The 115,343-nt window shown below is 46.5% G+C and carries 130 protein-coding genes and 1 pseudogene (1 of these 131 running past the window's edge); 8 read left to right on the top strand and 123 right to left on the bottom strand.

The features are described from left to right. From CF651_RS19520 to CF651_RS19310, 43 genes are all read right to left on the bottom strand, one after another. Positions 1 to 213, bottom strand: the 5' portion of a protein-coding gene (locus CF651_RS19520; protein ID WP_094016549.1) for a flagellar assembly protein A. Its footprint begins 1,194 nt before the window's first position; only the first 213 of its 1,407 coding nucleotides appear in the window; the start codon lies at positions 211 to 213; its stop codon lies off the left edge, out of view. Positions 214 to 234: 21 nt separating this feature from the next. Further along, entirely contained in the window at positions 235 to 1,020 is a 786-nt protein-coding gene (locus CF651_RS19515; RefSeq protein WP_094016548.1) for a FliA/WhiG family RNA polymerase sigma factor, read from the bottom strand. A gap of 18 nt (positions 1,021 to 1,038) precedes the next feature. Then, complete coding sequence (locus CF651_RS19510; protein WP_094016547.1) at positions 1,039 to 1,464, bottom strand: hypothetical protein; 426 nt, start codon at positions 1,462 to 1,464, stop codon at positions 1,039 to 1,041. A gap of 3 nt (positions 1,465 to 1,467) precedes the next feature. After that, positions 1,468 to 1,962: a chemotaxis protein CheD gene (locus tag CF651_RS19505; RefSeq protein ID WP_094016546.1), complete on the bottom strand. Its 495-nt coding sequence runs from the start codon at positions 1,960 to 1,962 to the stop codon at positions 1,468 to 1,470. Beyond that, positions 1,959 to 2,579 carry a chemotaxis protein CheC gene (locus tag CF651_RS19500; RefSeq protein WP_094016545.1) on the bottom strand — a complete coding sequence of 207 codons (621 nt, stop codon included), beginning with the start codon at positions 2,577 to 2,579 and terminating at the stop codon, positions 1,959 to 1,961. Before CF651_RS19500 ends, CF651_RS19505 begins: the two co-directional genes overlap by 4 nt. 4 nt (positions 2,580 to 2,583) lie before the next feature. Beyond that, on the bottom strand, positions 2,584 to 3,045 hold the full coding sequence (locus CF651_RS19495; RefSeq protein WP_094016544.1) for a chemotaxis protein CheW: 462 nt from the start codon (positions 3,043 to 3,045) through the stop codon (positions 2,584 to 2,586). Positions 3,046 to 3,074: 29 nt separating this feature from the next. Further along, the gene (locus CF651_RS19490; protein ID WP_094016543.1) at positions 3,075 to 5,129 is read right to left on the bottom strand and encodes a chemotaxis protein CheA; all 2,055 of its coding nucleotides are present in this window, start codon (positions 5,127 to 5,129) and stop codon (positions 3,075 to 3,077) included. A gap of 56 nt (positions 5,130 to 5,185) precedes the next feature. Next, positions 5,186 to 6,310: a protein-glutamate methylesterase/protein-glutamine glutaminase gene (locus CF651_RS19485; RefSeq protein WP_094016542.1), complete on the bottom strand. Its 1,125-nt coding sequence runs from the start codon at positions 6,308 to 6,310 to the stop codon at positions 5,186 to 5,188. A 46-nt stretch (positions 6,311 to 6,356) separates the two neighbouring features. Continuing rightward, positions 6,357 to 7,265, bottom strand: a complete 909-nt coding sequence (locus CF651_RS19480) for a MinD/ParA family protein (RefSeq protein ID WP_094016541.1) — start codon at positions 7,263 to 7,265, stop codon at positions 6,357 to 6,359. Positions 7,266 to 7,269: 4 nt separating this feature from the next. Further along, positions 7,270 to 8,574: a flagellar biosynthesis GTPase FlhF gene (gene flhF, locus CF651_RS19475; protein WP_094016540.1), complete on the bottom strand. Its 1,305-nt coding sequence runs from the start codon at positions 8,572 to 8,574 to the stop codon at positions 7,270 to 7,272. Next, a complete protein-coding gene (gene flhA / locus CF651_RS19470; protein WP_094016539.1) occupies positions 8,571 to 10,604 on the bottom strand; it encodes a flagellar biosynthesis protein FlhA in 2,034 nt (677 codons plus the stop codon). Before flhA ends, flhF begins: the two co-directional genes overlap by 4 nt. Positions 10,605 to 10,626: 22 nt before the next feature. Then, positions 10,627 to 11,685, bottom strand: a complete 1,059-nt coding sequence (gene flhB / locus CF651_RS19465) for a flagellar biosynthesis protein FlhB (RefSeq protein WP_179232895.1) — start codon at positions 11,683 to 11,685, stop codon at positions 10,627 to 10,629. 48 nt (positions 11,686 to 11,733) lie between these two features. Further along, positions 11,734 to 12,513 carry a flagellar biosynthetic protein FliR gene (fliR, locus tag CF651_RS19460; RefSeq protein ID WP_094016537.1) on the bottom strand — a complete coding sequence of 260 codons (780 nt, stop codon included), beginning with the start codon at positions 12,511 to 12,513 and terminating at the stop codon, positions 11,734 to 11,736. Between the two features lie 11 nt (positions 12,514 to 12,524). Then, positions 12,525 to 12,794 (bottom strand): flagellar biosynthesis protein FliQ, encoded by a 270-nt coding sequence (fliQ, locus tag CF651_RS19455; protein WP_094016536.1) that lies wholly within the window; start codon positions 12,792 to 12,794, stop codon positions 12,525 to 12,527. A gap of 34 nt (positions 12,795 to 12,828) precedes the next feature. Continuing rightward, complete coding sequence (gene fliP, locus CF651_RS19450; RefSeq protein ID WP_094016535.1) at positions 12,829 to 13,590, bottom strand: flagellar type III secretion system pore protein FliP; 762 nt, start codon at positions 13,588 to 13,590, stop codon at positions 12,829 to 12,831. After that, the gene (locus CF651_RS19445) at positions 13,587 to 14,231 is read right to left on the bottom strand and encodes a flagellar biosynthetic protein FliO (RefSeq protein WP_245856045.1); all 645 of its coding nucleotides are present in this window, start codon (positions 14,229 to 14,231) and stop codon (positions 13,587 to 13,589) included. Before CF651_RS19445 ends, fliP begins: the two co-directional genes overlap by 4 nt. Positions 14,232 to 14,275: 44 nt before the next feature. Continuing rightward, complete coding sequence (locus CF651_RS19440; protein ID WP_094016534.1) at positions 14,276 to 14,638, bottom strand: response regulator; 363 nt, start codon at positions 14,636 to 14,638, stop codon at positions 14,276 to 14,278. A 26-nt stretch (positions 14,639 to 14,664) separates the two neighbouring features. Then, on the bottom strand, positions 14,665 to 15,936 hold the full coding sequence (gene fliY / locus CF651_RS19435; protein ID WP_094016533.1) for a flagellar motor switch phosphatase FliY: 1,272 nt from the start codon (positions 15,934 to 15,936) through the stop codon (positions 14,665 to 14,667). Beyond that, positions 15,926 to 16,924 (bottom strand): flagellar motor switch protein FliM, encoded by a 999-nt coding sequence (gene fliM / locus CF651_RS19430; protein WP_094016532.1) that lies wholly within the window; start codon positions 16,922 to 16,924, stop codon positions 15,926 to 15,928. The genes fliY and fliM overlap by 11 nt, the downstream gene beginning before the upstream one ends. Before the next feature lie 35 nt (positions 16,925 to 16,959). Beyond that, positions 16,960 to 17,436, bottom strand: coding sequence for a flagellar basal body-associated FliL family protein (locus tag CF651_RS19425; protein ID WP_094016531.1), 477 nt, complete (start codon positions 17,434 to 17,436; stop codon positions 16,960 to 16,962). Continuing rightward, positions 17,437 to 17,658, bottom strand: coding sequence for a flagellar FlbD family protein (locus tag CF651_RS19420; protein ID WP_094016530.1), 222 nt, complete (start codon positions 17,656 to 17,658; stop codon positions 17,437 to 17,439). A gap of 55 nt (positions 17,659 to 17,713) precedes the next feature. Beyond that, positions 17,714 to 18,529, bottom strand: a complete 816-nt coding sequence (gene flgG, locus CF651_RS19415) for a flagellar basal body rod protein FlgG (RefSeq protein WP_094016529.1) — start codon at positions 18,527 to 18,529, stop codon at positions 17,714 to 17,716. Positions 18,530 to 18,626: 97 nt separating this feature from the next. Continuing rightward, on the bottom strand, positions 18,627 to 19,004 hold the full coding sequence (locus CF651_RS19410) for a TIGR02530 family flagellar biosynthesis protein (protein WP_094016528.1): 378 nt from the start codon (positions 19,002 to 19,004) through the stop codon (positions 18,627 to 18,629). Further along, positions 19,001 to 19,474 (bottom strand): flagellar hook capping FlgD N-terminal domain-containing protein, encoded by a 474-nt coding sequence (locus CF651_RS19405; protein ID WP_094016527.1) that lies wholly within the window; start codon positions 19,472 to 19,474, stop codon positions 19,001 to 19,003. The genes CF651_RS19410 and CF651_RS19405 overlap by 4 nt, the downstream gene beginning before the upstream one ends. A gap of 38 nt (positions 19,475 to 19,512) precedes the next feature. Next, entirely contained in the window at positions 19,513 to 20,991 is a 1,479-nt protein-coding gene (locus CF651_RS19400; RefSeq protein ID WP_094016526.1) for a flagellar hook-length control protein FliK, read from the bottom strand. 27 nt (positions 20,992 to 21,018) lie between these two features. Next, on the bottom strand, positions 21,019 to 21,939 hold the full coding sequence (locus CF651_RS19395; RefSeq protein WP_094016525.1) for a magnesium transporter MgtE N-terminal domain-containing protein: 921 nt from the start codon (positions 21,937 to 21,939) through the stop codon (positions 21,019 to 21,021). Positions 21,940 to 21,969: 30 nt separating this feature from the next. After that, positions 21,970 to 22,410 (bottom strand): flagellar export protein FliJ, encoded by a 441-nt coding sequence (gene fliJ, locus CF651_RS19390; protein ID WP_094016524.1) that lies wholly within the window; start codon positions 22,408 to 22,410, stop codon positions 21,970 to 21,972. Between the two features lie 16 nt (positions 22,411 to 22,426). After that, complete coding sequence (gene fliI / locus CF651_RS19385; RefSeq protein WP_094016523.1) at positions 22,427 to 23,743, bottom strand: flagellar protein export ATPase FliI; 1,317 nt, start codon at positions 23,741 to 23,743, stop codon at positions 22,427 to 22,429. Beyond that, positions 23,744 to 24,568, bottom strand: a complete 825-nt coding sequence (locus CF651_RS19380) for a FliH/SctL family protein (RefSeq protein WP_094016522.1) — start codon at positions 24,566 to 24,568, stop codon at positions 23,744 to 23,746. Next, positions 24,561 to 25,574: a flagellar motor switch protein FliG gene (gene fliG / locus CF651_RS19375; RefSeq protein ID WP_094016521.1), complete on the bottom strand. Its 1,014-nt coding sequence runs from the start codon at positions 25,572 to 25,574 to the stop codon at positions 24,561 to 24,563. The genes CF651_RS19380 and fliG overlap by 8 nt, the downstream gene beginning before the upstream one ends. 12 nt (positions 25,575 to 25,586) lie before the next feature. Next, positions 25,587 to 27,179, bottom strand: a complete 1,593-nt coding sequence (fliF, locus tag CF651_RS19370; RefSeq protein ID WP_094016520.1) for a flagellar basal-body MS-ring/collar protein FliF — start codon at positions 27,177 to 27,179, stop codon at positions 25,587 to 25,589. Positions 27,180 to 27,229: 50 nt separating this feature from the next. Next, complete coding sequence (gene fliE / locus CF651_RS19365) at positions 27,230 to 27,532, bottom strand: flagellar hook-basal body complex protein FliE (protein WP_094016519.1); 303 nt, start codon at positions 27,530 to 27,532, stop codon at positions 27,230 to 27,232. A gap of 29 nt (positions 27,533 to 27,561) precedes the next feature. Further along, positions 27,562 to 28,014 (bottom strand): flagellar basal body rod protein FlgC, encoded by a 453-nt coding sequence (flgC, locus tag CF651_RS19360; protein WP_094016518.1) that lies wholly within the window; start codon positions 28,012 to 28,014, stop codon positions 27,562 to 27,564. A 6-nt stretch (positions 28,015 to 28,020) separates the two neighbouring features. After that, complete coding sequence (gene flgB / locus CF651_RS19355) at positions 28,021 to 28,419, bottom strand: flagellar basal body rod protein FlgB (RefSeq protein ID WP_094016517.1); 399 nt, start codon at positions 28,417 to 28,419, stop codon at positions 28,021 to 28,023. 216 nt (positions 28,420 to 28,635) lie between these two features. Then, positions 28,636 to 29,409, bottom strand: a complete 774-nt coding sequence (gene codY, locus CF651_RS19350) for a GTP-sensing pleiotropic transcriptional regulator CodY (protein WP_094016516.1) — start codon at positions 29,407 to 29,409, stop codon at positions 28,636 to 28,638. Positions 29,410 to 29,453: 44 nt separating this feature from the next. Beyond that, entirely contained in the window at positions 29,454 to 30,848 is a 1,395-nt protein-coding gene (gene hslU / locus CF651_RS19345; RefSeq protein WP_094016515.1) for an ATP-dependent protease ATPase subunit HslU, read from the bottom strand. 19 nt (positions 30,849 to 30,867) lie between these two features. Beyond that, positions 30,868 to 31,413, bottom strand: coding sequence for an ATP-dependent protease subunit HslV (gene hslV / locus CF651_RS19340; RefSeq protein WP_094016514.1), 546 nt, complete (start codon positions 31,411 to 31,413; stop codon positions 30,868 to 30,870). Positions 31,414 to 31,648: 235 nt separating this feature from the next. After that, the gene (gene trmFO / locus CF651_RS19335) at positions 31,649 to 32,986 is read right to left on the bottom strand and encodes an FADH(2)-oxidizing methylenetetrahydrofolate--tRNA-(uracil(54)-C(5))-methyltransferase TrmFO (RefSeq protein ID WP_094016513.1); all 1,338 of its coding nucleotides are present in this window, start codon (positions 32,984 to 32,986) and stop codon (positions 31,649 to 31,651) included. Positions 32,987 to 33,042: 56 nt separating this feature from the next. Continuing rightward, a complete protein-coding gene (gene topA / locus CF651_RS19330) occupies positions 33,043 to 35,127 on the bottom strand; it encodes a type I DNA topoisomerase (RefSeq protein WP_094016512.1) in 2,085 nt (694 codons plus the stop codon). A 39-nt stretch (positions 35,128 to 35,166) separates the two neighbouring features. Then, positions 35,167 to 36,273 (bottom strand): DNA-processing protein DprA, encoded by a 1,107-nt coding sequence (dprA, locus tag CF651_RS19325; protein ID WP_094016511.1) that lies wholly within the window; start codon positions 36,271 to 36,273, stop codon positions 35,167 to 35,169. Between the two features lie 137 nt (positions 36,274 to 36,410). Then, positions 36,411 to 37,343, bottom strand: coding sequence for a succinate--CoA ligase subunit alpha (gene sucD, locus CF651_RS19320; protein ID WP_094016510.1), 933 nt, complete (start codon positions 37,341 to 37,343; stop codon positions 36,411 to 36,413). 63 nt (positions 37,344 to 37,406) lie between these two features. Beyond that, positions 37,407 to 38,567, bottom strand: coding sequence for an ADP-forming succinate--CoA ligase subunit beta (sucC, locus tag CF651_RS19315; protein WP_094016509.1), 1,161 nt, complete (start codon positions 38,565 to 38,567; stop codon positions 37,407 to 37,409). Between the two features lie 332 nt (positions 38,568 to 38,899). Then, positions 38,900 to 39,160, bottom strand: coding sequence for a hypothetical protein (locus tag CF651_RS19310; protein ID WP_094016508.1), 261 nt, complete (start codon positions 39,158 to 39,160; stop codon positions 38,900 to 38,902). A gap of 221 nt (positions 39,161 to 39,381) precedes the next feature. Here CF651_RS19310 and CF651_RS19305 point away from each other — a divergent pair, with 221 nt between their 5' ends. Continuing rightward, positions 39,382 to 40,938, top strand: a complete 1,557-nt coding sequence (locus CF651_RS19305) for a YifB family Mg chelatase-like AAA ATPase (RefSeq protein ID WP_094016616.1) — start codon at positions 39,382 to 39,384, stop codon at positions 40,936 to 40,938. Here CF651_RS19305 and CF651_RS19300 read toward each other — a convergent pair. From CF651_RS19300 to CF651_RS19180, 25 genes and pseudogenes are all read right to left on the bottom strand, one after another. After that, complete coding sequence (locus CF651_RS19300) at positions 40,935 to 41,309, bottom strand: YraN family protein (protein ID WP_094016507.1); 375 nt, start codon at positions 41,307 to 41,309, stop codon at positions 40,935 to 40,937. The two genes, CF651_RS19305 and CF651_RS19300, sit on opposite strands and share 4 nt — an antisense overlap. Further along, a complete protein-coding gene (locus CF651_RS19295; protein WP_094016506.1) occupies positions 41,302 to 41,613 on the bottom strand; it encodes an EscU/YscU/HrcU family type III secretion system export apparatus switch protein in 312 nt (103 codons plus the stop codon). The genes CF651_RS19300 and CF651_RS19295 overlap by 8 nt, the downstream gene beginning before the upstream one ends. Next, positions 41,610 to 43,775 carry a hypothetical protein gene (locus CF651_RS19290; RefSeq protein ID WP_094016505.1) on the bottom strand — a complete coding sequence of 722 codons (2,166 nt, stop codon included), beginning with the start codon at positions 43,773 to 43,775 and terminating at the stop codon, positions 41,610 to 41,612. The genes CF651_RS19295 and CF651_RS19290 overlap by 4 nt, the downstream gene beginning before the upstream one ends. A gap of 291 nt (positions 43,776 to 44,066) precedes the next feature. Beyond that, positions 44,067 to 44,687, bottom strand: a pseudogene (locus tag CF651_RS19285) (ribonuclease HII); the annotation flags it as partial. A 181-nt stretch (positions 44,688 to 44,868) separates the two neighbouring features. Continuing rightward, on the bottom strand, positions 44,869 to 45,768 hold the full coding sequence (gene ylqF / locus CF651_RS19280) for a ribosome biogenesis GTPase YlqF (RefSeq protein WP_094016503.1): 900 nt from the start codon (positions 45,766 to 45,768) through the stop codon (positions 44,869 to 44,871). A 50-nt stretch (positions 45,769 to 45,818) separates the two neighbouring features. Further along, positions 45,819 to 46,394, bottom strand: coding sequence for a signal peptidase I (lepB, locus tag CF651_RS19275; protein WP_094016502.1), 576 nt, complete (start codon positions 46,392 to 46,394; stop codon positions 45,819 to 45,821). A 96-nt stretch (positions 46,395 to 46,490) separates the two neighbouring features. Next, positions 46,491 to 46,832, bottom strand: a complete 342-nt coding sequence (gene rplS / locus CF651_RS19270; RefSeq protein ID WP_094016501.1) for a 50S ribosomal protein L19 — start codon at positions 46,830 to 46,832, stop codon at positions 46,491 to 46,493. Positions 46,833 to 47,017: 185 nt separating this feature from the next. Next, the gene (gene trmD, locus CF651_RS19265; RefSeq protein ID WP_094016500.1) at positions 47,018 to 47,767 is read right to left on the bottom strand and encodes a tRNA (guanosine(37)-N1)-methyltransferase TrmD; all 750 of its coding nucleotides are present in this window, start codon (positions 47,765 to 47,767) and stop codon (positions 47,018 to 47,020) included. Beyond that, positions 47,764 to 48,288 (bottom strand): ribosome maturation factor RimM, encoded by a 525-nt coding sequence (rimM, locus tag CF651_RS19260; protein WP_094016499.1) that lies wholly within the window; start codon positions 48,286 to 48,288, stop codon positions 47,764 to 47,766. The genes trmD and rimM overlap by 4 nt, the downstream gene beginning before the upstream one ends. Before the next feature lie 186 nt (positions 48,289 to 48,474). After that, positions 48,475 to 48,705 (bottom strand): KH domain-containing protein, encoded by a 231-nt coding sequence (locus tag CF651_RS19255; RefSeq protein ID WP_094016498.1) that lies wholly within the window; start codon positions 48,703 to 48,705, stop codon positions 48,475 to 48,477. A 21-nt stretch (positions 48,706 to 48,726) separates the two neighbouring features. Next, on the bottom strand, positions 48,727 to 48,999 hold the full coding sequence (gene rpsP, locus CF651_RS19250) for a 30S ribosomal protein S16 (protein ID WP_094016497.1): 273 nt from the start codon (positions 48,997 to 48,999) through the stop codon (positions 48,727 to 48,729). A 51-nt stretch (positions 49,000 to 49,050) separates the two neighbouring features. After that, positions 49,051 to 50,424: a signal recognition particle protein gene (gene ffh, locus CF651_RS19245; RefSeq protein WP_094016496.1), complete on the bottom strand. Its 1,374-nt coding sequence runs from the start codon at positions 50,422 to 50,424 to the stop codon at positions 49,051 to 49,053. Between the two features lie 101 nt (positions 50,425 to 50,525). Continuing rightward, positions 50,526 to 50,876 (bottom strand): putative DNA-binding protein, encoded by a 351-nt coding sequence (locus tag CF651_RS19240; RefSeq protein ID WP_094016495.1) that lies wholly within the window; start codon positions 50,874 to 50,876, stop codon positions 50,526 to 50,528. A 123-nt stretch (positions 50,877 to 50,999) separates the two neighbouring features. Further along, on the bottom strand, positions 51,000 to 52,010 hold the full coding sequence (ftsY, locus tag CF651_RS19235) for a signal recognition particle-docking protein FtsY (protein WP_094016494.1): 1,011 nt from the start codon (positions 52,008 to 52,010) through the stop codon (positions 51,000 to 51,002). A gap of 60 nt (positions 52,011 to 52,070) precedes the next feature. Beyond that, entirely contained in the window at positions 52,071 to 55,643 is a 3,573-nt protein-coding gene (gene smc / locus CF651_RS19230; protein WP_094016493.1) for a chromosome segregation protein SMC, read from the bottom strand. A 155-nt stretch (positions 55,644 to 55,798) separates the two neighbouring features. After that, positions 55,799 to 56,497, bottom strand: a complete 699-nt coding sequence (gene rnc / locus CF651_RS19225) for a ribonuclease III (protein ID WP_094016492.1) — start codon at positions 56,495 to 56,497, stop codon at positions 55,799 to 55,801. 60 nt (positions 56,498 to 56,557) lie between these two features. Further along, positions 56,558 to 57,793 (bottom strand): beta-ketoacyl-ACP synthase II, encoded by a 1,236-nt coding sequence (gene fabF, locus CF651_RS19220; protein ID WP_094016615.1) that lies wholly within the window; start codon positions 57,791 to 57,793, stop codon positions 56,558 to 56,560. Between the two features lie 137 nt (positions 57,794 to 57,930). Beyond that, the gene (acpP, locus tag CF651_RS19215; RefSeq protein ID WP_094016491.1) at positions 57,931 to 58,164 is read right to left on the bottom strand and encodes an acyl carrier protein; all 234 of its coding nucleotides are present in this window, start codon (positions 58,162 to 58,164) and stop codon (positions 57,931 to 57,933) included. Between the two features lie 153 nt (positions 58,165 to 58,317). After that, on the bottom strand, positions 58,318 to 59,058 hold the full coding sequence (fabG, locus tag CF651_RS19210; protein WP_094016490.1) for a 3-oxoacyl-[acyl-carrier-protein] reductase: 741 nt from the start codon (positions 59,056 to 59,058) through the stop codon (positions 58,318 to 58,320). Between the two features lie 33 nt (positions 59,059 to 59,091). Beyond that, positions 59,092 to 60,030 carry an ACP S-malonyltransferase gene (gene fabD, locus CF651_RS19205; protein WP_094016489.1) on the bottom strand — a complete coding sequence of 313 codons (939 nt, stop codon included), beginning with the start codon at positions 60,028 to 60,030 and terminating at the stop codon, positions 59,092 to 59,094. A gap of 58 nt (positions 60,031 to 60,088) precedes the next feature. Beyond that, positions 60,089 to 61,075: a beta-ketoacyl-ACP synthase III gene (locus CF651_RS19200; protein WP_094016488.1), complete on the bottom strand. Its 987-nt coding sequence runs from the start codon at positions 61,073 to 61,075 to the stop codon at positions 60,089 to 60,091. A 3-nt stretch (positions 61,076 to 61,078) separates the two neighbouring features. Beyond that, a complete protein-coding gene (gene plsX, locus CF651_RS19195) occupies positions 61,079 to 62,077 on the bottom strand; it encodes a phosphate acyltransferase PlsX (RefSeq protein ID WP_094016487.1) in 999 nt (332 codons plus the stop codon). After that, entirely contained in the window at positions 62,061 to 62,657 is a 597-nt protein-coding gene (gene fapR, locus CF651_RS19190) for a transcription factor FapR (RefSeq protein WP_179232889.1), read from the bottom strand. Before fapR ends, plsX begins: the two co-directional genes overlap by 17 nt. A gap of 213 nt (positions 62,658 to 62,870) precedes the next feature. Continuing rightward, positions 62,871 to 63,044, bottom strand: coding sequence for a 50S ribosomal protein L32 (gene rpmF / locus CF651_RS19185; RefSeq protein WP_028550384.1), 174 nt, complete (start codon positions 63,042 to 63,044; stop codon positions 62,871 to 62,873). 56 nt (positions 63,045 to 63,100) lie between these two features. Continuing rightward, on the bottom strand, positions 63,101 to 63,619 hold the full coding sequence (locus tag CF651_RS19180) for a YceD family protein (protein ID WP_342746597.1): 519 nt from the start codon (positions 63,617 to 63,619) through the stop codon (positions 63,101 to 63,103). A gap of 214 nt (positions 63,620 to 63,833) precedes the next feature. On the opposite strand from CF651_RS19180, the gene CF651_RS19175 reads away from it, so the two are divergent. Next, the gene (locus tag CF651_RS19175) at positions 63,834 to 65,084 is read left to right on the top strand and encodes a nucleotidyltransferase (protein ID WP_094016484.1); all 1,251 of its coding nucleotides are present in this window, start codon (positions 63,834 to 63,836) and stop codon (positions 65,082 to 65,084) included. Positions 65,085 to 65,185: 101 nt separating this feature from the next. On the opposite strand, the gene CF651_RS19170 is transcribed toward CF651_RS19175, so the two are convergent. Continuing rightward, positions 65,186 to 66,277, bottom strand: a complete 1,092-nt coding sequence (locus tag CF651_RS19170) for a SepM family pheromone-processing serine protease (protein ID WP_094016483.1) — start codon at positions 66,275 to 66,277, stop codon at positions 65,186 to 65,188. Between the two features lie 142 nt (positions 66,278 to 66,419). Between CF651_RS19170 and CF651_RS19165 the strand changes: the two genes are divergently transcribed. After that, positions 66,420 to 67,724 carry a nucleoside recognition domain-containing protein gene (locus CF651_RS19165; protein WP_094016482.1) on the top strand — a complete coding sequence of 435 codons (1,305 nt, stop codon included), beginning with the start codon at positions 66,420 to 66,422 and terminating at the stop codon, positions 67,722 to 67,724. Between the two features lie 43 nt (positions 67,725 to 67,767). Here the strand turns inward: CF651_RS19165 and coaD are convergent, their stop codons facing one another. The 3 genes from coaD to CF651_RS19150 form a co-directional block, all read right to left on the bottom strand. Next, positions 67,768 to 68,271, bottom strand: coding sequence for a pantetheine-phosphate adenylyltransferase (gene coaD / locus CF651_RS19160; protein WP_094016481.1), 504 nt, complete (start codon positions 68,269 to 68,271; stop codon positions 67,768 to 67,770). Beyond that, entirely contained in the window at positions 68,268 to 68,867 is a 600-nt protein-coding gene (rsmD, locus tag CF651_RS19155) for a 16S rRNA (guanine(966)-N(2))-methyltransferase RsmD (RefSeq protein ID WP_094016480.1), read from the bottom strand. The genes coaD and rsmD overlap by 4 nt, the downstream gene beginning before the upstream one ends. A gap of 421 nt (positions 68,868 to 69,288) precedes the next feature. Next, a complete protein-coding gene (locus CF651_RS19150) occupies positions 69,289 to 69,564 on the bottom strand; it encodes a LexA family transcriptional regulator (RefSeq protein WP_179232888.1) in 276 nt (91 codons plus the stop codon). Between the two features lie 128 nt (positions 69,565 to 69,692). Here CF651_RS19150 and CF651_RS19145 point away from each other — a divergent pair, with 128 nt between their 5' ends. After that, on the top strand, positions 69,693 to 70,055 hold the full coding sequence (locus CF651_RS19145) for a YhjD family protein (protein ID WP_094016479.1): 363 nt from the start codon (positions 69,693 to 69,695) through the stop codon (positions 70,053 to 70,055). A gap of 98 nt (positions 70,056 to 70,153) precedes the next feature. Next, positions 70,154 to 70,588 carry a NucA/NucB deoxyribonuclease domain-containing protein gene (locus CF651_RS19140; protein WP_094016478.1) on the top strand — a complete coding sequence of 145 codons (435 nt, stop codon included), beginning with the start codon at positions 70,154 to 70,156 and terminating at the stop codon, positions 70,586 to 70,588. Positions 70,589 to 70,882: 294 nt separating this feature from the next. Here CF651_RS19140 and CF651_RS19135 read toward each other — a convergent pair whose 3' ends face one another. The 48 genes from CF651_RS19135 to CF651_RS18915 all read right to left on the bottom strand — a co-directional run bounded on the left by CF651_RS19135 (position 70,883) and on the right by CF651_RS18915 (position 109,568). Then, positions 70,883 to 72,523 (bottom strand): fibronectin type III domain-containing protein, encoded by a 1,641-nt coding sequence (locus CF651_RS19135; protein ID WP_094016477.1) that lies wholly within the window; start codon positions 72,521 to 72,523, stop codon positions 70,883 to 70,885. Between the two features lie 120 nt (positions 72,524 to 72,643). Then, positions 72,644 to 73,444, bottom strand: a complete 801-nt coding sequence (locus tag CF651_RS19130) for a DUF1906 domain-containing protein (protein ID WP_179232887.1) — start codon at positions 73,442 to 73,444, stop codon at positions 72,644 to 72,646. Continuing rightward, positions 73,428 to 73,676, bottom strand: a complete 249-nt coding sequence (locus CF651_RS19125) for a hypothetical protein (protein WP_094016475.1) — start codon at positions 73,674 to 73,676, stop codon at positions 73,428 to 73,430. Before CF651_RS19125 ends, CF651_RS19130 begins: the two co-directional genes overlap by 17 nt. Before the next feature lie 2 nt (positions 73,677 to 73,678). Continuing rightward, positions 73,679 to 73,915, bottom strand: a complete 237-nt coding sequence (locus CF651_RS19120) for a hemolysin XhlA family protein (protein WP_094016474.1) — start codon at positions 73,913 to 73,915, stop codon at positions 73,679 to 73,681. A gap of 67 nt (positions 73,916 to 73,982) precedes the next feature. Beyond that, positions 73,983 to 74,249 carry a hypothetical protein gene (locus tag CF651_RS19115; RefSeq protein WP_094016473.1) on the bottom strand — a complete coding sequence of 89 codons (267 nt, stop codon included), beginning with the start codon at positions 74,247 to 74,249 and terminating at the stop codon, positions 73,983 to 73,985. Then, the gene (locus CF651_RS19110) at positions 74,249 to 74,779 is read right to left on the bottom strand and encodes a hypothetical protein (protein ID WP_094016472.1); all 531 of its coding nucleotides are present in this window, start codon (positions 74,777 to 74,779) and stop codon (positions 74,249 to 74,251) included. Before CF651_RS19110 ends, CF651_RS19115 begins: the two co-directional genes overlap by 1 nt. Before the next feature lie 13 nt (positions 74,780 to 74,792). Continuing rightward, positions 74,793 to 77,330, bottom strand: a complete 2,538-nt coding sequence (locus CF651_RS19105; protein ID WP_094016471.1) for a hypothetical protein — start codon at positions 77,328 to 77,330, stop codon at positions 74,793 to 74,795. Beyond that, complete coding sequence (locus CF651_RS19100; protein ID WP_094016470.1) at positions 77,331 to 77,882, bottom strand: putative phage tail protein; 552 nt, start codon at positions 77,880 to 77,882, stop codon at positions 77,331 to 77,333. A gap of 13 nt (positions 77,883 to 77,895) precedes the next feature. Next, complete coding sequence (locus tag CF651_RS19095) at positions 77,896 to 79,014, bottom strand: baseplate J/gp47 family protein (protein WP_094016469.1); 1,119 nt, start codon at positions 79,012 to 79,014, stop codon at positions 77,896 to 77,898. Between the two features lie 5 nt (positions 79,015 to 79,019). Continuing rightward, positions 79,020 to 79,415 carry a hypothetical protein gene (locus CF651_RS19090; RefSeq protein ID WP_094016468.1) on the bottom strand — a complete coding sequence of 132 codons (396 nt, stop codon included), beginning with the start codon at positions 79,413 to 79,415 and terminating at the stop codon, positions 79,020 to 79,022. After that, positions 79,412 to 79,747 carry a hypothetical protein gene (locus tag CF651_RS19085; protein ID WP_094016467.1) on the bottom strand — a complete coding sequence of 112 codons (336 nt, stop codon included), beginning with the start codon at positions 79,745 to 79,747 and terminating at the stop codon, positions 79,412 to 79,414. Before CF651_RS19085 ends, CF651_RS19090 begins: the two co-directional genes overlap by 4 nt. Beyond that, entirely contained in the window at positions 79,744 to 80,868 is a 1,125-nt protein-coding gene (locus tag CF651_RS19080) for a phage late control D family protein (protein ID WP_094016466.1), read from the bottom strand. Before CF651_RS19080 ends, CF651_RS19085 begins: the two co-directional genes overlap by 4 nt. Continuing rightward, positions 80,861 to 81,457, bottom strand: a complete 597-nt coding sequence (locus CF651_RS19075; RefSeq protein ID WP_094016465.1) for a LysM peptidoglycan-binding domain-containing protein — start codon at positions 81,455 to 81,457, stop codon at positions 80,861 to 80,863. The genes CF651_RS19080 and CF651_RS19075 overlap by 8 nt, the downstream gene beginning before the upstream one ends. A 3-nt stretch (positions 81,458 to 81,460) precedes the next feature. Then, positions 81,461 to 83,956 (bottom strand): phage tail tape measure protein, encoded by a 2,496-nt coding sequence (locus tag CF651_RS19070; RefSeq protein ID WP_094016464.1) that lies wholly within the window; start codon positions 83,954 to 83,956, stop codon positions 81,461 to 81,463. A gap of 238 nt (positions 83,957 to 84,194) precedes the next feature. After that, on the bottom strand, positions 84,195 to 84,542 hold the full coding sequence (locus CF651_RS19065; protein WP_094016463.1) for a hypothetical protein: 348 nt from the start codon (positions 84,540 to 84,542) through the stop codon (positions 84,195 to 84,197). A 15-nt stretch (positions 84,543 to 84,557) separates the two neighbouring features. Beyond that, a complete protein-coding gene (locus tag CF651_RS19060) occupies positions 84,558 to 85,016 on the bottom strand; it encodes a hypothetical protein (protein WP_245856043.1) in 459 nt (152 codons plus the stop codon). Continuing rightward, positions 85,017 to 86,543 (bottom strand): phage tail protein, encoded by a 1,527-nt coding sequence (locus CF651_RS19055; protein WP_094016462.1) that lies wholly within the window; start codon positions 86,541 to 86,543, stop codon positions 85,017 to 85,019. Positions 86,544 to 86,557: 14 nt separating this feature from the next. After that, positions 86,558 to 87,085, bottom strand: coding sequence for a hypothetical protein (locus CF651_RS19050; protein WP_094016461.1), 528 nt, complete (start codon positions 87,083 to 87,085; stop codon positions 86,558 to 86,560). Continuing rightward, the gene (locus CF651_RS19045) at positions 87,082 to 87,657 is read right to left on the bottom strand and encodes a phage virion morphogenesis protein (RefSeq protein ID WP_094016460.1); all 576 of its coding nucleotides are present in this window, start codon (positions 87,655 to 87,657) and stop codon (positions 87,082 to 87,084) included. The genes CF651_RS19050 and CF651_RS19045 overlap by 4 nt, the downstream gene beginning before the upstream one ends. Then, positions 87,658 to 88,065 carry a hypothetical protein gene (locus CF651_RS19040; RefSeq protein WP_094016459.1) on the bottom strand — a complete coding sequence of 136 codons (408 nt, stop codon included), beginning with the start codon at positions 88,063 to 88,065 and terminating at the stop codon, positions 87,658 to 87,660. It abuts the gene before it with no gap. Next, the gene (locus tag CF651_RS19035) at positions 88,065 to 88,598 is read right to left on the bottom strand and encodes a hypothetical protein (protein WP_094016458.1); all 534 of its coding nucleotides are present in this window, start codon (positions 88,596 to 88,598) and stop codon (positions 88,065 to 88,067) included. Before CF651_RS19035 ends, CF651_RS19040 begins: the two co-directional genes overlap by 1 nt. 23 nt (positions 88,599 to 88,621) lie before the next feature. Next, a complete protein-coding gene (locus tag CF651_RS19030; protein ID WP_094016457.1) occupies positions 88,622 to 88,903 on the bottom strand; it encodes a hypothetical protein in 282 nt (93 codons plus the stop codon). A gap of 20 nt (positions 88,904 to 88,923) precedes the next feature. Next, positions 88,924 to 91,899, bottom strand: coding sequence for a hypothetical protein (locus tag CF651_RS19025; RefSeq protein ID WP_094016456.1), 2,976 nt, complete (start codon positions 91,897 to 91,899; stop codon positions 88,924 to 88,926). A 71-nt stretch (positions 91,900 to 91,970) separates the two neighbouring features. Beyond that, on the bottom strand, positions 91,971 to 94,187 hold the full coding sequence (locus tag CF651_RS19020) for a portal protein (RefSeq protein ID WP_094016455.1): 2,217 nt from the start codon (positions 94,185 to 94,187) through the stop codon (positions 91,971 to 91,973). A 14-nt stretch (positions 94,188 to 94,201) separates the two neighbouring features. Further along, on the bottom strand, positions 94,202 to 95,512 hold the full coding sequence (locus tag CF651_RS19015) for a PBSX family phage terminase large subunit (RefSeq protein WP_094016454.1): 1,311 nt from the start codon (positions 95,510 to 95,512) through the stop codon (positions 94,202 to 94,204). After that, positions 95,496 to 96,383, bottom strand: coding sequence for a phage terminase small subunit-related protein (locus tag CF651_RS19010; protein WP_094016453.1), 888 nt, complete (start codon positions 96,381 to 96,383; stop codon positions 95,496 to 95,498). The genes CF651_RS19015 and CF651_RS19010 overlap by 17 nt, the downstream gene beginning before the upstream one ends. 35 nt (positions 96,384 to 96,418) lie before the next feature. Next, a complete protein-coding gene (locus CF651_RS19005) occupies positions 96,419 to 96,646 on the bottom strand; it encodes a hypothetical protein (protein ID WP_094016452.1) in 228 nt (75 codons plus the stop codon). A 130-nt stretch (positions 96,647 to 96,776) separates the two neighbouring features. Beyond that, complete coding sequence (locus CF651_RS19000; protein WP_245856041.1) at positions 96,777 to 98,144, bottom strand: DNA modification methylase; 1,368 nt, start codon at positions 98,142 to 98,144, stop codon at positions 96,777 to 96,779. Positions 98,145 to 98,149: 5 nt separating this feature from the next. Next, positions 98,150 to 98,320 (bottom strand): hypothetical protein, encoded by a 171-nt coding sequence (locus CF651_RS32390; RefSeq protein WP_179232886.1) that lies wholly within the window; start codon positions 98,318 to 98,320, stop codon positions 98,150 to 98,152. A gap of 385 nt (positions 98,321 to 98,705) precedes the next feature. After that, complete coding sequence (locus CF651_RS18990; RefSeq protein ID WP_094016450.1) at positions 98,706 to 99,218, bottom strand: hypothetical protein; 513 nt, start codon at positions 99,216 to 99,218, stop codon at positions 98,706 to 98,708. A 101-nt stretch (positions 99,219 to 99,319) separates the two neighbouring features. After that, the gene (locus CF651_RS32385) at positions 99,320 to 99,487 is read right to left on the bottom strand and encodes a hypothetical protein (protein ID WP_179232885.1); all 168 of its coding nucleotides are present in this window, start codon (positions 99,485 to 99,487) and stop codon (positions 99,320 to 99,322) included. A gap of 62 nt (positions 99,488 to 99,549) precedes the next feature. Beyond that, positions 99,550 to 99,837 (bottom strand): hypothetical protein, encoded by a 288-nt coding sequence (locus CF651_RS18985; protein ID WP_094016449.1) that lies wholly within the window; start codon positions 99,835 to 99,837, stop codon positions 99,550 to 99,552. 287 nt (positions 99,838 to 100,124) lie between these two features. Beyond that, entirely contained in the window at positions 100,125 to 100,316 is a 192-nt protein-coding gene (locus CF651_RS18980; RefSeq protein WP_094016448.1) for a hypothetical protein, read from the bottom strand. Between the two features lie 122 nt (positions 100,317 to 100,438). Continuing rightward, entirely contained in the window at positions 100,439 to 100,615 is a 177-nt protein-coding gene (locus CF651_RS32380) for a hypothetical protein (protein ID WP_179232884.1), read from the bottom strand. 28 nt (positions 100,616 to 100,643) lie between these two features. Further along, positions 100,644 to 101,585, bottom strand: coding sequence for a hypothetical protein (locus CF651_RS32375; protein WP_179232883.1), 942 nt, complete (start codon positions 101,583 to 101,585; stop codon positions 100,644 to 100,646). A 6-nt stretch (positions 101,586 to 101,591) separates the two neighbouring features. Next, a complete protein-coding gene (locus CF651_RS18970; RefSeq protein ID WP_094016447.1) occupies positions 101,592 to 102,092 on the bottom strand; it encodes a RuvC family protein in 501 nt (166 codons plus the stop codon). Beyond that, positions 102,085 to 102,255, bottom strand: coding sequence for a hypothetical protein (locus CF651_RS32370; protein WP_179232882.1), 171 nt, complete (start codon positions 102,253 to 102,255; stop codon positions 102,085 to 102,087). Before CF651_RS32370 ends, CF651_RS18970 begins: the two co-directional genes overlap by 8 nt. Before the next feature lie 126 nt (positions 102,256 to 102,381). Further along, positions 102,382 to 102,531 (bottom strand): hypothetical protein, encoded by a 150-nt coding sequence (locus tag CF651_RS32365; protein WP_179232881.1) that lies wholly within the window; start codon positions 102,529 to 102,531, stop codon positions 102,382 to 102,384. 13 nt (positions 102,532 to 102,544) lie between these two features. Further along, positions 102,545 to 103,957 carry a replicative DNA helicase gene (dnaB, locus tag CF651_RS18965; RefSeq protein ID WP_094016446.1) on the bottom strand — a complete coding sequence of 471 codons (1,413 nt, stop codon included), beginning with the start codon at positions 103,955 to 103,957 and terminating at the stop codon, positions 102,545 to 102,547. Continuing rightward, entirely contained in the window at positions 103,932 to 104,324 is a 393-nt protein-coding gene (locus CF651_RS18960; protein ID WP_094016445.1) for a replicative helicase loader/inhibitor, read from the bottom strand. The genes dnaB and CF651_RS18960 overlap by 26 nt, the downstream gene beginning before the upstream one ends. Continuing rightward, positions 104,281 to 105,327, bottom strand: coding sequence for a hypothetical protein (locus tag CF651_RS32360; RefSeq protein ID WP_179232880.1), 1,047 nt, complete (start codon positions 105,325 to 105,327; stop codon positions 104,281 to 104,283). The genes CF651_RS18960 and CF651_RS32360 overlap by 44 nt, the downstream gene beginning before the upstream one ends. 205 nt (positions 105,328 to 105,532) lie before the next feature. Further along, entirely contained in the window at positions 105,533 to 106,441 is a 909-nt protein-coding gene (gene recT, locus CF651_RS18945; protein ID WP_094016443.1) for a recombination protein RecT, read from the bottom strand. 12 nt (positions 106,442 to 106,453) lie between these two features. Then, a complete protein-coding gene (locus CF651_RS18940) occupies positions 106,454 to 107,398 on the bottom strand; it encodes a YqaJ viral recombinase family nuclease (protein ID WP_094016442.1) in 945 nt (314 codons plus the stop codon). Between the two features lie 28 nt (positions 107,399 to 107,426). Next, positions 107,427 to 107,630 (bottom strand): hypothetical protein, encoded by a 204-nt coding sequence (locus CF651_RS18935; protein ID WP_144029079.1) that lies wholly within the window; start codon positions 107,628 to 107,630, stop codon positions 107,427 to 107,429. A gap of 153 nt (positions 107,631 to 107,783) precedes the next feature. Beyond that, positions 107,784 to 108,068, bottom strand: coding sequence for an AbrB/MazE/SpoVT family DNA-binding domain-containing protein (locus tag CF651_RS18930; RefSeq protein WP_094016440.1), 285 nt, complete (start codon positions 108,066 to 108,068; stop codon positions 107,784 to 107,786). Between the two features lie 348 nt (positions 108,069 to 108,416). Continuing rightward, entirely contained in the window at positions 108,417 to 108,914 is a 498-nt protein-coding gene (locus CF651_RS18925) for a helix-turn-helix domain-containing protein (RefSeq protein WP_094016439.1), read from the bottom strand. A 172-nt stretch (positions 108,915 to 109,086) separates the two neighbouring features. Next, positions 109,087 to 109,284 carry a helix-turn-helix domain-containing protein gene (locus CF651_RS18920; RefSeq protein WP_094016438.1) on the bottom strand — a complete coding sequence of 66 codons (198 nt, stop codon included), beginning with the start codon at positions 109,282 to 109,284 and terminating at the stop codon, positions 109,087 to 109,089. A 59-nt stretch (positions 109,285 to 109,343) separates the two neighbouring features. Continuing rightward, the gene (locus CF651_RS18915) at positions 109,344 to 109,568 is read right to left on the bottom strand and encodes a helix-turn-helix transcriptional regulator (RefSeq protein ID WP_094016437.1); all 225 of its coding nucleotides are present in this window, start codon (positions 109,566 to 109,568) and stop codon (positions 109,344 to 109,346) included. 153 nt (positions 109,569 to 109,721) lie between these two features. Between CF651_RS18915 and CF651_RS18910 the strand changes: the two genes are divergently transcribed. The 3 genes from CF651_RS18910 to CF651_RS18900 all read left to right on the top strand — a co-directional run bounded on the left by CF651_RS18910 (position 109,722) and on the right by CF651_RS18900 (position 112,604). Further along, complete coding sequence (locus tag CF651_RS18910) at positions 109,722 to 110,081, top strand: helix-turn-helix domain-containing protein (RefSeq protein ID WP_094016436.1); 360 nt, start codon at positions 109,722 to 109,724, stop codon at positions 110,079 to 110,081. 72 nt (positions 110,082 to 110,153) lie between these two features. Further along, entirely contained in the window at positions 110,154 to 111,650 is a 1,497-nt protein-coding gene (locus tag CF651_RS18905) for a toll/interleukin-1 receptor domain-containing protein (protein ID WP_094016435.1), read from the top strand. A 69-nt stretch (positions 111,651 to 111,719) separates the two neighbouring features. Beyond that, complete coding sequence (locus CF651_RS18900; RefSeq protein ID WP_094016434.1) at positions 111,720 to 112,604, top strand: DUF4231 domain-containing protein; 885 nt, start codon at positions 111,720 to 111,722, stop codon at positions 112,602 to 112,604. A 35-nt stretch (positions 112,605 to 112,639) separates the two neighbouring features. Here CF651_RS18900 and CF651_RS18895 read toward each other — a convergent pair whose 3' ends face one another. From CF651_RS18895 to CF651_RS18885, 3 genes are all read right to left on the bottom strand, one after another. Further along, positions 112,640 to 113,443, bottom strand: coding sequence for a toll/interleukin-1 receptor domain-containing protein (locus CF651_RS18895; protein ID WP_094016433.1), 804 nt, complete (start codon positions 113,441 to 113,443; stop codon positions 112,640 to 112,642). A gap of 57 nt (positions 113,444 to 113,500) precedes the next feature. Continuing rightward, positions 113,501 to 113,971, bottom strand: a complete 471-nt coding sequence (locus tag CF651_RS18890; protein ID WP_094016432.1) for a TIR domain-containing protein — start codon at positions 113,969 to 113,971, stop codon at positions 113,501 to 113,503. 94 nt (positions 113,972 to 114,065) lie between these two features. Beyond that, entirely contained in the window at positions 114,066 to 114,803 is a 738-nt protein-coding gene (locus CF651_RS18885) for a TIR domain-containing protein (protein ID WP_094016431.1), read from the bottom strand. Positions 114,804 to 115,343: the final 540 nt, after the last annotated feature.

The raw sequence follows: 115,343 nt of genomic DNA, 5'->3' as shown, positions 1-115,343 counted from the left end.
TAAAAAATAAGCCTCTGGTGACTTTACAATTTCTTCAAGCTTTCCCCGGTCCACGCCGTGGACAACATGATATGATTCCAGCACTTGCTCTAGTTGTGTAAGGGTGAATGTTAAGCCATCTTCACTATTTTTGAATTGTAAGTAAGCGCTCAGCTTATCTTCCGATAAAGTGATTTCAATAAAATAGCTTAAAGGCATGGTCTGACTGCTCATTATGCCCCCCACTTTCTAAAATTAGGATTCTTCGAACAGCTGCGATTTGTGCCGGCTAAGCGATCCGCGCAGTCGTAAAATCGCCTTGGAGTGCAATTGTGAAATACGTGAAGGCGAGAGTGCCATAACTTCTGCAATCTCACTGAGCGATAGCTCTTCAAAATAAAACAAAGAAACGACGGTCCTTTCCTTTTCCGTCAGCCTTTCAATTGCTTTGGCTAAGGTTTCTTTCAAATAAAACTCGTTTACTTTATATTCAGGATTCTTGGCCTTCTCATCTATTAATAAGGAAAGCCGAGTCTCAGAATCTTCTTCACGAATAGGGTCATCAATCGAACAAACTGTCGTGATGGCAATTTCTTGAACCATTTGTTGAAATTCGGACTCACTCACTTGAAGGTAAGCGCTGATTTCGGTATCGGTAACGGAGCGTAAATACTGCTGCTCCAGCTTTTGGTAAGCTTCTTCAATTTTTTTGGATTTCTCCCTGATGGATCGTGGAACCCAGTCTCCTTGACGCAATCCGTCAATGATAGCTCCCCGGATGCGCCAAGACGCATAGGTTTCAAATTGTAACCCACGTTGGTAATCAAATTTTTCAATGGCGTCGATCAGACCCATAATTCCGAAACTGGCCAAATCTTCTTTGGCCACATTTTTAGGTAATCCAATAGATAACCGGTTCGAGACATAGTCCACCAAAGGCAGATATGTCTCGATCAAAGACTGCTTCGCAGGGATGAGCCCCTCTTCTTTCCACTGCTTCCAAACATCCATATTGGATAAATGCGACTTTTGTTGAATCATGACCGGTTGTCACCACCCTTATTCTTCCGTCATGCGACGAACAGCTTGAGCCATCTCTCCTGGTTCCATGGAATTCCCTTTAGTCGATAATTTAGGAGGATTCAATGGCGAAAAGCCAGGATCCACAGCATTTGCATTAGGATCTAGCGAATCCTTGAGCATTTGATGCAAGGCCGCTTCTTCATCAGGAGTGGATAAATCCAGTGCCGTCCCTTTTTCCTTGTCTGCAGCTTCCTGTTGTTCGTCAGTTCCGGCTAATTTGTTGAACCCTGCCATCGTACCCAATACCCATCTGAACAAAAAAGTGAGCAAAAACAAAATAATAAAGCTATAAACGCTTCTAAGGATAGTAGTCATCCAAATGTTATGGGTGATAGAACTCATAAAAGTAATTACTAATGAGACCAGTCCAATAACGAAATTCCATCTAATTGTTCCCATCATAAGCTACAGTTCCTTCACTCCCTGCTGAACGCTTCGAATTAGAAGAACGCCGTTATCGCAATCAAATTCAATGGTTCTTCCATAACTGCCGCCTGTATCCTCAGCACGTAATGGAATTGAGTATTGGTCCAACATCTCTTTGCATGACTCTACATTTCTGGGACCGATTCGCATCGTATCCGAATTCCCCGCGAAGGCGAACATTTGTGCGCCTCCCGCCATTTTAGCTTCCATCCGGCTGATAACAGCTCCCAGCGCTTGCATCTTGCGCAGCAATTCGGGAATTGCCGTATCCGCATATTTAGCCAAATTCAAATTGCCTTCCCGGGCGATTTCCGATGTAGGGAGCATAACATGCGCCATCCCCGCAACCTTGGCTTTGGAATCATATAATGTAAGTCCTACGCATGATCCTAATCCTGTAGTCTTCAGCACTCCGGTCAAGTGAGTAACGTTCAGGTCTGCCATGCCTACTTTAATGTAATGGTCCTGAATCATGGGTTACCCACACCGAGTGCAACGAAAATTTTATCAAAGGATTCCGGATCCGGAATGAGGAAGAAGTGACCTTCGACCTCTTCCGTCCCATCCAGAAATTTCGTATCGATAAGCAGCGCATGATCTCCCATTTGACCGAATTGAAGGAGTCCATAGCTTAAAATGGCACCCGCCATATCCATGGCAAGTGAAGGTACGGTGGGCGACATATAAAGCTGTGTAAAATCCGCTAAGGAGGACAGGTACGAGCCTGCCAAAATATTGCCGATTTCGTTCAAAGCGGAAATCTCCATATCGGAGTAATGCTCGTCATCGACCACTTCGATGCCAACCATATTACGAAGCAGCTTTTTCGCCGATTCCAGCGTTAAAATAAAGAACAGATTCCCAGGGGTTTCACCCTCTACCCGCAGGAAAATGGCTATTACCACCTGCTCAGCCCCGCCGACGCTGTCTGCAATTTCTTCAAACCCCACCACTCTAACCTTGGGTACGAGCATGTCAACAGGTTTGTCCAACAGCTTGGATAAAGCCGTAGCCGCATGACCCGCACCGATATTGCCTACTTCCTTAAGTACATCCATTTGAAAATCGGCGAATTGATGAAAGGCATCCACGGGACTACTCCTCTAGACTTTCTAGTTGAATAATTTCACTTTTATTCAAAACCTCTTCCAAGTTCAGGAGGATAAGAAGCCGTTCCTCCGATATTTTGGCAATGCCGCGCAAATATTTGGCTTTGATGCCTCCAACGATTTCCGGCGGATCGTCGATGCAGTCGGTATCCACATCGATTACATCATTCGCGGAATCCACAATAAGACCCACTTCAATATCTTTTACTGCAACAATGATAATACGGGTGTTGTCCGTATATTCGCTTTCTGCAAAGCCGAAACGGCCGCGCAGATCAATAACCGGTGTAACGACTCCACGGAGATTAATGACACCTTTAACAAACTCAGGTGTTTTCGGAACCCTCGTCATTGGCTGCATGCGCTCAATCGTACGAACTCTTTCTACCTCAACGCCATATTCCTCGTGCGCCAAAGCAAATACGATAACCTTGATTTCTTCTCCCATATGTACGTGCCTCCTTTGAATTGTGGATCTTACTTAATCAGAGCGTTCGTATCGATTATTAAGGCGACTTGTCCATCACCCAAAATGGTAGCGCCGGACACGGCAAACAAATTCGTTAAGTATTTGCCCAATGTTTTTAATACGATTTCCTGCTGGCCAATAAACTCGTCAACGATGAGTGCAGCCAGCTTCTCGCCTTTACGTATCACGACAATCTGGGTCTCGCCGTCAGCAGCTTCAACCGTATTCGGTACATCAAACAATTGGCCTAAAGACACCAACGGGATGACACTGTTGCGGTAGCTGACCATCCGATTGCCATGTACCATGCGAATCTGATCCGATTTGATTGCAGATGTTTCCACGATAGAGGACAAAGGAATTGCATATTTTTCATTGCTCAAACGAATAAGCATTGCCGAAATGATAGAAAGCGTCAATGGCAGCTGTACTGAAAACTTGGAGCCTCTTCCCCATTTGGAGTCGACTTGAACCGTACCACCAAGACTTTCGATCTTCGTCTTAACCACATCAAGCCCTACGCCGCGACCCGAAATATCCGAAATCTTATCCGCCGTACTGAAGCCTGAGGCAAACAAGAGGAAATATACTTCTTCGTCGGTCATTTTGGCTGCCTGGTCCTGCGTGATAACCCCATTTTTTATCGCTATTTTCATGACCTTGTCACGGTTAATGCCTCGGCCATCATCTTCAATCTCGATAAATACATGGTTGCCGCTATGGTAAGCGCGAAGATTAATCGTACCCGTCTCGGATTTACCTGCTGCGATCCGGTCGCTTATCGGTTCGATCCCGTGGTCAACCGAGTTCCGAAGCAGATGCACTAACGGATCCCCGATCTCATCAATGACTGTACGATCCAGCTCTGTTTCGGCCCCTGTAATCACGAGATCGACTTTCTTATCCAGCGTCTTCGCAACGTCCCGGATCATCCGAGGGAATCGGTTAAATACCGTATCGATCGGAACCATCCGCAGCTTGAGGACGATGTTCTGCAAATCACTGCTGACCCGAGTCATGTGCTCAACCGTTTCCGTCAAGTCGCTACGCTTAACCTCACTCGCCAGCTGCTCCAAGCGTACTCTGTCAATAAGCAGCTCGCTAAACAAGTTCATTAGTGTATCGAGACGTTCAATATCGACACGAATCGTACGGTTCGAAACGGGTGCGTTGCCGGCAGCCGCCGGTTTCTTAGGCTCAGCTGCAGCCGGCCGGCCCGTATCTGAAGGCGATTCAGCGACAGCTGCTGCCGCCACTTCTTGCTGCGCTTGAATGATCGGGGGTTTCATCAGCTCATCCAATTTTGCCTGATCCAATAAAGTCACGATGGCTTTATCAATTTCAGAGACGCTGGAAACTTGCTTTTCCAGATTGTCTTTGTCCGTAGAGGATACGAAGAATACGGAGAAGGACTGATCGAACCGTTCCTGCTCAATATCTTCAACGGATGGAGTCGATTTAATCACTTCGCCAAGCTGCTCCAACACATTGAATACCATGTAAGCACGCGCTGCTTTAAGAACACAATCTTCACGGATGGATACATCAATCAGACAAACCATCATCCCTGCTTCAATCGATTGCTGAATGATAGATAATTGAAACTCATCCAGTAAAGCACCCTGGCTCGATGCTTGAACTGCCGCTGCAGTTTCGGCTGCGCCCGCTCCATTCTTCAAGTAATCGCCGCTGACAATAGACTTCAGCGCCGCTACAATGGCCGTAACGTCTAATTTCCCCGTACCACCTTGGATAATATCTTCAACCATTGCCTCTAAAGCGTCCAAGCTCTTAAAGATCCAGTCAAAAATAAAGGAATCCATCTTTAATTTATGATTCCTGACCAGATCCAGTACGTTTTCCATCTCGTGCGTCAACGAAGCCAAATCCTCAAACCCCATCGTTGCCGACATCCCTTTCAACGTATGGGCCGAACGGAAAATGTTATGTACAATGCTTACATCCTCTGGGCTACTTTCCAATGCTAACAAATTATCGTTCATTGCCTGCAGATGTTCTCTGGATTCATCAATAAACATCGATAAATATTGATTTAGTTCCACAACTACACACCCCCGTCATTGTCATTCAAGTCTATACTCCGTGCCGCCGGCAAGTTCTATTTCAGTGCTTGAGCCAGCCTCATGGCAATGTTCTGCTGCGGCAAAATATCCGTAACACAATTCAGTTCAACCGCCGCTCTCGGCATCCCGTATACGATACAGGTTTCTTCCGATTCCGCAATCGTTGTGACGGCCCCCGCCTGCTTCAAAGCCAACATGCCTTTAGCTCCATCCGCGCCCATTCCTGTCATCAGAACAATGTGACGCTTGAGCTCCTTGAGAGGCAGCAGCGATTCAAACAGCATATCCACCGATGGCCTATGCCCGCCTCTAGGTTCATCCTTGCTCAAATAAATACGATACATTCCCGGACCATTACGAGCTACCATCATATGATAACCGCCTGGTGCAATGTAGGCCGTCCCGTTCTGAAGCGTCATCCCGTCCTCCGCCTCTACAACATGAAGCGCAGAAACCGAATTCAACCGTTGAGCAAGCGACTTGGTGAAATTGGGCGGCATATGCTGAACAATCACTACGGGAGCTGGAAGATTAGGCGGCATGCCGGACATAACCTGATGCAGTGCCCGCGGTCCCCCTGTCGAGGTTCCGATCGCAATCAACTGCTGGATTTGATTTGATGATGAAGGCTCGAAAATAGGTTTGTCTGATTTTTCAAGCTCCACCGGCTTTGTGAATAATGTGCTGTTAAATCTTTGAACCGGCTTTTCCTTAGGCTGTGGCGGTACTGCGGATGGCCGAAAAGCATACTTCGCTACATTCGTTTTTACGGCCATATGCAGCTTTTCCAAAAGCATGGACTTTACTTTATGAAGATCTAACGAAATCGATCCGGAAGGCTTACCAACAAAGTCAACAGCTCCTCTTTCAAGGGCAATAATGGTTTCGCGGGCACCATCCTGTGTTAAGCTGCTGAGCATAATAACCGGAGTCGGGTGCTCCTTCATGATCGCCTTGAGTGCATCCAAACCGTTCATTTCAGGCATTTCAATATCCATGGTGACCGCTTGCGGGTTGAACTTCTTAACCATCTCGACCGCTTCTTTTCCGTTTTTTGCCGTAGCTGCTACGCGGAATGCAGGGTCTTCAGAAATGAAATCAGAAATGATTTTTCTCATAAAAATGGAATCGTCTACAACTAACACGTCGTAAGGTTTCAAAGAATCGCTCCTCTCCTGGCTGTCTGTGATGATGGTTCGAGGATGCTTACGATTTAAGCAAACGGATCATACGGCTCATAAAGCCTTCAACAGGTGACACCGATTGTGCGACTGAGCTATGTCCTGCAATGAATTGATCCACAAGACCTGCTATCGATTTGGCGGCTGCGCAGTTCGGAAATTCAACCGTAAACGGTACTTGCTTCTTTACCGCTTTTGAAACATGAGTATCGTCAGCCACATAGCCCAGAGTGGGTATATCCAATCTTAGAAATCGTTTCGCCACCATGCTGATTTTGTCTGCAGTTTGCTTGCCTTCTTTGGAGTCGGTAACCCTGTTGACAACCAACTGGAACCGCACCGGCTCATTCAAGGAATTTACCATTTTTATAATCGCATAAGCATCTGTAATCGAGGTGGGCTCGGGTGTCGTGACCACAATGGTTTCTTCGGCAGCCAGAATGAATTTCAAGGTTTCTTTGGACAACCCCGCACCTGTGTCGAAAATAATGTAATCTACTGTTCCATTCAACAATTGAACCTGCTCGGCAAAATCCTCTAATTGTGACTCCGTCAATCGGAGTAAATCATGAAACCCCGATCCTCCTGCAATAAACTGAAGATCATAAGGCCCTTTTTGGATAATTTCCCAAATCGTCTTTTCCTTTTTTAATAAATGATACAGATTGTATTTGGCCGTAATCCCCATCAACACATCAATGTTGGCCAAACCGATATCTGCATCAAACACAAGCACTTTGTAGCCTCGTTTTTGTAATGTTAAAGCGAAGTTCAGGGTAAAATTTGACTTCCCCACTCCGCCCTTGCCGCTAGTTACGGTTAAAATCCTTGTGGAACGCGTTTTTTGCGCGATGGGTTCCCCGGTTGGCAACACATGTTGATTTTGCTTCCGGTTGAGGATCAAATTGCGGAGTCCTTGTGCCTGATCACTCATGGTATTAATCCCCCAACAAAAGCTCAACAATGTCCTGTTCCGACAGCTCGAAAATGTCATCTGGAACACTTTGTCCATTCGTCACGTAAGAAAGCTGTAGTTTGAACTCATGGACCAAATTCACAATCGGACCGAAGGATTCCGTCTCATCCATTTTGGTAAATAAGACTTTATCCAGCTTGAATTTCTGGAAATTATCCGCAATGGCTTTCATGTCTTTATATTTCGTCGTCAAGCTTAAGACCAAGAAGGTTTCGCTGTTGCCGCTGGACTGCAGCAATGCGTTCAACTCAGATACGTACATTTCATTCCTGAAATTACGTCCGGCCGTATCCATAAAAATAATATCGCGATCCTTCAATTGATCAAAAGCCTTCGGCAAATCCTGTGGCGAGAATACAACCTCCAATGGAACATTCAGGATGGTTGCATACGTCTTAAGCTGCTCTACTGCTGCAATACGATACGTATCCGACGTAATGAAGCCTACTTTACGATGGTATTTTAGCACCTGCTCTGCAGCAAGCTTAGCGATCGTTGTCGTTTTCCCGACACCTGTCGGACCGACAAAATGAACAACCTTGGTGTCAGTCGCAATTCCTTTGGCATAGCTTTCAGGAAAATATTGCAGCAATTGCTGTTTGGCAGAAGCCCAAGCCTGCTCTTCACTTACTGCGCCACCTTCCGTTTCCTCCAGTAGCTTATTCATGATTTCCTCTACAAGCTGTGGATCCAGCTCCTGATCGGTCAGCCGTTGCTTTAGCTGCTCCAGAATGGGATCTAGAGGAATTTGCTGCATGGATTGTACAGATAGCTTTTGCATATAAGATTTCATCTGCTTTAACTCTTCCAGCACCACATCGTCCCTTGTCGGTTCCATTGGAGCTTGCTGGATGACAGGCTGCTTCTCGGCAGCTGACACATGCAATTGATGCACCGGCTTTTCTACAATCACATCGGGGACTTCCGGAAAAGCAAGCTGCGCTTTTTCTTCAAAAACCGGATTCGCGCTGACCGGGGACGGTCTGTTGTACACACCGGCTGTCCCATGTGAATTGGTGGATGCGGATGTTGAGTTCGGTCTAATAATCGGGGCCGTTTTGGGCAAGCCGCCCGCCGGCTTTGCATTCGGCACTGCCGAAGCATCCGTAGCCGCAATCACTTCAATTCTTTTTTTGGAAAACATTCCGAGAAACCCGCCTGAGCGGATTTCCTTCGTATTGAGAATAACGGCGTCTTTTCCAAGATCCGCCCGTATTTTTTGCAAAGCATCCGGCATCGTTTCAACTACATAGCGTTTGACCCTCATAGATTAACGACCCCCATGCTCTGAATTTCAACGTTGGGTTCGAGTTCACTGTAAGAAAGTACAGGAATATCCTGCATGGTACGTTCCAACAGCTGACGAAGATACATCCGAATCGTAGGTGAAGTCAGCACGACAGGCTGTTGTCCCGACTGAATGAGCTTTGTTACCTGATCCGACAAGCGCTGGTAAATCATTTGAGTGGATGAAGGGTCCAGTGCCAGGTAGCTTCCCTGATCGGATTGCTGAACCGATTCCGCAATTTTCTTCTCCAGCATCGGCCCCACGGTAATAACTTTAAGAGAATCTCCTGTCGAAGCAAACTGCTGTGTAATTTGACGTGACAGGGCTTGTCTCACATATTCAGTCAATATCTCCGGATCTTTGGTGTACGTCCCATAATCTGCTAGCGACTCAAGGATCGTCACAAGATCGCGGATCGAAATTTTCTCTCGAAGCAGCTTCACAAGCACTTTCTGAACATCACCGATCGTCAAGACATTCGGGATTAAATCATCCACAAGCGCAGGATAGCTTTCTTTGACATTCTCGATAAGGGACCGTGTCTCCTGACGACCCAACAACTCGTGAGCATGTCTTTTGATGACTTCCGTCAAATGTGTTGCAACAACCGATGGCGGATCGACAACAGTATATCCGGATAGCTCCGCTCTTTCTTTCACCGCTTCGTCAATCCACAAGGCTGGCAGCCCGAACGCAGGCTCCAGCGTATCGATTCCAGTAATGGAGTCGTCCTCAATACCGGGACTCATGGCCAGGTAATGATTCAATAAAAGCTCTCCTCGTGCGACCATATTCCCTTTAATTTTGATGACATACTCATTAGGCTTTAGCTGAATATTATCCCGAATGCGAATAACCGGTACAACCAGGCCAAGCTCCAACGCGCATTGTCTGCGAATCAATATAATCCGATCCAGCAAATCGCCTCCCTGCTGCGTATCTGCCAATGGGATCAATCCGTAGCCAAATTCGAATTCGATCGGATCCACCTGCAGCAGGCTGATCACGCTCTCCGGACTACGTACCTCTTCAATCTGCTGTTCTTCCTCCAATAGATCCACTTGGGCTTGTTTCCGTACCAGGTTCTGCTGCATCTTCCTGGCCGCAAAGGCTAGCACCGCTGCAATGGGAAGCGTTGTTGCCAAATGAATCGGTGTAAAAATACCTAAGACTGTAATCGTTCCAGCTACGATATAAAGCAGTTTGGGATAAGATAAAATCTGGCTTGTCAAATCATGAGCAAGATTACCTTCCGAGGAAGCTCGAGTTACGATTAAGCCGGCAGCGGTAGAAATAAGCAGTGCCGGAATTTGGCTAACCAGCCCGTCTCCAATCGTAAGGATGGAGTAAATTTGGCCTGCTTCGGAGATCGACATCCCTTTCATCGTCATTCCAATGATGAGTCCGCCCAGGATGTTAATGATCAGGATGATAATACCTGCGATAGCATCCCCTTTTACGAATTTACTGGCCCCGTCCATCGCTCCGTAAAAATCCGCTTCTTTGGAGATTTTCTCACGACGCTCTTTCGCCTGCTGTTCATTGATAAGACCTGCGTTTAAGTCTGCATCGATACTCATTTGCTTACCTGGCATTGCATCCAATGTAAATCGGGCCGCAACCTCGGCAACGCGCTCAGAACCTTTGGTAATGACTATAAACTGAACCAACACCAAGATGATAAATACGACGAAGCCCACTACGATATTCCCCTGGGCAACGAAGGAACCAAAGGTTTTGACCACATTACCGGCTTCCGCATTTGCAAGAATATTTCGAGTTGTCGAAACGTTCAATGCCAGACGGAATAACGTTGTAATCAACAATAAAGATGGGAAGATAGAAAATTCCAGCGCGTCCTGCGTATTCATACCTACCAAAATGATCATCAGTGCGATAGAGATATTAATAATTAACAGGACATCCAACAACCATATTGGAACAGGGACAACCATCATCAACACAATACCGATAATACCGATCAAGACGACTAAATCTTTTATTCTCATTGCAGATGTCCTCCTCCCTCAATTAATTGGCCTTGCCCTTGACTTTGTATACATATGCTAATACTTCGGCAACCGCTTGGAACATGTCCGCAGGTATAGCTTCACCAATTTCAACCTGGGCGTAAAGTGCGCGGGCCAAAGGCTTATTTTCCATCGTAATGATTTGGTGATCCTTCGCTATCTGTCTGATTTTCAGGGCAATATAGTCTGTTCCCTTGGCAATCACCGTCGGAGCCTGCATGTTTTTCGAATCGTAACGGATCGCAACCGCAAAATGAGTCGGGTTCGTTATGATCACATCGGCCTTGGGAACTTCCTGCATCATACGCTGAAGGGCCATGCGGCGCTGCTTCTCACGTATTTTCCCTTTGATTAAAGGATCTCCCTCCGTTTTCTTGTACTCATCCTTAATGTCCTGCTTGGACATCTTAATGCTTTTCTCAAACTCATACTTCTGATACATGTAATCAAAAATAGCAAGCACGATGAGAATAAGACCGATTTTGATTCCCAGTTTTAAGGTTGTTGATGCTGTAAACAGAAATACGTTTTCGAGCGGCAAGCTCGCCAAGTCCAAAAGGTGGCTCTTTTCTCCCCATAAGGAGGCGTATACGACATAGCCAATTAAAGACATTTTCAGAACTGACTTAAAGAAATCCACCAAGGTCCGCATCGAAAATATTTTTTTTGCTCCCTCGATCGGATTGATCTTGCTAAATTTCATCAATAACGGATCCCCGGTAAAAAGAAACCCGATTTGCAAATAATTACTAAAAATCGCTATAACTACTGTCACCAGAAATATGGGCACCATCAGCAGCAAGCTTTGAGCAAACAGCGTCTTAAGCAGCACCGTTACATTCTCAATGGTGAGATCCCATAGCAAGTAATCGTAGAAAACCGATCGAAACAGCTGCATCAAGTGTTCCTTCATATAGCTTCCGAAAATCATAAAGGACAAGAACGTGAAGAACAAGATGAACGCAGCAGGCAGCTCCATGCTTTTGGCTACTTGCCCTTTTTGCCTGGATTCCTGCCGCTTCTTGGGGCTTGCCGGTTCCGTCTTTTCTCCTGAGAACATTTGCAAATCCAGTTTTAAACGAAAACGCGCCACATGGAGTCCTCCCGATCAACCTGTAAACAAACCGATAAACTTTTGCATGGAATCCAGCATGCTTGTAAATAAATCTTTGAAAATAAATTGATAGCCTGGAAACAACAGAATAAGAAGCATAAAGCCAACTAATACTTTCAACGGCATTCCTATAACAAAAATATTGAATTGCGGTGCAACCCTCGCCAACAATCCCAGCCCAACGTCCGTCAAAAAAAATGCAGCTATAAACGGTGCTGATATTTGGAAGCTTAGCGAAAAAACAGTAGAAAATGTTTTCAGCATGAATTCAGCCATTTGCCCCGAATAAAGCTTCGTAAATAAATCGTTGGAAAGCGGAATCCATTCATAACTCTCCATAATGGCCTTAAGCAGCAAGTGATGACCATTTAATGACAAGAACAACAATGTAGCAATAATGTACTTTAGGTTACCCATCACCGGACTGGAAGCCCCTGTCATGGGATCAATCACGTTCGCAATCCCGAAGCCCATTTGGATATCAATGAAGGAACCGGCGATTTGAATTGCCGTAAAGAACAAGTACGCTACAAAGCCCAACAATACCCCAACCAGGATTTCACGAAAAACAGACAATAAATAAAGTGAATCCAACGGAATAGGTGAAGAATTCCCGACGATCGTAAAGGACATTAATGTTACAAAAAACGCGATCCCTATTTTAAAATGCGCCGGGACGTTCCTTGCCGAGAACACTGGGGCCACGACAAAAAACGAGGCAATACGACAAAAGTAAAGCATAAAACCAGGAAGAAATTGGGTTAACCAATCCATTGACTCACAGCCTAGCCGATAAATTTATAAAGGTTATTAAGCAAGTTATACGTAAAATCCACTAACGTCGTTAAAATCCAGGGCCCAAAGATGAGGATGGCCAACAAAACAACCACAATCTTGGGTACAAAGGCTAAGGTCTGCTCTTGAATTTGAGTCGTAGCTTGGAAAATACTGATGGCTAAGCCGACGACCAAAGCAAGAATCAGCATGGGAGCACTGGCTTTCAAGACCGTATACACAGCCTCACCCGCTAAACGAATGACAAACTCTGAACTCACGATCTATTCTCCTCCTGCATGGCTTGAGTATGGCTCAAGTGTTATAGCTTAGCAGCAAGGATCTCACTACTAGATACCACCCATCCACAAGTATAAATAGTAAAATTTTAAAAGGTAACGAGATCATGACCGGCGGCAGCATCATCATCCCCATGGCCATAAGCGTACTTGATACGACCATATCTATGACCAGGAACGGAATAAATATCATGAAGCCCATTTGAAAAGCGGTTTTCAACTCGCTGATTGCATAGGCCGGTACTAATGCCGTCAAAGGTGTATCCTCTACCCCACTTGGCGGAGCCGCTTTGGAATAGTCGAGAAACAGCTTCAGGTCTTTTTGTCTTGTATGCTGAAACATAAACTGCTTTATGGTTACCGACGCTTTATCAAGTGCGACCGTTTGGGTCATTTCACCCTTCAGATAAGGCTGCAATGCATTCTGGTTTATATCCCCCAATGTCGGTGCCATAATGAAAAAGGTGAGAAACAAGGCCAGTCCGACTAGTACTTGGTTCGGCGGCATTTGCTGCGTACCCAAGGAGGTCCGGACGAAGCCAAGCACAATGATAATTCTTGTAAAGCTGGTCATAAGCACTAGAATTGCCGGTGCTATGCTCAGAATCGTAAGCAGCAAAATGATATTAATCGTATTGGAAGCCCCCGCAGTTCCACCGGAGCCGCCAATATCGATATTGATGCCCGGGATTGGATCTGCCGCATAAACCTGTGTAGACCATAGGGCTGTAATGAGCCCAAAAGTTAGGATTGTAAACGCAAATGCTTTCCATTTCATGGCTTATCATTCAACCGATCTGTGTTATTCTGTTCTGACTGCAGCTCATCCATCAGTTTTTTGCGATCGGACAAATGCTGCATTTTATGCTGGAACACTTGCTGAAATGAATCTGTTATGTCTGCTTCTTCACTTACATCCTTTTTCTTTACAAGCTGCTTCAGCCAACCGCTAACGGATTCAAAACCCGCTCCGTTAAACGAATGATTCGAATTTAACAATTCAGTTATATAGGCTATTTCTTCTTCATCATCGATTTTGTCCAACAACTGCACATTTTCCCCAACACCAACAATATAAAGCGATCGACCTATTTCCACCACTTGAATCGATTTGTTTTGTCCAAGAGGTAAGCCGCCAAGAGAACGTAAGGATCGACCTAACAATATTTTGTTTTTTTGCGAAAGCAGCTTAATTATTAAGAAAAATAATCCGATAATAAGAAGGAGGAAAAAGATAACCTTCACAATCATCCAGAACGTATCAGCCGAGCTTGTGTTGGCATAAGTAAAATCAGGTGATTGTTGCCCTCCGCGCTCCAAGGGAGCGCCGGGTTCCCCGTAACAAACTAGTGAGAAACCGGCAATTTGGACCATACCCATTACAACAAGTGAACCAAGCTTGGTTGCGAGTCTTTTCAAAGTTCACATTCCTTCCAGTGTTTGTTAGACTCACCCCAAACCAATTAGCCCATTGTTTTCTTAATGGCTTCGATAACACGATCCGCTTGGAACGGTTTGACGATAAAATCTTTAGCTCCGGCTTGAATGGCATCGATAACCATCGCTTGCTGCCCCATCGCGGAACACATAATTACTTTCGCATTCGGATCAATCTTTTTAATTTCTTTCAATGCTGCAATTCCGTCCATTTCTGGCATGGTAATATCCATTGTAGTCAAATCAGGCTTCAATTCTTTGAATTTCTCGATAGCCTGAGCTCCGTCGTTGGCTTCGCCAACAACCTCATACCCGTTTTTGGATAAAATATCGCGGATCATCATTCTCATAAATGCTGCGTCGTCTACAATTAGAATTCGGTTTGCCATGGGTGAATCGTCCTCCTAGATTATGTTTAGTATTGTAATTTCTGAATACGGTCCCACTGATTCACAATGTCCGTAACACGAACCCCAAAGTTCTCATCAATAACGACAACCTCGCCTTTGGCAATCAGCTTGTTATTGACCAGAATGTCAACAGGCTCACCTGCAAGCTTATCGAGCTCAATAATCGACCCCTGAGACAGTTCAAGAATGTCTTTAATTACCTTATGTGTTCTTCCAAGTTCCACCGTGACCTTCAACGGAATATCCAGAAGAAGATTTAAATTTGTATCTTCTGCCGGCGTCAGCTGGGGCGGTGTGAAGTTGGAAAATTGCGCTGGCTGCACGTTCACATCGCGCTGCGGAGCAGTTCCATATGCAGCGGCAGGCGGTTGCTGATACATCGGCTGTTGTGGCGGATACATCGGCTGTTGGTACATGGGCTGCTGATACATAGGTTGTTGATGCATTGGTTGAGCATACGGATCCTGCATTGGCGGCGCCATATGTACTTGTGGAGCTGGCTCAGGTGCCGCAGGAATTGGCGCTGAAGCCGGTGCAGCTGGTACTGCGGGCGCAGAAGCTGCTGCAGTTTCTTCTAAGGTGTCTCCCCCTCCCATCAAAATAGAAACCATATCTTTCGCAAATCTGACAGGAAGCAATTGCATGATTGTGGAATCAATCAAATCTCCGATGGTTAAGCGAAAAGATATTTTTATAAATACATCTTCGGGAGGAAGTGTCGAAGTTCCTTCTGCATCCGACAAATTTAATATATCGATCCCAGGGGGAGATATATTGACAAAGCGGTTAAAGATGGTTGACATCGACGTTGCGGAGGAGCCCATCATCTGATTCATCGCTTCTTGCACCGCGCTAATATGAATCTCCGTTAACTCGCCCTCTTGGGCCGTACCGTCTCCGCCCATCATGAGGTCGGCAATGACCTGTGCGTCCCGGGTTTTGATGACGAGCAAATTAATGCCATGAAAACCGTCTACATAATTTACATGCACGGCTACATGAGGCTTTGGAAATTCTTCAACCAAATCCTCTTTTGCAATAATCGACACCTTCGGAGTCGTGATGTCGACTTTTTTGCCGAGCAATGTCGACAATGCCGTTGCTGCACTACCGAAGGTAATATTGCCAATTTCTCCAAGAGCATCCTGTTCCAAAGAAGATAAGAAATCTTCCATCTGCAAATCCATAGCCACCGATTCCGAGCTGCTATCACCGGATGATTGTCTCAATAATGCGTCAATTTCTTCTTGAGACAAATAATCTTTGTTATTCGTCATTTTCTTCCGCTCCTTCTTCGACAATCTCGCTAATTTGCACTGCCAATTTCCCTCGGGTCGTTCCTGGCGTACCGATAAACTTTAATTTCTCTCCGATACGGATTTTTAGCATTTCGTCTACGGGCTTGTTCAAAGAAACGACATCGCCTACTTGCAAGTTCAAAAATTCTCTGACAGAAATTTGAGACTCACCTAATTCTGCTATGATCGGCAGCTTCGCTTTGTGAAGCCTTGCTTGCAATGCCAGCACTTCTTCCGGTGCGCTCGTTTTTTTCTGCGAAACGAACCAATGATGTACGGACAGCCTTGGCATGATCGGCTCGATTACCACATGCGGGATACAAAGATTGATCATCCCGGTCGTATCACCAATCTTTGTACTTAAGGAAATCAGTGCAATCGTCTCATTGGGTGAAACGATCTGCATAAACTGCGGATTCGTTTCCAGCGCTTCCATCCTCGGAGACAGGTCAATTACACTTTTCCACGCCTCCTGTAAGCTCTCAAACGCCCTGCTAAAGATTCTTTCCATCACAATGGTCTCTATCTCTGTCAGTGCATTAATCTTCGCAGGAGACGTCCCTGCGCCCCCCAGAAGGCGATCCAGCATCGCATAAGCTACATTCGGGTGAACTTCAAGCACCATGCGGCCTTCCAACGGCTCGGCTTCAAAAATGTTCAGAATGGTCATTTTGGGGATCGACCGTATAAATTCATCGTAAGGCAGCTGTTCCACTTGAACTACACTAATTTGAACGAACGTTCTCAGTTGTGCTGAGAAGTAAGTGGTTAGGTAACGTGCAAAGTTTTCGTGGATTCTAGTTAAGCTTCGGATATGGTCTTTTGAAAAGCGAACCGCACGTTTAAAATCGTAGGCTCTTACTTTTTTCTGGGACTCTTCCTTTTTTAATTCTTCTGCATCCATCTCGCCCGAGGATAACGCAGCCAACAAGGCGTCAATTTCATTTTGTGATAGAACATCAACCATACTTGCGTCACCTCCTTATGAAAACCAAATCATCATTATTGAAGAACGTTATCGGTAATCCAAATTTGCTTAATCTTCCCTGCAGTTAACAATGGATTCATTTTATTCATAAGGATCGAAGTAAGATTGTCAAAGCCTTTGCTGCCCTGGACTTGTTCAGGTGTCATATCGGCAAGCGTCTGTACGATGATGGCTTTCATTTTGAAATCAAGCTTCTCGAACTCATCCTTCGCCTTCGGATTTTCCAATTCAACGGCAAAGCTCGCTTTAATAAAACGGTTGCTGGTAGCGAGATTTGTCAAAATATCCTTCATGATGACTGTGTTAGCTTTAGTCTCATCAGGACTCAATTTCTTTGCAGCCTTAACTTGATTAGCTGAAGATTGAGCTTGCTCCTGCGGGTCTTGATTCGCCTTATCCATATAATTCCATAGAACAAAAGCAGCCGTCAATATTAAGGTTATAGCTATGAGAATGGCAACAACCAATAGGAAAATTCTGCTCTTAAACAACTACAACCCCTCCGAATCCAAACTCTTTATCGTCCCTGCAACCAATCCGATCGACTGCATATATTGAGTTGCCAGTCGAGTCACTTCCTCTGCAGGCTCTAAAACGGTAAGCTTCTTTCCGGTTACTAATGTAATGATGGTATCAGGTGTTTCTTCCATACTTTCAATCATTAATGCATTCACAGTAATCTGTTTTCCATTCAAGCGCGACAAGCGAATCATGGACAGCCTCCCAGGTGTTTAATGGAGGGAGGCTGCCGCCTCCCCATTCAATCTATTAACGCTTCAGATTTACAACCTCTTGGAGCACTTCATCGGAAGTTGTAATAATACGGGAATTTGCTTGGAAACCACGTTGGGCAACAATCATTTCAGTGAATTCTGATGTTAGGTCCACGTTAGACATTTCCAATTGGCCTGCAATGATAGCGCCTGTTCCAAGAGTAGTATCATTAGCAGCCACTATCTCTGCCGCATCGACGTTAGAGTTTGCAGTAGTACGGTACAGGTTGCCGCCAACCTTCTCCAATCCTGCAGGGTTCGTTACCTTAACAATGCCTACGAAACCTGCATTGCCTGTAGTTCCATCCGATAATGTCGTTAAAACTTCCCCATTTTGTGAAATCGAGAAGCCAGTGACATCCGCGCCAAGAGTAATCGGTCCACCATCAGTGCTTAGAACAAACTGTCCGTCCGCATTAACCAACTGACGGCTTGCATCCACAGTGAAATTACCGGCACGTGTAAGATACATACTCTCGGTTGTTCCGTTAGGCGATACAGCGAAGAATCCATCGCCATCAATACGCAGGTCTGTAGGCACGTTAGTCGTCATAGCACTACCTGGGGTATGGACCGTGTCAATGGCGCTGACCGTTACTCCAAGGCCGATTTGCTTCGCATTCACGCCGCCCTTTTCTCCTTCAACAGGGGCTGTTACGCCAGCAACGGTTTGGCTAAGAATATCTTTAAACATAACGCGTCCTGCTTTAAAACCAATCGTATTGACATTGGCAATATTATTACCGATCACATCAAGCTTCGTTTGAAATCCGCGCATACCGGACACACCGGAGTATAAGGATCTTAACATGTACAATTGCCTCCTATAAGCGATTATGTAATATGGTTACTTGGTTGCTTCGGTCGTTCCACAACCCCGGGCTTCCATTAAGGTCCAGCCCTTGTGCTTAAGAAATAATAACTGCGCTGTCAATCTGCGTGAACATGTTGTCCTTCATTGAAGCACCATCCATGGCGGTAACTACGGTTCTATTCTTGATATTTACGATGAGAGCCGTATCATTAATCAGCATTAATGAATCCTTTGCTCCTTTAGAAGCGGCTTGATCAATGGCTTTTTGGATTTTGGCCAATTGATCCGGTTTAAACTCAATCCCTCTTTGCTTCAATCGCTGCTCCGCATGATTGCTGAAACGAACCAGTTCGTTTTGCAATACGGATTGAAAGCTTTCTTCCTGTCGAATAGGCTGAGCTTCATTTCGCTTAAGCGGAGAGGGTCTTAAACTGCCGGGATACAGCTGTCCGACGGATATACGCTCGGTCATTTGGTTTCACCCGAAGCAGTTGTGTCCACATGCTCCGCAATTTTGCTAATCCGGTCCATGGCGACCTGCTCACCCTTCACAACCGCAAATTGCGAGCCATCCTTTACGACAATCGATTCAACGGCTCCTGTTTTGGCGACAACCTCGCCCTTCTCATCCAGTCCGTCCCAAGTAATATCTTTACCGATTAAACCGGAAGCAAAGCCTAAGGATTGCCGCATCAATTTCATTTCACTGCTTATATTGGACAATTGCTCAACGGATGAAAATTGAGCCATTTGAGCAATAAACTCTTTGTCTTCCAACGGCTGCGAAGGGTCCTGATTTTTAAGCTGGGCGATCAATATTTTCAGAAAATCATCTTTCCCCAGACTGCTTTTATCCTTAGCCGCTTGTTTTGTAGCATTATCCACATTCGACTTTGCATAATAAGGCCATACATTTTTGGTTCCTGTAACAGAATCCGACATCTTTTCACCTCCCGATGCTCTGTAAACGATCCGGATTTTTATGCCGTCGTATCAATTGATGTTTGTCTTATTCCGGTAGAAATGGTTTGGGCTTGTGTTGGTGCGGAAGCGGCTTGAGCTATTTCCTCTTCCAAGGAAAGTACTTTGTTCGTGCCGTTACCTTTTTGCTGCTTAGACGATTGCTGGGATTGCTGCTGCCTTTGCTCCTGGAACATGCCGGACTGGAATGCCTGGTTTTGTGTTACTTCCAGCTTTTGCACCTGAATCCCTTGACTCAGCAGTGTCGTACGCAATTGAGTCAGCTGACTTTCCAGCATTTCCTTACCTGCTACACTATCCGCCATAAACTGGGCAATCAATTGTCCATTCTGCATAGTAAGCTTCACATCCACTTGACCCAAATGTTGTGGATACAGCGATAGCTTTGCCTCCGTTACTCCTTCTGCGATCACATTCATCGTAAAAGACTTTACAACAAACTGTGTCATGTCTTCAGCAAAAGTCGGCGCATTGGCAAGCAGAACAGGCGGTTTAGCCACATGTGTTCCTGCAGATACTTGTTTGACATACTCGTGAAGCGGCATCGCCTGCGTATCATTCGAAGATGCTTGCATATCCATTAGTGGCTCAAATAACTGCTCATCAGAAGATACAGTGCTTTGCGCCTCCAGCTTTGGCGGCAGCGTTTTGGCTGCTAACATTTCCAGTGCTTGTGGAATAACTGGAGCTGTACCCGTTGATGCTGCCTGTAATGGAACATCATTTGATACATTTGCGACTTGCAGCAATGGCTGTTGCTGTACCGGAAGCATTGATGTCAGTGCACGTTGAATTGTTTTCGCTGCCGCTGAGGTTGGATCCTTTTGCACAGCTTGTTTGAACTTCCCTAACAACTCAACCGCCTCTTCTTTGGATATTGGCTTAAGTGATGCGGCCTGCGTCAATTGTACGGCATTATTTTGATCTGCAGCGGTTTCTAATGGTACGAACAGCACAGGGTTTAATGCAGCGGTTTGTTGCGCCTTCAGTTGAGCGTCCTGTACTTGACCTTGAACCTGCGGAACAGAAGTCTGATTCTCACCCTTTGCACCTGTTACCGGTAAAGCTTCCGAAACGGCTGCAGGTGTAGGAGTAACGGCTAAAAGTAATTGCAGCTGTGCAAGCCAGGCTTGAACATCCGGATTCTCCAACAATTGCTTGGCTTCATCATCATTTGCATTCAACAAATTGATCAAGGCATCCAATTGTTTTAAAAGGTCTTCCGACTTAACTTCCGTTACGGCTTGCCCTTGATTTGAAGCGTTAGTTACCAATTGAATCAGGGCAGGCAAGGTAGGCAGCATGACTTGGGTATTGGCTGCGTCACCGGAAGGTACAGCGGCAATCAGACCTTTTAAAGTTGCGGAAAAGCCGTTACCCGCTGCCGCACCATTGCCGGCAGAAGCTCCATTCGTACCAGAAGCTGTTCCAGTACCTGCTGCTGCCGCAGTCGTACTTGCTGCTAATTGAATTTCCATTGTATCGTTTCACCTCCTCTCACTAGTTTATTGTGCCAAGCGTGCAGAGATCAGCGCCGCTGTTTCTTTGGATTGTTCGGAAATTGCCGTAATAATTTTCGATCTGCCCGCACTATCCATGGAGCTTAGAATAGAAATCACTTTATCCGGATTCGAGCTTTGCATTTCCAGCAATACCGTAGCTGCGCTTTTGGGGGTCATATTGGAGAAAGTCGAACCCAGGTCATCCTTGCTTAACTTCTGCGAAGACTTGGCATCTGGAGTAGCCACCTGCTTTAATCGCTCCTGTAACGCCGCAATTTCCTTATCTTTCACCGACGTTTGATCCTTAAGTAAAATGGAGGCGTCCGCCGCCTTCTTCGGATCCATTTTTTCAAGAATTTTGACACGATCGTCCGTTTTCATGGAGCTCAGCACCAAGACCATTTCAGCTGTCGTCAGGTTTTCCATAATTGGAGCGGATTTAGACGGCGACATCTTAGCGTACATGGAAGCAAGCTGTTGAATTTGGTTCAAGTACTCCTCATCGGATTGTGCCTTGCTTTTCATTTGCTCTTCCAAATTGCTATTTTTCAATTGAAGCTCTTTTATCGTTTGATCCCGCTGCTGTACCGCAGATTCCGTTGTTTTGAGCTGCTGGTCTTTCTCATTTAGCTTTGAAGTTAAGGTTCCTACCGTTTCCTCCTGGGTTGGACTCCCAGCATCCTGCTGCCCTGTTTTCCCTGCTGCTTTAGAGTCTGCCGCCTTCTCCTTCGGCTCCGGTACAATGGATTTAATAATCGGTACTTTGTTAGCTGTACGAAGCACGCTGTTCATAACATCATAATCGAAGATAGTCAGCAATACGCCAAGCAGCACAGCGGTAAATACAAATGGGATTAGAAACCAAATGAGAAACCGTTCCATCGCCCCATATGAGGAGGTATTCTCTACATCCACATCTGCCATTAAGCTCGCCTCCCTGTCCTGGTCCTGAATTTATGACAATCTCCGGAATCGGTTCGTTGCCATTTCGTCCAGTTGTTCCTGCTCCTTCTTGAGCATCCTTGATGTGAAACCTTGTAACGCTTTTTCCTTTGCCTTACACCATACCTTCTCCTGCACCATTTTACCTGCCAGATCATTCTGTTTGATCGTGACCACTTGCTGCGCCTGCTCCAGATCTTTGTTTTTCAGCACAATTTGATGATCAATATGATCAACATACTGCTGCATAATCAGAAGCTGGGAGATCGTAGCTTTACAGGAGGAAGCGGTATGAAGCTGCTCATACAGTTCATCCTTAGCGGAATGCAGCTCATGCAAAGAAGATTCTTCTTCTCTCATCTTGCCGATCGCTTGAGACAATATCCATTCAGCTTGCGTTTTTTCATTTGTTTTGAGATCAACTATTTTTTGAAAAGTATAACGGAAACGCATCCTTTAGCCTCACCCTTTATAAGAAGTGTTGAAGTAATCTTTCCTGCGCCTCACTAAATGTGAGCTTCTCATCCGTTCTTTGCTTCGTATAATCCCAAATGGATTGAATATTTTCAATGGAACGATCAATTTCTGCATTGGATCCGCGTTGGTACGCCCCTATATTAATCAGGTCCTCCGAATCCTTATAAATAGAAAGCATCCGCTTCAAATTCTCAGCCGCTGATCGATGATCCCTAGACACAATTTCATTCATAACCCGGCTTACACTGGCTAGAACATCAATGGCAGGATAATGGCCACGGTTGGCAATGTTACGATCCAGGACTATATGTCCATCCAAAATACCGCGAACCGCATCCGCTATGGGCTCATTCATATCATCTCCGTCGACAAGAACCGTATAGAATGCCGTAATGGAGCCTTTCGGGCCTGTACCTGAACGTTCGAGCAGCTTGGGCAGTGTCGCAAATACCGATGGTGTGTAGCCTCGAGTAGCCGGCGGCTCGCCTACAGCAAGACCGACCTCACGTTGTGCCATAGCAAATCGGGTAACGGAATCCATCATCATCATGACGTTAAGTCCGCGATCTCGGAAATATTCTGCGATGCTGGTCGCGATTAATGCGCCTTTAATTCGAATTAATGCCGGCTGATCTGACGTAGCGACAATAACGACCGATCTTGCCAGACCTTCCGGCCCTAGATCACGCTCGATAAAGTCCAATACTTCCCGTCCACGCTCCCCAATAAGAGCAATGACATTCACATCAGCTGAAGTATTACGGGCTATCATTCCCATCAGCGTACTTTTACCGACACCAGAACCTGCGAAAATACCAACACGTTGACCTTTCCCGATGGTTAGCAGGCCGTCGATAGCTTTCACGCCGACACTGATCGGTTCCAGTACCCGAGGTCTTTTTAAAGGATTGCTTGGAACATTGTGTGTCGAATAATGTGTCATACGAGAAGATAAGAACGTACCGTCTAATGGTTGTCCGAGTCCATCTAAGACTTTGCCCAGCAGTTCATGACCTACCTGTACGGTCAATGGCTTTCCGGTACCTACGACATCACAACCCGGTCCGATGGAATGCAATTCACCCAATGGCATCAGAAGCACTTTGTTGTTTTTAAAGCCTACCACTTCAGCCTTTAAAGGCTGGTTGGATTTCAATGGGTAGATATAACATACATCGCCAATGCTCGCATCGGGACCTTCCGATTCCACTGTTAAGCCAATGACTTGTGTTACTTTTCCGTTTACCCGGATCGGATCCATTTGTCTAAGATGTTCCAAATACTTGGCAGGGTTGAGGACCTGATTCATCTAAACTCCCTCGTTTCGAACGGCAAGATGCTGAAGTGCATTTTTAATCTCTTTTAATTGCGTATCGATTCTAGCATCAATGCTGCCAAATGATGAGCGTACCACACAACCATGGTCTTGAACGGATGGATCGGGTATGATTTGAAGCTCCGCTTGAGAATCGATATGTAAGAGCAGCTCTTCTCTTGCATCCTGAATATAAGCAAAATGAGCCGGAGCGACACACAAAGTGATGATGCCTTTTTCTCTTCGACGGGTTAGTACATTTTGGATCAACTCAACAATCCATTCCGGTTCGACAGTTAATTGTCGGGCAACGATTTTCTCAGCAATCGCGCAGCTCATTTGAATAAGGAAAGGCTCGGCCTCCTGAATGATCTGCTGCTTCAATACATAAGCTTGCTCCAAAATTTGCGATGATTCATGAAGCATTTCGTTATACTGCTCACGAAGCTCTGTCTCAGCTTGCTTAAGCCCTTCTTCATAGCCCAGCTGAAAACCTTGTTCCTTCATTTGAACCTGCAGTTCCTCGTCATGCTGACGCTGCTCGTTCCACCATTGTTCCATCTCAGCTTGCGCTTGCTGACGCAATGCGGCAGCCTCATCCATGGCAGCTCTTACTTGTTCCTCAGCGAAGCTTTCCGCATCCTGAAGAATTTGTTCTTTAATTAATGTCAGTTCATCCATCTCAGCTTGCTGCTCCGGACTAAGACCATCTTGGAAGCCTTCTGCATCTGGATGAAGTAAATGACTTGGTGATGCAACATCTACCACTTTTTTTTCGTCTATAGAAGTATACTGGGTAAATTTGATGACATTAGACAATAATATCATCTCCTCCGCCGCGTGCGATGATAATCTCACCGGATTCTTCTAAGCGGCGAATCGTTGCAACAATACGTGTCTGAGCCTCTTCAACATCGCGCAATCGGACAGGACCCATAAATTCCATTTCTTCTTTAAAGGTTTCTGCCATCCGTTTCGACATGTTCTTAAAGATCGCATCGCGAACCTCTTCGCTCGCCACTTTAAGTGCCAATTGCAAATCGGCATTCTCGATGTCGCGAATAATACGTTGAATCGAACGGTTGTCGATGTTGACGATATCCTCGAACACAAACATTCTTTTCTTAATTTCTTCGGCAAGCTCCGGATCTTGAATTTCAAGTGAATCGAGGATCGTTCTCTCCGTCCCCCGGTCAACCCCGTTCAAGATTTGTACAATGGATGCGATGCCTCCGGCATTGGTATAATCCTGAGTAACCGTCGCCGACAGCTTTTGTTCAAGCACTCGTTCCACCTGACTAATGACTTCCGGTGAAGTACTATCCATCAAAGCAACACGTTTGGCTACATCTGCTTGTTTCTCCTGCGGAAGCGAAGATAAAATGATTGAAGACTGCTCCGGCTGTAGGTAAGCAAGAACTAATGCGATCGTTTGTGAATTCTCGTTTTGAATAAAGTTCAAAATTTGAGCTGGGTCTGCCTTTCTGGCAAAATCGAACGGTCTCACCTGCAAAGTAGCCGTCAGACGATTAATAATATCCAACGCTTTTTGTGAACCAAGCGCTTTTTCCAAAATATCTTTGGCATAGGCAATACCGCCTTGGGAAATGAATTCCTGAGCCAAACATATTTGATGGAATTCGGCAAGAATCGATTCTTTTTCTGCATTGTCAACTTTTCTGACATTAGCAATTTCTAACGTGAGCTGCTCAATTTCTTCATCCCTGAGATGCTTGAAAATTTGTGCGGAGACTTCCGGACCTAAACTGATTAATAAGATCGCTGCCTTCTGTCGTCCGGTTAATCCTTGCTGAGCTTTAGCCAATAAAGCACACCTCTATTCATCTACTAACCAAGTGCGAAGCAAGTTGACGAATTCCTCTGGTTTTCTCTTCGCCAAAGTTTCCAGTTGTTTGCGCACCTGATTATCATTAGTTACGTTATCAATATCAATGGTTGGGAATTCGAGTTTTGCCGGTTCAGCATCCAGTTCTTCTTCCGCTTGAAGTCTGGCCTTTCTTCTTTTCATGAACATATAACCGCCTGCGGCTAATAGGGCTAAAGCCAGTCCGCCAAGTCCGCCGTACAACAGCATTGCATTGGAGCTTGTCGCAGCACTGGAATTCGTTCTCGCAAAAGTATGTGCAAACACGGTAACTTTCTTCGAAAGATCATCATCCGTCAACGTTTGCTTATTGTCTGCAAGGGCTGCTCTGACGACATTGACCAATATTTTTTGAACTGCGTCTTTGGTTTCTTGAGTCAAAGAATTCGGATCTTCCGGATTCGGTGGTTCAATTCCGACATTAATGGTTAAATCTTTAACAACGTAAGGTGTAGCCACAATTTCGTTTGTAATCCGATTCACTTCGTAATTCACAGTCTTTTGAAGCTCTTCGGATTTGGTATTCCCATTAGCATTGCTGCCTGGATAGCCTGGAACATCCGTCTGTCCTGTTCCTGCAACCCCACCTGTCGTACCGGCACTCGTGCCCGTGTAATTCTTCTGAATTTCCTGAACGGAAATTTCCAAGCCTTTTTGATCCACGGTATTGGGAGCCGTAACCAATTGCTCTTTGCGATTGGTTTGATCAAAGTTCATCGTAGAGAAGACCGAAACAATAACCTTGTCCTTACCAAGAATGGATGCGAGCATTTGTTGAACATTTTTCTGAACATCATTCTTAAACTGATTGTTAATATCAAAGTTTTGCGTTGCCAAGCTTGTATTGTTAATTTTGCTCTTACCCTTTGAATACTCCAGCATCTCACCATTCTGATCAGAGATGGTGATATTCTCGACTGGCAACCCTTTGATACTGTGAGAAACAAGATTGTACATCGTATCCACTTTCGCTTGATCCAATTGATACCCTGGTTTCAAGTTAAGTACGACAGAAGCCGATGCTTTCTCTTTCTCGGACCCTTTTGGCAGAAACACCGTTTCTTCCGGAAGGCTGATCAACACTTTGGAGCTTGCTACCGCTGTGTTGGAATTAATGAGCTGTTGAAGCTCTCCTTGTACAGCATTTACGTACTTTACGTTAAATTCCTTGTCTGTAGTGCCAAAAGTACTATTCTGTCCAAACGCACCGTACCCGATATTCCCGCTTTTATTCAAGCCTTGGGATTCTACAGCCAGCTTCACATTGGCTACTTGGCTCCGGGGAACGCCGATACTTTTTCCATCTTCACTAAGCTGATAAGGAATCTTGGCTCCGTCCAAATAAGTCTTGATTGCAGCAGCATCACTAGGCTGCAAATCGGTGTAAGCTAAAGCATACTCTGTTTTCGAAAAGTTATAACTGATAATTCCTAGCGTTAGAATGACTAGTACAACCGTTGCGATAAATGTAATCTTTTGCGCTTTGCTGAATTGATTCCAGTACTGCGTGACGCGATTCCAATACTGGGCCACATTTTCGTTCACTGTTTCACCCCATCTGAATGACCGTAGCTCATATTTCTATCTAAGCCCGATTAAACTTGCATTCTCATGATTTCTTGATATGCATCAATTACTTTGTTTCTCAGTTGGACAGTGAGCTCTAAGCCAAGAGAGGCTTTTTCCGAAGCGATCATGATTTGATGAACATCTGAAATCTCGCCCTTCGCGAACTGATCGTTCAGCTTATCGACCGTTTGCTGCTGAGCATTCAGCTTGGACATGGCATCGTTTAAATATTGGCCGAATTGGTCCGTTACTTCCGAGGCGCTTAAGTTTTTGCTCGTTTGAGCCGTCGCAGCAGCTTGAATGGGCTGAAGTGTTAATTTATCGATCATATTATCGGCTCCTTTGTTCCATTATGATTTTACTTCCCTATTTCCAAGGCTTTGCTTATCAATGATTTGGAAGCATTCAGTGCAGTAACGTTAGCTTCATACGATCGTGTTGCAGAAATCATATCCACCATTTCCTTAAGCACGTCAACATTCGGCATCATAACAAACCCATTTTCATCTGCATCGGGATGCGTTGGATTGTAAACCTGCTTAAAGGGAGAAGTATCCTCGATTACCTTCGTCACTTTCACCCCTTCTCCGGCGGTTGGCGCATCCGACTGCGCATTTTTGAGCACCTGATCAAATGTGGGTTGGTTCGGTTCAATAGTTACGAGCTTCCTTTGATAAGGCACCCACTTCCCATTGACCATACGCGCTCTGGTAGAATCCGCGTTAGCAATGTTCGAGGAGATAACATCCATCCGAAACCGTTGTGCGGTCAAGGCGGAGGAGCTTATGTCAAAACCGTTTGTTAGCCTCATTTATTATTACCTCCCCCCAATTGCGATTCTGGCTTTTTTGATATCGCCGCTCACTTCTTGAATCATCACGTTATATCTCAACTGATTCTTAGCCATGAGTGACATTTCATAATCCATATCCACATTATTCAAATTGTTATTGATTGCAGATTTGTTATCTTGAAATATTCTCGGATCCGGGCTTGCCGGCTTCCCTATGTAAAAATGCCTTGGGTCTGTTCGCTTTCCTTGAATTGAGGAGCCGTTGATTTCATTTTGCAGCAGTTCTTCGAACTGAACTTCTGACCTTTTAAAATACGGTGTGTCTACATTAGCAATATTGTCGGCGATCACTTTTTGTCTCATACTAGCCGCATTCAAGGAGCGCTCCATCTGATTAAAGCCAGGTTTGTTTAAAATATCCATGCTTTCTCCTACCTTCAAGTTGATGTCAAGTTTTACTATTCAACAAGTTAGCAGCATTATCCTCCTTTCTTCGACATAATACTTAAAAAAATTATTGCATTGTTGGAAACAAATGTAGGTTACAAGAACTATATCTAATATGAATAAATATGAAAATTATTACAATATGAAAAAAGCCCTATATTTGTGATATAGGGCTTAGAACCTGCGATTTTACTAAAGCTTTAGACTTTGTATCCCATGGATTAATTGGTCGTTCAGTATCCGAATATAGGTACCTTTCATACCCAAGGACCGTGTTTCAATGACACCCGCGCTTTCCAATTTTCGCAGTGCGTTGACAATTACCGATCGAGTAATTCCGACACGATCCGCTATTTTGCTTGCAACAAGCAATCCTTCCTGACCTTCAAGCTGCTCAAAAATATGATCGACGGCTTCCAGTTCGCTGAATGATAACGAGCCAACTGCCACTTGCACCACTGCTTTACCTCTAGCCTCTACTTCGATTTGCTCTGCTTTTTCACGCAAAATTTCCATAGCTACAACTGTAGATCCATATTCTGCAACAATAAGGTCATCATCGATAAATTCCGCTTCTCTTTTGGTCAAAATCAATGTGCCCAGCCGATCCCCGCCGCCTATGACCGGTACAATCGTAATATAAATCTGCTCCTCCGGGATCCGGTTGCCGTATATGTGATAATCACTCAAAGCATCCAGATTGGATGAGGTCTCTTCGACTTTAAGAAGCAGTTGATTGTATTCAGCAGGGAACCGGTTCTCTGACAGCACCGTTTCGGGCAGCAGCACGTCTTGGCCGGAGGTGGCAAAAGCCTTCCCCAGCACCTTCCCTTTGCGGCTAACTACAAAAATATCCGCCTGCAGTATGTCGCTCAGAACTTCCGCCATATTCATAAAGCTGACGGGATTTCCCGCTTCCTTTTGCAATAGTTTATTTAACCTTCTAGTCTTCGTTAACAACGTCATGTTACTGCCTCCCAGTGCGACCAACGGTTTATATTCACTACAGCCTACAATATATACTGGCTCAAGTCACGGTTCTGCACTATGTCCGAAAGCTTCTCGCGAACATATTCGGGCGTAATGACAATTTGCTCCAATGTAATTTCAGGCGCTTCAAACGATAAATCCTCCAGCAGCTTTTCCAGTATCGTATGCAGCCGCCGCGCACCGATATTATCCGTATTTTGATTCACTTCCGCGGCGATTTTAGCAATCTCCCCGATTGCAGCGTCTGAGAATTCAACTTGAATCCCTTCCGTTTCAAGCAGTGCCGTATACTGTTTGGTTAAAGCATGCTTCGGCTCTTTCAAAATGAGCATAAAGTCCTCTTGCGTTAAGCTGCTTAGCTCTACACGAATGGGAAAACGGCCTTGAAGCTCGGGAATTAGGTCGGAAGGCTTGGCGATATGGAACGCCCCAGCCGCTATGAACAAGATATAATCGGTTTGAACCGGACCATACTTGGTCATGATCGTAGAGCCTTCGACCACTGGCAAAATATCCCGCTGTACGCCTTCTCTCGAAACATCCGGCCCGCTGCCTCTGCCGGAGCTGCAAATTTTATCAATCTCGTCAATGAAAATAATTCCAAGCTGCTCTGCACGCATGACCGCTTCTTGAATCACTTCATCCATATCCAGCAGCTTTTGCGCTTCTTCCTGGGAAAGCACTTTACGCGCTTCCTTGATCGCCAGCTTCCGTTTCTTCAGCTTCTTCGGCATGATGCTTCCAAACAGCTCCTGCATATTCATGCCAGCCTGCTCGTTGCCTTGACCCGACAGCATATCAAGCATGTTAGGCGAATGATCCTCAACATCGATTTCGATCACTTGCTGCTCAAGATCGCCTTTTTCCAGCTTCACTCTCATCTCTTGACGTCGTGTTGCAATATGCGGATCCGCTTCTTGCTCCTGAGGCTCGTTTGCATTCTGATTACCGAACAGCATTTCAAGCGGGTTGCGCTGATTTTTTTGTTTGGCCGGATTTGGTACCAAAATGGCAACAATCCGCTCATTCGCCATTTGTTCCGCTTTATCCTTCAGCTTCTCCGTGCGCTCCGTCTTTACCATACGGATAGACGTTTCGACCAGGTCGCGCACCATTGATTCCACATCACGGCCTACATAACCGACCTCCGTGAATTTTGTCGCTTCCACCTTCACGAACGGGGCGTTGACGAGTTTGGCCAGCCTGCGGGCAATTTCAGTCTTACCCACACCGGTAGGGCCAATCATCAATATATTTTTCGGGACAATCTCATCACGAATCGCTTCATCGAGCAAGCTTCTTCTGTAACGGTTGCGCAGTGCAACGGCTACCGATTTCTTCGCTTTTTTTTGTCCGACAATATATTTATCCAGTTGATTTACGATTTCCTTAGGGGTTAGCGAGATATGTTTCAAATGAGAACCTCCTCGTCATCTACTCGATTTCTTCAACAATGATATTGTGATTCGTAAATACACAAATCTCTGCTGCCATAGTTAAAGCCGCCTGGGCAATTTCTTTGGCGCTCATATGCGGAGCGTATCGATGAAGTGCTCTCCCGGCCGAAAGTGCAAAATTGCCTCCCGAGCCGATCGCCAGGATGCCATCGTCGGGTTCAATAATTTCCCCGTTTCCGGAGATCAACAGCAATCCGTTGGCGTCCATAACGATCATCATGGCTTCCAGCCTGCGCAGCACCCGGTCCGACCGCCATTCCTTGGCCAGCTCCACAGCAGAGCGCTGTAAATTGCCTTGATGTTCTTCGAGCTTCGCTTCGAATTTCTCGAACAAGGTAATGGCATCGGCTACAGAGCCAGCAAAGCCTGCCACGACCTTCCCTCGATAAAGACGCCTAACTTTCTTAGCCGTGTTCTTCATTACCATACTGTTGCCAAAAGTAACCTGTCCATCTCCTGCAATAGCGCCTTTTCCTTGGTGGCGAATAGCAAAAATCGTTGTAGCATGAAAGGTTTGTTCCATACAAAGCATCCCTCCAAAGAAATTAGACTCCAGCTATACGCAATGATATGCAATAGAAAAACCCCGATCGAGGTTGCACAGGAGAAGCAGCCGCGATGCAAGGTTCATTGAATTAGCAAGCTTATCAAATTGATTAACTTCATAGCTGTAAAATTTGTATTATGAAGTATGCTACAGTTCCTGTTTTACTCAGAACATAATCATAAAACAAGATAATAGTATCACAGTAAAGGTTTTACTTACAAGTGAAATTGTATTCGTTTTTAGAAAAATTCTGAATTTTCTCAATTGCGCGCAATGCTATCTTTTCATAGCGCGTTTTTTTCACTTTCACTTTCTCATCCAGCGGCGGCAAAAGCCCGAAGTTCGCGTTCATAGGTTGAAAATGTTTAAAGTCAGCCGTTGTTATATAATGAGCCATGCTGCCCAATGTCGTATCCTGTGGTAAAATGAGGCATTCTTGGCCCAATGCGTAGCGCGCTGCATTCATACCGGCAATAAGACCCGAAGCTGCGGATTCCACATACCCTTCCACGCCTGTCATTTGACCTGCAAAAAACAAGTTGTCCCGGTTCACGAATTGATAAGTAGGCTTTAACAGCTTCGGCGAATTGATAAAAGTGTTGCGGTGCATGACACCGTAGCGAACGAATTCTGCATTCTCCAGACCAGGAATCAAGGAGAATACCCGCTTCTGTTCTCCCCACTTCAAATGGGTTTGAAAGCCTACCAGATTATACAGTGTCCCTGCTGCGTTATCCTGACGAAGCTGAACGACCGCATATGGCAGCTCGTTCGTATGAGGATTCATAAGTCCCACCGGCTTCATCGGTCCGTACAACGCCGTTTGCTTGCCTCTCTTGGCCATAACCTCGATTGGCATGCAGCCTTCGAAATAGATTTCTTTTTCGAATTCCTTCATTGGCGCAACTTCCGCAGAAATCAAAGCATCATAGAACGTATTGAATTCTTCCTCCGTCATCGGGCAGTTTAAGTAGGCCGCTTCTCCCTTGTCATAACGGGAAGCTAAGTATACCTTGCTCATATCGATAGAATCTTTCTCTACGATAGGCGCCGCGGCGTCGTAGAAATACAAGTATTCTTCGCCCATCAGTTCCTTCAAATGAGCGGATAAACCGGGCGATGTTAGCGGGCCTGTTGCAACAACAGTAATCCCTTCGGGCAGCGTCTCCAGTTCTTCATTGCGCACCTCAATCAGAGGGTGGCTGCGAAGCATCGTGGTCACTTCCGCCGAAAAGCCTTCGCGATCCACAGCGAGCGCACCGCCAGCAGGAACTGCATGCTTGTCTGCACACCGGAGAATGAGCGAGTTAAGAATTCGCATCTCTTCCTTCAATACGCCAACAGCGTTAGTCAATCCGTTAGCGCGAAGCGAGTTGCTGCACACAAGCTCAGCAAACTGGTCGGAGATGTGGGCCGGCGTCTTGCGTACCGGTCTCATTTCATATAGAACGACGGGGACGCCTTGGCTGGCAATTTGCCATGCGGCTTCACTGCCGGCCAAGCCTGCCCCGATTACAGTAACTTTAGGTGTTGGATCTGTCTGTGACAAGATAGTTAGCCTCCTGAAACGGGTATATATTAATGAAGGAAAAAAAACCGTCCGGCCTACTCCTTCTCTTGTACTTCTTCTTTATAGTCGCAATGTACACACTGATGGAACTCGCCATTCTTGTTCCGCTTCTCTATCAGCATGGAACCGCATTTCGGACAAGGCTGCGCCACTGGCTTATCCCAAGAAACGAATTCACATTCAGGGTAACGGTCACAACCGTAAAATACACGTCCTTTTTTGCTTCTGCGCTCAATGATTTTCCCTTCTTTACAGCTTGGGCAGGTGACGCCGATGTCTTTGACGATAGGCTTTGTATTGCGACAATCCGGGAAGCCGGAGCAGGCCAGAAACTTGCCGAACCGACCCATTTTATAAACAAGATGGCGTCCGCATTTTTCGCAAATTTCATCCGAAACCTCGTCCTGAATTTCGATCTTTTCCATCTCTTCTTCCGCAACCTCAAGGCGCTTCTCGAACGATTGGTAGAACGTATCCAGCACTTTGACCCAATCCTCTTTGCCTTCCTCCACATGGTCAAGCTCTTCTTCCATCTGGGCTGTAAATTCTACATCCAGGATTTCCGGGAAAAACTCGATCATTTGCTGAATGACAAGCTCGCCAAGCTCAGTCGGGACGAATTTCTTCTCTTCAATGGCTACATAACCTCTGCGCTGAATCGTTTCCAGCGTTGGCGCGTACGTACTCGGTCGGCCAATGCCCATCTCCTCCAACGCTTTGACCAAACGGGCTTCAGTAAATCGCGGTGGCGGTTGGGTAAAATGCTGCTTCGGATCGATGCTCTTCTTCTGCACCGTATCCCCTTGCTTCAGTGGCGGCAATAGTTTTTCTTCCTCAGTCGTTCCATCATCGTTTCCTTCGACATACACCTTCATAAAGCCGGGAAACTTCATTTTGGAGCCTACAGCCCGGAAAATCGCAGCACCTGCCGTAATGTCAACGGTCATGGTGTCCAAAATAGCGGAAGACATTTGACTTGCGACAAAACGCTCCCATATTAGTTTGTACAAGCGAAGCTGATCGCGACTTAGATGCTCTTTCAATTGATCAGGCTCCCGCAGAACCGAGCTCGGTCGGATCGCTTCATGCGCATCTTGAGCGTTCGCCGCTTTTTTAATATACATCCTTGGTGTTTCGGGATAGTAGGCTTCACCGTACTTCTGCAATATAAACTCCTTCGCTTCTTCTTGAGCAACAGGAGAAATACGCGTCGAATCGGTACGCATATAAGTAATTAAGCCGACCGTTCCTTCGCTTCCGATATCGATACCCTCGTACAATTGCTGCGCTACTGACATCGTCTTGGAGGCGCGAAAATTAAGCTTCCGGGCAGCTTCCTGCTGCAGGGAGCTAGTAATGAAGGGAGGAGACGGGTTACGCTGACGTTCCTTTTCTTTGACCTCTTGGACCGTATAGCTCGCCTTCTCAATCCCTGACAGGATTTCATTCACTTCCTGCTCGTTTCCAAGCTCTTTCTTCTCTCCGTTGACACTGTGGAATTTCGCCTCGAATTCGGTTTTGCCTGCCAGCAGCTTGGCAGTTATTGACCAATATTCTTCAGGGACGAAGGCTTTGATCTCGTTTTCCCGATCGTAGATCAATTTCACCGCTACCGATTGTACTCGGCCGGCAGACAGGCCCTTTTTTACTTTTTTCCAAAGCAGCGGACTGATCTTGTAACCAACCAACCGATCCAGTATACGGCGGGCCTGCTGCGCATTTACGAGATCCAAATTGATTTTGCGTGGGGTTTTAAAAGCATCCTTCACCGCCTGCTTGGTGATCTCATTAAATACGACCCGGCACGCTTCCGTTTCCTCCAGCTCCAAATAATGCGCCAAATGCCAAGCGATTGCTTCCCCTTCGCGATCCGGGTCAGCCGCCAGATAAACTTTTTTCACTTTTTTGCGCGCATCCTTCAGTTCTTTCAGTACAGAGCCTTTTCCGCGGATAGTAATATATTTGGGTTCAAAATTTTTCTTTATTTCAACACCGATTTGACTCTTCGGAAGATCACGAATATGGCCCATCGATGCTTTGACGATAAACTTGCTGCCTAAATATTTGCCGATTGTTTTGGCTTTTGCGGGTGACTCCACGATGACTAGTGAATCTGCCATAGGCGTCCTTCCCCCCTCAATTATGTGATATGTATTCAATCAACAGAGAACATACACAGAACCTGGTAATTGTTCCACACGTTTAATCATTAGTAAATTTAACAGAACTGCGTGCAAATGTCCAAAGGTAAATTGACTTCTGGCTAACAGCTCATCGATCGTCAGCGCTCCATCCTGCAATAAATGAACGATTTGCTCCTCTTCGGATGAAAGCGGAATGGCTTGGGACTGGTGCCCAACACCTGCCGCGAGGTGAGCTCGAATCGCCCTCAGATGCGGATATTCATCTAATATATCCTCCGCACAAGTAATCAGCTTCGCTCCCTGCTTAATTAATCCAAGTGCCCCCTGACTCTTCGGTGAATTAATGGGACCCGGCAAAGCGTAAATATCGCGGGATTCCTCAAGAGCCTGGTCAGCTGTAATTAACGACCCGCTTTTCAATGCAGCTTCAATGACCAGCACGCCCAAGCTTAATCCTGCAATGATCCGGTTTCTTTGGGGAAACAGCCCCGGATGGGATCTGGTTCCCATCGGGTATTCGCTTATGACAAGCGCTTCCTGGATCAGGCGCCCGTATAAATATTTATTTTCCGGAGGATACACTTGGTCTATACTGCAGCCTAATACGGCAATCGTACCGCCTGGATGTTTTATCGCACCTTCATGCGCAGCACTGTCAATACCTCTGGCCAAACCACTCACGATACAAACGCTCGCTGAAGACAGTGAGGCGGAAAGCTGTTCCGCTGATTGCCGTCCATAAGCCGTGGGAGTTCTTGTGCCAACAACAGCTATGCACGGCCTGCTCAAGAGCTCCGGATTCCCCCGAGTATACAATACCCACGGCGGTTGGGACGTCTGCTTTAAAAGCTCTGGGTAGTTGTCATCAAATACCGTCATCATCCCGATATTTTTAAGGGCATAAGGCTCGAGTAAAGCCTTGGCTTGTATTTCAGTGAATGCTCGCAGTCTGCCTGCTAAAGCTTCTGACCTTGCAGACGATATACCAAGCTCTAGCCAGTCGGATGTATCCAAGGAAAGGATATCGGTTAGCTCCGGGAAGGTTTTCACGATACGGTCTATCGTCTTCCATCCTATCCCCTCCAAGTGATGCAGCGCGATGAGAATCGTTCTATTGTCCATATAGTATATATCACTCCTTCATTGAGAACAACTTTTGTCCTGCCAGCTCTTGAAAAATAGAAAAGCCTTCCATTCCCTAACCGGGAATAGAAGGCTGCTTGCCTTGCTTAAGGATGAACGGGTTCATCCGTAAAAACTTATTTTTTTGTGATGCATTTGTCCAACAGGCCTTTTTCTTCCAACACGCTTACCAAAGTGGAACCCATTTCGGAAGGTGTAGGAGCTACTTTAATACCGCAACGTTCCATTGTCGCTACTTTCTCAGCAGCTGTACCTTTACCACCGGAAATAATAGCGCCGGCATGACCCATACGTTTCCCTGGAGGCGCCGTTTGTCCGCCGATGAAGCCTACAACCGGTTTTTTCATATTGGCTGCGATCCACTCTGCCGCTTCTTCTTCCGCTGTACCACCGATCTCACCAATCATGATAACTGCATAAGTTTCTGGATCTTCATTGAACAATTTCAGAATGTCAATGAACTCGGAACCTTTTACAGGGTCGCCACCGATCCCGACTGCAGAAGATTGACCGATGTTGCGAGTCGTCAATTGATGAACCGCTTCGTAAGTCAATGTTCCACTACGGGAAACAACGCCAACGTGACCTGGAGTGTGGATGTATCCTGGCATGATACCGATTTTGCATTCGCCTGGAGTGATTACGCCCGGGCAGTTCGGTCCGATCAAACGGGTTTTTTTGCCTTCCATGTAACGGGCAACTTTCACCATGTCCAATACAGGAATACCTTCAGTAATACAAATAGTCAAGTCCAATTCCGCATCAACAGCTTCCATAATCGCGTCAGCTGCGAAAGCCGGTGGAACATAAATGACGGAAACCGTAGCACCCGTAGCGTTTTTTGCTTCAAGCACTGTATTGAATACAGGCAGGGAAACCGTAGAGCCGTTCTCCAACGTAATGTCGATGTTCGTTCCGCCTTTACCCGGAGTTACGCCACCGACCATTTGCGTACCGTAGTCCAGTCCGCCCTTCGTGTGGAACATACCTACGGAACCGGTAATCCCTTGTGTAATTACTTTTGTATCTTTATTAATCAAAATACTCATTTGTATAGTTCACATCCCTTGAATTATTTGAAGAAGAACACACGGTCAGTTCGGAGAACGATCTTACTTCACAAGAGCTACGATTTTTTGAGCACCGTCAGCCATGGAGTCAGCCGCAACGATGTTCAGACCGGATTCGTTCAGGATTTTCTTACCTAGCTCTACGTTGGTTCCTTCCAGGCGAACAACAAGCGGACGTGTCAAACCAAGCTCTTTAGCCGCTGCAACAACGCCGTCGGCAATAACGTCACACTTCATGATACCGCCGAAGATATTTACGAAAATCCCTTTTACCGCTTCGTCGGAAAGGATGATTTTGAATGCCTCGGTTACTTTTTCTTTTGTAGCACCGCCCCCTACATCAAGGAAGTTCGCAGGGTCGCCGCCGTAGTATTTGATAATATCCATTGTCGCCATAGCAAGACCGGCACCATTAACCATGCAGCCGATGTTGCCATCCAGCGCGATGTAGCTCAGGTCAAACTTGGAAGCTTGGATTTCCTTCTCGTCTTCTTCTTCAAGGTCACGAAGCTCTTGAATGTCTTTGTGACGGTACAAAGCGTTGGAATCGAAGTTCAGCTTCGCATCCAAAGCCATAACATTGCCATCGCCAGTTACAACCAATGGGTTGATTTCAGCAATAGAGCAATCCTTGTCTACGAATGCAGTATACAGAGCGATCATGAATTTCACTGCTTTGTTTACGAGTTCTGCAGGAATGTTGATCGCGTACGCCAATTTGCGGGCTTGGAATGCTTGCAAACCGATAGCAGGATCGATTACTTCTTTGAAAATTTTCTCAGGCGTATGAGCTGCTACTTCCTCAATCTCCGTACCGCCCTCTTCGGAAGCCATCATGACTACGCGACCTGTTCCGCGGTCAACAACGACACCAACATAGTACTCTTTCTTAATATCGCAGCCTTGCTCGATCAGCAGACGCTTTACTTCTTTACCTTCTGGACCGGTTTGGTGTGTAACCAGCACCTTGCCCAAAATTTGCTCGGCGTATGTACGAACTTCGTCCAAGTTTTTCGCAACTTTGACTCCGCCGGCTTTACCACGGCCACCCGCATGAATTTGCGCTTTAACTACGACTACGGAAGTACCCAGCTGCTTGGCAGCTTCTACGGCTTCATCCACGGTGAAAGCGACTTTTCCTTCTGGCACGGCAACACCATACTGTTTCAGCACTTCTTTGCCTTGGTACTCATGGATATTCATTTAGCAAAATCCTCCTATCAGTAATAGCTTTCTATATGAATCAGAACTGCGGCGTGAGGCCGGCAAAGTCCCGCATCAAACGAAAATCTTTTCGCTATGATGCATTCACAAAACCCGTTTACTGCAGGTGTCGCAGCAAACATTCACTATTGTACCACTTTTTTTCGACAGTTTCCTTAAATTTTCATGTAAACCTTTCATTTTTCAATTAAAGTTTTTTATGCCGCTGAAAAATTTCCCGTATAATATCATTCCCACGGAAATGAAAAGCAACACAAAAAAGCGTGCTTTCTTTTTACCGAAAACACGCACTGACAAGGATTGGAGCTTGGCTACATATAAGTCGGATTGGTAGGGGTCATCGGTCTGGGTTCCCGCTCCGCCTGTTTAATAAACCGCATTTCATTGCTCGTAAAGCTGCATACCTGACATTGAATCATCGGCTCACTGTCCTGAATTTGCTGGGGCTCTGTCACTTCCTGGACAATTCCCGTAATGGCATCCTTCATAAAACGTTGATTAAAGCTGGAAATCACACTGAATTTGACGCGATTGGAACGACAGTTGGGACAGAAATATGGTTTTTCCTGCATTTTCATCACCTCATTACTTGGTATATCCAGTTTTCTCATAGTTAAACATTCTTTTCTATCCGCTCACAAGCTTTTCCTTTGAAAAAACAGCTCGGTTTTTACCGCTTGCGATTTTGCTGCTCAACCGTTACAATGATCACAAATACAACACAATTCGGCCAATAAGGAAGCACCTTTTGCCATGGAAGATGAATGATTCCAAGGGAGAAGGTGCTTTTTTTATGTACGGTAAAGTGATAAGTGCTTGCTTGCACGGCGTGGAAGGAAGACTGGTGGAAGTCGAAGTCGACCTAAGCAATGGGCTGCCGCAGATGAATATCGTCGGATTGCCGGACAGTGCGATTAAAGAATCGATGGAGCGGGTGCGTGCAGCCATTAAAAATTGCGGCTTCACCTTCCCTTTGCAGCGAATTACGATTAACTTGGCTCCGGCCGATATCCGCAAAGAAGGCTCCGCCTTTGATTTAGCCATTGCTCTTGGCATCCTCGCTACAAGCGGTCAAATTCCTCTTCCCGATGCAGAGCAGACCCTGGTTCTGGGCGAGCTGGCGCTGGACGGCTCTTTACGTCCGATTCCGGGCGTTCTCTCCATGATGGCTACCGCTAAAGAAAAAGGCATCAAGCGGGTCATCGTTCCCCAACTTAATGCCGCAGAAGCCGCGCTTATTGACAGCATTGAGGTAGGCTCCCTCGCTCATATTCAGGAAATGAAAGACGGGACAGCCAATTTATTTAATAGCATTAATTATCAACAGCCTCTACTGCCTGATCCTTCATCCCCTGCCGGGACGCCGTCTGAAGATTACAGTGATGTGTATGGTCAGCTCCACGCCAAGAGAGCATTGATGATTTGTGCCGCTGGCATGCATAACATTCTGCTGCTTGGACCTCCAGGCACAGGCAAAACCATGCTCGTCAAGCGACTGCCGACGATTCTTCCCGTCATGTCCGAGCAGGAATCTCTCGACGTGACCAAGGTTTACAGCGCTTCTGGAAAATTTGCCGATCGCAGCCGGCTCATACGGGAGCGTCCGTTCCGGATGCCGCACCACACCATCTCCTCCGCGGGTCTTGTCGGCGGTGGATCGACACCGAAGCCTGGCGAGATCAGTCTCGCACACCGCGGGGTTTTGTTTCTGGACGAGCTTCCTGAATTTTCTCGAGCGGTGCTTGAAGTGATGCGGCAGCCTTTGGAGGATCGGCAAGTCACGATCGGCCGCGCACGCGCAGTGTACCGGTTTCCGGCTCATTTTATACTTGCTGCGTCAATGAACCCCTGTCCGTGCGGCTATTTCGGTGCCGAAACTCATACCCATCCATGCACGTGCAGCCCGCTCAAAATTGAGCACTACCGCTCCAAAATTTCCGGCCCGCTGCTCGATCGCATCGATCTGCAAGTCGAGGTTCCACGCATGGACTACGGTCAAATTCTCGAAGCGGAGCCCCAACTCTCCTCAGCGGAGATGAAGGAACAGGTGGATCGCGCTCGAAAGATCCAACTGGATCGCTACCGCACAACGGGAATTACCTTTAACGGAGAGCTGCAGGGTAAGCTTCTCCGCGCTCACTGCAGACTTCACTCCGAGGCGGAGTCGCTGCTCCGCAAATCGTTTGAGGTTCTCGGCCTTAGTGTGCGCGCTTACGACCGCATCCTCAAAATCGCGAGGACCATTGCCGATCTTGACGGAAGCGAATCACTGGAAGCTCCCCATCTGGCCGAAGCGCTTCAATACCGCAGTCTGGACAAAAAAACGCATTCTGTCGGGCTTCCCCGCTAGAATGCGTTCTGTATATGGTCCAGCTTCACCAGCTGCCCGGCCTTGTCGGTCAACACGGAAACAACGTCGAAACGCGGCTGCAAAGACTGCAGCTGAAACCGGTGTATATACCATTGTGCCGTTTCCATCACCTGCAGCTGTTTTTTATAATTGACAGACTCTTGAGGCGTACCAAAGGTGCTTCTCCCGCTGCGTGTCCGCACTTCAACAAAGACCAGCACCTTACCCTCCATTGCAATAATGTCGATTTCTCCTGTGCGGCAGCGCCAATTACGTCCATGAATTTGGTATCCGTTCTGCTCCAGATACGCTGCCGCTAGCCTTTCCCCCAGCTCTCCTAGCTGCTTGCGTGTCAGTATGGACTCACTCATAGGGCCTCTTTCTTGCCCGTTGGTCCGAACGGTAAATAAAGCTTAATATTTCGGCAACGAGCTGGTACAGCTCCGGCGGTATTTCTTGGTCCAGGTCCAGCTTGGACAATACCTCGACCAAAGATGCATCTTCTTGAATGGCAACCCCGTTATCCTTCGCTTTTTTCAAGATCGCTTCTGCGATCTGTCCTTTTCCTTTGGCTACAACGGTAGGCGCCTTGGATTGATCCGCCGAATATTTTAGAGCGACCGCTTTTTTTATCGGATAAGGAGGTTCTGCCTGTTTTCCGTTTTGCTCCTTCATACTCGAACATCCATTCCTCTGTATGGTTTATTGCCGTACATCGACTGAAGCGACGCTGCCATAGCAGATACATCCATCTTCCCCGGATCGGTTGACGGTGAGCTGTCCTGTCCTTTTTCTGGATAAGGAGAACATTTTAAAGAAATGAATTGATATCCTATTCCAGAGAGACTTGCTGCGATATCGTCCCGATGCTCCTCCAACAGCTGCCCGATATAAGGCTGATCGTTATGTACCTGCAGGCTTACGATCCGGTCCACGACCTGTACATCGATCATGGTATCGCCCAATGTTTTCATTTGAAGGTCAAAGACCAGCCGGCAATTTTGCGCATCGAGCTCGCCACGCTTTCCCTTACGGGATTGAATATGAATAGCCGCTGTCTGCTCACCGTTCGCATTCATCAGCGGAACAAACAATGTAATATGAGAAAACATAGACGATTTATCCGAATTTAACAGCAGCTGCTGTCCGGTAATATGCTGTACCACCTGCTGCGCTGTATCTTTAAAGGACGAAGGCATGTCATCGGCCTGCATGAGCTGCAGCAGAGCACTTTTTAGGGTATCCGCTACTTTGTTAGGCTCTTGTGTTGTTATTCCCTGTGCAGAAAGTTGAGCAGCCCGAGGATCACTGTCCCGGTCTAAAAGCTGCCCCTTATCCGTTGCCAGCTCCGGAAGCTTGAATAACTGATTCTCATGCGCTACACCTAATGATTTTACCAGTTTCGAGATCCAATTCTCGTTTGGCGCCGGATTCATTTGTGTTTGCTTTAACGATTCATCATTATTCCCGGCCGTTCTCAAAAGGGAGGGGCTCACTGAACGCTCGCCTTCTGCCTGTTCACCGTCTGAGTGAATGAAGGACGAGGCTGCCATGCCGTCATTTGCATTCTTTGGCATGCTCCTCAGCGCTTCGCTGCCATGATTTTCATGCATAGCCGAGAAAGAAGCACCTGCCGGGACAGCGGTCCCCTGTGAAGCTGTAGTAAGTGGTCCCGAACTTACGGTTCGTTGAACGGACTCAGGAACGGTTTCCCCGTTAGTGTCAGGCACGTAGTTTGCAGTATTTGGGGCCTGAACCGCTCCCGCCAAACCATTTCCAGTCCGTGGAGCAGCCGGTGCTGCGCTTTGTTGATGCCCGTTGACCATTGCGCCGGAACCCACAGTCGTCTGTGGTGCCGCCTGCTCCCGATTAGCTGACGGATTCGGCGCAGAGGCCAAATCTCCATCACCTGAGTTTATAACAGGAGCCCCCGCCTGGGACTTCATCGCAGCTGAATCCAGCACCGGTCCTTGAACAACCGTACCTGCCGCCACTGGGCTGCCAGCCAATAACTTTCCAGCGGCTAGCTCCGTCGTCCCGGCAGCACGTCCTGCTTGCCCTCCAGAGGCTTCCGTTACCGCCGGCTTGACCGTCGGCACTTCTGATCCCTCAAAAGCCGCAGCGGGCTTCACAGTCCCTTCCGGACGCTGCTGTATCACTTGACCAGATGCTTCCTTCATCGAATCCAATACTTGCAAAAATGTGTTCAATGCCACTTTCGAGGTAGAGGATAAGGTGCTGTCCGGTGCCGTCAGCACATTTTTGATTTGCGCCTCCAGCTGCTGCAGCGTTTCGTGAAATGCAGGGCCCGTCAGCACCTGCTTGACTGCGTTTATACTGTCCGGGGTTAACGGAACGCCCTTCTGAAAAGCAACGATGGCGGAAGGCAGCCAATCTTCCTGCTTGAATGAGGCGGGCATTTGCGACTGCAGCTGTACAAAGGCTTGGACATTCTCCTTGAGCATCGGAATTCCGGCCTGATGAAGCGCTTGAACCAGCTGGCGGTTCGCTGCCGTGTCGGGTAAGCCTACATTTTTAAGCAGCTCTGAAAAAGAGCTGTCTGCAATCTGCACAGCGGAAGCATCCAGAGGCTTTAATACGATCTGTCCCCCGCTTGTCTCCGGCTGCACCTGAAATAGAGTCACATCCCCCTGTTTCAGTGGGGTTTCCAGCTTGGCTCGAACCTGGACGCCATTGATGTTAAGCATCGCCTCATCATTGGGCAGTATTTGCTGCACCACACCTTTGACAACCTCACCGGTTTTGAGCTCCAGCTTCTTCGGCTCGGCTGCCTGGCTATCCCCTACAAAGCTCCGTATCAAACCGCTTATATTCACGGGTGAACTCCTCCCGACTTCAAATTCGTAAACACATATATGTACACTATATATCGGCAGGCGCTCTATAAAAATAAAGAACCGGCTTTGGGGAAGAGCACACTGAGTAAGTTACGGCTACATGTACGGACATTGTTTCGAGCCGCTGTTGCCCACGCATTTTTCAATTCCAACCCATTTATAGCGGGTCAAAATCGAGGGGCACATCGAACGAAACGCATCTACAGAACGCTCCGTCTGCTCCACCAGTTTTTCAGTGGCCCTTGATAAAAGTGGCCTTTTCTGGGACTATTAAAATAGAAGCTGCTGCTCTACGAGTATGTTCTTGAGAAACGTTTTGCGATGCAGCGGCGACGGCCCGATTTCCGCAATCCGTTCACGATGATATTTCGTCGCGTAGCCTTTATGTAAACCGATGCCATATTCCGGATATTGTACATCCCATTCTCTGCACATCCGGTCTCGTGTTACTTTGGCAATGATGGATGCCGCTGCAATCGATTGGCTTAACGCATCCCCATGAATAACGGCCATCTGCCCGATGGGGCTTTCCACGCGCTCCGCATCTACCAATAAGAAATCCGGCTGCGGGTCCAGCTGTTCGACTGCCCGCTTCATGGCCAAACGAGACGCTTGTTTTATATTAATCGCTTCTATGGTTGGGACGTCAACAATTCCGATCCCAATGGCCAGAGCTTCCTGTTGAATTTGTTCAAACAAACGTTCCCGTTTTTTCTCACTAAGCTTCTTCGAATCATTCACTTCCTCCAGTACAAGCCCCACCGGCAAAATGACGGCAGCAGCCACCACATCGCCGAACAAACAGCCTCGACCCACCTCGTCTACCCCGGCAACCGCATTCATGCCTTGATTCCATAACGACTGTTCATAGTCCAACAGCATACCCATATTCTTCCTTCCTGCCCCGCTCTGAACTCTCTTATCTCTATGACAAGTTTTCTTCCATTATACTAGAATTCGACAAAAACGGATACGAATCCTCCTCCAAAAACAAAAGAAGCCTGCCCGTTTAGGCGGCTTCTCTATAAGCATATGTCAATGGATTTTTTTAAGCTCGGTGTCAGTTAGACGACTAGCGCTCCTCCGTTACAGAGGCAGGGTCCGGTATATCGGATGGTGATTCCAGACTTACTCTCCCCATCTTCCCTGCTCGAAGCTCACGCAGAATTGTCAGCGATGCCTTTTCCAAGTCAACCCGGCCCCCGCTAAGCAGAGCGCCCCGCTTACGTCCGATCGCTTCCATCACCTCAATGATAGCATCCGTATCACCGGGATCTTCCGGCAATCTGGCAATGCCAAACCGCTCTTGCAGTGAGGTGCCGTAATGACTCGCCAAATACCGTACGGCGAACAGCGCTACCTCTTCCGGGTACAGTATCTCTTCTTTGATCGCACCGGTTGCAGCGAGCCGCATCCCTACCTGCTGATCCTCGAATTTCGGCCACAAAATGCCCGGCGTGTCGAGCAGTTCCATCTCGGTGCCTACCTTAATCCATTGCTGGGCTTTGGTGACACCTGGCTTATCCCCGGTAGCAGCGATTTTTCTGTTAGCCAGCCGGTTGATCAACGTAGATTTACCCACATTCGGAATTCCGACGATCAGCGCACGTATCGCTCGAGGATTTACCCCTTTGCTCAGCTGCTTCTCGATTTTGTCGGCCATCAGCTGCTTACAGCGGGCCATAATTTCCTTCATTTGGTTGCCTGTTGCGGCATCGACAGGCAGTGCCTGCAGCCCCTGCTCTGCGAAATAAGCAACCCACTGCGACGTTACTTCCGGATCCGCAAGATCGTGCTTGTTCAAGAGAACGAGTCTTGGTTTGTTTTGCAAAATTTCATCAATCATCGGGTTTCTGCTGGATAAAGGAATCCTTGCATCCAACAGTTCAATCACGACATCGATCAGCTTCAGCTTATCCTGAATCTGTCGACGGGCTCTCGTCATGTGACCTGGAAACCACTGTATCGTCATACGGTCACCTCTATTTCTGATTCAACCTGCCAGCATGCTGCTGAATCTTTTTACTTAAAATGCACGAAGCTGATCTTATCGAACGGCCAAAAAATCAAATCGGCACGTCCAACAATTTGATCGTATTTAATAAAACCGATATCACGGCTGTCCTGACTGTTCGAACGGTTGTCTCCCATCACGAACACAGAACCTTCAGGAACCGTTTTTTCCGGGAAATTTCTCGTATTATAGGGTATCCCTTTTTTAGCGGCGTCATCCAAAGCTTTTTTCAAATAGGTCTCGTCCACCAATTGGTTGTTTACGTATACTTTGTCGCCTTCCACCTTAACCGTTTCCCCTGGGACCGCGATGACACGCTTTATGTAATCCTTATCCTTGGTGGCGTGAAAAACGACCACTTCTCCATGCTGAGGCTTATGTATCGAGTAAATAATCTTGTTCACAATTAATCGTTCACTGGTGTAAAAATTAGGCTCCATGGACGGACCTTCTACAATAAAAGGAGCGAAGATCAGCCAGCGTATAAAAAAAACGAGAACTGCGGCAATGAGCAGTGCTTTGACCCATTCCCAGGCTTCATTCTTGAGCGGACTTGATTTCTCCATGGTTTGTTCCTGCTCCATAACAGACCTGCCCTTCTCCTTATGTGCTGCTGATGTTTAACATTCTCCAGAAAAACGAAAAGGAGCTTGGTTAACAAGCCCCTGTTTGTTTTCGTCTTAGCGAATCTCTTGGATTCTTGCTGCTTTACCGCGAAGACCGCGCAAGTAGTATAGCTTCGCGCGACGAACTTTACCACGGCGAGCCACCTCAAGCTTATCAATCTTCGGCGAATGAATCGGGAACGTTCTTTCAACACCAACACCGTAAGAAATTTTTCTAACAGTGAAAGTTTCGCTGATTCCACCACCGCGGCGTTTGATAACAACACCTTCGAACAGCTGGATACGCTCGCGGGATCCCTCGATAACTTTAACGTGGACCTTCACAGTATCCCCTGGACGAAACTTAGGCAAATCTTGGCGAAGTTGTTCCTTCGTAATCTCCTGGATTAGACTCATGTATGACTCCCTCCTTCCACACAGGTGTTCATTCCGCCTCTGAAGTCGAATCTGTCGATGTTATGCGTAGAGGACCACCGTAATCGGGCAAAAATGCCACAACGTTGTATATATTATCATAGAATCTATCGAAACACAACCAATATTCTCAGCTTGGCCAAAGAAGGCTTGTTTTAGACCAGCCGCTACAATTCAGGCTGCTCCATTTCGCGGCGGAGCTCCTCCAGCCATCGTTTTTCTTCCTTGGTCAACGGATAGTTTTCCAGCAGATCAGGGCGTTTCTCAAGGGTGCGACGGAGTGCTTGCTGCTTCCGCCATTTCTCTATATTGGCATGATGACCCGATAATAAAATGTCAGGCACCTTCCAATCCCGAAACTGTTCCGGCCGGGTATAATGGGGATATTCCAGCAGCCCTGTGCTGAAGGAATCCGTTACAGCCGAGGTCTCATTGCCGAGGACTCCCGGAAGAAGGCGTACCACACTATCGATCACAACCATTGCGGGCAGCTCCCCACCCGTCAGCACGTAATCGCCGATGGAAAGCTCATCCGTCACCAGATGCTCTCTTATACGCTCATCATACCCCTCGTAATGACCGCAGATGAAGATGAGATGCTCTTCCCCGGACAACTCCTCAGCTTTCCTCTGTGCGAATGTCTCGCCTTGGGGACACATCAAGACAATGCGGGGCTTAGATGCCAGCGGCTCCGTCAGTGCCTCTACAGCTGCAAAGATAGGCTCGGCCTTCAGCACCATCCCCCCGCCTCCACCGTAAGGATAATCATCCACTGTATTATGCTTGTTGTTGGCGTAGTCACGAAAATTAACGGTATTCAGCTCCACAATGCCTTTCTCCCGCGCTTTCCCAAGAATGCTGGAGGAGAAGACACCGTCGAACATCGCCGGAAACAGTGTCAGCACATCAATTCTCATAAGTCCAACAAGCCTTCCAGCACATGCACCTTCACTTGTTTCGCATCGACATCTACTTCCAATACCACCTCATCGATATAAGGAAGCAGCACCGGCTTACCTGCAGGACGCTCTACAACCCATACGTCGTTGGCGCCCGGGGATAGGATCTCACTGATCGTTCCCAGCTCTTCACCTTCGTCGGTTATGACCGTGCAGCCGATAATCTCATGGTGATAAAATTCATCGTCCGTCAGCTCGGACAAATATTTCTCTTCAACCTTCAATAGCCAGCCCTTGTATTTCTCAACCTCGTTAATATTACTAAAGCCTTGAAACTTAATCATGAACAGCTTCTTATGTTCCCTTGCCGACTCGACCACCACGGGAAGCGTCCTTCCATTTTGCGGATCAAAAAAGAGCAGCTCACTTCCTTTGGCAAACCGCTCGTCCGGGAAATCCGTCTCGGGTACAATTTTCAATTCACCGCGAATCCCGTGTGTATTGACAATTTTGCCTACCGTATACAATTTTTCGCTCATTATGCCCCTCCGGCTGTAATTTTAGATTGATAGCGGATGTTTAAAAAGCCCGGTTTAGCCCGGGTCACCTGCTACCACTAGGTTCAACGCGGATTCAACAGCTCTTCACGTTGTCAAAGCGGACTTTTTAAACAACCTCTAATAGAGAAAAGAGCTAGGATTGCTCCTAACTCTCAAACGTATTCATTATGATACAATCTCAACCGAAACACGTTTACTCTCTTTTACTGCAGCCGAAGTGACGACCGTACGGAGAGCCTTCGCAATCCGTCCCTGCTTCCCGATCACTTTCCCGACATCGTCAGGATGAACCGACAGCTCGAACGTGATGCTGCGCTCGTCCTCTACCGCCTTCACTTGTACTTCATCGGGATGATCTACCAACGCCTTAGCGATAACGGTTATAAGATCTTTCATAGCACCCTCCGAATCGGGATATTACTTCTGCAGTTTGGACTCGTGGAACTTCTTCAGGATGCCAGCTTGGCTGAACAGACTACGAACTGTATCAGAAGCTTGAGCACCTGTTTGCAACCATTTCAATGCTTTCTCTTCATCAATATTTACAAGTGCTGGTTTAGCCACTGGGTTGTAAGTACCGATCTCTTCGATAAAGCGACCGTCACGAGGGGAACGGGAATCCGATACCACTACACGGTAGAAAGGAGCTTTGTGAGCACCAATACGCTTAAGACGAATACGTGTTGCCATTTGAAAATCACCTCCATCATAGAATAAAAGCTGTATAGTCATCCGCAAGGCTTAGCCGAACGGAAACTTCATTCCTTTGCCCATCTTGCCCTTCAAGTTCTTCATCATCTTGTTTCCCTTAGGCCCCATCATGCTGGAGAACTGCTTCATCATCTTGCGCATATCATCAAACTGCTTGATGAACCTGTTTACATCCTGAACGGAATTGCCGCTTCCTGCAGCAAGACGCTTACGGCGGCTCGGACTCAACAAGTCCGGATTCGCCCGTTCTTCCTTCGTCATCGACTTGACGATCGCAGCGACTCTTGCCATCTGCTTATCGTCCACCTTCAGATCCTTCATGCCCTTCATTTTGTTCGCTCCGGGCAGCATGTCCAAAATCTGATCCAACGGCCCAAGCTTCTTTACTTGTTCCATTTGGTCAAGGAAATCGTCGAAGGTAAACTCTGCGGTACGCATTTTGCGTTCCATTTCTTTGGCCTTCTCTGCATCGATACCAGCTTGAGCTTTCTCGATCAGGGTCAGCATGTCACCCATGCCAAGAATACGGGATGCCATCCGATCCGGATAAAAAGGTTCGAGCGCATCCATTTTCTCGCCCATGGCTGCAAACTTGATCGGCAAGCCGGTCACGGCTTTGACCGAAATGGCTGCACCACCGCGGGTATCGCTATCGAGCTTCGTCAATACTACGCCCGTCATCTCCAGCTGCTTATGGAAGCTTTCGGCCACGTTTACTGCTTCTTGACCTGTCATTGCATCGACGACCAGCAAAATCTCATCCGGCTTGATCGCTTCAACGATTTGCTTCAGTTCCTCCATCAGCTCTTCGTCGATATGCAGTCGACCTGCAGTATCCATGATCAAGTAGTCATTACCATGGTCTTTGGCGTGCTGAAGTGCATTCTTCGCAATCTCCACCGGGCTGACTTTATCTCCCATCGAGAAAACAGGCACCTTCAACTGCTCACCGAGCACCTGCAGCTGCTTAATCGCAGCCGGACGGTAAATGTCGCCGGCAGCAAGCAGGGGGCGGTGGTTTTGCTGAAGCAGCATCTTCGCGAGCTTCCCGGTCGTTGTCGTTTTACCGGCACCTTGCAAGCCTACCATCATAATAACCGTCGGCGGTTTGTTGGATCTCGCGAGCTTGCTTTGTGTGCCGCCCATCAAATCGGTTAATTCTTTATTAACAATATCAACCACGACCATGGCAGGAGTGAAGCTTTGAAGTACTTCCTGACCTATTGCGCGTTCCTTGACCTTGGCGATGAATTCTTTGACAACCTTAAAGTTAACGTCCGCTTCAAGCAGCGCAAGACGAACTTCCCGCAGAGCCTCGTTAACATCGTCTTCCGTTAGCTTTCCTTTGCCTCTCAGCTTGCTGAACACATTCTGTAGACGGCTCGCTAATCCATCGAATGCCATGCGAATTCACCTCCTAAGCGTTACTTTATTGCATAAGTATTTTATATTCACATTATTTAAGTACGAATGTATAGTCTATTTCGGCGCAAGAGCAGTTTCGGCTAATCAATGTTCAATAATTGATCCATTAACGCCGTTGCTTCCCTGCGGCGATCCTCTGTAAGCTCTGCCGTGAGCTCTGTGAACTGAACTGCCAGACGCCCTCGCTCTTCATGCTTGGACAGCAGCGCCAACTTCGTCTCATAGTCCTCCAGGACCGCTTCCGCCCGCTTAATATGCTCATATACTGCTTGACGGCTGATTTGAAACTCCGCAGCAATCTCCCCAAGGGAATAATCATCATGAAAGTACAGCTTGCAGAACGTTTGCTGCTTCTCGGTCAGGAGCTTCTCGTAAAAGTCGAAGAGCAGGTTAATGCGATTCGTCTTCGTAAGCATGTTATCTTCCGTCATAGTGCCTCGCCTCCGTTAAGGTAAAACACTTTACAGCAACAACATCACTTATAATACTGAAAACGAATCACGATGTCAAGCTAATTTCCTTGTCACCTGCAAAAAATCAAAAATCCGCGATTTCTAGGATTTAAGCGATTCTGAATCTTCTTGCTGTTCGCCCTCAGGAATCCACTTGCTGAACAACGCATGCACGAATTGATCTGAATCGAACGGCTGCAGGTCGTCCATCTTTTCACCCAGACCCACAAATTTAACCGGCAGCTTCAGCTCCTGACGAATCGCTACGACGATGCCCCCTTTGGCCGTTCCGTCCAATTTGGTCAGCACCAGTCCGGTCAGACCCGATTTCTCATCAAAGTTCTTCGCCTGGCTGAGCGCGTTCTGACCTGTCGTTGCATCAAGAACCAGCAGCACCTCGTGCGGTGCATCCGGCACCTCGCGGCGAATCACCCGATAAATTTTGTTCAGCTCTTCCATCAAATTGACCTTGTTCTGGAGCCTTCCTGCCGTGTCGCACAGCAGAACGTCTACGCCACGGTTTTTGGCCGCATGCAGTGCATCGAACATGACCGCCGCCGGATCGGAACCGGCCTGCTGCTTGATGACGTCGACACCTGCGCGCTGCCCCCAAGCTTCCAGCTGTTCAATCGCACCGGCACGGAACGTATCGCCCGCAGCGAGCATAACCTTCTTTCCTTGCGATTTCAGGTGGTGTGCCAGCTTCCCTATCGTTGTCGTCTTGCCGACCCCGTTCACACCAACAAAGAGGATGACGGTCAGGCCCGAATCGGCCATTTTCAAGCCTGCATTCTCATCGCCCTTAAGCAGGTCGATCAGCATTTCGGAAAGAATCGGCTGCAGCTCGCTCGGCTGCTCGATTTTCCGTTTGCGCACTTCTGACCGCAGGTCATCGATCAGCTTCAATACGGTATTAATCCCCACATCGGCACCAATCAATATTTCCTCCAGCTCTTCGTAAAAATCCTCGTCGATCTTTTTGCGGCGGCTGAATAAATCCTCCACTCGCTCCACGAACACGTCGCGTGTTTTGGTCAAGCCCTCTTTAAATTTATTCGTGACCGCCTCGGCCTTCGAGGAAATGCTTTCTTTCAAACGTCTAAAAAAACTCATCGGCTTCAGCCCCCTTTTTTATGAATTGGTACATTTCGTTACATCCGATCATCTCAAAGCTTAGCTTGCAATGATCGCTTCATCTTCTTCCAAGCGAACCGATACCAGCTTGGAAACGCCGCCTTCTTCCATTGTAACCCCATACAATACGTCTGCTTCCTCCATTGTCCCTTTTCGATGGGTTACGACGATAAACTGCGTCTGCTGTGAAAATTCACGCAGGTATTCGGCAAACCGCGCTACGTTCGCCTCATCCAATGCGGCTTCGACCTCATCGAGTACGCAGAACGGAACCGGCTTCACTCGAATAATCGAGAACAAGAGCGCAATCGCCGTCAGTGCGCGCTCTCCACCGGACAGCAGCTGCAAATTTTGAAGCTTCTTGCCAGGCGGCTGAGCTACGATCTCAATACCTGTGTCGAGCAGATTGTCCGGCTCGGATAAGATGAGATCGGCCCGTCCTCCGCCAAAAAGCTTGGCGAACACAACGACAAAGTGGGATCGGATCGCATCGAATGTGGTGCGGAAACGCTTCGACATTTCCTCATCCATCTCGCGTATTACCTGATACAGGGTCGTCTTGGCTTCCACCAGATCATTCTTCTGTTCACTCAAGAATTGGAACCGTTCGTTCACCCGCTGGAACTCTTCCACAGCCCCTAAATTCACATCGCCCAGGATGGCGATATCCCGCTTCAGCTCACGTACCAGATTTTGTGCCCCAAGCACGTCCTCCGGCACCGGATAACGCTGCTTCGCCAGCTCAAAGCTTAGCTCATAGTCGTCTGCGAGCTTTTTGAGCAGTGTTTCAAGCTCAACATCCAACCGCGTGACACGCACTTCCATTTGATGCATCTGTTCCTCTACCTGCCGAAGCTGCAGGCGCTGCTCTTTGGTTTTGTTCTCTTCAAATTCCAGCTTAGCCTGCCATTCGGCACGCTCCGCACGCTTCAAATCCAGCTGCTCCGTACACTGCTGTTTCTTCAGCTTCAGATCGTTCAGCTGCTCAATCTGCTGTATCGTCTCTTGATCATGATTCGCCATATCCTGCTCGAGCTGTGCAAGCAATCTGCGATTCAGCTCCAGCTCGTTCTTCAGCTCGTCCAGCTCCTGCTTAAACCGGCGTTCTTGCTCCTGCAGCGATTGCTTCTCTTGCGATTGGGAAGCGACCTTAATTTTCAAATCGGTCAGCTGGGTTTGCAGCTCTTCCTTCGCGAGCTCACCCGCCTTACGTGCCAGCTCCGCCTCGCGAATCGCCTGCTGCACGATCGCTTCCTGCTCCTGCAGACGCTCCAGCGCAGCCAATGCAGCCGTCCTGCGGCCGTCCAGGTCCCGGCGCTCCGTATCCAATGCGTCTCCATCCTGGCTGTACAGCGCCAACTGCTCGGCAACCTGCCTGGATTCATGCTCAAGCGGCTGTAAGCCTGCACGGATTTGCTGCTCTTCAATACGCAGTGTTTCCCCTTTTTGCCGAAGCTCTTCGAGTGTATGCGTCTCCGCCGTAATTTCCTTGCGGACCGTATCCGCTTTGGTACGCAGCAGCACAAGCTGACGCTCGGAATCCATAATTTCCTTGTCCATTTCTTCTATCTGACGCTGACGGCTAAGCAGATTCGTTGCTTTCTTCTGCTGGCTGCCTCCTGTCATCGAGCCTCCCGGGTTAACAACGTCCCCTTCCAGCGTGACGACACGATAACGGTATTGAACCTTCGCAGCAATCCGGTTCGCTATATCGAGCTGGCTGGCAATAATGACATTTCCCAGCAAGCTTCCAACAATTTGACGATAGGTTTCATCGAAGTGCACCAAATCCACCCCGATACCGATAAAGCCTTCCATCCCTTCGATGGCCCGCTTTTCCCCCTCCGGAATGGAGCGTCCGCGAATGACATCTAAAGGCAGGAACGTAGCGCGCCCGAGCTGACGTCTTTTCAAGAAAGCGATCGCTTCGCGGCCATTGGCCTCACTATCTACAACAACATGCTGCAGGGCTCCGCCTAAGGCCGTCTCCATGGCGACCTCAACGTTCGCAGGCACCTTGACCAGCTCGGCCACTGCTCCTTTGATACCCCGCAGATCCCCGCGATCCTTGGCTTTCAATACTTCCTTGACCCCATGCATAAAGCCGTCGTAATCGTTGGCCATCTCACGCATCGTATCCCGCCGGGAAGTCATCGCATCCAGCTTCTGCTCCCATTTACGTACAGTCGATTGCGTTTCCTCCGACAAGATCTGCTTTGATTTCAAGCTTTGGCTAAGCTCGAGGTAACGATTGCGCACATCGGCAATCTGTCCCACAACAGCCTTCAGACGCTCCTCCAAATCCTTTTTGCGCTCTGTGATGCTTTGCTGCTGCTCCTTCCATTTACGGTGCTCATCCCCGAGCCTGTCCAGCCTTTTCGATAAGCCTTCCGTTTGCTGCTCCGCATAACGCACCTCGTTGCGGGCATTCGCCATTTCATTCAATGTCTCCAGCAGCTCGCCCTTCAGCCGATCCTCCTCGCTGGAGCTGATTCCTCCGCTGACGCCGAGCAGCCGATCTTCCTCCGCCTTTAGCTTCGCTTGAAATTGAATCAGCTCCGAGGAGATTGCCGCAATCTTTTCCTGGAACCGGGATAAGTCCGTTTCCTTCTCAAGCATACGCTGCTCCTGCTGGGAAATCGTTTGTCTCAGCTGCGCCTGGTTGGCACCATAATTTTTTTTGCGTTCCTTCAATACTTCGCCTTGACCTTCACATTTCTCGAAATCCTCGCTTAGCTGCAGCAAATGCTGCTGCAAGCGTTCGATCTCCTCCTCCAAGCGGCGTGTCTCCCACCGATGCTTCTCCAAATGCGCGTCATGCTGGCCTACAACCGCCGAAAGCTCAAGCTGTTCTTGCTTCAGCTTCTCCAGCTTGGCATTCGTATCCGTCCAGGAAGCGTAAATTTGCTCAATCTGATACACATACATCGCAATTTCATTACTCTTCAGCTGTTCCTTCAATTCTTTGAACCGGATCGCTTTTTCCGATTGCATCCGCAGTGGCTCAATCTGATCCTCGAGCTCCACAACCAGATCATGGATCCGAAGCAGATTTTGCTCGGTTTCCTGCAGCTTCTTTTCAGTTTCGCGCTTTCGCGATTTATATTTTACAATCCCCGACGCTTCTTCAAAAATGCCCCGGCGATCCTCAGATTTTGTGCTTAAAATTTCTTCAATCCGCCCTTGTCCGATGATCGAGTAAGCTTCCTTACCGATCCCCGTATCCATGAACAGCTCTGTGATATCCTTCAGCCTGCAGGGCTGCTTGTTAATTAAATATTCACTGTCGCCGCTGCGGTGCACCCTGCGTGTCACCGTCACCTCGTTAAAATCCAGCGACAAGGCCTGATCCGTATTATCGAGAGTAAGCGAGACTTCCCCATAATTCACCGCTTTGCGGCCATCGCTGCCGGCAAAAATAATATCTTCCATTTTACCGCCGCGCAGGCTGCGGGCACTTTGTTCCCCGAGCACCCAACGAATACCGTCGGAAATATTACTCTTCCCGCTGCCGTTGGGCCCTACAACAGCCGTAATGCCTTGCACGAATTCCAGCTCCGTTCGGTCGGCAAACGATTTAAATCCAGACAGCTCAATACGCTTTAAAAACATCGTCTCACCTCAACGTTATTGTACCACACATTCCCTATCGTAGATACTTATGGAACCGTCTGCAAAGCTCCTTTGTAACAGCAAAAGCAGCGAAAGCAGCTTCATCAGCTGCCCCGCTGCTTCCTCATCCCTAATGAAACTTAGGGCACGGTTCATTATTGAATATGGACCTTCAGTGCTTCCAAAGCCTGGGCAGCCGCATGCTGCTCAGCTTCTTTCTTCGAACGGCCGGAGCCTTGTCCGAGAAGCGTGTCATTCACCTGAACCTGGGCTACAAACTCCCGTTCGTGGGCAGGCCCCCGTTCATCGACGATCCTGTATTCCAACACGCCCATGTTATGCTGCTGCGTATATTCCTGCAAATGCGTTTTGAAATCCACAGTCAGCAGCTTGCCCTGATGCGGCAGGTTTGGGAACAGATGCTTGCGCAAAAATTGTTTAACGACTTCCAGCCCCTGATCCAAGTACAGAGCCCCGATAAACGATTCGAACACATCCGCAAGCAGCGCCGGCCGCGTTCTGCCGCCTGTCAGCTCCTCACCCTTGCCCAGCAGTACATAAGCGCCAAAATCCAGCTCCTCGGCAAAGCCAACAAGTGAAGGCTCACAGACAATAGACGCCCTCAACTTCGTCAGCTCTCCTTCCGAACGCTCCGGGTACGTGTCGAATAAATACTCGGAAACGGTTAATTCCAGGACCGCATCGCCCAAAAATTCAAGCCGCTCGTTATCCTTATAATTGCCGACACGGTGCTCGTTCACATAAGAAGAGTGCGTAAACGCTTGCCGTAAAAGCTCGGGTTTGCGAAAGGTAATATTCAACGCCGATTGCAGCTGTTTCAGGTTTCGATGCATGCCTTCACCACCTACTCAAGAGCATCCTGTATTGTTCATTTCCGTCACACGGCGGTTCATCTATTCAAACTTTTTCAAAATAATCGTGGCATTGTGACCGCCAAATCCAAAGGAGTTGGACATGACTATGTTTACATCCGCTTTCCGCGGCGTATTCGGCACATAATCCAAGTCACATTCAGGATCTTGGTTCTCCAAATTGATTGTCGGAGCAATCATACCGTGCTTTAGCGTCAATCCGCAGATGAGCGCTTCCACGCCGCCGGCTGCACCAAGGAGGTGACCTGTCATCGATTTGGTCGAGCTGACCGCCAGTTTATACGCATGGTCTCCGAATGCCTTCTTAATGGCCGTCGTCTCCGAACGGTCACCTACCGGCGTAGAGGTTCCGTGTGCATTGATGTAATCGATCTCTTCCGGCGCAATACCTGCGTCTTTGATCGCTTTGACCATACAGCGGGCAGCCCCGTCCGGATCCGGTTCCGTCATATGGTAAGCGTCGCCGCTCATGCCGTAACCGATCACTTCACCGTAAATCTTCGCTCCGCGTTTCTGTGCGTGCTCCAAAGACTCCAGAATCAAAATACCTGAACCTTCACCCATAACGAAACCGTCACGATCCGTATCGAATGGGCGACTTGCTCTTGCCGGCTCGTCATTGCGGGTTGACATCGCACGCAGAGCACAGAAGCCGGCAACACCTGTAGGGCTGATAGTTGCTTCGGCACCGCCGCAGATCATAACGTCAGCATCGCCGCGCTGAATCATTTTATACGAATCGCCAATGGAGTGCGTACCTGTCGCACAGGCAGTAACTGCAGTGCTGTTAGGCCCTTTCGCTCCTGTCATCATGGAAATTTGTCCTGAAGCCATGTTCGCGATCATCATCGGAATGAAGAACGGGCTGACGCGCTTCGGTCCTTTTTCCAACAAAATCTTGTGCTGCTCTTCCCACGTGGACAAGCCGCCGATACCAGAGCCTACATAAACCCCAACGCGTTCCGGGTCGGTGTCTTCCTTCACATTCAATCCTGCGTCCTTCAGTGCGCTTAAGCTGGCCGCAACGGCAAACTGCACGAATCGGTCCATCCGGCGCGCTTCTTTCTTATCGAAGTATTGCTCGGGATTAAAATCTTTGATCTCCGCTGCAATACGAGTTGGATATTCGCTTACATCAAACAATTCGATCGGGCCCACTCCTGATTTCCCTGCAAGCAGGTTCCCCCAGAATGTCTCGAGATCATGACCCAAGGAGGTCATGACGCCCATCCCTGTTATGACAACTCTTTGCTTCACTTTCATCCACCTCTATCTAAAATAACATTTGTTATGTATTTCCGTTGTTAAAAGTAAGTAGTTCCGTTAATCGCAAACTATCGTTTGGGCTGAATGGAGATAAGTCCCGTCTTATAAACCAAACGGGACTTATAACATTAAGTATGAGATTTTATGTACTCAACTACTTGACCTACAGTAGTAATTGTCTCTGCATCTTCATCAGAGATTTCCATATCAAACTCATCTTCCAATTCCATAACCAATTCTACTACATCTAGAGAATCAGCGCCTAAATCATCTTTAAAATTGGCTTCGAGGGTAACTTCGGCCTCATCCACACCAAGACGATCAATGACGATACGTTTCACGCGATCTAAAACTTCGGACATCCGGTTCACCTCCTCCATGGTATTATACTGAACTTGCGGACAAATTGCCATAGCAAGCGCAAGGTCCTCTGAAAAAAACAATATTTGTGAATAGTGGCAATTGCCTGACAAAAGGCAAAAGCCGCTCGTAGAGCTGAGAAGGAGTCTTCTTTCTTACATGTACATGCCGCCGTCGACATGAATCGTTTGACCCGTCATATAAGACGCGTCATCCGAAGCAAGGAAACGCACGGCTTTGGCTATATCGTCCGGCTGCCCAAGCTTCGCCAGTGGAATTTGCTGCAGCAGCTGCGCACGCATATCCTCAGACAGCTTATCGGTCATGTCGGTCTCGATAAAGCCAGGAGCTACGGCATTGACTGTAATTCCACGAGAGGCAAGCTCCTTCGCAGTGGCTTTGGTCATGCCGATGACACCGGCTTTGGCCGCGACGTAATTGGCTTGTCCGGCATTACCCAGTACGCCAACGACAGAAGAAATATTAATAATGCGACCGGAACGCTGCTTCATCATCGGGCGGGTTGCGGCTTTGACGCAATTAAACACGCCTTTCAGATTCGTTGCGATCACTTGGTCGAATTCATCCTCTTTCATACGCATAATCAAATTATCTCTCGTGATGCCAGCATTATTCACCAAAATGTCCAATTTCCCAAACGTTTCCAAAACCTGCTTGAACATATCTTCCACTTCCTGCGTGGAGCTGACATCGGCTTTGATTTTGATCGCTTTGCGGCCCTTGGCTTCAATCAAGCTGACCACTTCGGCAGCCGCAGCCTCGCTTCCGGCGTAATTAACGGCCACGTCCGCTCCCGCATCGGCAAGCGTAAGTGCTATGGCACGCCCGATACCCCGGGATGCCCCCGTGATCAATGCTACTTTCCCCGTCAACATTGCAAATTCCTCCTTCAAGCTTAACGTATCTTCCTAGGCCGTAGGCTCCAATTGGAATTGGTCGATGGCTTCCTTGCTGTTGATCCCGTATACCTTGACGGAGCGATCGATTTTTTTGATTAATCCAGCCAGAACGGTACCTGAACCAATCTCTACAAACGTATCTACGCCCTGCTCGATCAGCCATGCAATACTGTCCTCCCAAAGCACGGAGGAGTGCACTTGTTCAACCAGAAGCTCGCGTATTTCCGCAGGATCTTGCACTGGTCGTGCGGTGACATTTGCAACCACCGGAATGGCAGCCCGGCTCATTTCAAGCCCGGACAGGACGCCAGCCAGCTTCTCGGAGGCCGGTTTCATCAAGGAAGAATGGAACGGCCCGCTGACTTCAAGCGGAATAACCCGCTTTGCCCCTATTTCTTTGCCGCGCTCCACCAAAGCTTGTACCCCTTCCTTACTGCCGGAAACGACAATTTGTCCAGGACAATTCAGGTTGGCAAGCTCGACAACCCCGACTTCACGAGTAATCGCTTCACACAATTGTTGAAGCGCTTCCCGTTCTCCTCCAAGCACAGCAGCCATGGCTCCTTGCCCGCTTGGCACCGCTTGCTCCATAAACTCTCCGCGAGCACGAACGGTGCGGACAGCATCCTCGAAAGAGAGGACGCCGGAGGCAACAAGCGCGCTATATTCACCAAGGCTATGGCCTGCCACAAAATCAGGCTCGATTCCTTTTGCTTTAAATAGCTCCAGGTAAGCTGTACTTGTGGTCAGCAGCGCAGGCTGCGTATGATAAGTAATTTTCAATTCCGACTCCGGACCGTCAAAAATAATGGATGACAGCGAGTAGCCCAACGCCTGATCCGCACGCTCGAACAGCTGCTTGGCAGCCGCATCCGCTTCATAAATATCGCGGCCCATTCCTACAGCCTGTGCCCCCTGTCCCGGAAACACAAACGCGATTTTACCCATATACCCGTAACTCCTTTCATTCCTGCAGCCATTCCTTATGCCGAATAGCCGTACTGTTTTACCATACCAATACGGAGGCACCCCATGTCAATCCGCCGCCAAAGCCGACGAGCACGATGCAATCGCCCTCTTTGACTCTGCCGTTCTCCACAGCCTCTGCGAGAGCAACAGGAATCGAAGCGGCCGACATATTGCCGTATTTATCCAAATTGATCATAGCTTTCTCTTCGTTTAAATTCAACCGGTTTAATGCCGATTGAATAATTCGGATGTTGGCCTGATGGGGGACCAGCAGGTCGATTTCGCTTTTGTCCATGCCGGCTTTGCGCAGCGCTTCCTCAGCCGCGCTTCCCATGATGCGAACGGCAAATTTGAACACTTCGCTTCCCGCCATATATATAAAGTGCTGCTTACCTTCGATGCTTTGAGGCGAAGACGGACAGCGGGAGCCCCCGCCTTTAATATTCAGCAGCTCTCCGCCGGAGCCATCGGCCCCCAGCTCGAACGATTTGAAGCCGCGGCCTTCCGGTACTTGACCGAGCACAACCGCTCCCGCACCGTCCCCAAACAGAATGCAAGTGTTGCGGTCGGTATAATCGGTAATCTTGGACAAGCATTCGGCACCAATAACAAGCGCATATTTATAAATGCCCATAGCAATGAAATTCGACGCGTTGGCCAGCCCATAGATGAAGCCGGAGCATGCAGCGGACAAGTCGAATGCCGCCGCTTTTTTCGCGCCGAGCCGATCCTGAAGGATGCATGCAGTCGAAGGAAAGGACATATCTGGAGTAATCGTTGCCACAACGATCAAATCCAGCTGCTCCGCGGTGATGCCGGCCATATCCATCGCTCTTATCGCGGCTTCATAGGCCAGATCCGAAGACGCTTGCTCCGCGCTCGCCAGACGGCGCTCCCGAATTCCGGTTCTCGCTACGATCCATTCATCGTTGGTTTCGACCATTTGTTCCAATTCTTTATTAGTCAGTACCCGATCCGGTACATATTTTCCAGATCCAATAATGCCAACCGGCAGTAAACTCATAGGTCACAACTCGCTTCCCTTACTGATTTCCTTAGATATGCTGCGTACAAGATCATTTTGCAATGCGATCCGCGCTTGCCGGACGGCATTTTTGATGGCAAAAGCGTTCGAGGAACCATGACTCTTCAGTAAAAGTCCGTCGATTCCGAGCAGCGGAGCTGCACCATGCTCTGAATAGTCAAAGCTGCGGCGAAATTTGGTTAAGCCAGGTTTTAAAATAAGTGCAGCCAATTTGGTAAACAAATTTTGGGTAAACTCTTTTTTCAACACGGAGAAGATCACGGACGCGGCCCCCTCCACCGACTTCAGCATAATATTGCCGGCGAAGCCGTCACAAACCAATACATCGCATGGAGCCTTCAGTACTTCTCGGGACTCCACATTACCTACGAAATGAATTGGCGCCTGCTCCAGAAGCGGATAAGCGGCCTTCGTCAGTTCGTTGCCCTTCATCGCCTCGGTGCCTACATTCAAAAGCCCTACCCGCGGGTTCGCAACCCCGTGAACCTTGTCTCTGTATATACTGCCCATAATCGCGAATTGAAGCAGCTGCTCTGGACTGGAATCCATATTAGCGCCCAAATCCAAGGCTAACACGCCTTTTCCGTCCATCGTCGGTATCATCGGCGCCAAGGCCGGTCTCTCAATACCGGCAATCCGGCCTACGACCAGCAGCCCCGTTGTCATTAACGCGCCCGTATTCCCGGCTGAAATCATAGCGTCGGCTTCTTTCTCGCGTACCATACGCCCCGCTACGACCATCGAGGCATCCTTTTTGCGCCGCACGGCTTTGACTGGCTCATCGTCCGCTTCAATAATTTCCGCCGCATGGCGAATGACCAAATTGGAAGGCTTGGTGCCTTGGAGCAGCGGTTCAATCCGGGCGGAATCTCCAACCAAAATAATGGTCGTATCGGCCCATTCCCGCGCCGCTTCCAGCGCTCCGGCCACAACAACATCAGGAGCATGGTCGCCGCCCATCGCATCAATGGCTATCCGCATCTGGCTCCCCTCCCTCTGCACGATCTTTTGCTGAATGATAAATAATGAAATTTCCTTGAAACACAATTTCCTCACCGACATAGGTGAAAACTTCCACTTTGGCTTTCCCTTTGGAAATCGATCGGACATAAGCCTTGGCAATACATTTCTCAGCCAGGTTAACCGAACGAACAAACCGGATGTCTGCCGCAGCCGTAAGTGCAATCGGATCGTTAATCAACGCTACAGCCAGCGAATTTGCCTGGGAAAAAATGTGATGGCCTCGGGCAATTTTCGTTCTGGAAAATACATGCTCTTCCTTGATCTCGAACATCGAAATGCCGCTCTTGTCCAACTGCAGATCAATGACATCCCCGATCACCTCGTGCAGTGGAAGCGACCGAACCTGATCATACGACTGCTCGGCCATCAGCTTCATACGTTCGCGCAGCTCAGGAATACCGAGCTCCAGACGGTCCAGGCGAATCGTTTGAATGCTTACCTGGAAAAAACGCATTAATTCTTCGTCCGTAATAAACGGATTATCCTCAATAGCTCCGGCCAATTGCTGCTGACGCTGGCGTTTAGGAAGGCGTTCCATGCCGGACACCACCTTTTCCATGGAATCGTATACTTGCTAAAAGTTCAATTATAAACCAAAGCATCTATGTAGCTTAGTGTATCCAAATTGGCATAACACTTTATCTTATGACCAAGTAATAAGAGATAGTATAATGGATAGCCTATGAAAAGGGAAGCAAAAAAATAGCACTTCACCGTCAGATGAAGTGCTACCGCTTCGTGTTCGAAAGAACTATTGCTTGATGATCTCTCTTTTTTTGTAAGAACCACACACTTTGCACACACGGTGAGCCAATTTCAATTCACCACAATTGTCGCACTTTACCATGCCTGGAACTACTAATTTAAAGTGAGTACGGCGCTTGTCGCGACGTGTTTTGGATGTTCTCCTTTGAGGTACTGCCATCTATCCCACCTCCTTCAACGAATTCAAAACCATTCCCTAGACCATTGTTTGCCGGTTCACGGCTTGAAAAAGTCCGCTAATCCGGCGAGCCGCGGATCTACCTTCTCGTTCTTGCAGCCGCAAGCCGATTCATTGCGGTTGGTTCCGCAAGTCGGGCATAAGCCCTGACAAGATTCATCACACAACGGCACGTACGGCAAATCCAAAAGCACATTTTCAATCAAGTAGGGCATCAATTCTATCTTCTCATCTGTGACGTAATGCGTATCATCATCCTCGTCATCAGGCTCCGACTCATCTGCAGCAAGGGCAAACGTTTCGTGAAAAGGAATCTCCAGCCTTTGCTTCACCGGATTCAGGCAGCGGGAACATTCCTGCTCCACATCAATCCCAAGTTCTCCAGTCACCTCCGCCTTCCCATCTTGATGATAGGCCTGCAGGTCCACCTGCAGCGGGCCGAAGCTGAGCAAATCCTTGCGATTCTTCAAAACATCGGTCAAATCAATGGTCTCATTAATATGTACCGTGTTCGCTTTCTGCGCCAACTCTTTCAATCGAATGAACAATAGTATCACCCCAAACAAACAAAGATTATTATAGCGATAATCCTTCTATTTTGTCAACATTTTCAGATCATGCTATAGTGAATTTATTGTGAGGCCTGCTAGAAAACAGGGAATGCATTGCTTTTAGAGCGTCCCCCTTCGTGATCTGCATCACCTCTTGGAACTTCATTACTTCTTTCACTGCTGGCCCCGAGGCCGTTTCCAAAGAAAGGCAGGCATCCTTATGAAAACCGTCGGTTTAATTGTCGAATACAATCCTCTGCATAACGGTCACCTATATCATTTCCAACAATCGAAAAAGCTATCGGGCGCCGATGCCAGCATCGCCGTCATGAGCGGCCATTTCCTGCAGCGCGGCGAGCCTGCCGTTGTGGACAAATGGTCCAGGGCCGAAATGGCCCTCCGGGCCGGCGTCGACCTCGTGCTGGAGCTGCCGGTGGCCTTCTCGGCCCAGCCCGCGGAATGGTTCGCCTATGGCGCGGTATCCGCTCTGGAGGCGACCGGCGTCGTCGACAGCCTCTGCTTCGGCAGCGAGAGCGGCCAAATCGGCTGGCTGCATGCCGTCGCGGACGCCATGAGCTGCGAGTCCGCCGCGTTCGGCGAGCTGCTTCAGCGGGAGCTGAAGGCAGGCCTGCCGTACCCGGCCGCGTACGGCAGAGCCGTGGCGGCGTACGTGCCGGGCACCGACGCCGCGGCGCTCTCTCAGCCCAACAATACGCTTGGGCTGCATTATTTGCTCGCGCTGCGGCGTCTCGGCAGCGCCATTCAGCCGCTGACCGTCACGCGGGAGAAAGCGGGCTACAGCCAGGTCGAGATCACCGACCGGCAGATTGCCAGCGCTACCGCGCTGCGGCGGCTGCTCTTCGAGCGAGGCACGCTCGAAGAGCTTGTTCCGTACGTGCCGCAGGGCACGTACGAGGTGCTGCGCCGCGAGTGGGACGCGGGGCGGGCTCCCCTCGGCTGGGAGGCCTACGCCAAGCCGCTGCTGCTCCAGCTGCTGCACCACAGTGCGGAGCAGCTTGCCGAGTATCACGAGGTGAATGAGGGGCTGGAGCACCGGATCAAGCAGGCCCTTCCCTCGCTCTCCCTTTCCGGTACAGGATCGGATTCGGGTCGTACCGTAGACATGCTGCTCGGGCTGCTCAAAACGAAGCGTTACACGCGCACAAAGCTGCAGCGGATGCTTCTGCGCATCCTGCTCAACCACAAGAAGCCGCAGCTTGCGGTGTCCGTGCTTGAGCAGGGCGTCCCCTATTTGCGTGTGCTCGGGTTCAATTCAACCGGCCGTGAGCTGCTGCGGCGTATGAAAAAAACAGCGAAGGTTCCGGTTGTCACCAAGGTCACGAGCCTGCCGGAAGCCTCGCCGCTTTTGCAATTGGACCTGCAGGCCACCTCCGTATACGCACTAGGGTATGCCGCAGCCACGGAAAAGGATCTTTTCCGCGATTACTACGAGCCTCCTGTGCAAGGCTAAGCCCGCTGGCGCTCAGGACGGGGAGAAAAGCCCTCCCCCGTTCTCCTTCATCTTCAGTACCATGTAGGGCATAGGCATATACTTATGCACAATCCCGGGTTTTATTTCGATTCTTTGGGCGGCAGCGTCTGCAAATATTGCAGTGCATCCTCCATCGTTCCTACGGGAACGATTTTCATTTTCGTATGAATCTCGTTTGCCCGCTGTAAGGCATCGGTGTAGTTATTCACTTTTTGTCCATTAGGTGCCGTATAATCCTTCGGTGCAAAAAAGATATCAGCCCCCGCTTTATCTGCAGCAATAATTTTATGCTGGATGCCGCCGATGACCCCTACATTGCCTTTCATATCAATCGTACCGGTACCCGCTATACGGTAGCCCTTGGTAATATCCTCCGGCGTCAGCTTATTGATAATTTCGAGCGAGAACATTAAGCCTGCCGACGGACCGCCAATATCTCCCGCCCGAATCGTTACCTGATTCTCCTCTTGATCCGCTTTGACGCTTTGCATATTTGCCGGTGAGATGCCCAGTCCCGTTCTCCGCTCCTCCGGCTTAGATGCATCATCCGCAGGGAGCAGCCCTAGCTGAATGGGAGCCGTTCGGGTTTCACTCTTGCGCCGGTACGTTACAGAAACGGAGTCCCCAGCTTTTTTGCCTTTAAGCAGCTTCTGCAAATCTGTGCTGTCCTTGACTTCCACATCCTCCACTTTGACAATAAAATCCCCGGGCTGCAGCACTTCAGCTGCCGGAAAGTCTTTGAACACCTGCACGACAACAACGCCATCGTGGCTAATATGGTAAGGAATTTGCAGCTTGTGGTAAGCGGCTTGAATCGCATCGGATTGTGAGGACAGCATATTTACTTCCTGGCGTTGTGAATACTCCTGCTCAGACTCATCCTTGTTGAGCAGCTCGGACTTTTTATGCAATTCATCGTAAGGCCGGATAAAGGACAGAAGATAACTAAACACGCTCGCATCGCTTACGCGTACCGTTGTAAGCATTAACGAGCCCTTTTCCTCAAACGTATCCTGCTTTACCTGAACCATCGGTCTTGTCACCTCGGCCGTACCTGCTGAAAAAATAAAAAGCGGCAGCGGCAAAAAATAAATTAAATATACAACAGCTATCGCTATAAAAACGGAAACGACGATGCGTGATGCACGTTTCATCTGTGCGGCGTCTTCCATGTGTCGTATTTCTCCCCCTTCACCTGGCTTGCCTCCTATCTCTATCCCAGGACATTCTCGTCCTCAGGGGCAAACAGCTTGGTCTAAACCCTGCGGACAAAGCGTAAACATGTACCATCCTGTGTTCGGAGTTGGTTCCCCTATGGCTCGCATAGCCTTCATGTCTTCTCAGCGTTTGACCACCCTTGTATTGGGGGGCTTGGCGCTGCTGTTGGTTGTAAGCATCATCCTGTTCCCAGACCAGGCTTTTCAATCGTCGCTGCAGGGATTAACGCTATGGTGGAAGCTTGTATTCCCAGCACTGCTCCCTTTCTTAATCATCACGGAGATCGTGCGTGGCATGGGCATTTTACACGGGTTAGGCGCGTTGTTTGATCCGCTTCTGCGGACCCTTTTCCGGCTTCCCGGCATCAGCGGCTGGGCGATTGCACTCGGTTTCACGGCAGGTGCGCCTTCCGGGGCTGTCGCGGTAAGCAAACTGCGCCGGGATCGCTTAATCAGCCGCGAAGAGGCAGAGCGGCTCCTCTCAATGAGCCATGTGCTCAGCCCTGTTTTTCTTGTAACGATCGTAGGTGTCGGATTCCTGCACCATGCCCAAACCGGCCTTGCGCTCGCTATTATTCACTACGGAACGGCTCTGCTGCTCGGCCTGTGGCAACGGATGACGCAGCCCCGAGTTCCGGCTCAGCCCGACGTCGTCGTAAACCGGAGATCCGCCGAAAGTGTCTTCAACGGACAAAATCTGCTCACAAGAGGCATGACAGCCTTGAAAAATGCACAGGCAGAAGATGGCCGAACCTTCGGCAAGCTTTTGGGCGATTCCGTCGTCCATGCCGTCCAGCAGCTTATGGTTATCGGCGGGCTCATGATGATGTTCTCCGTATTGATTCATGTCGTCAGCCTGAGCCAGGTCATCCCCTTTGCAGCGCACGTTCTATCGGCGTTCGGCCTGTCGGATTCCGCTGATGCCCGAGCCTTGCTGTCCGCCCTGCTTCCCGGCTTGTTCGAAATGCATCTTGGCGCCTTCACACTCGGACAACATACTGCCCTATCCGGAACCTGGCAGTATGCATTACTCAGTGCACTTTTCGCTTGGGGCGGCTTGTCCACTCATGCACAGGTCAAAAGTTTTACCTATGCAACGGACATCCGCTATTCTTCCTTTCTTCGCGCCCGGCTGATACATGCCGCGCTTTCTTTTGCTGCTACCGCGGCTTTCTGGCAACCGCTAAACAGGATCGTATCCGAAACGGCTCCGACCCTGCAATGGACTGCTATGCTCGCTGACAGCTCCCGCTCACCCGGTGAGTGGAATTTACAAATCTTGAACCTTTGGCTGATGGTCAGCCCCGCGATGCTCTGGCTCGGCAGTATTTTACTGCTTATGCTGGTCCTGTCCGTCTTTACGGCCTTTGCTTTTCGCCATCCGGACCGCACCAGACACTAAGGATTGCCTTGTTTTATTGCTCATATGCTATGTATAGCCACGCTTAATTTTTCGTATATTTTGCTCGCAATGCACGTTCTATCTCTTCGGGCACCAAGTCTCCGACCGGGCCATGAAAACGGGCGATCTCCTTCACAATACTGGAGCTCAAATAAGAATACTGAGGCGTCGAAGTCATAAAAAAGGTCTCAATATTGTCATCCAATTTCCGATTCATCGACGCCAGCTGCAGTTCATATTCGAAATCCGTCACGGCGCGCAGACCGCGGACAATGAGATGCGCGTTTTTTTGCTTCATATAATTAACAAGCAGGTCCCGAAAGCTGTCGATCTCTACGTTAGGCAGATCGCTTGTGACTCGACGCAGCAGCTCCACCCGCTCCTCCACGCTGAATAGCGGGTTTTTGCTCGAATTGTTCAAGACAGCTACGACCAATTTATCAAACACTTTCGAGGCCCGGTGAATAATATCCAAATGCCCGTTCGTCACCGGATCAAAGCTGCCCGGGTACACAGCAATTTTCACTCCAAAATGATCGGTATTCACGTTCCTTCCACTCCTTCCGAACTCACAAGATCTGCTTGCAGCGCTGCCGTATTTCTATAAATGGTTACTGCCGTATCTCCATATTCGGCTCGACGAACCCACTCCAAACGGCCGATCGGATCGCTGTACTTATCCTCGGCATCGTGTTCTACGACAATCGTCGCATTTGGGTTCAGCATATCGTTCTGGTCCAGCTGCTCCATCAGGTCTTTAACTACCTTTAACCGGTAGGGAGGATCCAGAAACACCAGATCAAACCGGGCGTCCCTCTTCTTTAAAGCCTTCAATGCTCGTACCGCATCATTGCGGTAAATTTCCGTTTGATCCGTCAAGCCGGTCACTTGTAAATTATGCTTGATGGTGTCAATGCTTTTCTTCTCGATGTCGGTCAATACCGCTCGTTCCATCCCTCTGCTTAACGCTTCGATGCTTAATCCACCGGTACCGGCGAACAAATCCAGTACGTGACCCCCATCGAAATAAGGACCGATCATGCTAAAAATAGCCTCTTTCACCTTATCGGTGGTAGGCCTTGTATTCATGCCGGGTACCGCCTTCAGCGGCCTTCCCTTGGCACTTCCAGAAATGACTCTCATGCGTTTCCACCTTCTACCCGATAGTAATGCTATCGTACCACAAACGGAAACTTTTGCACAAAAATTTGTAGAATGATGTATATAAATTCCCAAAAGTGTCCATGCTTATATCATCGACATCCGAAAATGTCGTAGACAACCGCGGAGAAGACTTACGTTCCCCATAAGCTCTTCGTCCGGTTTCTCCTCTCCCATGAGGGGCTCCGCAAGGGGCCCCGAAATTATTTTATGAAACAGTTTTCGGCAAACCCTTGATACATAAGGTTTTCTCTATATATAACAGCGTGTAAAAAAGCACTAGTACAGATACCTTTTTCTTGAGTTGGGGACGGATTGGGGACCAAATTCAAAAAATCCCTTCTATAAATATTAGAAACTTTCCCTAATGGGCCTAAATGGTCCTTTTTTTATTTCAGCTTTTTTAATTCAAAAATGGTGAATTTTTTGAGTTAAACGTAGAAGATTTGAATTGATAGCCAGGTCCTCTCTCCCACGCCTCAATCAGAACGATATTTTCAGGTGAACTTTCAGACCACTCAATATAACCTTCATTATTCAGGGTCTTCAGCACTTCTAATACACCTCTTCGACTACGACCAGTCTTAATCTCCAGTTCACGTATACTTGGCATCTCTCGCCACCTCATTGAATAATTAGAAATTACCCTTAGCATTTTTCGTTCAATATCTGAGAGCATTCACTTTACTCCTTTCCCGATGGTGTATTATAATAAAAAAACAGAACATACGTTCTTATTTTAACGAATAGATATAATTTAGCAACAAAATTCATGAACTATCCATAAATCATAAGTGAGGTGCAATTATGAACTCAGAAAAAGAGCTTACTTTAATTCGGGATTACATTACGCTACCTATAGCTATAACCATTGTTAATAAAAACCGGATTGAATTAAAAGAATCCCAGTACACCTTACGCTCTCTTTATGCAGCCACTGCAACAGTCATAATAAACAAAATGCGCAATGATCTTGAAACTATTCGCCGTCAATTGAATGAGCTGCATATTTCAGTCATTAACACGAAAGAAAAAAAGGATGAGGACTCTGTTTACTTCCCCTATCTGTACCGAGGCCAACGGTGTGAGTTTACATTAGAAAGAGAAGTAGCAAAACAGGATATACGAACCAAGCTAAATAATTATATTAATGAAGTAATTAAAATATAAGGATAGTTACCTGCTTTCATCTTTAAACCTTGGCTTTACACTATTTGCTAAAAGCATTTAAAATGTAGTTACATTTATTGAAAGGCAGGCAGCTTTTTTTGAAAAGACAGAAGAAAATTTACACTTTCGTACTTGTACTACTTGTTCTCATAGGATCAGTTTTATACGAGAAGTTCTACCCGTCTGAGAAAGTGGTAACCAACACCCCGGCTACAGTACAGTTAATCTTCCCTTCAGATCGTTTCCCAGAGACGGGAAGGCATATTAAAGATGCCATTGTTTCTGGAGAATCCTCGATTTGTACGATAGACCGGGCGGGAGCCGAAGAGAATCGAAAAAAATCACTACAGGATGTTCCTACTAAAAAGGGTTACGATCGTGACGAATGGCCGATGGCAATGTGTGATGAGGGTGGTACGGGAGCGGATATAAAATACATAAATCCTTCTGATAATCGCGGGGCTGGGAGTTGGGTGAGTAATCAATTGGAGAAGTATCCCGATGGAACAAAAGTTGAGTTCATTGTGAAATAATTAGTATATCTTTTTCCATATGTTGCTTGTATTAGTTTTCGTATATGCCCTTTATTATGATGATGAAAGGGCGTGATTGAATGATATACCAAGTCTTCCATTCGAAAACATATGAATTTAAAACATTGAAAGCTTCCGAAATATTAGATATGGATTATGACGCTGATGGCCGGATTATCGTAACAACGATGGATCAGCAAAATTACTTTTTACTTGCGAACAAAGATTTAGTAACCGAATGAATTTTAAAAAACAAAAACCTCCACCAGATTGTCAGTGGAGGTTTTCTTTAAATTAGCCATTCAATGGATAGTTTGTATTCAACAGCATTTGATTCACAATGTACACAAGATCTTCGTCTTTAACATACTCATCGCCAGCTTGGTTTGCATCGTACTTGGATGGATCCGCGTTCGAAGCAAGCTCTCCATAGTAGTAACCGTCAATAGCCAAGTCAAGTAGTGTATACTCGCCAGTTCTGTTTACGTCTTTGGGACCTTCCACAGTAACAGTATCCTCTGTGCAGTTTGCTTCCAACAGATCAAATTCCTTTTCAGTATCTGCGATTCTACATTTAGTAGCGTCCACTTTACCTGTTCCAGCAGCTTTTGCACGAAGCTTCAATTTCAAGAACACTTTCTCATCACTGATTCCATTGTCCTTACCTTGGCTTGCAACAATGAAGCGAATGGATCCATTTTGAGCAGCAGGTTGGTTGTAAATTTTGTACCCAGGGATTTCTTCAAACCCTACAAACTCAAACAAAGTATTGTCGTACTTAATAGTAAAATCTTCAGCGTAGATGTTCTTTACATTTTTCAAATCAATGCTTGCAATAAATTCTTGTCCAACTTTTACTTTATCTTCTGCGATAATAACGTTCAATGAAGGATCTAGTGCTACTGGAGTCAGAGACACTTCATTGGAATTTGCACTTTCTCCGCTTTCGTTTACTGCGGAAACGACATAGTAATACGTTGTGCCGGGGGTTACATTTGCATCCACAAAATAAGTTGCTCCAGTTACGTTATTACTAATAATTGTATAAGGACCGCCACTTTGAGTCGCTTTCTTGACATTGTAACTCGTTGCCCCAGAAGATGGTGTCCACGAAAGGATTGCTTGATTGTTGCTAGATGTTGCATTTAAGTCCAAAGGTGTTGATGGTACTGGTGCCAAGGGCTTAGCTGAAACCTCATTTGAATTACCACTTACCCCATTAGTAGTTATTGCAGCAACTACGAAATAATAGGTTGTACCATTTGTAAGTCCCTTAACAGAATAAGTATTACTGCTAACTGTTACTGATTTATTATAAACTCCCGTTGATGTTCCATAATTAATTACGTATCCATTTGCTGCAGGGACAGAATTCCAATTAAGTGTAACTGTTGCGTCGCCACTCAATGCTTGTAATTGATCTGGAACTTCACTACTTAATAGTTGTCCCGAAGCATCAATGTCAACTGCATCCAACGTAAAATAAATTGTTGACGGTGAGTTTCTTGTCAATGTAACTGTGTGAGTTCCATCGGATAGATCTTGCTTTTCGAACACTAAAGCTTGGAAAATAAGACTAGATGACTTCTCAGAGTATGTGTAATTTATTCCATCGATAGTGATTTTAGCTAGAGGATCTCTAGATGAAGCCATTTGAGTGATAATTCTAATTTTCTTTCCAGTAAATTTGAAATCCACTCTTGCGTTTAAATCATTTGAGTAAGAAACAGTGCCGTTATAATTTCCACCACTTTGAGTCGCTCGTGGATTAGTAAAGTTTGAGAATAAAAATTGCGATGCAGTATCGTCAAACCTCTGCCATCCAGTTTCAGGAACAGTCAATGATTGTCCAACTGTAGCAGCAAAGGCAGATGAAACAGGTACCATCATTACTAGAACGAAAACAAACAAAAATATAGATAAATACTTTTTCAACCAAATCTCTCCTTTTTGTCTAATAATATGTTTTTTTGCACAAAAAATAGATTACAAAAAATTACATGGATTGTCCAAACATTATATCCCTAATTTTCCACTTATTAATTAAGAAGGACACTATACCATTTGTTGTCCGGAAGCCTTCCGCAACTCATCTGCCAAGGTGTGCTGCCAATCACGCAGTTGCATCCATGCAGCAGCATCATCCTCGCGTCCAGCATCCAAAGCCAAAAGTCTCTCTTTTTCGCAATTATCCCACGCGACCGATAAGTAAGATTCAATAATATTATTTGCAATGGCTGCCGACAGCTCCGGCACTGAATTCTTAATCGCCATACCTACTCTCCATCCTCCCGCGTCACCATTGGACTCGTCCCGGTCAATCCCGATCCCGTTCTCAGTGACGTCATTTTCATATTGATAAATATTCGAATCTTCTACCTTCGCGCCGCGGCTCCAGGCGTACGTCTGCCATACTTTGCTGACAATGCCCCGATCCCTCATTACCTTGCAGATTTCATACTCCCCATACACGCCCAGCTCATAGCCGGTTATCTGTTCATCAAACGCCTGGAGGTATGCCTCAATAGCGTCATAGTGGGATGAGTTAACGTCCGTGTCCACCGCAGCGTAGATCACCGTACCTTCCGGCTGCCCAACCTCCCGCGCATACTGGAGAGCGAGCCTGCCGTCCTCCGCTCCCTGAGCAGCCCCGGCCAGCGCGTTATCCGCGCCTCGCTCAAATACGGATACTAGCCACAAGCCTGCATCCGTAACCCTCTGAGCCTCAGCTGCCGTCAGCCGTTTCCACGAACCTGCTGGGGCGAGATATCGGCAGACAAACGTAAACCCGGAAGCAATAAACTCCCGGGCCTTTTCCGCAGTCAACGGCGTTGCACAATCAAATCCCTTTGCCATTGGATTTACCTCCATCCGAATTTTTAACATAACTATATGCACCGCTGGCCGTCAATCCAATAACTGATATAGAGGTGATGGTCTTCTGCATGCTGTCCGGCACCAAAACAAAAACAGCCGCGATTGCAATGGCAATCAACGGACTGTATTTTGGATTAATTCCAAGCGTTTTCCCCACACCAACATAAGCAGCCACGATCGCGGCGAGCTGCAAGATCATATCATCCGTCATACTTACATCCCTTTCACTTTTAAGAGTAGATTTACAACTCCAACAATCATCGCTCCCACGACAGTTCTCCATATCCACTTCTGGTTTTCTTCGATGGTATCGAGTCGCTTGTGCGCTGCTTTCGTGGACTGTAGGGCATCATTGGCAGTATCCCGCGCGCTGTTCATCATGTCGAGTTTTGTTTCTACCCTCGTTAATCGCTGTAAAATTTCTTGAGTTTCGTCTGCTTGTGGCGACATTGGCTCGCACCCTCTCCGCCCATTAACGGGCATAAAAATAGCCCCGTGATATACAGGGCCTTGGTTCTTATTCATTTAACGTTGACGGTCTGAATTGTGGATCGGATTCTGTTTTAAGATCTAAAGTGTCCTGATGTTCTTCCGCTGTAAGCCAGCCGTTAGCAAAAGCGCGGTCGATATCATCTACATAGTAGTTCTTCGCTGCGTACGCTTTAACGTGCGGTGCATACTCTGCCGGGATCCCGGTGAAGTTATCCCGCCCCGTGTACCGCTGCTGCCCGGTCATGTTGATGTTCAATGCATAATTTGAAACCCTGAAAGATAAGATTGCCATTAGTCTAACACTCCTTTTTCAGCTAGGTAGTCCACCAGCGCCATGAAGTCGGCGCTGTTGGCTGCATTAATGTCTTTTTGTACTGCGATTTCCTGGCGCAGCTGCGCAACTAACGCCAGGGATTCTTCCAGCTTTTGTTCTGTCGACTTCGGCGGGACGGTATTTTTTATCGCGTCCAGTTCTTCCTGTGTAAGTCCCTCTATCCAGCAGGCAGACATTTCTCCCGTCCAGCTTGGCGGTTCGGAGGCTCTATCTTCTTCCGGTGTACCTTGCCAAGTTGCCAGCGATATTCTGTAGGCCTCAAGCGTTGTCTGATACGTCTCCCAGGCTGCGAAGTCGAAACGCGGCTTGTACAGTCCTGGGGTGACCGGGACGGCAACCGTGTGGCCTGTTAACACAGGCTCGACTACTTCCTCCGACTCTGACTTTCCCGGCTGCTGGTAGATAGGAAAAACGCCTGTCACATCATCTGCGACAAGCGTTACATCGGTCATATATCCGTCCAGGTTGACTATGATTGCTTCTTTCAAGGCCAAACCTCCTTTATTCTGCGCGGAACGAGAATGCCAGGTGCATATAACCATTAGCACCTTTATAAATAATCATTTTACCAAGTGTGATATAGCCTTTGCCCTCTACGATAGTATTTGCAGCTACAATGCCAGCGGTACTAGCTAAAGCTTCAAAGTGGATATCGTCTAGGGGGGCATAACCTTGGGGGAATTGCATAATTTGCGTTCCCTCTACAAAAACCCCGCCTGTAATACCCATATCAACATAAACCCGGCCATCAGTACCCTTGTAGTAGCCGCCACGGAATAAACTCCACCCATTCAGCAAAGTAGGCTTTATAATTTGCGGCTGCACCTTCCCTGTCTTCTGCGTTTCCAAGACGCTGACACGGGTTAAGACGTCCGCTTGATTGCGGGCCAGCTTGTCTACAGCTGTCTTTAAATTCGTGCTATATTCCCCGTTGATCGCTTGCAGGCTACCTGTAAGTAAGTGGGAATCTAAAGGTGTGTACGTAACGGCGTACCCTGATAATTTGTCATAACCTCTATTTGTGTACCAGTACTTGCCGTAAGCATTGGGCGCATTTAAAGCGCTAGACATCCATGTATAATCAGCGTCTAAACCTCGATAGATTCTAAACAATTTATCCAACCTATATGCAAATTCAGTGTGTTGCGTACCGTTATTACCATTGGTATTGATGTAGTAAGACAAGCCGCCATCATCTGTCGCGGCCCTTATACGTTCACGTACAACCATCCCAGCGCCCACTTCAAGTTGGTTACCACCATCATGCAGCGTAATGCCGCCTTCGGCTGGTATGACCTCTGTCGTTGCTACGGCAAGTTGGTATACGAGTTTGTAGGGCTTGTAGTTAGTAGAAGATTTGACTGTAGGCAACGTTATCACATATCCACTGCCATCAGTATTGCCGATCGGATACCATTGCTTAAATTGATTGTCAGTCCTATCATAAGGCGCGGTACTGTTTACACCTTGTGTTGTCATCTTCCACCCGTAAAAATACGCTTGAATTTCGGCAGCGGAAGGTGTATACGAATCGCCCCATCCGGAGTCAGTATTAGGAATTACAATATAAGTTGTTCCCGATGCAACCAGAAATGTATCAGCAGTATTTGCAGAATTATTATAAGTGAGTATTTTCCCATCGTATTTTACAACTTGTTGGAATGGAGGTACCGCAGCAAGATTATTAACAAGTTCAACTCGTTTATATCCTGTATAACTTACTGGGGAATACGTCCAAGCCAAACTACCATCCAAATCAATCGATTTAAACCGGGAATTCTTAAAATATTGCCCGTCGCGGTACGTGATTTCGTCGTAAACACTGCCGTCAGTATTCGCGTGCAACTGTGCCGGCAAGATAAGGTAATCGTCTTCACGCTGCTTGAATGGCAGGGCGATAGCACCAAGGCTAAGCATTGGGTTTGTGTACGTATGTGTTCCGGCTGCTCCTTCGGAATATCGTATATACGTACCGCCAAATTCTCTAATGATAAAGGTTACCGAAGGTATAGTAGCCGTTATACTAGCAACGACACCCTGAGAATCGACTACTTGCATGTGTGCGTTAGCTGAAATGGTAGCAGACAGTGTGTACTGTTGCCCCAGAATCAAAGGTAGTTTTGGTGTGTCAAAGAAACTGGCGTTACCATCCGGGGATACCATTTGTAAAATATATGGCGCTTGCACATTAATAGCGGCGTTACCGCCCGTGAGGGAACATTCGTACATTGTAGGCAGCAAGTTTTCCCCGTACTTGATAACATAAGGATTCGTGATCGGCTTCACGTCATCAACATACGGATACTTGGCGGCGACTTGTTCTGGTGTCATGCTCGCAAGCGCATCATACTCGGCTTGCGTAATTTCATATAGACGTACGGAATCGAAAACTCCCGTTTGACCGACAGCTCCAGCGACCTGTAGTTCTACAGTACCTCCTGTAATATCCGTGGTTCCAACATTAATCCTAGACCATTGCGTAGTGAAAGTGGATAGTTGTGGCGTAAACACAGACGAATTAACAATCTGGGCAGCGCCTGTCGCTCCGATAACGGGGCGAACGGATGTAGCAGTAAAATTGCGCGCTGCTGATATAAGGACATAATACTTCCCCGCTTTAAAAGGTATGTTTGTTTTATATGCAGATACGTAACTGCCTGAAGTGATCGCAAGCGATACGCGACCCTGTCCTGTATCAGGGGCTGTGTTCCCGATTTGGTAGGTAATAGTGCCTTGAAAAGCAGTCCAGTTGTTATTAGCTACCTCGAAACCACCATCACGCCCCAGCAGGTTAACCAGTGTGCGGCCCTTGATGCTCGTCACGTTATACGGCGCGACGCGGGAAGAATTGATTACTTGCAGCCCGCTTTTAAGGCTTACAGGCATGGCTGCAGGGGATACGGCAATTTGTGCTCCAAGCTGGTTGTCTATATTATCCCAATTATCATCAAGGTTTGTTTGCAAATTCATGTATGTCGTGGTCGGTGACGTTCTGTCAATCTTATTTAATCCAAGGTTTGTAGTCTTGGGATTTGCCATTTACACTCCACCTCCTGCAAATCTATCAAGTGTTGTAGCCTCGATTTGTGATATTGTCATGCTTTCAGTTTCAGCAATTGTAAGGTATCGGAATTGAAAAATAACTTCTACGTGTGCTCTAACAACTTCCCGAATAAATGCCTGGATTTGGGGATACCCTTCCGGCACTCCATTTACATTCAAAATTTTGATAAACATTTTGTAATTGGCATAATCATGTTGAATACTCACAACGATGCCGTACGACTGGAGTGCTGTCGCCAAATCCTCCGCGGTCATTGGCCGGCTCTGTTCCCTCATTCTCGCTATGATCCCGGACCTACGGACATCGATCTGAACCGAAGGGTCAGAGGTTATCCCAAGCTCTTTTTCCCGCAGCGGAATGGTATCTACGGCTGTCAGCACTCTTGACTCATTCCTCACCAGAATAACGAAAGAATTTGCCCAATCCAGTGTTGTGCCCAGTCCATTGAAAAGACGAATGTTGCCTGTTCCTTTTTTGTTTAGCCAACGATGGGGGAAGAATCCTTGAAGAAATGAAGAAAGCCCCATGAATTCCCCTCCCCTATGAAATGTTGATTGTTCCAGGCACAGCCATTTCTACATTGCCAAGCACTCGATTGCTGGTTGGTGTGTTCATCACAAAATCTACGAGAACCGGCTTGTTCGTAATGTCTGTGGCATCATGTGCTGTTTTGGCGGTTGCTATGATATCCATAAATCTTACGATTCTATCCGTATTAGCTTGATTGATAATGTATTGTGAGATTGCAGCTTGGACAATTGGCGAACCAATCGCGGTGGTTATTCCATCGGCCCATACACAACCAGATAACGTAATATTAATGGGTACCGTTGTTGGAGCAATTACTTGTACCCCACCGTCCGCAATATCGGCTGGCGTCAATGAATCGATGTAGTCTTGACAATCATCAATCAGGGATTGGTCCGGCACCCCATTCACGCCTGTAATAACGATATCTACAGTTCCATTGCCCCGATTTCTCGGGAGGACTAAGGCAGTCAGTACGCCCTCCACACTCTCAGCCCATATCTTATAATCCGCTTTTGTTCCTCCCCTGGGCGGATTTCTTTTTCTCTCTAATATCCGTTTGCGATAAGCTTCCTCATCTTCAATGTCAGTACCGGCCGTGGTAAGAGTGGAACCGGCAACAGAATCAAATCCAGCCTGAGCCACAAGGTCGATCGAGCCACTGGGCACATTCCCTACAATCCCTGATTGTGTGCATTCTACTAAAACATTAACCTGACTCTGGCCTACTGGTATAAAGGCATTCTGCCCTGTTACAACTCGGAATTGTACCGGCGGGCTGTTTCCGGCGGGCGTTGTTGTGACTAAGAATAGATCAGGAACAGGTGTGTCCGCAGCGACAGGACTTGATTTTTTCAAGGTGACTTGATGCACGGCCTTGGTTGCCTGCTTCTTGTCCACACCAGTCTCATAACCAATCTCCTCAAGTTTTGTACCCTTAGCCCTCGTAGCAGTTAACTGGTCATATACCAACTTGAGAGTAACAATGAACATATAAATGGCTTCCCGGAGCCCGATGATTAGGCTCTTTATCACCCACTGATTAGGCAAATCGGAAATGGTTTTACCGGATCCCAAAAGGTTCGTCACCAATACCTGTGTAATCTCATCCTTCGATGGAAATTGGATCACTCACTCTACACCTCCAATCTAATGTTGAAGTCCTGCACCTTGGTATCTCCTCGGAGGACGTACCGAGCAAATAACCTAAATGCTTTTTGACCTTTAACAGGAGTAATGCTGCACTCCAGAACCTTCTCAATCCACCCTTGCCCATTAGCGTTACCTACCTTAAGCAAGACTGATCGTGCCTCTGATTCGGCAGCCTGCTTCTGCTCTATCGAATAAGTTTTGCCTAGGTGGGTGAACAGTTTTCCGCCGTATTCCTTAAAAAAGATGCTCTCACCAAGATCGGCCAGCATTCTGAGCTCAGCTTGCTGCTTCACGTTATCCTCACCGCTAATAGTGGCTAAATTATCCCCCTCCCAAACAATATCTCCATCGATAATCAAGAAGTCTGACCCATAGTTCATTGCTCGCTCACCAGCCCCTCATCAAGCAAACCTAAAACGACATACTGCTCCGTTCCTTGTGCTCCCCTGACTACGGCAGCCAACACCTCCTGATCAACCTTATACGGCCATTGCGGTTCGTGGGTATAAGTTGTACCCCCAATCAGATGAAAAGGTATAGGATAGAACGTATCCTTTAAAACTTTGCACCATCCTGATTCCGTTCCCCATGGCTCGATCATGATCTTTAACATTCGATTACCGGGGTCCACGGCGGCTATCGTCGCAAAAACGATGGGCGACTGCGGCAACATATCCTCAATGGTCCTTCTTTGATCCGAAAAAGAGCTCAACCGTATGTCCCTCCCTCTTCCAAAGGCAGATTTGTAAAGCTCACTTCAACACGCAGCCCTTGTTCTTTAGAACCAGTTATTGAAATCTTAGGCACGAAGTATTTACCGCTTAGCCCCTTACCGATACCCTGCAGCTCAATTCGGCGTTCGTTTGATAGATCCTGAAACCAGTCGGTTGAGAAGGATCCATACAGCTGGTTCTTGGAAATCTCAGCTAAGATTCCTCGGGCAAGCTGCTGACATTGGTCCCGGGTTCGATTCGGATAATAGTACCGCATCACATATTTATGGCCGTTACTGCCTCCAGATAAGGTTGCATTCTCGATAATCCGGCGCCCGCCTTTCTTTTTCCCAGGAGCCCATGAGATCACTTGTACAGTCAAATTTCGTGCTGCATTGGGGGCTCTCTCTATCCGAAAGGGTTCATCAATGTTATGGCCCCAAGAAAAAATGATAGGATCATCCGAAAAACCATCAAGTTCCTCATTAGGGCCGAAAAACCATTCTTTCCCCTTAACCCGTGTCGTGAATTCCTCGTTCTGTGCTAAATACAAAACGAAGTCCCAGTGTGAGACTTCGCGGGTGATATTAGCATGGTCCTCATTCGTATATTCTCCAACCAGTTTTGTTGTTTCTACGGGGACAATGGGAGTCAGGCCATGGGATAAAGCGATCTCCTTGAAGGCGGCTGTACTGGTCATGTTCTGCCATTTTGCCGATTCTTTATAGTCAAATGGACGTGCCGCATAGGAACGCCCTGTCAGGGTAACAATCTCTCCATCCTGTTTTGAGAAATCCCATGCCGAATGGTCCATGGCGCCTTCAATAAGATTGACCAGCTCCCCCTCTCCTTCAAAACCAGCCTGAATTAATACTTCTGCCGATCCAGTGACAAGATCCGATGAAGAAGTTGAGCCGCTATATAAGAGGCTATCCCGCGGTGAATCTGTTACTTCCCAGGGGAGTGTAATATCGAAAGTATCAATAGCACCAAGCCCATTCAAATCTACCCTAAACTGTTTCCAATCCGTTACAGCTGTTCCGTTAATGGAGATGTTGACAATTGGTTTGCCTGTTGGACGCAAGGGGCCAGATCGAGGGGCTAAAGAATCATTAAACATTTATCTTCAACTCCATCCCCGGGCTCAATACATTTGGCCCATCTGTTAAGACATCTGCATTATCCTGATAAATCTGCTCCCAATGATTGGGGTCTTTGGATTCCGTTTGAGTCATTGCGATTCGCCATAAGCTGTCCCCTTCCTGAACAACATATGTTTTCCCCTGAGACTCTGCCGGGTTCTCAGATTCGTATGAATCAGCTGCTTTATCAATGGCATCTATCAGCAATGAGGAATTCGCTCGTTGATCTACAATATGGATCAGGGTAATAGCGAATGGTATTCTTAAATCGCTTTTGTAATCAGGCAGGAACTCTTTAATGACAACAGGAAACGAAAATTTATCTGTAGTGAATTCAACGGCAGCTCCAGCAGTTCGCATCAGTCCTACAACCATCATGCGATCGTAGGCGTCGTTCCCAATAAACATTCCGCTCCAACTAATGGGACGATACCCGGGGCCCATATTCTGAATAGAAACATTTCCTCCTGGAAACTGGCGGACAGCCAACATTTGCTCACCACCACGGAGAATACTGTTCGGCTTCTCGAAATCTCGGAATTCAAAATCACCTAAGGCAATACGCATACATCAGTACCCCCTTTGGACGCCCCGGGATCCGATCGTCAGGTTTGCTCTTTGGGAGAGAGCGTTCATCTTCCGTACCGCCAAATCAGCAACACGCTCAGCAAAGTCTTGCGATTGCTCCCCGGCCTGTTGATGCACCTCTCCGATCAAGGGGCCTTGGACAACAACTGAACTGCCTCCGCTTGCGACAGGTCGATTTACACTGATGCCTCCATCGTCAACTCCTCCTGGCTTGGCTACATCAAATAACGATTCTGATGCATTCTTAACTAAGCCGGCCTGACCTAAAATACCGAGTGCCAACCCTTGTGTGACATAGTTTCCTTGTTTCATCATTTCACGCGATGGAGAGTTGATATCCCCTTTTTTCATGAATGGACTTTTAATATATTCGTCCCATAACTCGCCCATCGTATCTTTTAAATTTCCCCAATAACCCTTAATACCACCGATAATACCCTCAACGATATTTTTTCCCCACTCGCCTGCAGCTGCTTTCCAAGTAGATGCGATTTCCTTTATACCGTCCCATCCATCTCCAAAGATTTTTTTCACATCGTTCCATAACGTTGAAAATAGATCCTTCATCGCCTGCCAAGCACCAGACCAATCACCTTGGAGTATTTTAAGGGCGATTTTGAAGGTGCCGGATACATAGTCCCACCATAACTTTATAAAGTCCTTCATCAGCGTCCAAGCAACCTCTAACTCCACCTTAATCATTGTCCAGGTGTATTTCATGGTGGACCAAATAATGGTACTCACTGTCTTAATAACCGTCCACATTGTATTAAAGTGGAATGAAACCAAGGTGACTATAATCGGCCCATATATAGCAAAGATGTTCTTAATGTCAGGCCAAATCTGAAGGAAGTAACTTTTAACAGAGTTGAAAGCGGAGTGAATCGAATTCCAAATTTCACTGACAGTTCCCATGACCGTAGGTTTAATTGCGTTCCATACTGACAAAGTCACACTTTTAACCTGATCCCACACATTCTTAGCATAAGCACTGATCGGACCCCAGTTTTTATAAATCAGGTAAGCTGCTCCGGCCACCGCTGCGATCCCGACAACAATACCTCCACTCAGTAATGCTACGGTTCCCAGGCCGATACCGACGCCTGCCATCGCAGTCGAAATAGCTCCAAATGCCGCCACACCGACCATAATTGCTCCCCCAATAGCAAGGAACGCACTGACACCTAATGCAATGGCCGCAACTGTCTGAATGATTTGAGGATGGGCCTTCGCCCATGGGATTAGGCTATCTCCAAGAATTTTGCTGAAGGCCGCAAGACCAACCTTTATCGGCTCCAAGAACGGGTCACCAAAAACTCGTTTTACAATGCTCCATGTCTCGGCTAAAGACTCCATCATATTTTTGGTGCCCTTCATTTGGATCTCAACCTGTTGGTACATATCAAGCTGATTACCCACATTACCCTTAATATCCGCGTATACCTGGCTGCCATTTGCAAGAGCAAGGGCCGTGTTTTTACCCTGCTCAAGGAAGACCTTACTCATCATGTTTTGAAATTGGTCCGGTCGGAATTTCTTAGATGTTTCTTGTAGAGTGCTGAATAAGAAGTCCGAGCCTTTAATCTTGCCGCCATCATCGAAGAATATGCTGCTTCCATCTTGCTTTAACCAACCCAATTCATGCATAGCCTCAATTTGTTTTTTGGTGTGAGGAATCAGGCGGTCGAGGAAGTCCTTGGTAAATGTCCCCGCTGAGCCGCCGTCCTTGGTATAGGTGCCAGTTGAAGCGACGAGCAACGCTGTATCCTCTGGCGTCATGCCAAGAGTTCCTGCGACACCGGATGCAGTCAGCATGCCGGGAATAAGGCTCTTCATATCCATTGTGGAAGCAGCTGCTGTCTTCGCATAGAAATCTACGGCCTTAAGGGTCCTGTCTCCGTTCATGTTGAAAGCAGCCTTCTGTTTAGCAATAAAGTCACCGGCTGCTTGCGGGTCTACATCACCCAATTGAGCTGAATACATAGCGGCGGTAAGGCCGGAATAGTTATAATTTCCTTTGGCATCCTTATCCCCAAGGATAAAGTTTTTATCGATACCGCCCCTTAACATCCCGAGGGCAGTTTCGGCAGCTGCCTTATCACTGAACTTTGTAGCAACCCCCAGTTTCTCGAAACCAGTTGTCAGGTCATCCAGCGTCTGCTTCACTTCAGCAGCCTTGGATGAATCAAGTAAGTCCTTCCCAAATGCGGCCATTTTCACATTGGTCATGACACTTTCAAATTCCATCGCTGCTTCGGCCGAAGATTTAATTGCACTTGTGATTCCGCCAAATGCAAGCGCCCCCGCAGCTCCAACACCAGCTCCGACAAACGCCATGTTCTTAAAGCCTTCCATTTTCTTTTTGGCATCGTCGGTAGCTCTTTCCATAAGCTTGAATTGACCAATAATCCCCTTGACACCAGATGAAATATGGTCCGCTAAACTAATGCTGATTGCCAAGTCCAGAATGGAACTCATCCTATCCGCCCCCTTCTTTCTGGAAAATAAAAAAGACCATCAAATGTGATGGCCTCCTGCAACTGCTTCCTGAGCAGAGGAACAGCATTTCCCAAGCTCAGGAAGCCCTCCGATCATTCGGAGGAATTAATATGTTCGTTCCATTCGTTAACTACAAGGATTGCCGCCAAAGTCTCTACTTCATCAAAACCTAAAGATTCGGTGAATGATATACCAGCCCCGGATGCAAGCGCAAGTTCTACGCGTTTGCGGAACCAGGACTGTTCAGCAAGTTTTTTGCAGCTTCCTCTAGTTTTGTTTTGTCTTCAGGTGTCCGGATTTTCATTTCGAATTCTGCCCATTCTTCATACGTAAAACGATCCATGAGTTCATAAATTTCGGACTCATTAACGGGAGTGCTTACTTTTTCTCCATCAATGCTTTCGATCGATACGATAGCTGCAATAGTAACTATTCCCATGAAGGCGCCTAGATTTTGTCCTCCTTCACCCATCGACGTAGCCATAAGCCTACGCTCAATAAAGTGATGTTGCCCTTTTTTCTCTCTTACCCCAACCCTTTTACCTGTCGAAAGTGTAATCTCCATGAATATTCCTCCTCCTTATTGTTTGTCCCGGCGCTCAGCCTGCCAGTTGATATTATTTGTTACAGGTTTGTTATTTCCGTCCGCCGATCGCTTATAGCCATCGAACGTTACCCCAGAGTATTTATATTTCCGGACGGTGCCGTCCTTGTAAGTCTCTGTTGTAAATATGATGAATTTGAGGGTCCCCCCTTTTTCCTCCTGGTGAGCGATTTTCTTGTCTACAATGTCATCGTAGGCTGTGTTAACCGCTTGGCCCTCTAATGTGCCTTTCCAACCGTTCTGAAGCACCTGACGGTATTCAGTCTCTTCCCCGATAGGGTTCTTTTTCTCCTCACTGGTAATCTCCTCGACTGACCATTTCAGGATTTCGGGCGTCTTTTCTAAAGCGGCACCGTTCTCATCAGTCAATGCGATGATCAGCTTTTTACCGAGCAATCCGTCTTGTGCAAACGTCTGAAGGTTTAATTTAATCAACTAGCCCACCTCCACATTCGTGCCGCCTTGGAAATTCAAGAGAATCCATTCAGCGGTGTTATAGTGCTTCACTTTGATATCCTGAACAAACTGGTCAATCGATTGGGCCGCCGAATTGAAGGTAACTGAATAATCTTCGAATTTAGAAGATACCAGCGGATTCGTCGGGCTTTTGAGTAGGTCAAAATAAGTCCGGACCCGGCGTTCCGCGTCGTCCTTCATCTTCTTGGTCATAGCCTTACCTTGCCACGGTGCAGCCACGGACTCGAGAGACTTTTCAATCCAGCTATTCAGCCGGCGCTTATTTACTTTCCGGTTTTCGTCATCGCTAATAACGGCGCCGGAAACATCCGTCTTTGCAAGGGTATAGTCGTTTGCCAATCTCCACGCCATCGTTCCATCACCTGCAGCAGAAGGTTTTAACTGGAAAGCCGCAATTTGATTCGTGTACAGGTTGGTAAAGTCATCAAAATCCAAACCTTTATCTGTGCCTGAAACCCATGTGCATTCCACGGCAATACCGGAATCCTCAACATTCCCGATAGCGTGCACAATGGCCGATAAGCATGCGCCCGAAGTCCATTGAGATCCAACGGACTGGTAGCGGCCAAACACCATTTGCATAAAATCACTGTCGTAGCTGGACCGGGCTGTGATTGCTGTTGCGACGGTCGTTGCCGAACCGATGCCGCAGTAAGTCATCGTGTTATACTTCAAACCAAAAGCAGCTAGTGCCGCGTCAGCCGTTGCACTGCTGTAATCGGCGAAGGCCACATCCGTAACGATATTGCCAACCAGCTCGAGTAATTTCAGCCCGGTTCTCGCGCCGGTTCCGGAATCAATAGAACCGATCCGGTCAGCGTCAGTCAATGCAGCTCCATTGCTGCCGCCAGCCAATTGCGACTGCGCCTTCACAGCTGGTTGCGCGAGCAGCCGTGTGGATGCAGTTGAATTAAGATCAGTAAGATAAAAGTGAGCGCTCAGACCATTGATCAGTGTTGGAGCGTAGCGGCCATCATCGGGGTCCATTGAAAGATTGTCGTATGTTTCTGTGCCGAAATCAGATACCAAAATCATCTTGAATGTATTGGCATTCGTCCCTGCTGCTACCTGACAAGTGAAAACATTACCGTAGGTTCCCGGATATCTCGCGGCAACCTTCAGCGTGTCGGCCGGCGTTCCCTGCCTATCCTGCAAGGTAATCGATGCTGCGGCATATCCTGCCCCAAGCACCCGGACGAAAACAGCCCTCTTCACTTTCGCACGGTCCAGATGATCAAGCAGCGCATTGCCGGCATTAGATTTCGTCGTTGCCCCAAGGACAGGTTCTGCAATTTCAGCCAATCGTTTGGTTGGGATTTCATTGATCATGACATATTGATTAACAGGGCCACGGTCAAAATCGCCCACAAATCCAAGGACAAAATCGCTGGTGGCCACTTCATCCGATTGCGGAACCGCAAGTTCATTGATATATAGGCCCGGAGGTAATCCGGTTAGGGACGTTGCCCCACGAATAATAGTCAAGGGGAATCAGCTCCTTATCGTATTTTGAATTTCAAATTAGTGATATCAATCTTCGCTACTTCTTCTTCAGTAATGAGTTTCCCGCGGCAGCGGTACGTTGCATCGCATTGGTAAAGGTCCGGTTCCCCCCGCGGTGGTGTTGGAGGGCCGGTAATAAATACCTGCATGATTTCGCCCCACTTATCATCAGGAATAAGCAGCTCGTTATCCATTTCAACAAATGCCAAAAACCTAGTGGAAAGTTGTTGGGCAATACCGGGCTTAATACCAAAAAAGGAAACCTGAATCAAATAATCAAACCGACATGATTCCGTTCCGACCGTGAAAGTCCCGTCACCGTTATCGATCAGTCCATGAGGCTCATATTCACGCATCAGCGCTTTCTCGGCCGTACCACTTACGTAAATAATATGAGCGGCCGGGAGCTTCTTGAAAAATTCGCTCGGGTCTGGTGTACCGTCGTAAATCATAAAGTCTGATCCATGGACATGCGTGATAGCAGCGTACAAGGATTGATAAACCGATACCAACGGATCTCTCAAAGACCTCCACGCCCCAATCCTCTTAACTCTTGAACTAGCGCTTTAGAAACCTCCTCCTTGATTTGAGCCCTCGATTCTTCTAAAGCAGGTCGAAGGTACGGTCGGGCAGGAATCCTTCTCGAAACATCACCGAATTCATGTTTTGCAGCATAATCTGACGGGCTTCCTTTTCCGGCAGTATTCCTACCCGCAGCAACACCAACATAGGCAACACGATGACTATCCAAATCACTGTAATCTGTCGTTATGGCCTGCCTTAAGTGGCCGGTATCAACAAGTGGAGCATCATCATTGGTGCCAGTTCCCCAGGACGAATGTTTTTGTAAGTAGGCCTTGCCAGCCTTAGATAACCGGCCGCTGCCTGATTTAGAAAGATGTTTTTTACGTACTGTTTCTGGATTCAGTTTTGCCCAGGCATTAAAAGAGCCCGAACTCCCTTGATATGTCCCTAATTTGTTCTTGGCCCTCCCCATGACGATAACAGCCGCGCGTTTTAGCCCTTTCTTGATTCCATTATCCGCAGCACCTGGAATGCTCTGTAAGGCTCTTAACAGGGCATCAAATTCACTCAATTACCTCACCGCCTTTGCTGTCACTTCCTTTATAATTAATTGCCCGGCGAGCGTTGCCGGGCTCACAAGCTCCACAATATATTTTTTTCCGAGATAGATCAGGATACGATCTTCCTCCACCTTTTTCAATTCAGATTCAGACCCATCTTCAATAACGATAAATTCAAGGATTTCATCAGGATTATCTCCGAGCTCGGTAGAATTTTCTTTAATCCCATGAGAAGTAACCACAATTTTGATGTTTTCAGAGTGCGGCTCCGGTGTATTCTCTCCGGTATCCGTTATGTTCAATTTTCTAAGGTTCTTCTCAATTGGAGTTAGCAGCAAAGCTTCCGCTTCATACCCTTTTGCTCTGATCTGTTTCTGAAGTACCCTTTTTACCTTCTCGGCCAGTTTTGCTGCATCCATCAGGTACCACCACCGATCGTCTTTTTAACGGCAGACAGATAACTGCTGTACCGGGTTTCAGCAAGCTTGCTGATCTGATCGAAGTTATCGAATTTGATATCGAGTCCTTTACCAAGCTTCAATTCACTGATTTCGGATCCTTCCCGAGTAGCATCAGATAGCAGCTTCCACATACAGTAATCGACGATAAGGGAAAGAGAGCTCTCTGGCAGACTCGACACATCATGATTCGCCAGATAAACAAAGGTGAGTATAATCGGTGACCTAGGATATACATCGAGGTACAGCATACTATCTAGTACCTCGTAGTTCTCCAGACCGCTAACCCATACCTGATAATCATCCGGCATCTGATATTCCAACGAATCTTCCCTTAATGTAATAGAGCCGCGTTTCCGCCGGGGACGATACTGGGAATAATCAGAAATGGCGCCTTGGATAAACTCCAAAAGCGCCATCTCATCATATCGATAGGGTTCTTCCTTATCCCCAATTTCTGTTCGTATTGCCGTAAGTAGGGTTGCAATGTTCATCAGCCGCAGCCCCCTTTCAGTTCCTAAGAAGTGCGCCCAGCATTCGCTTGAGCATTCAACCAGTCAGTGTATTGTTCGATGCGTTGAGGCTCGTTAGAGCCGGCTTCAATTTCCATACTCAAAAGCAAATCTTTCTGCTCTTGTGCAGATAGTGCTTTGAATTCTTCAACAGAAAGTGGTGAAGGAGATAGGCTCTCCTCAACCGTTTGCTCATCATCACCATCATGATAGACATCACCCGGGCCAATAATCAGCCCGGATGCAGGATGTAAAAAAGAGTGTCCGTTGTTCACTTTGATTCCCATAGATATTCACCAGCCCCTTCTTAAGAGTTATAGTATTTGATTGTGCGGTAAGGAGGATTGTACTGCTTGCCAGTCCCATCAATTACAAGAGGTGTCGCAATGACGGATTGCTGCGTCGCATAGTATTGTTTAGCAGATGTGATTTTTTGAGTACCAGGATCAAAATACGGCTCTGGCCCTTCAATCTGCAAAGGAGAGCCCACGCCGTAGCGAGTTGCATTGGTTTTGCCAATCAGAATGCGTTTATCTCGAGCTGCCCAAGGAGCGTTAATTTCACCCAGCTGCAGGCCAGCACGAGTTGCAAACCACATATCTCCTTTCAAGAAGCTCGTTCCTTCTGGGGAAGCCCATTTGTAGAACAACTCCGCATTCTTGATGTTCACCATCGCATTGAGCGAGCCAATAGCAAAGTCAGGCGTCACATAGCGCGGAGCAGAACCCATATATGCCTTTTGAAGATCAAAGCGCTCCAACAACCGGTTGTAATATTGTGCTGGCTTGTCAGTCAACGCCAAAGGTACCGTCAGATCAAAGAAGTTAACGTTGGTAGCATAGGAGTAATTTTGAATTGTTGGTTTATTCGTGTTGTTGTCTACACCGGAAGCAGCTGTGAAATACACTTTGCTTTCTTCCCAATCCACGGCGTAGTCACCGTTGTTCACTTTGCCGGAGATCGGATCCCAGGTACCCCGTGTGAGAGTGGTCGCCCCTTTCTTGACAACAAAGTCATTGATTACAGCGGATTGCCTGCGGCCGAATGGGTCCAACCACACATTTTTTCGAGGTCGAACAATCGGCGGAACTGTTTTCCCAATAGCACCTGTTGTATAACCACATAACAAACTAACTACCCAAGCAACATTGTTACCGGATGGAAGGCCGGCCGACGCTCCAGCTGTCATTTCCGTAGCGGCCACAGCCTCAGCCGTTACCGCTTTAGCTTCATATTCATCGGAAACGTGCAGCATTTCAAGGCTTAAACGCTGGTCCATTACGCGGCTATAACGCATAGCAAGGTTCGCTAAATTGCGGGCAACAACGTCATAATTAAAGGGGCCTTTTTGCATTTCGATTTGAGATTCTTTGGAAACCAAGGTGCCCCGTTTCAACCATTCAGCTCCGAATTCGAGCAGGCGAGTTTCAACGCCTTCTGTAGGGATGCCTTCAAATTCACCGACAACAAAGTCATCCTGCGTATACAAATCGTAGGATTGGAATTCAACTGGGATTTTGAATGTCGTTCCGCTGAAGGACTCGGCCATTACCAATTGCAAGAATTTAAGGTCTTGCCATACTTGGTACATGAATGCCAAAGAAATAGCAGGCGCTTGAGCGAAATCACCAGTGGAAGACATCGCTGAATCTGTAATGACGCCATCTTGAATAGATTGAGCAGAGTCAGTGAGGGACTTCATAAATTTGGAGTACTCTTCGTTGTTCTCGCGCTCCATTTTCGCCATCAGACGATCAACAATGCCTTTGTTGGCTTCGCGAAGCTTAGGGTCAACTCGGAAGTTTGTATCCAGCGAGCGGTTTCGATCATCGAATGCCGCCTGCAGGTTATCGACGATTGGCTTCCACGGCTGCGGATTACCTGTCACTTCAATGCTCGTATCCAGCACAGTTGCTTGGCCTCCTTTGTTTGTGTTTACCCCAAGTTGGCCCAACTTTGTTCCAACGGCGTAGGCGTCAACGATTGCTTTCTCACCTTCGATAAAGTGCTCAACGGTTGCGGAATCAGTGATTGCCTCGCCTTTTTTAAGGATTGCTGCCTTCACGTTGGCATCGTATGGAAGGGAATTGACGGCATCGGCTAGTGCCGCCTGAGCCTTACGTTTATTTTCAGCAGCTTCTTCAGCGCGTTGACGTTCTTCTTCCTTGCGGCGCATCGTTTCGAGTTCATCTTTCAAAGCTTGCTCGTTTTCCTTTGCAGCGATAGCCGAATCACACATTGCCATTTCTGCGTGCCCGGCATTGCCTGCTTTCCATGCTTTCAGTTGTTCAATCGTCATAGTCAAAAAATTCATCTTCGGATCATCTCCCTTTTGGATAGAATCTAAAATTTCAGTAACCGCTGAATCCGTCAGCGGCAGCGGCTTTGTAAAAGCATCAGGCTCGGCTGGGTTAAGCACGACATCCCAGGTATACAGATTCAATGACTTCGACACACTGACATTTCGTCCGTCCACGGTAGCCGGCACCATATTACCTGTCATCCGATTACTAAAACCAATGGGCAGCCCAGCATCCAGCATTGCCTTTACCTGCTTGCCCATATCGGTATCAAGCGGTTTGTACTCCGCCCACACGACCCCTGCAGCATCAATATCAGCATTGCGGAACTTGACGGCCTGATTTGGCACCTTGGAATCAAAAAGCACCCGTCCATCCAAACCCTTCATTGTGGGCGGATGCGGGTGCTCTCCGGCATACGGGAAGCCTGCTTGCTTAATTGCATCGAGTGCAGGTTGGTAAACCGACCTCGGATAAATGCGATTATTGCCGTTAATGGCGTCGACACGGGAAACGGGCTGCTTATACCATCCAGACGGCTGGCCTCCGGCATCTGCAATGATAACTGCCTGGGATAAGCAGATATCCTGTGATTCTCCCGCAGCATCAATGACTACGGCGAATCTTGGATCGATGGAGTCAGTCGTGACGGTTATAGTTGCATTCGTCGCGGTAAATCCAACCGGCGGTCTCACCTCTTTCGCCTCCTGCTTGGCCGCGTGCTCAACATCATAATACCCAAACTCAGTCCGGCACTTGGCTTCAATGGCCTCGTAATAAATACGGCGGTCCACCTCGGTTAAAGTGTCATTGGCGAGTTGTTTTTTAACGGCAAGCAGTTCAATGGCGGAAGTCGCATCAAGGATCTGCTTCATTTTGGGATCATCGGATAGAGCATCGTTTACCGGGCCATCCCCAGCAGTAAAGCCAATGCCTCCGAAAAGCTGCAGATTTAGTTTATGTTTATACTTGGGCCAGTTCACTTGAGCCCTCCTTTCATATCTTCATTTTACAGTCTGATAGTTGTATCAATCACCGCCCTTTAGGTCTTGTATTAATCCGGAAGCAATGTGCAGCGGCAGCGAGGGTGTGCCGGAATGCCTGGATGGTCATCGATCGGATACACGATACCATGTCTGCTTCTACATGTTGGGCATGTTCTTTGATCAAGCACCGTGGACCATCTTACTTTTTCAAAACCAGCATCAATATAGATCCGCTTTGCACTCCGATTGTATGCCCAGGAGAGCTCAGTCCGGGCAATCATTTCTGCCCTGATCTCATCTTGAATAACCGGTTTGAGCTGGATCATGAGTGCCTTCCACCCTAGATTTTCCTCATATGCTTTTGCTGACAATGACTGGATTTTTAGCCGTGTTGTTTCCTTGATACCTTTTATGCGCTCGCCTGATGCTTCGAGTAGGTCTTCGTAAATGTCCTTTTTGACGATCTTCATCTTGACACCAACGCCCATTTGCGGACCAGTCGGATCAACTGCGGCGCCCTTATTAAAATCCATAACAAGTTGAACAGCCCGTTCTGCACCCATTACTCCTGTTTGTGTCATGCTTTTTACAATAGCCTTTTGATAACTTTCCTCCTCGGTGCTCCAGGCCTCATCAAACGATTTCTCAATTTCATTCATGTTGACGGGCGCATCATCCTGATCCTCAGCATCAATTAGTGCCGCATCTTCATCTGTTACATTCACCATCCTTTGATAAACGGCATTAAAAAAACGAGATACAGCTGACCTCGCTTCCACTTCAATATCTTCAAATTCCGGCCTATCTTCCAGTACTACATCGGTTACCGCTTGTGATCGGTTTTCAGGTTTTTTATTTATTGCTGAATGTTGCACCAAATCCGCCTGCTTCTGGCGTTCTTCTTCCTCAAGCTGTGCAGCCATCTCAGCAGGATCTTCGATATCAAAGTCTTTCGCAATTTCTTGTATGCCTTTTTCCAACGTGATAACCTTTACGCCACCACCAGCGCCTAGAGCTATTTGCACTCTGTCCAACCGCTCAGCTGGCGTTTCACCACTCTTATCACTCCAGACAATATCATAAGAGATGGAATCGGGATTGATGCCGGCTAGAAGAAGCTGCAAGTCCACAATGGCCCGGTAGCCGGAGAATTGCCCGGTATCGCCATATTCCAAAAGGTCCGTAATATCTTCCAACGTTTCGAGATAATGAGGATACTGGACCTTAAGGATGTCACGATTGATGTCTTGGCCAGCTGTCAGAATGGCTTTCGGGACACCTAAATTCAACCAAAGCAAATCCTCGAAGTACTTAATGTCATCCATTTGATCTAAGTTTTCATCGCCATTCAGAACCTTCACGTCGGCCGTGCCTACAAAATCTGAAAGTAAATGGGCGTTCCGAGTAGGATTCCCATTTTTATCAATCAGGCCTACAAGGCGCATATACTCGATGGCATCCCTTTCCTGCGTCCCTTCCGGCAGCTTGTGATTAAACTTCTGCACGCTACGAAACTCCCGACGAACTGCAGAAGCAATCTCCATTTTGTTCAGAATCTTGTAGGTGGCCCGGGCACTTGCATAATGACTTGTACCGTACATCTCGGTCTCTTCTTCAAGCCATCGAATATGATTCATCTGAAACAGCGCAAAGTCCGTTCGGGACATGCTCGGTGGACCAATCTCAAGTAGTGAGTTTATCTGCGTCCTAGGATCGATTTGTGAGAAGGCACGCTCGATGTCTGGAAACTGACCATACTCATTGCTGTTTCGTTTAATGGTAAGGGCTGGTGCCCTGCGGATATCCAGTATTATCCCACTTAAGAGGTCAACAACCGGGTTTAAAAATATGTCACCATCCCGGATCAATACCCGGGCGTGTTCTCTCGATTTGGCCTGCAATTTGGTCCGGTTTAGAAAATCATCTACCACTTGCTGAGCAATGTTTGCTCCAGGCGTCAATCGTTTCAACGTTTTCCCCTTTTGTTTCAACCGAGCACGATCGGCATCACTACCCGAAACCACAATGCGAAACCCACCGCGCACCGCATCAGCGGCCATCCGGTTATTTGTTGTCTTAAAACGAAGGTCCAATTTCACCAGATTATTCACTTCTCGAATGGTGGCTATTCGGTCCGTGGCAACTTTGAATTGATCAAAGATATACAGACTGGGTGATTCCGCATACGATGCAACTGGTGTACGTTCCGGTTCTATTTCAGCTTGCTGAGATTTTCCGAAGAAATCTAAAACCATTGTTACTACCTTGTTAATTCTTCCAGCCAATGTTTCACCTCCTTCTAGTCAAATACTGATGTAATATCGGCCTGAATACCGTATCCCACAGGTTTAGTAATTTTCCCAAACAGCATATAGACGACATATCTTAAAGCGTCCATAGCGTGGTCATGCTGCTTTAAGGGCTTGTCTTCCCCCCGGTCCTGTGCCTTTATATCCCACACATAGCTGCTGAACTCCTTCAATGTATTCAGACAGCTGTTTGCAATGAACAATAACTTCTCTGACAGCGCAGAGGCCACTGCAGATATTCCTGCAAGCACTTCATTATCTGCTTCCGCAATATACCGGACTCCGGCTTTCTTAAGCTCAGTAATAAATCCTTTAGCTGAAGGATCAATAAATATCTTGCTTACAGCCACATCAGCTATAAACGATATAAAGTCTCGAGCATATTCAGACGGCGCCTTCTGAACCATGGCTGTTCTTCCATCGTGATAATACTCCTTGATTACATACAGCTTACCGGCGTGCTCACCGACCAAGAGAAAAACAGTAGCGTTCGTGTTCCCGTAGTCCACGCCGACATAGTAATGCTCGAAGGATTGCGGCATTTTCTGAGAAGGAACACGGTGAATGGATTCATTGAACATGTCATAAATAACACCCTCAGCAAGAACCCATAAACCAAGGATGTAACGCTTATAAAAAATCCCGCTGTACATGCGTCGGTAGCCTTCTTTGATTTTCTCTGATAGGGACAGGTTATCATCCATCGTGAAATGAAGGTGCAACGCATTTTTTCGCTCAATCTGATCAAGCCACTCTACTTTAAACCAGTGATAAGGCCCCGCGGGGTTACAGTTAAACCAAAACTTCCGCCCCTCAACACTACACCTTGCCGTTGCCTGGTTAACAAAAGATTGAGGCATCAAAGCAACCTCATCAAAAAACATACCAGCAAGCGTAATCCCTTGGATTAAATCCTGGGAGCGTTCGTCCTTACCACCAAATAAAAAGAAGTAATTCGTAATGAGTCCGCGGCTAATGGTCAAGACATTCTCGGTTAAATTATCATGGACCCGGTATCCCCGGCTTGTTAGCATACGCTTAAGTGGCCCCACCACGTTCCGCCGCAGCGCACCGATTGTCTTGCCGGCCATGCCAAATTGTTCACCGTTGAATGTTTCTGTGGCCCACACAATATAGCTAAACGACATAGCGACTGTTTTACCAGCCCGGACCGATCCATCCGCTATAAGGGCATCTTTCTCATGGTGCGGGCTCTCTTCCATCCACCAAGTAAGAACTTTTATCTGTTTGTTGGAAAAAGGAGACCAGCGAAACGTGGCAGGCTTACGTTTGGCCTTCATCGGCCCACACCTCCGCTGCTTTTCCTCTCAGCGCCTCTACAAACCCATCATCGCTACCTTCACTGTCACCACCACCCTGCAACATCCTTAATTCAAATTTCAGTTTTTCAATTCGGATTAGCTTTTCTTCATCAACTGTCTCCATACGATGCTTTAGATCGATCCATTTTGCTTTTTTATCTTGAACCCGGGTTAACGCTTCTTCATGCGCCAAAATGTCATCAATGAGTCGGGCTTCATTCTCCTCGATCTCAGTAACAATGAGTTCAAAGCGTTCCCGGGTAACAACCGTGGTTTTTCCCGTCTTCTCATCGTGAATCGAGACCGGGTCCTTAATTGCTTTTCGTTCCTGAAGTACTCTGCGGCCTTTCTCGGTAAGTCCATTGGTTAGCCGTTGTATTCGAAGCAGCATTCTTCTTTCACGAACAGAAGCCAGTTTAATACCTTCATCAACTTGTACTATTGGATCCGTATCAATCAGCTCATACAAAAGACGCTCATCATCTTCGAGAGCGTCCAGCCAGATTGTTTCATATTCACCTGTTTTAAGTGCTTTCTTATTTCTGAATGGACCGCCATGACCGCCGCGGTTACCCTTTGCGTTCTGGTTTCCCTTAGGTGCCCCGCCTTTGTTACCAAGCGCATTTTTGTTACCTAAAGGAGCCCCTATTCTTTTAGTAACGTTACCTTTCTTTTGATTAGTAACGTTACCTTTTAGGGCATCTGCCCATTTGTCCTGGGACTTCCACTTCCGGATCTGTGTCTCACCTAAACCAAGGGCAGCAGCGATGTCCTTTAGCTTTTTCGAACCGTTACTATCCAGCCACATTTGTTTTGCCTTATCACGATCAGGGCTACGTTCTCTGGCCACGTTACATATCACCCACCCCCACTACAAAGTGAAAGTTATATATCATTCTTTTGGAGCTCCAAGTCCATTTCAATAAGCTTCTTTAAATCCTCAACAGTCTTAACCTCAATCCGGCCATCTTGAAAGTCCTTCACCCAACGAGCAATCCCAGCCTGCACGATTTTCCGGTACTTGGACTTGGATTCTAGGATACCTTGTATTACATCAATCTCATGTTGAAGTAGCAATTCTTCTTTTTCTCTGTTCGTATTTTCAACTGACAATTGCGAACACTCCCAACATCCGTTAAAATGGATATGAGATCATGCGTTCGATACCGTGGCCACGGCTTACATGATCTCACCGGGAGTATTCCGGTGGTCTGGAGGGCGTTGACGCGCCCTCTATTTATATTTATGCAACGACGCCGGCTCTGTAAAGAAGTACCGGCTCGCAGCCAGTCGATTCCTGAAACCTCTTTTTTATCACTTCACAGAATATGGGGTCCAGCTCCATCGTTCTGCATACCCGGTTCATTTGCTCACAGGTCATAAGCGTAGAGCCACTTCCACCAAACAGGTCCAAAACAATCTCTCCCTGCCTACTACTATTCCCGATCGGAATTGCAAGGAGCTCGAGTGGCTTTTGTGTAGGATGAACATACTTCGTTACGTCTCCCCTGGATACTTCCCAAATCGTTTCCGGCTCGGGCTGCTCAACTGGCAGTCCGGCCTTCCAAACCGTCGTCTGCTTTCGATCACCATACCAGGCCGGCGCATTCCCCTTTAAATGAGCATAAAATACAGGCTCATGCTTGTACTTATACTGAGCAAATCCAAATGAAAATGCATTTTTGACCCATATACATTGAGTACGGACCACAATACCGGCATCATTCATCGTATCTTCAAACTCACGCTGATAAGAAGATGGATGAAATACATAAATGCCCGCTTTAGGATCCATAACTGCAGCATAATTTGAAAACACGGAATGTAAAAAGCCCACGAACTGCTCCGCGGGCATATCGTCATTCATAATACTTGCCCGGCCGTCTGAAGCAAGTCGTACTGAATCACTTTTAAAGGCGACATTGTATGGCGGGTCCGTAACTACCAGCGCAGCTTTATCTCCCCCTATTAGCTGCTGAACATCTTTTAGGATCGTGGAGTCACCACACATTAACAGGTGCCGGCCTAGCTGCCAAACATCACCATACCTCGTTTCAGGCTCTTTGATTTCATCCAATGCAATCTGCACGTCAAAGTTATCATCTTGAGCAGTCGGCTCAATACTTGTATCGGCCGGCAGCCCTTGGAGCAAGTTATCAAGCTCCTCTTGCCGATAACCTGTTTGAAGTGAAATCTCATCCAAAGAGTATTGTGCCGAAAGCTCCTCAAGCAAAGAGGCGAGTAACTCCTCGTTCGTCCGGCCCCGAAGGTTACTCAGGCTTACAGTAAGAAGCTTAGCCTCCTCTTGGCTTGTCTCCACAATAACGCATACCAGTTCTTGAACCCCGGCCTCTTGGGCAGCTCGCCAGCGCTTCTCACCTTTGATTATCGTGAAATCAGACCGGACCAGGATAGGCTGCAGCACGCCGTACTTACGGATACTTTCAACTAGAGATTTATAAATGTACTCATCCATCTCGTTAGGGTTCCATCCATTTGACTGGAACCAGCTGATTGCTATTGTTTCAATCCTCATAAATACCTCCATAATGTTAAGTCGGTTTTGGGCAAAAGAAAAAGCACCGGTTAGGGTGCTTAAATCCAACTTCAAGAAATTTATGTTAGGATACATTCAGCAACGTACTGAGTACCCCCACCTTCTGTTTTAGCAGGTCCAATTATCTTTATTTCTCCCATTGTTAGATATGGATACTTGGATGCTTCGTTGTATATTTTACTTCTCACATCATGTTCAGTTGGGCCAAATGCCGTTATTTTTCTCGCCAAAGAACTACACCCCCTCCAATATACAATTCGATATTAGGAAGGATTTCCCTCTTTATTTGTCGAAAGTAAAAGAATGCATTTCTGCTTGCTACAAAACTGCTTCGTACCTTCCCATCGGCCCCAAATGCACCCTCTACATTTAGCAGGCTGCTTTGAATAAATCACTGTTTTGCTCTTCTTCTTTCCCATCAGGTACACATCCTTAAAAAACAAAAAGAGCCGCAGCAAGTGCGACTCCTTCAGTTATCTTATTTAAATTTATTCATTTCATATCTCTTAATTCTTGATGCTATCAATATACCACGGGATCATGTTCATGTGGGCTTCAACTTATCCCCGATTAAATCCAAAACTGGTTCAAAATATTACATTCAACGGGCATTTATTAATACTTCCACTCCCGACCCAGAATCCCCATCAACTTTAATGTATCAGTTATGGAAGCTACCCCGGCATTCAGTTTCCTTTGAAATGTCGATTTACTCATATAAGTAAACTTCAAAGCAATCATGAATTTATGACCTTCCAAATATCTAAAATGAACAGCCTTTCTCATATCCTCATCTATGATGAGCCTATGGGCACGTTCAATGCTGCGGATAGCAATTTTATATTCGTTGTAAATCCACTTGCGTTTTTGATGAAATATAATCGCATTTGAGGTTTTATCAGCATGTGTATCTTCTTCCGAAAGCCTACGGGCAGTCTCTCCCTCAATATCTGTCTGATATAGATCCTGCTCATGCTCCTCGAAATCCTTAACCAGCATCTTCATATAAACAAATTTGTCTAACAGGAACAAGGTCCGCTCGATATCACTTTCGTTTATCGAAGGAAAGAGCTCTAGCTGTTCTCCGAGGATCCGTGCGGCCTCTGTCTTTTTTTCAGCAATCATCATTCCCCTCACACCTCACTTATGATATCATAGGTGTGGGAATGTACGTTCCCCCGCCTCTCTCTCCAAAGATGCAGCGGGGGAACTTTTTTTATATTTTTAGTTTATTTTTCTATTGAACTTTCAACGTCAGCTAACTCTTCCTCTGAAATATTTTGGGGTTCATCTTCCTCAATAAACCCTTCTGGCATTTCCTCTTCCATAGCTATAATGACTCCGTTTTTATCACGTTTTACATATATGATTTCTTGTCTCCATTGTGGCTGCCTCATATTCAACCTCCTAAGATTATCGTTTTTTGTTTAAATTCCGATCCCTGAATTGCCGTGAATATTCAGTCTACATTCATTCGTAAGCTCTCAACACGCGGGCAGTAATAATCGAACTTTACGCTTTTCCCTCCTCGTGGAACTTCCACGATGTAACGAACGTGCTTTGCAATTTCTGTATCAAACTTCACATAGGTTTTGTTCTTCATCTCGATGCCATCGGGTAAATATTTTGATGCGCGTTGACCTCCTGGAACTATCGCAATTACCATACCCGCTTTTTCCTTGACGCTACCTTGTGCTTGACTGCTCCACTTCACTTTGTCTCCAACCTGCAAAATCTTTACGTTCATATGTACCTCCCAAGTCTTTTAATATTCAAATGATTTTCAACCGTCTGTAACTTTTTCACTTTTTGAACGTTAGATATTACACAAACAAATCCTTTAAGGGGTGGAATTTATATGAAACCGATTGTGCTTGTTATGTTAGGTGTTGCATGTTTAGCATTTAGCCTCGCTGGAAAAGAACTTTGGCAGTGGGCTCCGACAGTGGGATGGACTCTTACAATTGTCTTTTTTTCATCAGCGTTCTTTACGGCACTTAAGAACCGAAAATAGCCTCCCATGTATTTGATTATTCAATATGTTGCGTCACGAACCGCCTTTAACTTTTGAGTCAACTGCTCCACCTTCGCTTCAGCTTCAATAGCCCGTTCAACAGCCTCCAGCCATGCTGCCTGTATTTTTAAGGGGTACTCACTATCCGGGCACCACTTAACTCGTAACATTAACAGGTCCTCGATCAGATTACGCTTCGTTCCTTGGCTCAATTCAATCCCTCCATAGAAAACTATACCCGCTTAAAGAACTCCCGATATGCTCTTATAAACCAGACAAGCTGCACCGCTTGAATTCCTCAATAAACGTCGATTACATACAGCATACGCCCACCTCAATCTATGCATATAAATCCGCGGTTTACTCTTTCAAGATCATCTGCCTGGGCAATTTGCATTAGAACAGGCCGACCGCCGATAAGAAGAATCCTTTCTTCCCCAAACTCCATTCCTTTTACATCTTTGACCAGGTTATCCCAAAGTTGCGAACTTCTAAAAATATTGTCGTTCATGCTTCCTCCTTATGTTGGAAAGAGCAGCTTACGCCGCTCCGTCTTGCCCCTTCATAGACTCTTTCACTTTCTTTTTGTACTTGTTCCAAGCCGCCTGTAGAGTAGTTGATGGAACTTTCAAGCTTTGTGCAATCTCCATCCAAGACTCGCCGGATTTTTTTCGTTTCAAAAGCTCTGGGAAATCATACTGAATATCTTCGAATGTAGGATTGTTCTCCAGAATGTATCCTTCAACCTCTTCAAGTTCAGGCTCAGTAGCAGACTGGGAAATCTCTCTATCTGGACTGTGATTAAGTGAAGAAGGTTCGTGGAGTGTACTACCTTCGTCTCCAACTTCTTCTTGAGCAGGTAACGCCTCCTCTTGCTTATCATTACCCTGATTTTCCCCGCTAGGATCGTTAGCCTTACCTTCCTTCCACTCACTCCATTTGATTGCCAGAGGAGCCACACGGCGCCGGTATTCGTCCATAATGACGGAAAACTCACCCAACGATATGTTCAGTTCATACGCAATCTTAGCGTAAGTAACGCCGTCGGTAATACGGCTAATAATGTGAGGAAAGTCATACGTCATATCTTCATAGATTGGGGCCAGTCCGCTGCGAATGAATTCATCGATTACCTGCAGGTCGGCCTCAGCTTTCTCTTCCTTTACCGGTACGGCTTCTTTCGGCAGTCCTAGTTCCGCCTCCAGCTGCTCGCCTTCGGGACGGGAGACCTCGGACACGATTCCTGACTCGTCCACTTTGTACTCGCGGATTGGCTTATTAGTCCTGGCGTTAATCTCTACCTTGTACGATACGATCGTATTTTCCAAAGAGAACCGAACATTCTTCTCAATCATCTTCCGAAGGTGGAAGTAATCTTCTTTGTTATCCAGGTCCTCGGAAATCTCAATCTGCAGGAGCAGCTTGCCGCCTTTCTTCATATTGGCGTTTAACAAAATACCTTCGGCTTCGATGTAACTCACGTTTGATCATCCTTTCAGTTTTTTGATGACTTCCTGTTGGGCTGCAGTCAACTTTACCGGTTCATGTAGAGCGAGAGCGATTTGAGCCAGTACAAAGGCATCCGTCACATTGTTGCTCTTATGCTGGAATCCCCATCGCTTGTATACCTCAACAGCAACAGCTTCCTTTCCGGCATTTCCTCCCGCGCCTGTAAACTTCTTCACAGCGGAAGGGGCCGGCTCAAAGTAATTGATCCCCTTGCCGTAAAGCCCCATCCGAATTCCCCATCCAATACCACCTAGAAGAAAACCAGATTGACTTGCAAAACCAAATCCTTCTACAGTGACCTGATCATTGGGTTCTACGAACCGCAATACTGCGTTCACAAGCCTACTCATATGCTGTGGATCAGGAGCCCGACCGTTAAGCCCTTCTTCAATCTCACGGGCTTCCCAAAGCTCTCCGTCTTCATCCAGAATCACAAGCCCGGTCTTGGTTGAAGGATCAATCCCAACATATCTACGCATCGGCCAGTACCAATTTTAATTGGCATAGAGCGTACTGCAGGTCGTCTTGTTTCCCAACATAAAACCCAGTGGCAAGGTCCGTATCTTGCTTCCTGCCCTTCATTTCATCAATCTCCGTTTCCAGGTCATCAATAACCCTTCTGATCGCTGCCTTTGTGTCCATCAGTAACCAACCATCCTTACGCACCGCAAGCCGCGACGTGCCTTTTTATTGAGAAGGATAAAACGCTCGTTGAGCACGAACACTTCTCCAAGTTTTTCGTTTCCCCGGCCCACAATAACGAAGCGGTTAGTGTTCTGAAATAGGGGATCCAATCTTTGGTACATTTTCACCGGTGCCTCCCTCCTGCATTTGGCGAGCTGCCTTATAACGGATATCCAGCTCAACCGCTTGATCTATCGCGATTTCATACAACGCTAGTATTCCACTGTCCGTCACCTAGGCTCTCCTCCTACGCCCAGCGTCGATCTTGATTTTTCTTGCTGCTCATTGGCCTCGAAGTGCTGGCTGTCTCTTGGTGCGTACGGTCCAGGCTCACGAACTTATTGAAGTTTTTCAGGAAGGCCAGTTCGACCGTTCCCACCGGGCCATTGCGCTGCTTTGCGATAATGATCTCGATCACGTTTTTCTTTTCGCTTTCCTTGTCGTAGTAATCATCCCTGTATAAAAAGGCAACGATATCGGCATCTTGCTCTATGGATCCGGATTCTCGAAGGTCCGACATCATCGGTCGCTTGTCCTGCCGCTGCTCTACGCCCCGACTGAGTTGGGACAAAGCAATTACCGTCGTATCAAGCTCCCGGGCGATTTGCTTCAAAGTCCGTGAAATCTTGGAAATCTCCTGCTGCCTATTCTCGGACCGTCCCGCTGAAGAGATGAGCTGCAGGTAATCAATCAGGATAAGTCCGAGGCTGCCTGTCTCCTTCTTGAGCTGGCGGCACCGAGATCGGATATCGTTGACTGTTACGCCTGGGCTGTCGTCGATGTAGATATGGGCATCTGATAGCGTTCCGATAGCCATCGTCATCTTCTCCCAATCGTCACCCTCCAAGTGTCCCGTGCGCAGCCGGCTGGCATCAACATTGCCCTCAGCAGATATCATCCGTTGCACCAGTTGCTCGGCGCTCATCTCCAGACTGAATATGGCTATGGTCTCGCCTGACGTTTTCCCTGCAGCTTGTGCGACATTAAGAGCAAAAGCCGTTTTTCCGACTGATGGCCGGGCTCCCACAATGACCAAATCTTGGGGTTGAAATCCGGAGGTCATCTTGTCGAGGTCCGGATAACCCGAACTAATTCCCGTCACACCACCGGCGGCCGGCTGAGTGTAACTTTGCTCAACCCTGTCATATACGCGCATCGCGGCTTCCTTGAAGGGCTTGAATCCACCTTTGTTAGCAGCAGATCGTTCAGCTATTTCCTCCGCAACCCGCTGGGCCTGCTCCGCCATCTCGGCTGCTGTTAAGTCGCTATTCTCGTAAATCCGCTTCATGCCGGCACGAGTCATACGATCTAACGAAGCATCCAGTACCAACTTGGCGTAATAGTCAATATTCGCTGCCGTCGGGGTGGCCTGGGAAAGCTCCGACAAATACGTTATCCCGCCGATATGTTCCAGCTGCCCCCGCTGATTCAGATGAGCGGCCAGCGTAACGAGATCGATCGGAGTTTCCGTCTCTGCAGCATCCCAAAGCTCAAGCATGGATTCAAAAATGATCCTGTGGGCCGATTGGAAAAAGTCCTCGGGCAGCAGTCGGTCCATCGCGTTTAAGATGGCTTCATTGCTCAGGAGAACGGCCCCTATGATTGCCTGCTCTGCTTCAACCTGTTTTGCAAAATCAGCGAGCTCGATTGCGTCTGGCATATTCCCTGAGCGCCTCCGTTCTCTCCTCGATCGGCAGCCGCATCATGGCCTTAATCTCTTCCGGAGGGCCAACCGCGGTGGCTTGCCACTCATCGAGCTGCTCAAGGAATTGTTGAGCTGACTCGCGAAGTCCCGCATGGTATAAAGCCAGCTGCTCCGGTTCGGGCTCTAACGGCTTGGTAAGATCCGCCACCGTGGGTAAATACCGGCTGGTCCGGATGTGTGAGATCAGGTTATCTTTGGCCTGCTCGAATGGCGTGTCCCCTAAAAACTCCATCCAGGCAAGGACCTTGGTATCGTCTACCGTGAAGTTGGGATATGCATTATTCATGATCAAAAAGAGCTTCAGTACGTCCGCTCTGTTCACGCTGCGCCTCCTCCCATGCACGTTTTAGATAGTCATTGTTTTGTTCATATCGGCTTTTAGTTACAAGTCTACGTCCAGGTGATCCAAGGGCGACTGAAGAGGACGACACCTCAGCAGTTATGGACGACGGGCCGTTGTTCCAAGCCTCGTATATGGCTTGCTCGTAATACTTAAAAGTGCTTGGAGGGGAAAATACTCGACCGCTCTCCTCCTCGCGCCGGCGCTTCTCGTCATAGAGCTTTGTCATAGTTTGAATGATAAAGGGTGATGGCACACCCCCGGCGATCATCCTACCCATGATCCCTCTTTCTTGTTGACGAATGTGAATGTCCAGACGCTTGTGCAGCTTGCAATATGAATCAATGACTTGTATCAAGGGGTCCTGACTCGATGAATCGAAAAAATTCGGATCCCTAAAAGTAATAGTAGTAGTAGTAATATCTTTAAGATCTTTAATATCTTTATTAGATCGGACATTTTTGTCCGATCTCTCGGGAGAGATAAGACATATTTGTCCGTTCTCTCCGTTCAGATCGGACATTTTTGTCTGATCTCTAGGCGACAGATCGGACAAATTTGTCTGTTCTCTTTCATTCAGATCGGACAAATTTGTCTGATCTCTAGGCGACAGATCAGACAAATTTGTCTGTTCTCTTTCGTCAGATCGGACATTTTTGTCTGATCTCTCTCGCCACTTTTTAGAGTTCTTGACCGCGATAATTAAACCATAAGGAGCTCGAGTTATTTTTATGTAATGGTACGTTTCCAGTGTCTTGAGCCAGCGACTTACAGTTTTATCATCTACCTCAAAGGGTGCAGCAAGTTCAGATAATTTCATTGGTCTATTGCCAAGCACCAGCCCCCACGTTACCCCATCAACCTCTTCCTCCTTGGTCGTGGAGCTGATACACCACAAGAAAAACCACAGTGCTGTCCCTATTTGTTTGTAGTGTTTTGGCTCCAGCAGACCAGAATACGTTGTAAACGGGTAACTGTCTGGCACTTGATCACCCCATCCTATCGCGGTCGTCCCGCAAATAGATAACTGGATACTTCGCACGGACCACTGTAAAGCCCGGATAAGCTCGTGCAAAGTAATCCTTGACCTCTTGTCTAAATTGTTCTGGATGGCTCTCCATGAGCGCCCAGATTCGCTTAGAAACGGACGATTGCATCAGAGGTACATCATTAACTTCATCCATAAGATCCTATTCGAATTCCATTTCATTTTGAGCATTACGTTGGTCGCCAGATACTGGATCCGTCAGCCGGTCTTCTTCTAAAACCGTAGTTGCCGTTATATCGATCACCGTGTCATCCGTAACCCCACTAATATCATTGTGGGCTGTTTCATCTTTTGTAACGGCACTAGCGATCTCTATACTAATCGGCAGCCACTTCCAGCCGGCTCTTACGACCGTCTTCTTGCACATTTCTGTGTAATCCGTAATCCAAGGGCCGTTATCTTTGGATTTAGATCGTGCCCTATGGGACTCAATTTCTTGAATTGGCATGTAATGAATGAAGTGTCCACCGTCATTAAACTTAGCTACCATATAGGCGCCCGTGACGTCTCCAGAGGCTTGCTGTTTTTGATCCTTACGCAAGAACCATGGGATATGCTTTAAGTCCTCTTGGAGCCCGTATGTAAGCTCAATGAAGTCATTCTCATAAACCTCGTGGGCTGAAATAGATTGAATGTTACCTGAACGACGGGCTAAGTCGATCATGCCTTTGTAACCAATCATGAACTGGACTTCTTTTTCCCAGTAATCCTTTCCGTCTAGCCCCTTCTTTTTATTGTTGTAAGGGACAAAGTAACAATGACCAATTAGACCGGGCTCAAGTCCTAGTTGAGCTGACTGCATCACCGCTGCGATTAAGGAAGGGACTGTACATTCCAGCAGCTTCGGGTTCGTCCGGATTGTCGTTAGGGCGATTCGGGTCATACGCTCCGGGGTCATATGCTTTGGAAGGGCCCTCGCAATCTCACCTTCCATTTTCTTTAGATAAGCTGCAATTGTATTTGCTGGTGAGGCAACCGGTGTGTTCCCACCAGCTGCTCGCTGCTGCAATTTACCAGCAAGTTGATCTTGTGTGCTGCTATTACCTGCCATCGTATTCTCCCCCTATTTCACCAGGAATCGCCGTACCGATTTGGTTACTGCGAACTCCGAATAGATTTCTGGCTTTTTAGCTTTAAGTGTCTTTGTATCAAGCGACGCAGAATCAGACGATTTCCAGGTGGCTATTTTATCGCCTTTGAAGTAAGCAATCTCCGCATCCTCCATCATGGACTTAATCAGATTCTTTGCTGTTTCGAAGCGAGTCTCAGCTAATTTAAGGGCATCCTGGGACTCTTTGAGCTCCTTAATCAGTCCTTCTTGGTCATCAGGCAAATTAATGCTCGTATCCGGTTTACTCGACGGGTAAAGGTAATTTAAAAGGTTCGTAGAAGCATCTGAACCGTCGATCATGGGTGGTATGCCCTTTAACACATGTTCGTTCCAAAACTGCTTCTCAATGTCAATCAGGCTGCTGATAATTCGTTCATCGCGTTCAACGTACCGGTATTGAAAGTTGTTCCCACCAATCAGAACTGCAAAGAATCCATAATCAAGGCCGAGTACTGAAAGGTAATGCTGTAGTTGAATTGCATAATGGTCCGGGAGCTTATCGTCTTTCCAATCCTCAGTATTAAAGGCGCTTGTCGTCTTTACTTCAAGGATTCCCTTCCGTTTGTTCTGATCCGTAATCATCCGATCAATGTTACCAAGCATGAAGGAGTGCTCCGGATGCCGGTAAAGCTTATTGGAGCGTTGAACTTTGAGGCCGGTCCGGATAGAAAATTCCTTGGCTACTACGTCCTCAAGAATGTTCCCCCAGTAAGCAGGCTCGCCGGCCGCGTCATTTTCTAACTGTCCGGTCTTCTCGAGATAAACAGCTACCGGAGACTTCCAAGGGTTTAATCCAGCAACAGCGGCTGCATCGGATCCACCGATCCCACGTTTACGGAGCTGCAGCCACTCTTCACGTGCTATTCCCTTTGTTACTGCTTCTACAGTCATTGCCATCGGTACATATCCTCCTTATTAGCGGGCGTTATTCTTGCCCTGCGGTGATTTTATTTGCTCCAAAGTGTTTAGCAACGCATACGGCGCTGCAGAACTTTTCACCGTCCAAGTTCCAGCAAGGTTCGCTATAGTAAATGGGTTGTAAGCAATGTTCATATTCACAAGTTGCAGCATGATCCAGTGGTAAAGATTGTGGGTCGGATCGGCCAACTTCAAAACGGCCTAGTTCCATGTTTTCAACTCCTTAAGGCGCCATATCATTTTGGTGTTGGGCGCATTGTTCGCATATCGTTTTTCCATTATCAAGATGAAGAGTTCCTGGGTTCTCCTTACAACAAACACAAATCGGGGCATTCTTTTTTGGAGGCATTATTCCGACTCCCTTTCAATCTGATGGACTCGTTACCGTACCAATGAGCTTACTTTCTTCCTTCACAATTAATTTCACGCAACCGGAGCAAACCAGTTTACCCGGATATAAAGAGACCAGCCCTTCCACTCTATTGCACAATACACATCCCGGAGCGTACTTCCTCAGAACGATTTGCTGACCGTCTGTATAGATTTCCAGGGAATCCTTAGTGCCGATATCCATCGTTTTTCTCAATTCCATCGGGAGGACGATTCTTCCCAGGTGATCGACTTGCCTTACAATGCCAGTTGCTTTCATATGTTTTTAACTCCCTTATGATTTAGAATTAGTTAATTGGGCTCTTCACACGAAAAGATGACCTATGATAAGATAAGAGCTATGAGTTTCTTTAGACGGATGCTCAATGATACTCGGCTGGCCGGCCGGGTATTTTTTATTTTGTTAAACCTAGACCGTTGGTCCGGTGTCAGATATTGCATCACTTGAACTTTCAAACAATCGGCTCCTTTCATATGCAAAATGTGCTACTACGCACTCTTCCAAAGTCATCGACATCCGGATGAGGCTGTTGGGCTTGTCTCCATCACACGCAGTCTTGATGATGCTCGGTGTATCATTCATATCCTGTTTCACCTCCCTTCGCGTTTAGCGCTCTCCTCTTTTGAGTTGTTGCTGATGTTTTAAGATCAGCGATTTTCGTTCCAATCCAAATTCTTCTTCCAAAACGCCTTGAAGCACCGCGGCTTTCTCCATAACATCCCGGATCTCGTGCCAAACACGCTCAGCGCTTTGTCGGCGTTTTTTAGGATCAATGTGCTTGGCCATCACTAATTCCTCCAATGCTGCTTCCAATTCCGTCAGTTCCTTCAGGAGTAGGTCCTTTAAAGCTGCAGGATGGAGATCTAAATTCGGCAGGTGTTCCAAAATGTTGGATATGTATCCATCGGTTCGCTCGTCGGCTATCTCCAAAGCGATTCTCCAGTTTAGCCCAGAGACGATGGTGTCATAAGAAGCATCCAGATCACGCTTACCACGCTCAATTCTTGCTAGAACCGAACGGTCCATCGCTAACTGTGATGCAAACTCACGTTGAGTTAAGCTGTTGGATACCCGGTATCGTCTAATCGCTTCCCCAATTGACAAGGCTCTTCCCCCTTTCCGGTAGATATAAGGTTTGTGCCAAATTAGCACAGGACTATAGGTAAATGGGTCAAATCTGTACTTCAGTTTGGGTGTTTTGTGCCAAGGGCTTGAGTTACTATGGAGTTATCAACCTCACTTATGATTTGGGCTCCCTTTTCTGGGGGCCATTCTTTTAAGAATTTGAGGCCATGATTGCTTCGATTTCGGCTTCTTGTTGCTTCATCCAGGCTTCTAAGGATTCGGCCCGGAAGAAGATACGCCGGCGAACGCGGAAATGTGGGATTTGTTTACGGCGTACCATGGTGTAGATGGTGTCTTCGCAGACACGGAGTTTTTCGGCGGCTTCGGTAACTGTAAGGGTTGTTTGCATCTTAATTAACCTCCATCGATTATTTTCAGCTTATAAGGATAATAACTAAACTCAGTTCATTAAATAATGTTCGTTTTTCGAACATTTATATCAAAAAAAAGCTCATCAGTATCCTTTTCAAGAATACCAGCTAATTTTTGAGCGACTTTTAATGAGGGAGCATGCTCGCCACGTTCAATATTTGCAAGATATGCACGAGTGATTCCAGCAAAAGCTGCTAATTCTTCCTGTGTTAAACCTTTGTTTTTTCTGGTATTGATGAGCACTTCTCTTTTCTGCTTCACTTCTTCACCTTCTTTCCAGAAATTCTTTTAACGAACCTTATATTTGTATTATACGTTCGTAATTCGAACATGTCAACTAAAATTGTTCGCTTTATGAACGTTTATTTTACGAACATTTTATTATACAATTATTTCATTAGGGGGTGCCTTTAATTGGAGTTCAAAGATAGATTAAAACAATTAAGACAGAGTCGTGGATTGACACAAGAACAATTAGCAATTTCTTTAGACATACCCCCTGCATCTATTAGGAGGCTAGAGACAGCAGATTCACTACCTCGAAAGGATCGTCTTCAGAAAATCGCCGATTTCTTTGCAGTCCCCATCGATTTCCTAATTGGTAGAACAGATGAGAAGACTACAATTGATAAAACAAATGATAACATAAATGTTGCTTACTTCGGCGGAGCTAAAGAGGAACTTACTGAGGAAGAAGCAGCGCGGCTGAAGGAAGAGTTGGAGATGTTTCGGCTCTTAAAAGAGAAAAAGATGAGGGATAAAGAAAAAAAATAAGTTCGATGCTAATCGCTTGTAGTTGCGATCTTTTTGAATCTAAGTATTTTATAACAAGGATGGTCGTACGAAATGGAACAATATACTTACCCAAAAATTGATATGACATCAGATCAAAAAAAATGGCTTGAAAAAGTATATAATTTAAATATTAATAGTCTTGATCATCTTAATAATTACAGGATGATTAAGAGTGAACTAACAGAAGAAATACCACCCACCTTTGATCCAAATCAAATAAACAGGCTATTACTAAACAAGATGGATCATCATTATCAAATCACACTATTAGGAATATTGCATATATCACCAGATAGCCCTTACATAAATTATTGTGATACAGTCATAACCACTATAAAAAACAAATTGATTTTGGAACCTAATGTTACCAAAATCGATTGTAATGAGCTTGGGGAAGAATTGAAAATTAACTCCACAGACATGAAACTTATTATAGAATTGATAGCTCCCCTTGATAACTTTTGGTCTAGTAGAACTCTTGGGCCCACTAGGAATTTAATTTCCATTGACCGCGATGAAAATTTTGATGCCTTTACTAGATATGTCAATATTGAAGATCTAGTTACAAAGAATTATACACTAAGACTATATGCTCCAAATAATAAATCAGACGATAAATCTATGAACACAGTGGAGAAAAGGAGTAATACGAAATATAAACTTTTCTTAAGCCACGCTCATAAGGATCAACAATTGGTCGAGCATTTTTTAGATTTTTTCCAGACTTCATTTAATACTTCCAGAGGGGATATTTATTGTACTTCAAAAGGGGACATTTCTTTTGGTGAGAGCTTTACTCAAAGTATTAAAGAGCACTTGATAGATGCTGAGCTTATTATTCTATTAATCACACCCAATTACTTAGTAAGCAAGTTCTGTCTAATTGAAATGGGAGCTGCTTGGGCAATTAATAAAAAAGTATGTCCCATTCTAGTTAATCCTATATCTTCAGAAGATTTATATAAATTTACTCCTTTTGGTAATATCCAAACCATCCGATTAAATAATAAAGACGATTTGTTTAAGCTAAGTAATGATTTAATTCGATACAAAATAATTTCAAGTGTAGATAATAGTAATTTGCTTTCAAAGGTTAATGCCTTTCTTGAAAAAATAACCAGTCAGGAAATTACAACAAAAGAATTATCATCGTTCCAAGCAAACGGCTTAAGTATGAACGATCGTGATATCCTTACTCAAATATCCAATGTTTTTACATTAGATGAAATTTACAATCTTACAAAACTCATTTCCTCTTTAAATTACTCTTATTTTATAAACTTTTACGAAACTTCTAATATTGATAGATTATTTTTCTATGACTTTGAATTTAATAATTCTAAATTGGAAGAACTTAAAATCAATTTTCTAGAGGCCTTCAGGGCTTTGTATAAAGTCTCAAAAGCTTTATACAAAGAGAGTTTTAAATCAGAATATACTGATGTAATGCTTGAAAGAGCGAAACAAATTGAGATAACATGGAATGAACTTTTCAAATATATAAAGGAACTTGACCCAAGCTTTTTATGGATAAAAACTTCCTCGTGAATTACGGTAGTCGTTATATGCTCAAACCTCTGGAAAAAATTAAAATAATATACGGAAGGTTGAAATCTAATGCAATTTAAGTTTCCGTCAGCTTTTGAAATGGCCGACTACAGTTCGATTGAGGCACAAAATAAATATTTACAACTTTCTAAAATTGATTTAATTATCATGCCAATTTCAGCTTTTTTAGGAGCTTTTTCATTCCTTTCAGATAACTATAAAATATTTTTCAGTGTGCTTGCCGCTATACTAATAGCAATAAGTATAATAATAAAGTTCATCATAAGAATTCGGCAGTATGAAAAAATATGGTTTGGTTGTAGAGCTGTTGCAGAATCTATTAAAACTATATCATGGAAATATATGATGAGTGCAGATCCCTTTACATCTAGCATTGAATCAAGCAAAAAAGAATTAATATCTAGTCTACAAAACATCTTAACCAGTAATAAAAGCATTATTAGCCATATGTTAATTACTAATGAATCAAATCAGTCCATACCTGATACAATGACTAATGTAAAGCTTCTAGACTTAAACAAACGTAAAAGTTTATATATAGAAAATAGAGTAAGTAACCAATTAGAATGGTATCAAAAAAAGGCAGAAAATAATAAGACTCTTGAAGAAAGATGGTTTTATTGTACGATATTTTTGCAAGTAGTGGCGCTCACATTAGCAATAATATTCGCAAACAATCCAACCATTCCATTAAATTTAACAGGCTTTTTTGTGACTCTCTCTACTACTACGTTAGCATGGATAAAACTAAAGCAATATCAAGAATTATCTCAGGCATATAGTGTAACTGCAGCAGAAATATCTTTGATTTTACAAAAAAGTGAGTTTATTAATTCGGATGAAACTCTCTCGAATTATGTAGCAGATGCTGAGAACGCATTCTCTAGAGAACATACTCTTTGGATAGCCCGCAGAGACCACTTAAAAAATTAAAAAAAACAATCCCTCTCTAATGGGATTGTTTTTTCCTATTTAATTATAGAAAAATGTTGTTTTAATTCTATATTTTTATTTTCCATATTTGTAAAATCATTTTCCATTAATCTTCGGTGAACCACGTTATAAGGAATACCATATGTTTCTGTAAAAACTTCTAATAATTGCTCAAGATCAAATCCTTTATTTTTTAATCTAAATAGGATCTTGTCAAACTCTTCATTTGTCATTTTCACACTATGTTGTTGATCACGTTCCATATACCTAACTCTTTTGTCTAGTCCTCTCGTGACTTGCAATAACTCAACTAAGATATCATCGTTATTTCTTCTTACCTCAGGTGATGTATCAGGGACTTCTGAAAGTATAGCATTAAACCTCTCCTCAAATTGAGGCCAATAAGTCATGAATACATTCTCTAGTACTCTTTCTTTTAGTGATCTCTCACCTAAAGATGAATTGATTGTTCTCACCAATCCCCAAATACTACTCTGAGTAGGCAATGTATGGTTAAACTGAGCCAAAGGGTCCGAGATATCAGTTGATTCTAAATCTATTAATAGAGTACATACTCGTGTGGAATTTAATCCTTTAGCAAGCGCTCCTGCTTCAAATAAAATCCATGGTTTATTTAGATTTTCCCTAGTTAAGCAAACAACGCCAATACTCGTGTCTTTCAGTTGATCATTTATTTCACTGAACCACAGGGACCCCCTATCTATATCTTTACTAGACATCCAAGGATCCACTGCTTGTAAGACACATTGTAACCATTCATCTAATAATTCTCCAACTTTTTTACTTCTTTCACCCGACCAACTAATAAATACTTTCACTAGAGTTCTCTCCAATTATTTAATAGTATTTTTGAACCAACTTTATCTATTTTTATTTCATAAACCTAATGTTTCGTATACAAATTCTTTATAGTAAAAGTTTCCAGAGGTCCCCATTTCATACTCACTTAAAGCAAGATTAATTATCTTTGGATTAAAGGGGACAAAGATAGCTCCAATACCGTCAAGAACACTTGGTGTTTTAGATACATCAAAACTCCTTGCGTTGTTAAGGTTCACCCCAATTATTGTACATTGTTTTTCAATTGCAACTTCCGCTTCCCAATGTACATATTTCTCCTTATATTTTGTATCATTTCCAATAAGCATAATATAATATCCCGCCATGTTAATACGTTCACGACATTTCCTCTTAATGTATTGCTCGTTTGTAGAGAATAACTCCTGCTTTAGTTGGCAATTAGTGAAATTAAAATCAATTTTCTCATTTTCTTTCCAAGCTAACATGAGATAATAGTATCTAATATCCGTACTGCTAAAACCAACAAACGTCCGTGGTAGTCCCATCCTCTATTTCCTTCCATACGTTTTATTTAAACTTCTCTATATTTTGTATTCCTTCCAACAATAATTTTCCTTGAAGATGTGATGAATTATCATTTTAATCAGATTGCTTTTCACGAATGGCTTTTAACCTTTCAGTTAATTTCTCTCGATAGTCGCTATCTGATCTCCATTCTATGAATCTGTTTGAACTTAAATCAAAATGTACCTTTCCATCTTTTTTTATGCAGAAGACGATTTCCTTGCCTAGTGCATGCGCAAATCCAGCTTCATAATAACAATTAGGGCTTTCCATCGTTAAATCTGCAATGACTATTTTGCTTTTGGAAATATTTTCTAGAGTTTGTTGGTTAATAAATCCACTATCTTGTATTTCATCAACCCTTAAAACTTTATACCCAAATTCTTCACCTAAAGGTTTAATTACACTTTTATAAACTAAATCAAGAACTTCATCACCAAATTTCATTACAACGAATATTTGATCTAAAGGTTCCATAAGCGCATATTGTAGTATTGATTTATTTGAATATTTAGTTAAAACTTTTACCTCATTTATTATCTGAGAAGTAATATTATGCTCCTGAATAAAACTCCTATCTTTTAATTCATTAGGAATTCGTGCCCCTTTTAATGATAGCCGCTTCTTAGTAGCAAGAACAGTAAAATAAGATATCGCTCCGAAGTTAAATATTGTTTCTACTCCAGATTTTTTTGCTATTCTTACATCTTTTTGAATCAGTGGTATTAATAAGTCATCGACAAGTGAATCTTTTGAATAGTTCCAATAATATCTTGTTTTTTCATGAAACTGTGCTATTACATGGTAGTTCATGTCGAACCTCCGAAGTTGTATCTAATAGTTATTGGAATTAGTAAGTTAAAACAAATTCATTTATACATAAACTTTACCATTCCCACTATTTAAAATAGCAAAATTGACCAAAAAAGTATATCTTTTTTTAGGTAGGAAGAACTAAAAAACGACAACCATAAAAAGTGCCGTCTTCTCAGTGATATTTAATTTGATCTCTCAGAACCGTTAACTTTCCTTTAACTTGCGCCAAACTGATTCAATGACAAAATGTGACATCTCATCCTGATGAATAAACATCAGATCAAACTCATCGAAAGAAGTATCCTCGTTCCTGGGAAGTAATTCATTTTGGCCGCGGTCTCTTAAATACTCGTACATGAGCTCTTTTACCTTATTGATGTCTGTCAGAATGTATTTATTTCTTAAACACATTCCAAGAGAAAGGGTCTGTCAAATCTTTTGTGTAAACCCATTTAAAAGACTTCTCCCCGAGGGGAGAAAAATTTTCAGCGCAGGTGCTGGCTGATGCGATCTGGATAGAAAACAGATAGCGGTATG

It is taken from the genome of Paenibacillus rigui (genome assembly GCF_002234615.1).
In the GTDB taxonomy this organism is placed as follows: Bacteria; Bacillota; Bacilli; order Paenibacillales; family NBRC-103111; genus Paenibacillus_S; species Paenibacillus_S rigui.
The sequence above is the reverse complement of the archived record's forward strand: the minus strand, read 5'-3'. Positions and strand labels throughout refer to the sequence as shown.

Coding starts and splice junctions, on each gene's coding strand:
- CF651_RS19515 (WP_094016548.1), bottom strand. CDS start 1,020: ATGATTCAACAAAAGTCGCATTTATCCAATATGGATGTTTGGAAGCAG.
- CF651_RS19510 (WP_094016547.1), bottom strand. CDS start 1,464: ATGATGGGAACAATTAGATGGAATTTCGTTATTGGACTGGTCTCATTA.
- CF651_RS19505 (WP_094016546.1), bottom strand. CDS start 1,962: ATGATTCAGGACCATTACATTAAAGTAGGCATGGCAGACCTGAACGTT.
- CF651_RS19495 (WP_094016544.1), bottom strand. CDS start 3,045: ATGGGAGAAGAAATCAAGGTTATCGTATTTGCTTTGGCGCACGAGGAA.
- CF651_RS19480 (WP_094016541.1), bottom strand. CDS start 7,265: ATGAGTGATCAGGCACAAGGACTCCGCAATTTGATCCTCAACCGGAAG.
- flhF (WP_094016540.1), bottom strand. CDS start 8,574: ATGAGGGTCAAACGCTATGTAGTTGAAACGATGCCGGATGCTTTGCAA.
- flhA (WP_094016539.1), bottom strand. CDS start 10,604: ATGAGAATAAAAGATTTAGTCGTCTTGATCGGTATTATCGGTATTGTG.
- flhB (WP_179232895.1), bottom strand. CDS start 11,685: ATGTTCTCAGGAGAAAAGACGGAACCGGCAAGCCCCAAGAAGCGGCAG.
- fliR (WP_094016537.1), bottom strand. CDS start 12,513: ATGGATTGGTTAACCCAATTTCTTCCTGGTTTTATGCTTTACTTTTGT.
- fliP (WP_094016535.1), bottom strand. CDS start 13,590: ATGAAATGGAAAGCATTTGCGTTTACAATCCTAACTTTTGGGCTCATT.
- CF651_RS19440 (WP_094016534.1), bottom strand. CDS start 14,638: ATGGCAAACCGAATTCTAATTGTAGACGACGCAGCATTTATGAGAATG.
- fliY (WP_094016533.1), bottom strand. CDS start 15,936: ATGACGAATAACAAAGATTATTTGTCTCAAGAAGAAATTGACGCATTA.
- fliM (WP_094016532.1), bottom strand. CDS start 16,924: ATGGTTGATGTTCTATCACAAAATGAAATTGACGCCTTGTTGGCTGCG.
- CF651_RS19420 (WP_094016530.1), bottom strand. CDS start 17,658: ATGATTCGCTTGTCGCGCTTGAATGGAAAACAGATTACTGTGAATGCA.
- flgG (WP_094016529.1), bottom strand. CDS start 18,529: ATGTTAAGATCCTTATACTCCGGTGTGTCCGGTATGCGCGGATTTCAA.
- CF651_RS19410 (WP_094016528.1), bottom strand. CDS start 19,004: ATGACCGAGCGTATATCCGTCGGACAGCTGTATCCCGGCAGTTTAAGA.
- CF651_RS19405 (WP_094016527.1), bottom strand. CDS start 19,474: ATGTCGGATTCTGTTACAGGAACCAAAAATGTATGGCCTTATTATGCA.
- CF651_RS19400 (WP_094016526.1), bottom strand. CDS start 20,991: ATGGAAATTCAATTAGCAGCAAGTACGACTGCGGCAGCAGCAGGTACT.
- CF651_RS19395 (WP_094016525.1), bottom strand. CDS start 21,939: ATGGCAGATGTGGATGTAGAGAATACCTCCTCATATGGGGCGATGGAA.
- fliJ (WP_094016524.1), bottom strand. CDS start 22,410: ATGCGTTTCCGTTATACTTTTCAAAAAATAGTTGATCTCAAAACAAAT.
- fliI (WP_094016523.1), bottom strand. CDS start 23,743: ATGAATCAGGTCCTCAACCCTGCCAAGTATTTGGAACATCTTAGACAA.
- fliE (WP_094016519.1), bottom strand. CDS start 27,532: ATGATCGATAAATTAACACTTCAGCCCATTCAAGCTGCTGCGACGGCT.
- flgC (WP_094016518.1), bottom strand. CDS start 28,014: ATGAGGCTAACAAACGGTTTTGACATAAGCTCCTCCGCCTTGACCGCA.
- flgB (WP_094016517.1), bottom strand. CDS start 28,419: ATGGATATTTTAAACAAACCTGGCTTTAATCAGATGGAGCGCTCCTTG.
- codY (WP_094016516.1), bottom strand. CDS start 29,409: ATGACGTTGTTAACGAAGACTAGAAGGTTAAATAAACTATTGCAAAAG.
- hslV (WP_094016514.1), bottom strand. CDS start 31,413: ATGGAACAAACCTTTCATGCTACAACGATTTTTGCTATTCGCCACCAA.
- topA (WP_094016512.1), bottom strand. CDS start 35,127: ATGGCAGATTCACTAGTCATCGTGGAGTCACCCGCAAAAGCCAAAACA.
- dprA (WP_094016511.1), bottom strand. CDS start 36,273: ATGGACAATAGAACGATTCTCATCGCGCTGCATCACTTGGAGGGGATA.
- sucD (WP_094016510.1), bottom strand. CDS start 37,343: ATGAGTATTTTGATTAATAAAGATACAAAAGTAATTACACAAGGGATT.
- sucC (WP_094016509.1), bottom strand. CDS start 38,567: ATGAATATCCATGAGTACCAAGGCAAAGAAGTGCTGAAACAGTATGGT.
- CF651_RS19310 (WP_094016508.1), bottom strand. CDS start 39,160: ATGCAGGAAAAACCATATTTCTGTCCCAACTGTCGTTCCAATCGCGTC.
- CF651_RS19305 (WP_094016616.1), top strand. CDS start 39,382: ATGTACGGTAAAGTGATAAGTGCTTGCTTGCACGGCGTGGAAGGAAGA.
- CF651_RS19300 (WP_094016507.1), bottom strand. CDS start 41,309: ATGAGTGAGTCCATACTGACACGCAAGCAGCTAGGAGAGCTGGGGGAA.
- CF651_RS19295 (WP_094016506.1), bottom strand. CDS start 41,613: ATGAAGGAGCAAAACGGAAAACAGGCAGAACCTCCTTATCCGATAAAA.
- ylqF (WP_094016503.1), bottom strand. CDS start 45,768: ATGACGATACAGTGGTTTCCAGGTCACATGACGAGAGCCCGTCGACAG.
- lepB (WP_094016502.1), bottom strand. CDS start 46,394: ATGGAGCAGGAACAAACCATGGAGAAATCAAGTCCGCTCAAGAATGAA.
- rplS (WP_094016501.1), bottom strand. CDS start 46,832: ATGAGTCTAATCCAGGAGATTACGAAGGAACAACTTCGCCAAGATTTG.
- trmD (WP_094016500.1), bottom strand. CDS start 47,767: ATGAGAATTGATGTGCTGACACTGTTTCCGGCGATGTTCGACGGTGTC.
- rimM (WP_094016499.1), bottom strand. CDS start 48,288: ATGAGCGAAAAATTGTATACGGTAGGCAAAATTGTCAATACACACGGG.
- CF651_RS19255 (WP_094016498.1), bottom strand. CDS start 48,705: ATGAAAGATCTTATAACCGTTATCGCTAAGGCGTTGGTAGATCATCCC.
- rpsP (WP_094016497.1), bottom strand. CDS start 48,999: ATGGCAACACGTATTCGTCTTAAGCGTATTGGTGCTCACAAAGCTCCT.
- ffh (WP_094016496.1), bottom strand. CDS start 50,424: ATGGCATTCGATGGATTAGCGAGCCGTCTACAGAATGTGTTCAGCAAG.
- CF651_RS19240 (WP_094016495.1), bottom strand. CDS start 50,876: ATGACGGAAGATAACATGCTTACGAAGACGAATCGCATTAACCTGCTC.
- ftsY (WP_094016494.1), bottom strand. CDS start 52,010: ATGAGTTTTTTTAGACGTTTGAAAGAAAGCATTTCCTCGAAGGCCGAG.
- smc (WP_094016493.1), bottom strand. CDS start 55,643: ATGTTTTTAAAGCGTATTGAGCTGTCTGGATTTAAATCGTTTGCCGAC.
- rnc (WP_094016492.1), bottom strand. CDS start 56,497: ATGCATCGAAACCTGAAACAGCTGCAATCGGCGTTGAATATTACCTTT.
- acpP (WP_094016491.1), bottom strand. CDS start 58,164: ATGTCCGAAGTTTTAGATCGCGTGAAACGTATCGTCATTGATCGTCTT.
- fabG (WP_094016490.1), bottom strand. CDS start 59,058: ATGTTGACGGGGAAAGTAGCATTGATCACGGGGGCATCCCGGGGTATC.
- fabD (WP_094016489.1), bottom strand. CDS start 60,030: ATGGGTAAAATCGCGTTTGTGTTTCCGGGACAGGGGGCACAGGCTGTA.
- CF651_RS19200 (WP_094016488.1), bottom strand. CDS start 61,075: ATGAGTTTACTGCCGGTTGGCATTATTGGATCTGGAAAATATGTACCG.
- plsX (WP_094016487.1), bottom strand. CDS start 62,077: ATGCGGATAGCCATTGATGCGATGGGCGGCGACCATGCTCCTGATGTT.
- fapR (WP_179232889.1), bottom strand. CDS start 62,657: ATGGAACGCCTTCCTAAACGCCAGCGTCAGCAGCAATTGGCCGGAGCT.
- rpmF (WP_028550384.1), bottom strand. CDS start 63,044: ATGGCAGTACCTCAAAGGAGAACATCCAAAACACGTCGCGACAAGCGC.
- CF651_RS19175 (WP_094016484.1), top strand. CDS start 63,834: ATGAAAACCGTCGGTTTAATTGTCGAATACAATCCTCTGCATAACGGT.
- CF651_RS19170 (WP_094016483.1), bottom strand. CDS start 66,277: ATGGAAGACGCCGCACAGATGAAACGTGCATCACGCATCGTCGTTTCC.
- CF651_RS19165 (WP_094016482.1), top strand. CDS start 66,420: ATGGCTCGCATAGCCTTCATGTCTTCTCAGCGTTTGACCACCCTTGTA.
- rsmD (WP_094016480.1), bottom strand. CDS start 68,867: ATGAGAGTCATTTCTGGAAGTGCCAAGGGAAGGCCGCTGAAGGCGGTA.
- CF651_RS19150 (WP_179232888.1), bottom strand. CDS start 69,564: ATGCTCTCAGATATTGAACGAAAAATGCTAAGGGTAATTTCTAATTAT.
- CF651_RS19145 (WP_094016479.1), top strand. CDS start 69,693: ATGAACTCAGAAAAAGAGCTTACTTTAATTCGGGATTACATTACGCTA.
- CF651_RS19130 (WP_179232887.1), bottom strand. CDS start 73,444: ATGGCAAAGGGATTTGATTGTGCAACGCCGTTGACTGCGGAAAAGGCC.
- CF651_RS19125 (WP_094016475.1), bottom strand. CDS start 73,676: ATGACGGATGATATGATCTTGCAGCTCGCCGCGATCGTGGCTGCTTAT.
- CF651_RS19120 (WP_094016474.1), bottom strand. CDS start 73,915: ATGTCGCCACAAGCAGACGAAACTCAAGAAATTTTACAGCGATTAACG.
- CF651_RS19115 (WP_094016473.1), bottom strand. CDS start 74,249: ATGGCAATCTTATCTTTCAGGGTTTCAAATTATGCATTGAACATCAAC.
- CF651_RS19105 (WP_094016471.1), bottom strand. CDS start 77,330: ATGGCAAATCCCAAGACTACAAACCTTGGATTAAATAAGATTGACAGA.
- CF651_RS19100 (WP_094016470.1), bottom strand. CDS start 77,882: ATGGGGCTTTCTTCATTTCTTCAAGGATTCTTCCCCCATCGTTGGCTA.
- CF651_RS19090 (WP_094016468.1), bottom strand. CDS start 79,415: ATGAACTATGGGTCAGACTTCTTGATTATCGATGGAGATATTGTTTGG.
- CF651_RS19080 (WP_094016466.1), bottom strand. CDS start 80,868: ATGTTTAATGATTCTTTAGCCCCTCGATCTGGCCCCTTGCGTCCAACA.
- CF651_RS19075 (WP_094016465.1), bottom strand. CDS start 81,457: ATGCGTATTGCCTTAGGTGATTTTGAATTCCGAGATTTCGAGAAGCCG.
- CF651_RS19070 (WP_094016464.1), bottom strand. CDS start 83,956: ATGAGTTCCATTCTGGACTTGGCAATCAGCATTAGTTTAGCGGACCAT.
- CF651_RS19065 (WP_094016463.1), bottom strand. CDS start 84,542: ATGGAGATTACACTTTCGACAGGTAAAAGGGTTGGGGTAAGAGAGAAA.
- CF651_RS19040 (WP_094016459.1), bottom strand. CDS start 88,065: ATGGATGCAGCAAAACTGGCCGAGAAGGTAAAAAGGGTACTTCAGAAA.
- CF651_RS19035 (WP_094016458.1), bottom strand. CDS start 88,598: ATGAACATTGCAACCCTACTTACGGCAATACGAACAGAAATTGGGGAT.
- CF651_RS19030 (WP_094016457.1), bottom strand. CDS start 88,903: ATGGGAATCAAAGTGAACAACGGACACTCTTTTTTACATCCTGCATCC.
- CF651_RS19015 (WP_094016454.1), bottom strand. CDS start 95,512: ATGAAGGCCAAACGTAAGCCTGCCACGTTTCGCTGGTCTCCTTTTTCC.
- CF651_RS18990 (WP_094016450.1), bottom strand. CDS start 99,218: ATGATGATTGCTGAAAAAAAGACAGAGGCCGCACGGATCCTCGGAGAA.
- CF651_RS32385 (WP_179232885.1), bottom strand. CDS start 99,487: ATGAGGCAGCCACAATGGAGACAAGAAATCATATATGTAAAACGTGAT.
- CF651_RS18985 (WP_094016449.1), bottom strand. CDS start 99,837: ATGAACGTAAAGATTTTGCAGGTTGGAGACAAAGTGAAGTGGAGCAGT.
- CF651_RS32380 (WP_179232884.1), bottom strand. CDS start 100,615: ATGAACGACAATATTTTTAGAAGTTCGCAACTTTGGGATAACCTGGTC.
- CF651_RS18970 (WP_094016447.1), bottom strand. CDS start 102,092: ATGCGTAGATATGTTGGGATTGATCCTTCAACCAAGACCGGGCTTGTG.
- CF651_RS32370 (WP_179232882.1), bottom strand. CDS start 102,255: ATGGACACAAAGGCAGCGATCAGAAGGGTTATTGATGACCTGGAAACG.
- dnaB (WP_094016446.1), bottom strand. CDS start 103,957: ATGCCAGACGCAATCGAGCTCGCTGATTTTGCAAAACAGGTTGAAGCA.
- recT (WP_094016443.1), bottom strand. CDS start 106,441: ATGGCAGGTAATAGCAGCACACAAGATCAACTTGCTGGTAAATTGCAG.
- CF651_RS18940 (WP_094016442.1), bottom strand. CDS start 107,398: ATGGCAATGACTGTAGAAGCAGTAACAAAGGGAATAGCACGTGAAGAG.
- CF651_RS18935 (WP_144029079.1), bottom strand. CDS start 107,630: ATGGAACTAGGCCGTTTTGAAGTTGGCCGATCCGACCCACAATCTTTA.
- CF651_RS18930 (WP_094016440.1), bottom strand. CDS start 108,068: ATGAAAGCAACTGGCATTGTAAGGCAAGTCGATCACCTGGGAAGAATC.
- CF651_RS18920 (WP_094016438.1), bottom strand. CDS start 109,284: ATGCAAACAACCCTTACAGTTACCGAAGCCGCCGAAAAACTCCGTGTC.
- CF651_RS18905 (WP_094016435.1), top strand. CDS start 110,154: ATGGAACAATATACTTACCCAAAAATTGATATGACATCAGATCAAAAA.
- CF651_RS18900 (WP_094016434.1), top strand. CDS start 111,720: ATGCAATTTAAGTTTCCGTCAGCTTTTGAAATGGCCGACTACAGTTCG.
- CF651_RS18890 (WP_094016432.1), bottom strand. CDS start 113,971: ATGGGACTACCACGGACGTTTGTTGGTTTTAGCAGTACGGATATTAGA.
- CF651_RS18885 (WP_094016431.1), bottom strand. CDS start 114,803: ATGAACTACCATGTAATAGCACAGTTTCATGAAAAAACAAGATATTAT.